This is a genomic window from Microbacterium shaanxiense, from assembly GCF_054779995.1.
The window spans coordinates 112,453-193,742 of the sequence record NZ_BAAGXE010000005.1 but is presented as its reverse complement, the minus strand read 5'-3'; the positions used below and the strand labels follow the sequence as shown (position 1 = coordinate 193,742).

Annotated in this window: 82 protein-coding genes, 2 tRNA genes and 1 pseudogene (1 of these 85 running past the window's edge); 42 read left to right on the top strand and 43 right to left on the bottom strand. The window is 67.8% G+C overall.

The window, feature by feature from the left end; genetic code table 11:
- Nucleotides 1-317 precede the first annotated feature (317 nt).
- The 5 genes from ACYVG2_RS17280 to ACYVG2_RS17260 all read right to left on the bottom strand — a co-directional run bounded on the left by ACYVG2_RS17280 (nt 318) and on the right by ACYVG2_RS17260 (nt 5,152).
- Nucleotides 318-698, bottom strand: coding sequence for a GntR family transcriptional regulator (locus ACYVG2_RS17280; RefSeq protein WP_460782117.1), 381 nt, complete (start codon nt 696-698; stop codon nt 318-320).
- The gene (locus ACYVG2_RS17275) at nt 695-1,738 is read right to left on the bottom strand and encodes a hypothetical protein (RefSeq protein WP_460782116.1); all 1,044 of its coding nucleotides are present in this window, start codon (nt 1,736-1,738) and stop codon (nt 695-697) included. Before ACYVG2_RS17275 ends, ACYVG2_RS17280 begins: the two co-directional genes overlap by 4 nt.
- A gap of 71 nt (nt 1,739-1,809) precedes the next feature.
- A complete protein-coding gene (locus ACYVG2_RS17270; protein ID WP_460782115.1) occupies nt 1,810-3,606 on the bottom strand; it encodes a thioredoxin domain-containing protein in 1,797 nt (598 codons plus the stop codon).
- A 66-nt stretch (nt 3,607-3,672) separates the two neighbouring features.
- The gene (msuE, locus tag ACYVG2_RS17265; RefSeq protein WP_460782114.1) at nt 3,673-4,242 is read right to left on the bottom strand and encodes an FMN reductase; all 570 of its coding nucleotides are present in this window, start codon (nt 4,240-4,242) and stop codon (nt 3,673-3,675) included.
- 73 nt (nt 4,243-4,315) lie between these two features.
- Nucleotides 4,316-5,152 (bottom strand): aldo/keto reductase, encoded by an 837-nt coding sequence (locus tag ACYVG2_RS17260; RefSeq protein WP_460782113.1) that lies wholly within the window; start codon nt 5,150-5,152, stop codon nt 4,316-4,318.
- A gap of 67 nt (nt 5,153-5,219) precedes the next feature.
- On the opposite strand from ACYVG2_RS17260, the gene hrpA reads away from it, so the two are divergent.
- From hrpA to ACYVG2_RS17235, 5 genes are all read left to right on the top strand, one after another.
- Nucleotides 5,220-9,107, top strand: a complete 3,888-nt coding sequence (hrpA, locus tag ACYVG2_RS17255) for an ATP-dependent RNA helicase HrpA (protein ID WP_460782112.1) — start codon at nt 5,220-5,222, stop codon at nt 9,105-9,107.
- A 103-nt stretch (nt 9,108-9,210) separates the two neighbouring features.
- Nucleotides 9,211-10,188, top strand: a complete 978-nt coding sequence (locus tag ACYVG2_RS17250; RefSeq protein ID WP_366233445.1) for a methionine ABC transporter ATP-binding protein — start codon at nt 9,211-9,213, stop codon at nt 10,186-10,188.
- The gene (locus ACYVG2_RS17245; protein ID WP_460782111.1) at nt 10,185-10,928 is read left to right on the top strand and encodes a methionine ABC transporter permease; all 744 of its coding nucleotides are present in this window, start codon (nt 10,185-10,187) and stop codon (nt 10,926-10,928) included. The genes ACYVG2_RS17250 and ACYVG2_RS17245 overlap by 4 nt, the downstream gene beginning before the upstream one ends.
- Nucleotides 10,929-10,990: 62 nt before the next feature.
- On the top strand, nt 10,991-11,824 hold the full coding sequence (locus ACYVG2_RS17240; RefSeq protein WP_460782110.1) for a MetQ/NlpA family ABC transporter substrate-binding protein: 834 nt from the start codon (nt 10,991-10,993) through the stop codon (nt 11,822-11,824).
- Nucleotides 11,825-11,895: 71 nt separating this feature from the next.
- The gene (locus ACYVG2_RS17235) at nt 11,896-12,840 is read left to right on the top strand and encodes a quinone oxidoreductase family protein (protein WP_460782109.1); all 945 of its coding nucleotides are present in this window, start codon (nt 11,896-11,898) and stop codon (nt 12,838-12,840) included.
- A gap of 11 nt (nt 12,841-12,851) precedes the next feature.
- Here the strand turns inward: ACYVG2_RS17235 and ACYVG2_RS17230 are convergent, their stop codons facing one another.
- From ACYVG2_RS17230 to ACYVG2_RS17205, 6 genes are read right to left on the bottom strand one after another with little or no spacing between them, the layout of a single operon-like run.
- Nucleotides 12,852-13,964, bottom strand: coding sequence for an LLM class flavin-dependent oxidoreductase (locus ACYVG2_RS17230; RefSeq protein WP_460782108.1), 1,113 nt, complete (start codon nt 13,962-13,964; stop codon nt 12,852-12,854).
- Nucleotides 13,965-13,981: 17 nt separating this feature from the next.
- Nucleotides 13,982-14,776, bottom strand: a complete 795-nt coding sequence (locus ACYVG2_RS17225) for an ABC transporter ATP-binding protein (RefSeq protein ID WP_460782107.1) — start codon at nt 14,774-14,776, stop codon at nt 13,982-13,984.
- Complete coding sequence (locus ACYVG2_RS17220) at nt 14,773-15,663, bottom strand: ABC transporter ATP-binding protein (protein ID WP_460782106.1); 891 nt, start codon at nt 15,661-15,663, stop codon at nt 14,773-14,775. The genes ACYVG2_RS17225 and ACYVG2_RS17220 overlap by 4 nt, the downstream gene beginning before the upstream one ends.
- Nucleotides 15,656-16,519, bottom strand: coding sequence for an ABC transporter permease (locus ACYVG2_RS17215; protein WP_460782104.1), 864 nt, complete (start codon nt 16,517-16,519; stop codon nt 15,656-15,658). The genes ACYVG2_RS17220 and ACYVG2_RS17215 overlap by 8 nt, the downstream gene beginning before the upstream one ends.
- On the bottom strand, nt 16,516-17,541 hold the full coding sequence (locus ACYVG2_RS17210) for an ABC transporter permease (RefSeq protein ID WP_460782103.1): 1,026 nt from the start codon (nt 17,539-17,541) through the stop codon (nt 16,516-16,518). The genes ACYVG2_RS17215 and ACYVG2_RS17210 overlap by 4 nt, the downstream gene beginning before the upstream one ends.
- Before the next feature lie 3 nt (nt 17,542-17,544).
- The gene (locus ACYVG2_RS17205) at nt 17,545-19,065 is read right to left on the bottom strand and encodes an ABC transporter substrate-binding protein (RefSeq protein ID WP_460782102.1); all 1,521 of its coding nucleotides are present in this window, start codon (nt 19,063-19,065) and stop codon (nt 17,545-17,547) included.
- 120 nt (nt 19,066-19,185) lie between these two features.
- Here ACYVG2_RS17205 and ACYVG2_RS17200 point away from each other — a divergent pair, with 120 nt between their 5' ends.
- The 6 genes from ACYVG2_RS17200 to ACYVG2_RS17175 are packed head-to-tail and all read left to right on the top strand — an operon-like array spanning nt 19,186 to nt 25,223.
- Nucleotides 19,186-19,875 carry an alpha/beta hydrolase gene (locus ACYVG2_RS17200; protein WP_460782101.1) on the top strand — a complete coding sequence of 230 codons (690 nt, stop codon included), beginning with the start codon at nt 19,186-19,188 and terminating at the stop codon, nt 19,873-19,875.
- Nucleotides 19,872-21,164 carry an O-acetylhomoserine aminocarboxypropyltransferase/cysteine synthase family protein gene (locus ACYVG2_RS17195; protein ID WP_460782100.1) on the top strand — a complete coding sequence of 431 codons (1,293 nt, stop codon included), beginning with the start codon at nt 19,872-19,874 and terminating at the stop codon, nt 21,162-21,164. The genes ACYVG2_RS17200 and ACYVG2_RS17195 overlap by 4 nt, the downstream gene beginning before the upstream one ends.
- Before the next feature lie 50 nt (nt 21,165-21,214).
- Nucleotides 21,215-22,273: an LLM class flavin-dependent oxidoreductase gene (locus tag ACYVG2_RS17190; protein ID WP_460782099.1), complete on the top strand. Its 1,059-nt coding sequence runs from the start codon at nt 21,215-21,217 to the stop codon at nt 22,271-22,273.
- A 4-nt stretch (nt 22,274-22,277) separates the two neighbouring features.
- Entirely contained in the window at nt 22,278-23,273 is a 996-nt protein-coding gene (locus ACYVG2_RS17185; protein ID WP_460782097.1) for a Gfo/Idh/MocA family protein, read from the top strand.
- On the top strand, nt 23,266-24,255 hold the full coding sequence (locus tag ACYVG2_RS17180) for an NYN domain-containing protein (protein ID WP_460782096.1): 990 nt from the start codon (nt 23,266-23,268) through the stop codon (nt 24,253-24,255). The genes ACYVG2_RS17185 and ACYVG2_RS17180 overlap by 8 nt, the downstream gene beginning before the upstream one ends.
- A gap of 14 nt (nt 24,256-24,269) precedes the next feature.
- On the top strand, nt 24,270-25,223 hold the full coding sequence (locus ACYVG2_RS17175; RefSeq protein WP_460782095.1) for an epimerase: 954 nt from the start codon (nt 24,270-24,272) through the stop codon (nt 25,221-25,223).
- Here the strand turns inward: ACYVG2_RS17175 and ACYVG2_RS17170 are convergent.
- Together ACYVG2_RS17170 and ACYVG2_RS17165 are read right to left on the bottom strand one after the other, a co-directional pair.
- Complete coding sequence (locus tag ACYVG2_RS17170; RefSeq protein ID WP_460782094.1) at nt 25,216-26,199, bottom strand: epimerase; 984 nt, start codon at nt 26,197-26,199, stop codon at nt 25,216-25,218. The two genes, ACYVG2_RS17175 and ACYVG2_RS17170, sit on opposite strands and share 8 nt — an antisense overlap.
- On the bottom strand, nt 26,196-26,579 hold the full coding sequence (locus ACYVG2_RS17165) for a PLD nuclease N-terminal domain-containing protein (RefSeq protein ID WP_460782093.1): 384 nt from the start codon (nt 26,577-26,579) through the stop codon (nt 26,196-26,198). Before ACYVG2_RS17165 ends, ACYVG2_RS17170 begins: the two co-directional genes overlap by 4 nt.
- 35 nt (nt 26,580-26,614) lie before the next feature.
- Here ACYVG2_RS17165 and ACYVG2_RS17160 point away from each other — a divergent pair, with 35 nt between their 5' ends.
- Nucleotides 26,615-27,217, top strand: coding sequence for a GNAT family N-acetyltransferase (locus ACYVG2_RS17160; RefSeq protein WP_460782092.1), 603 nt, complete (start codon nt 26,615-26,617; stop codon nt 27,215-27,217).
- A gap of 6 nt (nt 27,218-27,223) precedes the next feature.
- Here the strand turns inward: ACYVG2_RS17160 and ACYVG2_RS17155 are convergent, their stop codons facing one another.
- The 3 genes from ACYVG2_RS17155 to ACYVG2_RS17145 form a co-directional block, all read right to left on the bottom strand.
- The gene (locus ACYVG2_RS17155) at nt 27,224-27,433 is read right to left on the bottom strand and encodes a hypothetical protein (RefSeq protein ID WP_448967560.1); all 210 of its coding nucleotides are present in this window, start codon (nt 27,431-27,433) and stop codon (nt 27,224-27,226) included.
- Nucleotides 27,434-27,509: 76 nt separating this feature from the next.
- Entirely contained in the window at nt 27,510-28,439 is a 930-nt protein-coding gene (locus tag ACYVG2_RS17150) for an aldo/keto reductase (RefSeq protein WP_460782091.1), read from the bottom strand.
- 31 nt (nt 28,440-28,470) lie between these two features.
- The gene (locus ACYVG2_RS17145) at nt 28,471-28,911 is read right to left on the bottom strand and encodes a DoxX family protein (RefSeq protein WP_460782090.1); all 441 of its coding nucleotides are present in this window, start codon (nt 28,909-28,911) and stop codon (nt 28,471-28,473) included.
- 51 nt (nt 28,912-28,962) lie between these two features.
- On the opposite strand from ACYVG2_RS17145, the gene ACYVG2_RS17140 reads away from it, so the two are divergent.
- The 4 genes from ACYVG2_RS17140 (at nt 28,963) to ACYVG2_RS17125 (ending at nt 30,989) form a co-directional block, all read left to right on the top strand.
- Complete coding sequence (locus tag ACYVG2_RS17140) at nt 28,963-29,415, top strand: GNAT family N-acetyltransferase (protein WP_460782089.1); 453 nt, start codon at nt 28,963-28,965, stop codon at nt 29,413-29,415.
- 227 nt (nt 29,416-29,642) lie between these two features.
- A complete protein-coding gene (locus ACYVG2_RS17135; protein WP_460782088.1) occupies nt 29,643-29,939 on the top strand; it encodes a hypothetical protein in 297 nt (98 codons plus the stop codon).
- Between the two features lie 115 nt (nt 29,940-30,054).
- Complete coding sequence (locus ACYVG2_RS17130) at nt 30,055-30,540, top strand: hypothetical protein (RefSeq protein ID WP_460782086.1); 486 nt, start codon at nt 30,055-30,057, stop codon at nt 30,538-30,540.
- 95 nt (nt 30,541-30,635) lie between these two features.
- On the top strand, nt 30,636-30,989 hold the full coding sequence (locus ACYVG2_RS17125) for a sulfite exporter TauE/SafE family protein (RefSeq protein ID WP_460782122.1): 354 nt from the start codon (nt 30,636-30,638) through the stop codon (nt 30,987-30,989).
- Between the two features lie 32 nt (nt 30,990-31,021).
- Here ACYVG2_RS17125 and ACYVG2_RS17120 read toward each other — a convergent pair whose 3' ends face one another.
- A complete protein-coding gene (locus ACYVG2_RS17120) occupies nt 31,022-31,675 on the bottom strand; it encodes a TetR/AcrR family transcriptional regulator (RefSeq protein ID WP_460782085.1) in 654 nt (217 codons plus the stop codon).
- A 157-nt stretch (nt 31,676-31,832) separates the two neighbouring features.
- On the opposite strand from ACYVG2_RS17120, the pseudogene ACYVG2_RS17115 reads away from it, so the two are divergent.
- From ACYVG2_RS17115 to ACYVG2_RS17100, 4 genes and pseudogenes are all read left to right on the top strand, one after another.
- A pseudogene (locus ACYVG2_RS17115) lies at nt 31,833-33,506 on the top strand (amidase); the annotation flags it as partial.
- Between the two features lie 419 nt (nt 33,507-33,925).
- Entirely contained in the window at nt 33,926-36,808 is a 2,883-nt protein-coding gene (locus ACYVG2_RS17110) for an aminotransferase (protein WP_460782084.1), read from the top strand.
- Nucleotides 36,809-36,868: 60 nt separating this feature from the next.
- Nucleotides 36,869-37,897 carry an agmatine deiminase family protein gene (locus tag ACYVG2_RS17105; protein WP_460782083.1) on the top strand — a complete coding sequence of 343 codons (1,029 nt, stop codon included), beginning with the start codon at nt 36,869-36,871 and terminating at the stop codon, nt 37,895-37,897.
- A gap of 161 nt (nt 37,898-38,058) precedes the next feature.
- Nucleotides 38,059-38,376 (top strand): hypothetical protein, encoded by a 318-nt coding sequence (locus ACYVG2_RS17100; protein ID WP_460782082.1) that lies wholly within the window; start codon nt 38,059-38,061, stop codon nt 38,374-38,376.
- Nucleotides 38,377-39,264: 888 nt separating this feature from the next.
- On the opposite strand, the gene nrdF is transcribed toward ACYVG2_RS17100, so the two are convergent.
- Genes nrdF through nrdH form a run of 4 tightly spaced genes read right to left on the bottom strand, consistent with a single transcriptional unit; the run spans nt 39,265 to nt 43,142 of the window.
- Complete coding sequence (nrdF, locus tag ACYVG2_RS17095; RefSeq protein ID WP_448967543.1) at nt 39,265-40,242, bottom strand: class 1b ribonucleoside-diphosphate reductase subunit beta; 978 nt, start codon at nt 40,240-40,242, stop codon at nt 39,265-39,267.
- Nucleotides 40,243-40,280: 38 nt separating this feature from the next.
- Nucleotides 40,281-42,455 (bottom strand): class 1b ribonucleoside-diphosphate reductase subunit alpha, encoded by a 2,175-nt coding sequence (gene nrdE, locus ACYVG2_RS17090; protein WP_448967542.1) that lies wholly within the window; start codon nt 42,453-42,455, stop codon nt 40,281-40,283.
- Entirely contained in the window at nt 42,422-42,871 is a 450-nt protein-coding gene (gene nrdI / locus ACYVG2_RS17085; protein ID WP_448967541.1) for a class Ib ribonucleoside-diphosphate reductase assembly flavoprotein NrdI, read from the bottom strand. The genes nrdE and nrdI overlap by 34 nt, the downstream gene beginning before the upstream one ends.
- Nucleotides 42,872-42,908: 37 nt before the next feature.
- Nucleotides 42,909-43,142: a glutaredoxin-like protein NrdH gene (gene nrdH, locus ACYVG2_RS17080; RefSeq protein ID WP_033106720.1), complete on the bottom strand. Its 234-nt coding sequence runs from the start codon at nt 43,140-43,142 to the stop codon at nt 42,909-42,911.
- 366 nt (nt 43,143-43,508) lie between these two features.
- On the opposite strand from nrdH, the gene ACYVG2_RS17075 reads away from it, so the two are divergent.
- Genes ACYVG2_RS17075 through ACYVG2_RS17060 form a run of 4 tightly spaced genes read left to right on the top strand, consistent with a single transcriptional unit; the run spans nt 43,509 to nt 47,575 of the window.
- Entirely contained in the window at nt 43,509-44,720 is a 1,212-nt protein-coding gene (locus tag ACYVG2_RS17075; protein WP_460782081.1) for an MFS transporter, read from the top strand.
- Nucleotides 44,717-45,643: a sugar kinase gene (locus tag ACYVG2_RS17070; protein ID WP_460782080.1), complete on the top strand. Its 927-nt coding sequence runs from the start codon at nt 44,717-44,719 to the stop codon at nt 45,641-45,643. The genes ACYVG2_RS17075 and ACYVG2_RS17070 overlap by 4 nt, the downstream gene beginning before the upstream one ends.
- A gap of 19 nt (nt 45,644-45,662) precedes the next feature.
- Complete coding sequence (locus ACYVG2_RS17065) at nt 45,663-46,421, top strand: alpha/beta fold hydrolase (RefSeq protein WP_460782079.1); 759 nt, start codon at nt 45,663-45,665, stop codon at nt 46,419-46,421.
- Nucleotides 46,418-47,575, top strand: coding sequence for an acyl-CoA dehydrogenase family protein (locus ACYVG2_RS17060; RefSeq protein ID WP_460782077.1), 1,158 nt, complete (start codon nt 46,418-46,420; stop codon nt 47,573-47,575). Before ACYVG2_RS17065 ends, ACYVG2_RS17060 begins: the two co-directional genes overlap by 4 nt.
- Before the next feature lie 7 nt (nt 47,576-47,582).
- Here ACYVG2_RS17060 and ACYVG2_RS17055 read toward each other — a convergent pair whose 3' ends face one another.
- Nucleotides 47,583-47,855 carry a metal-sensitive transcriptional regulator gene (locus ACYVG2_RS17055; RefSeq protein ID WP_448967533.1) on the bottom strand — a complete coding sequence of 91 codons (273 nt, stop codon included), beginning with the start codon at nt 47,853-47,855 and terminating at the stop codon, nt 47,583-47,585.
- A 57-nt stretch (nt 47,856-47,912) separates the two neighbouring features.
- On the opposite strand from ACYVG2_RS17055, the gene ACYVG2_RS17050 reads away from it, so the two are divergent.
- From ACYVG2_RS17050 to ACYVG2_RS17040, 3 genes are all read left to right on the top strand, one after another.
- Nucleotides 47,913-49,190: a DUF445 domain-containing protein gene (locus ACYVG2_RS17050; protein WP_460782076.1), complete on the top strand. Its 1,278-nt coding sequence runs from the start codon at nt 47,913-47,915 to the stop codon at nt 49,188-49,190.
- A gap of 1 nt (nt 49,191) precedes the next feature.
- The gene (locus ACYVG2_RS17045; protein ID WP_460782075.1) at nt 49,192-50,112 is read left to right on the top strand and encodes an agmatinase family protein; all 921 of its coding nucleotides are present in this window, start codon (nt 49,192-49,194) and stop codon (nt 50,110-50,112) included.
- Between the two features lie 176 nt (nt 50,113-50,288).
- The gene (locus ACYVG2_RS17040) at nt 50,289-50,666 is read left to right on the top strand and encodes a hypothetical protein (protein ID WP_460782074.1); all 378 of its coding nucleotides are present in this window, start codon (nt 50,289-50,291) and stop codon (nt 50,664-50,666) included.
- On the opposite strand, the gene hutI is transcribed toward ACYVG2_RS17040, so the two are convergent.
- From hutI to hutH, 3 genes are read right to left on the bottom strand one after another with little or no spacing between them, the layout of a single operon-like run.
- On the bottom strand, nt 50,663-51,808 hold the full coding sequence (gene hutI / locus ACYVG2_RS17035; protein WP_460782073.1) for an imidazolonepropionase: 1,146 nt from the start codon (nt 51,806-51,808) through the stop codon (nt 50,663-50,665). The genes ACYVG2_RS17040 and hutI overlap by 4 nt on opposite strands.
- Nucleotides 51,805-53,445 (bottom strand): urocanate hydratase, encoded by a 1,641-nt coding sequence (gene hutU, locus ACYVG2_RS17030; RefSeq protein WP_460782071.1) that lies wholly within the window; start codon nt 53,443-53,445, stop codon nt 51,805-51,807. Before hutU ends, hutI begins: the two co-directional genes overlap by 4 nt.
- On the bottom strand, nt 53,438-54,973 hold the full coding sequence (gene hutH / locus ACYVG2_RS17025) for a histidine ammonia-lyase (RefSeq protein WP_460782070.1): 1,536 nt from the start codon (nt 54,971-54,973) through the stop codon (nt 53,438-53,440). The genes hutU and hutH overlap by 8 nt, the downstream gene beginning before the upstream one ends.
- Before the next feature lie 52 nt (nt 54,974-55,025).
- Here hutH and ACYVG2_RS17020 point away from each other — a divergent pair, with 52 nt between their 5' ends.
- Entirely contained in the window at nt 55,026-55,817 is a 792-nt protein-coding gene (locus ACYVG2_RS17020; RefSeq protein WP_460782069.1) for an IclR family transcriptional regulator, read from the top strand.
- A 122-nt stretch (nt 55,818-55,939) separates the two neighbouring features.
- On the opposite strand, the gene ACYVG2_RS17015 is transcribed toward ACYVG2_RS17020, so the two are convergent.
- Nucleotides 55,940-56,074, bottom strand: coding sequence for a hypothetical protein (locus ACYVG2_RS17015; RefSeq protein ID WP_448967522.1), 135 nt, complete (start codon nt 56,072-56,074; stop codon nt 55,940-55,942).
- Nucleotides 56,075-56,219: 145 nt separating this feature from the next.
- Between ACYVG2_RS17015 and ACYVG2_RS17010 the strand changes: the two genes are divergently transcribed.
- Nucleotides 56,220-57,140 (top strand): AEC family transporter, encoded by a 921-nt coding sequence (locus ACYVG2_RS17010; protein WP_460782068.1) that lies wholly within the window; start codon nt 56,220-56,222, stop codon nt 57,138-57,140.
- A gap of 40 nt (nt 57,141-57,180) precedes the next feature.
- Entirely contained in the window at nt 57,181-58,062 is an 882-nt protein-coding gene (locus tag ACYVG2_RS17005; RefSeq protein WP_460782067.1) for a metallophosphoesterase, read from the top strand.
- Nucleotides 58,063-58,131: 69 nt separating this feature from the next.
- On the opposite strand, the gene ACYVG2_RS17000 is transcribed toward ACYVG2_RS17005, so the two are convergent.
- The 4 genes from ACYVG2_RS17000 to galU all read right to left on the bottom strand — a co-directional run bounded on the left by ACYVG2_RS17000 (nt 58,132) and on the right by galU (nt 60,731).
- Nucleotides 58,132-58,204 (bottom strand) — tRNA-Ala (locus tag ACYVG2_RS17000).
- Nucleotides 58,205-58,258: 54 nt separating this feature from the next.
- On the bottom strand, nt 58,259-59,116 hold the full coding sequence (locus ACYVG2_RS16995) for a hypothetical protein (RefSeq protein ID WP_448967519.1): 858 nt from the start codon (nt 59,114-59,116) through the stop codon (nt 58,259-58,261).
- Nucleotides 59,117-59,191: 75 nt separating this feature from the next.
- Nucleotides 59,192-59,821 carry a GNAT family N-acetyltransferase gene (locus ACYVG2_RS16990; RefSeq protein ID WP_448967518.1) on the bottom strand — a complete coding sequence of 210 codons (630 nt, stop codon included), beginning with the start codon at nt 59,819-59,821 and terminating at the stop codon, nt 59,192-59,194.
- A 22-nt stretch (nt 59,822-59,843) separates the two neighbouring features.
- Nucleotides 59,844-60,731: a UTP--glucose-1-phosphate uridylyltransferase GalU gene (gene galU, locus ACYVG2_RS16985; protein WP_448967517.1), complete on the bottom strand. Its 888-nt coding sequence runs from the start codon at nt 60,729-60,731 to the stop codon at nt 59,844-59,846.
- A gap of 50 nt (nt 60,732-60,781) precedes the next feature.
- On the opposite strand from galU, the gene ACYVG2_RS16980 reads away from it, so the two are divergent.
- From ACYVG2_RS16980 to mscL, 3 genes are read left to right on the top strand one after another with little or no spacing between them, the layout of a single operon-like run.
- On the top strand, nt 60,782-61,378 hold the full coding sequence (locus ACYVG2_RS16980) for a 5-formyltetrahydrofolate cyclo-ligase (protein WP_460782066.1): 597 nt from the start codon (nt 60,782-60,784) through the stop codon (nt 61,376-61,378).
- A 15-nt stretch (nt 61,379-61,393) separates the two neighbouring features.
- Nucleotides 61,394-61,666, top strand: coding sequence for an FmdB family zinc ribbon protein (locus tag ACYVG2_RS16975; RefSeq protein ID WP_460782064.1), 273 nt, complete (start codon nt 61,394-61,396; stop codon nt 61,664-61,666).
- Between the two features lie 27 nt (nt 61,667-61,693).
- Nucleotides 61,694-62,101: a large conductance mechanosensitive channel protein MscL gene (gene mscL, locus ACYVG2_RS16970; RefSeq protein ID WP_448967795.1), complete on the top strand. Its 408-nt coding sequence runs from the start codon at nt 61,694-61,696 to the stop codon at nt 62,099-62,101.
- A 59-nt stretch (nt 62,102-62,160) separates the two neighbouring features.
- Here mscL and ACYVG2_RS16965 read toward each other — a convergent pair whose 3' ends face one another.
- Both ACYVG2_RS16965 and ACYVG2_RS16960 read right to left on the bottom strand, forming a co-directional pair.
- The gene (locus tag ACYVG2_RS16965) at nt 62,161-62,361 is read right to left on the bottom strand and encodes a hypothetical protein (protein WP_460782063.1); all 201 of its coding nucleotides are present in this window, start codon (nt 62,359-62,361) and stop codon (nt 62,161-62,163) included.
- The gene (locus ACYVG2_RS16960) at nt 62,354-66,016 is read right to left on the bottom strand and encodes an AAA family ATPase (protein ID WP_460782121.1); all 3,663 of its coding nucleotides are present in this window, start codon (nt 66,014-66,016) and stop codon (nt 62,354-62,356) included. Before ACYVG2_RS16960 ends, ACYVG2_RS16965 begins: the two co-directional genes overlap by 8 nt.
- Before the next feature lie 210 nt (nt 66,017-66,226).
- Between ACYVG2_RS16960 and ACYVG2_RS16955 the strand changes: the two genes are divergently transcribed.
- Nucleotides 66,227-66,736, top strand: coding sequence for a methylated-DNA--[protein]-cysteine S-methyltransferase (locus ACYVG2_RS16955; RefSeq protein WP_448967513.1), 510 nt, complete (start codon nt 66,227-66,229; stop codon nt 66,734-66,736).
- Between the two features lie 61 nt (nt 66,737-66,797).
- Here ACYVG2_RS16955 and ACYVG2_RS16950 read toward each other — a convergent pair whose 3' ends face one another.
- The gene (locus ACYVG2_RS16950) at nt 66,798-68,432 is read right to left on the bottom strand and encodes a solute symporter family protein (protein WP_460782062.1); all 1,635 of its coding nucleotides are present in this window, start codon (nt 68,430-68,432) and stop codon (nt 66,798-66,800) included.
- Nucleotides 68,429-68,776: a DUF485 domain-containing protein gene (locus ACYVG2_RS16945; protein WP_448967511.1), complete on the bottom strand. Its 348-nt coding sequence runs from the start codon at nt 68,774-68,776 to the stop codon at nt 68,429-68,431. Before ACYVG2_RS16945 ends, ACYVG2_RS16950 begins: the two co-directional genes overlap by 4 nt.
- Nucleotides 68,777-68,887: 111 nt before the next feature.
- Between ACYVG2_RS16945 and ACYVG2_RS16940 the strand changes: the two genes are divergently transcribed.
- The gene (locus tag ACYVG2_RS16940) at nt 68,888-69,745 is read left to right on the top strand and encodes a LuxR C-terminal-related transcriptional regulator (RefSeq protein WP_460782061.1); all 858 of its coding nucleotides are present in this window, start codon (nt 68,888-68,890) and stop codon (nt 69,743-69,745) included.
- A 116-nt stretch (nt 69,746-69,861) separates the two neighbouring features.
- Nucleotides 69,862-70,206, top strand: a complete 345-nt coding sequence (locus ACYVG2_RS16935) for a histone-like nucleoid-structuring protein Lsr2 (protein WP_460782060.1) — start codon at nt 69,862-69,864, stop codon at nt 70,204-70,206.
- 18 nt (nt 70,207-70,224) lie between these two features.
- Here ACYVG2_RS16935 and ACYVG2_RS16930 read toward each other — a convergent pair whose 3' ends face one another.
- The gene (locus tag ACYVG2_RS16930; RefSeq protein ID WP_460782059.1) at nt 70,225-70,812 is read right to left on the bottom strand and encodes a MarR family winged helix-turn-helix transcriptional regulator; all 588 of its coding nucleotides are present in this window, start codon (nt 70,810-70,812) and stop codon (nt 70,225-70,227) included.
- Nucleotides 70,813-70,886: 74 nt separating this feature from the next.
- On the opposite strand from ACYVG2_RS16930, the gene ACYVG2_RS16925 reads away from it, so the two are divergent.
- Nucleotides 70,887-73,061, top strand: a complete 2,175-nt coding sequence (locus tag ACYVG2_RS16925; RefSeq protein ID WP_460782058.1) for an MMPL family transporter — start codon at nt 70,887-70,889, stop codon at nt 73,059-73,061.
- A gap of 24 nt (nt 73,062-73,085) precedes the next feature.
- Here the strand turns inward: ACYVG2_RS16925 and ACYVG2_RS16920 are convergent, their stop codons facing one another.
- Nucleotides 73,086-73,466 carry a hypothetical protein gene (locus ACYVG2_RS16920; RefSeq protein ID WP_460782057.1) on the bottom strand — a complete coding sequence of 127 codons (381 nt, stop codon included), beginning with the start codon at nt 73,464-73,466 and terminating at the stop codon, nt 73,086-73,088.
- 112 nt (nt 73,467-73,578) lie between these two features.
- Between ACYVG2_RS16920 and ACYVG2_RS16915 the strand changes: the two genes are divergently transcribed.
- Both ACYVG2_RS16915 and ACYVG2_RS16910 read left to right on the top strand, forming a co-directional pair.
- On the top strand, nt 73,579-73,863 hold the full coding sequence (locus tag ACYVG2_RS16915) for a hypothetical protein (protein WP_460782056.1): 285 nt from the start codon (nt 73,579-73,581) through the stop codon (nt 73,861-73,863).
- Nucleotides 73,863-74,132: a hypothetical protein gene (locus ACYVG2_RS16910; RefSeq protein ID WP_460782055.1), complete on the top strand. Its 270-nt coding sequence runs from the start codon at nt 73,863-73,865 to the stop codon at nt 74,130-74,132. Before ACYVG2_RS16915 ends, ACYVG2_RS16910 begins: the two co-directional genes overlap by 1 nt.
- A gap of 15 nt (nt 74,133-74,147) precedes the next feature.
- On the opposite strand, the gene ACYVG2_RS16905 is transcribed toward ACYVG2_RS16910, so the two are convergent.
- The 5 genes from ACYVG2_RS16905 to ACYVG2_RS16885 form a co-directional block, all read right to left on the bottom strand.
- The gene (locus ACYVG2_RS16905; RefSeq protein WP_460782054.1) at nt 74,148-74,648 is read right to left on the bottom strand and encodes a hypothetical protein; all 501 of its coding nucleotides are present in this window, start codon (nt 74,646-74,648) and stop codon (nt 74,148-74,150) included.
- A 63-nt stretch (nt 74,649-74,711) separates the two neighbouring features.
- A tRNA-Arg gene (locus tag ACYVG2_RS16900) sits at nt 74,712-74,783 on the bottom strand.
- Nucleotides 74,784-74,822: 39 nt separating this feature from the next.
- Nucleotides 74,823-75,320: an HNH endonuclease gene (locus ACYVG2_RS16895; RefSeq protein WP_460782053.1), complete on the bottom strand. Its 498-nt coding sequence runs from the start codon at nt 75,318-75,320 to the stop codon at nt 74,823-74,825.
- Nucleotides 75,321-75,646: 326 nt separating this feature from the next.
- A complete protein-coding gene (locus tag ACYVG2_RS16890) occupies nt 75,647-76,396 on the bottom strand; it encodes a M23 family metallopeptidase (RefSeq protein WP_460782052.1) in 750 nt (249 codons plus the stop codon).
- A 358-nt stretch (nt 76,397-76,754) separates the two neighbouring features.
- Entirely contained in the window at nt 76,755-77,456 is a 702-nt protein-coding gene (locus ACYVG2_RS16885) for a metal-dependent transcriptional regulator (protein WP_448967500.1), read from the bottom strand.
- Nucleotides 77,457-77,557: 101 nt separating this feature from the next.
- On the opposite strand from ACYVG2_RS16885, the gene serC reads away from it, so the two are divergent.
- Nucleotides 77,558-78,670, top strand: coding sequence for a phosphoserine transaminase (gene serC / locus ACYVG2_RS16880; protein WP_460782051.1), 1,113 nt, complete (start codon nt 77,558-77,560; stop codon nt 78,668-78,670).
- 30 nt (nt 78,671-78,700) lie between these two features.
- Here the strand turns inward: serC and ACYVG2_RS16875 are convergent, their stop codons facing one another.
- Nucleotides 78,701-79,303, bottom strand: a complete 603-nt coding sequence (locus ACYVG2_RS16875) for a DUF3027 domain-containing protein (protein ID WP_460782050.1) — start codon at nt 79,301-79,303, stop codon at nt 78,701-78,703.
- Complete coding sequence (locus ACYVG2_RS16870; protein ID WP_448967497.1) at nt 79,296-79,676, bottom strand: cold-shock protein; 381 nt, start codon at nt 79,674-79,676, stop codon at nt 79,296-79,298. Before ACYVG2_RS16870 ends, ACYVG2_RS16875 begins: the two co-directional genes overlap by 8 nt.
- A 94-nt stretch (nt 79,677-79,770) precedes the next feature.
- On the opposite strand from ACYVG2_RS16870, the gene ACYVG2_RS16865 reads away from it, so the two are divergent.
- Together ACYVG2_RS16865 and ACYVG2_RS16860 are read left to right on the top strand one after the other, a co-directional pair.
- Entirely contained in the window at nt 79,771-80,046 is a 276-nt protein-coding gene (locus ACYVG2_RS16865; protein ID WP_460782049.1) for a multidrug ABC transporter ATPase, read from the top strand.
- 2 nt (nt 80,047-80,048) lie between these two features.
- A protein-coding gene (locus ACYVG2_RS16860) for a helicase-associated domain-containing protein (RefSeq protein ID WP_460782048.1) crosses the window boundary here: on the top strand, nt 80,049-81,290 show its 5' portion. 525 nt of this gene lie beyond the right edge of the window; 1,242 of the gene's 1,767 nt are visible here — the first part of the coding sequence; the start codon lies at nt 80,049-80,051; the stop codon falls past the right edge of the window.

Genomic DNA, 81,290 nt, shown 5'->3' with positions numbered 1-81,290 from the left:
CGGCGCTGGATCCGCCCCGACACCGCCAGCACCTCCGCCACATCGGCATCCGACAACCCCGGAATCTGCTCCGCACCGAACGCGTCACGCGCGACGGAATCGAGGGTCTCCTCCAAGTCCCGAAGCCGAGCAACGATGCTGTTCATACCCACTATTCAACAGGGGACCACCGACATTCCAACCCTGGTTTAACCCAGATCAGAGAACTTTTCCGAAGAAGATTCTTCGTCACTTGATGGCCGCCCGCGCTCACCGCATCGAGGTGAACCGCGATCTGCGGATCTGCCGTCCGCATGCGGCGTCTGTTGAACTTCGAACTATGTTTCTTGGCCCGTTGATGCTTGCCAGACGACGCGGAGTACCTCGATGACGTCCTCAGGTTCCGCGCCACCCTCGTCAGCCGCAGCAACGAGTTCACGGATGTGACGTAGGACTGCACCGGGGAGCACCGCAGCGGAGTCAGCGACTCTGGTACCAGCGGCGGTACGCGTCACGACCAACCCGTCTCGCTCGAGAAGTCTGTACGCTTTCGCCGCGGTTCCGGCGGCCACGCCAAGATCACTCGCTGTCTGTCTCACCGTCGGAAGCCGCTCACCGGCTCCCAACTGACCAGATGCAATAAGTCCACGAAACTGGCGATATATGTCAAGTGCGGGGCTACTCTCGTCAGCCGTCGACAGCGCGTGTCGGACACTCATGAAGCGACTCCTGAGACAGGACTGCGGAGAGAACTCACCCTCGATTCGCTGCCTACCGAACCGCGCCGGATCTGGAAGGCAACGAGAAGCAGCAGCACGAACCCCCCGATCTCAAGGGCTGGCGCGAACCATCCGCCGATTGCAGCGAACTCCGCGAATCGCCATGCGACCTCATAAGTGCCCTGTTGCGACGTATCGCCGTGGATGGTCAGCTCAGAGGTCGATCCCGCGCCCGCGATGAAGCGCCACGCGCCGGCGAGCGCGAGCAGCAGTCCACCAACCGCGACTCGCACCGCGCCCGCCGCGACTTCGGATCGAGCAGCCTGTTCGACTCCAGCAGATTCTGCGCTCAGAAACGGACGCACAGCGCTGCGGTGGAGCGTCACCACCGTCGCCAAAGAGAGCGCGAACAGACACATGAGGACGGGAATGCCGTAGGCCCACCCGTAGAACCAAGTGCGAACGGGATCGATCGATTCGTTCGGTACGGGGATCTCGAGGTAGACGTATCGCCCCTGATCATCGGGCGATGATGCGAGTCCAGCGGTTATCGTCGTCACGCACAGGGCGAGGGCTACTACCAGCGCTCCCACAATCCCAGCGCGCGGCCCGAAGCTCATCCACGTGCGTCGGATGCCGAGTCCAGCGGGGCGGGCGGGAATCCTCGCCGCTCCGACGCCGATCATCATGAGCAGCGCTGTCACTCCCGCCAGCGCGACGAACACAGGGAGCGCGAAGCGCCACCAGGAGACGACATCGGCCATGTTCACGACGTAACCACGCACAACGTTCTCAGCCATGAAGGCAACGATCACCGCAAGCGCCGAAACTGCGAGTGTTCGTCGCTCTCGCGTGTATCTCGCGTTGAACGCGATCGCCGCGTCATCAGGGAGCTTTGCCAGACGGGGATCAGCATCCTTGGTCTTCGTAAACGTGATAATGCCCAGCGCCAGGACCAACGCGAGCACCAGCGAGACCGCCGGCAAACTGAAGGCGGCGCCCACCAAACCCGTAAAACCGTAGGAGAAGATACTCTGCAACACGTGGTCTCCGCTTCACTCGTTGTGCCACATGTTTATCACAAGTTGTATCAGCACAAAAGCACAACGGCTCACCTCGCCGCGACGAGTTCCCCCGCATCGGCCGTCGGCAGACGGCAGACGAATGCCCGGCAGTCGTAAGCGAGGCCGGACGTCGCATCCTTGCCCTCGAACAGCTCGAATCCCGCCTCCGCGAACGCGCGCGCCTGCGCGGGCGTCACTGCTGCGATCACGTCGGCGTCCATTCCGCGCGAAGCGACCACCAGTGGCGCTGAACGATCGTCGGTGACGACGACCACCTGACGGGGCGGCTCGACGAGTCCCGCGGCCACGGCCAGCAGCGAACCATGGCCGAACGGATGCTGCAGAGCGGACGACGCGTGCCTCCGCACCTGCTCCTCCGCGGCGGTCCGATACCGATCCCCTGCGCCCAGACGCCACGCCGTCAGCGCCGCCGCTGCGAGAGCGGACACCCCCGAGGGCAGGTCGCCGTCGGTCTGATCGGGTGCGGATGCCACGCCCTGCGCCGCGAGCACGGGATCGTCTGCGGCGCCGTCTTCGAGCGCCTCATCGAGAAGGTCGCGTCCCGTCACCGCCCAAGACGCATCGCCCGTAGCGACGGCCAGTGCGAAGAGACCCTCCGCGAGAAGACCGAGATCCGCGAGCGTCGCGACGGCGGTCGATGCGGTGCCATCCAGCGACGCCCTGACGAGCCGCCCTTCCGTCGAGCGGTTGGTCGCCAGCACGAAAGTGGCCGCCGCAGCCGCCGCATCCACCCATCCCGGAACTCCGAGCGCAGCACCCGCCCGCGCGAGGGCACCGATCGCGAGACCGTTCCACCCCGTGATCACCTTGCCGTCGACGTCGGGCGGCGCGAGTGCGGATCGGTCGGAGGCGAGGTAGTACCCGCCCTCGCTGCGCTGCCCGTCGATCCACGACTCCGAGTCCTGCGCGGCGCCGAAGCCGCCGCCGTCGCGCCGCAGCACCTCGAGAAGGAAAGAAGCGATCCCCCTCGCCGTCACGAAGTCCCCCTCCGCGACAGCCACGTCGAGAAGTTGCGCATTGTCCGTCAGCATCCGCTCGTAGTGAGGAACGGTCCAATCGCGCTGCGTCGCGTAGCGGAAGAACCCTCCGTCGGTGTCGCGCAGAGCGGATGCCGCCATCGCGGCGAGCGCGCGCGTCGCAGAGGCGGCCGCATCGGACGCCTCACGACGCACGAGTGGACTCTGCAGGAACCGCAGCGTCGTCGCGACCGGGAACTTCGGCGCTCCGCCGAAACCGCCGAACGACGAGTCCTCACGCGCCGCGATCGTCGCCGCAGCCGCCGCGAGGCCCGCCGTCGCCGGCAGCGGAGACGGTGTCTCGGAGGCAGCGCTGACCAGAGCCTCGGCCACGGCATCCGCCGATTCGATCGCCTGCTCGCGGCGCAGTGTCCATGCTTCTCGCACCGCGGCGAGCACGTCGCTGAATCCGGGCATGCCGCCCCTCGCGGAAGGAGGCCAGTAGGTGCCCGCATAGAACGTGCGGCCCTGCGGTGTCGTGAAGACGGTCAGCGGCCAACCGAGGTTCTGCGTGAACGCTGATGCCGCTGCCATGTACGCACCGTCGACATCGGGATGCTCTTCCCGGTCGACCTTGATCGCGACGAAGCCGTCGTTGATGAGCGCCGCCGTCTCCGGGTCGGAGAACGATTCCCGTGCCATGACATGGCACCAGTGGCACGTCGAATAGCCGATCGAGATCAGCAGCGGCACGTCCCGCCGCTGCGCCTCCGCGAACGCTTCTGTGCCCCACGGGAACCAGTCGACCGGGTTGTCGGCATGCGAGCGCAGATACGGACTGAGCGTGTCGGCGAGACGATTCGTCATGGCGCCCACGCTACGCCCGTGCAGCGCTCAGCGGACGGGCGCTTCGATCGCTGACCCGCGCCGTCTTCAGCCGACGAGCGCCTCAGTCGTCCTCGACGCCGCGTATCCGACGAGCGGCAGCGCGCGCTCGGCCGCGAGCGCGATGCGCGCCTGCAGGATCTCGGAGTTGATCACGTACCCGTCGAAGTCCGTGTCGCTGGCGTAGACGCCGAGTGGCAGCGTGAGCGCCTGGAAGAACGCGAACAGCGGCCGCAACTGGTGTTCGATGATGAGCGCGTGGCGCTCTCCCCCGCCCGTCGCCGCCAGCAGCACCGGCTTCCCGACGAGTGCGTACTGGCCGACGAAGTCGAACAGATGCTTGAACAGTCCGGTGAACGAGGCACGGTAGACCGGGCTGCCGACGATCAGCAGATCGGCCTGCTCGATCGCGACCAGCTGCTCCTCGACGCTCGCGGGCAGGCGATCGCGGCGCAGCGCTCCCGCGAGTTCAGGACCGACGGCGGTGAGCTCGATCAGCTGCACCTCGACCTCGGCGCGCTCGGCGACGGCGGCGGCGATGGCACGCAGAAGCGCGGTCGTCTTGCTGGGCTCGTGGAGCGAGCCGGAGACGGCGACGATGCGATAGGGAGCGGTCATGCCATAGAACGTACCCACGATGACGCCCCGTGGCGCACGGAGCGACACGGGGCGTCATGTAAGCGTCAGGCGCTCAGTTGAATTCGTTCGGGTGCGTGCCCACTCGGCCCGATCCGTCGAGCGGGTCGAGAGCGTCGATCGCCGAGATCTCGGCCTCGGTGAGAGTGAAGTCGAAGACGTCGAGGTTCTCACGCAGGCGCTCGGCGCGCACCGACTTCGGGAACACGATCGTTCCCTTCTGCAGGTGCCAGCCCAGCACGACCTGCGCCGGCGTCTTACCGTGCGCTGCCGCGGCGTCGGCGACCGCCGACGTGCCGAAGAGGTCGTACTTGCCCTGCCCGAGCGGACCCCACGATTCGATGCGGATGCCGTGGTCCCGAGCCCACGCGACGGTCTCGCGCTGCTGATATGCGGGGTGCAGCTCGATCTGGTCGACGGCCGGTGTCACGCCGGTCTCGTTCACCACGCGCTCGAGGTGCTCGGCGAGGAAGTTCGAGACGCCGATGCTGCGTGTGAGGCCGGCGTCGCGCAGCTCGATGAGCTTCGCGAACGCGTGGACGTAGTTGTCCTTCGCCGGCGTCGGCCAGTGCACGAGATACAGATCGACGTGCTCGAGGCCCAGCTTCTCGAGGCTCTCGGCGATCGCGGCGTTCGGCTCATCGCCGTCATGACGGTCGTTCCAGAGCTTCGTGGTGATGAAGAGCTCGTCGCGGGCGATGCCGCTCTTCGCGATCGCCGCGCCCACTCCTTCCTCGTTGCCGTAGATGGCCGCTGTGTCGATGTGGCGATAGCCGATCTCGAGCGCCTCGCTGACCGTGCGCTCGGTGTCTGCCGGCGGCACCTTGAAGACGCCGTAGCCGAGCTGCGGGATGGAATGTCCGTCGTTGAGAGTCACAGTGGGGATCGTCATGCAACCACCCTACGACCTGTGATGACAGGTCGCCTCGCGCCGCCTCGTCGTCATACGATGGAGGGCTATGTCTTCTGCCGATCTCGTGATCACCTATCCCCCGGAGCTGCCCGTCAGCGCCGCGAGGGACGAGATCGCCGACGCCATCCGCGACAACCAGGTCGTCGTCGTCGCCGGCGCGACCGGATCGGGAAAGACCACCCAGCTGCCGAAGATCTGCCTCGAGCTCGGCCGTACGAACATCGCGCACACGCAGCCGCGCCGACTCGCCGCCCGCACGATCGCCGAGCGCATCGCTGAAGAGCTGCACGTCGAACTCGGCGGAGCCGTCGGCTACAAGGTGCGCTTCACCGACAAGGTGTCGGATGCGACGAAGGTCGCGCTGATGACCGACGGCATCCTGCTCAACGAGATCCACCGCGATCGTCTGCTGCGCCGTTACGACACGATCATCATCGACGAGGCGCACGAACGCTCCCTCAACGTCGACTTCCTGCTCGGATACCTCACCCGCATCCTCCCCGAGCGCCCTGACCTGAAGGTCATCATCACCTCGGCGACGATCGATCCGGAGAGCTTCGCCGCACATTTCGCCGCTGCGGACGGCACGCCGGCGCCGATAATCGAGGTCTCCGGCCGCACCTTCCCCGTCGAGATCCGGTACCGGGCGCCTTCCGAGGACGAGAGCGAGGACGAGGTCTCCGCGATCGTCACGGCGCTGCGCGAACTCGACCGCGAAGCGCAGGGCGACGTGCTCGTGTTCCTTCCCGGCGAAGCCGAGATCAGGGATGCCGCTGACGCCGTGCGCGCTGCGTATGCGTCGAGCAGGTCTCCCGTCGAGGTGCTCCCGCTGTACGGCAGGCTGTCGGCCGCCGAGCAGCATCGGGTGTTCGAGCCGAGCCGCGTCGCGGGAGTGCGGCGTCGGGTCGTCCTCGCGACGAACGTCGCGGAGACGAGCCTCACCGTCCCCGGCATCAAGTACGTCATCGACACCGGCACCGCACGCATCTCGCGGTACAGCAACCGCTCGAAGGTGCAGCGGCTGCCGATCGAGCCGATCTCACAGGCGTCGGCGAACCAGCGCTCCGGTCGTGCGGGCCGCACGAGCGACGGCATCGCCATCCGCCTCTACGGCGAGGACGACTTCGAGAAGAGGGCGGAGTTCACCGAACCCGAGGTGCTGCGCACCTCTCTCGCCTCGGTCGTGCTGCAGATGCTCTCGCTCGGGTTCGGCGACATCGCCGCGTTCCCGTTCCTCACGCCACCGGATTCGCGCGGCATCAAGGCCGCGTTCGACCTGCTCACCGAGCTCGGCGCCGTCGACCTCGGTCGCGACACCCCGCGGCTGACCCGCATCGGCCGCGACATCGCCCGGATGCCGATCGACCCGCGCTTCGCCCGCATGCTGCTCGAGGCGCAGAAGAACGGCGTCGCAGAGCCCGTGCTGGCGATCGTCGCCGGTCTCACCATCCAGGATGTCCGCGAACGCCCGTCGCAGGAGGCGCCTCAGGGCGTCCGCGACGCCGCGGAGCGGATGCACGCACGCTTCACCGATCCGACGAGCGACTTCCTGGCGACCCTGAACCTGTGGAACCACCTGCGCGAGCAGCAGCGAGATCTCGGATCCAGTGCGTTCCGGCGCCTGTGCCGCTCGGAGTATCTCAACTACGTGCGGGTCCGCGAGTGGTTCGACGTGCACCGCCAGCTGCGCTCGCTCGTGAAAGCTCCGCCGACGTCGAAGAACGAGGGCGCCGCCGACCCCGACGCCATCCATCGCGCCCTGCTCGCGGGTCTTCTCTCGCAGATCGGCATCCTCGACGAGCGGAACACCAAGACACCGCCGAAGGGGCAGTCGAAGACCCAGAAGGACCCGAAGCGCCGGATCGCGGAGTACCGGGGCGCACGCGGCATCCGCTTCTCGATCTTCCCCGGGTCGGGCCTTCGCAAGCAGAGCCCGCAGGCCGTCATGTCCGCCGAGATCGTCGAGACCTCCCGCACCTTCGCACGCACGGTCGCCGCGATCGATCCGGCATGGGCCGAGTCGCTCGCCGGCGACCTCGCCAAGCGCTCGGTGTCCGAACCGCACTGGTCGAAGGATGCCGGCGCCGCCGTCGCGTTCGAGAAGGTCACGCTGTTCGGTGTCGAGATCATCCCGCGCCGGCGCGTGCAGTTCGCCCGCATCGACCGCGCCGCGTCCCGTGAGATGTTCGTGCGGCACGCGCTGGTCGAAGGCGAGTGGGATCCGACCAGGCTCGACAAGCGCGTCAGCGCCTTCTGGCGCAGCAACGCCGAGCTGCGCAAGCGCCTCGAGAAGCTCGAGGAACGCGAGCGCAGACGCGACATCCTCGCCGGCGATGAAGAGGTGTTCCGCTTCTACGACGAGCGGATCCCCTCCGACGTGTTCGACGTGCGCTCGTTCGAGAAGTGGTGGCGCGAGACGCTGCAACAGACGCCGAAGCTGCTCGTCATGCGCGAGAGCGACCTCATCGAAGACGACGAACGGGCCGATCAGAACGACTTCCCCACGCGCTGGACGCAGGGCGACCAGGTGCTCGGGCTGGCCTACCGCTTCGAGCCGGGGGCTCCGGACGACGGCGTCAGCGTCGTCGTCCCCCTCGCACTGCTCGCCCAGATCGAGGATCGCGGCTTCGACTGGCAGGTGCCTGGGCTGCGCGCAGACCTCGTCACCGCGCTGCTGCGCGCACTGCCGAAGGCGATCCGCCGGCACGTCGTGCCCGCAGCGGACTGGGCCGACAGATTCGGAGCGGAACTCGCCGAGGAGGGACCGGAGAACCACGGCGGGCTCCCTCCCCGTTCGCTGAAGGAGGCACTGGCGCGGATGATCCAGCCGCTGGCGAATCAGCCGGTCTCGGCCGCCGACTTCGACGACGAGCGCGTGCCGGGGCATCTGCGGATGAACTTCCGTGCCGTCGATGAGCGCGGCCGCGTCGCAGGCTCTGCCCGAGACCTCGGCGAGCTTCAGCGGTCATTGTCCGACCGCGCCCGGTCCAGCGTCGCACGTTCGATCGCGCGTCCCGAGAGCGGGCGAGGACGCCCCGACGCACAGGCGGTGGCCGCGGCATCCGTTCGAGGATCGATCGAGCAGGACGGTCTGACGAACTGGACCTTCGGCGACCTCCCCGAGGTGCTCGACACGAAGGTCGCAGGCGGCGTCGTACGCGGCTATCCCGCGATCATCGACAAGGGCAAGAGCGTCTCTGTGCGCGTCGAAGCGACGGCCGACGCCGCAGACGCGGCCACTCGAGACGGGGTGCTGCGCCTCGTACTGCTGAATGTGCCCTCTCCTGCGTCCTATGTGCAGGAGCACCTCACCTCGCATGAGAAGCTCGCCCTCGCGGCGTCGCCGTACTCGTCCGCCTCCGCGCTGATCGAAGATGCCAGGACCGCCGTGGTGAGGGCGACCCTGCCCGCCCACCCGATCCGCACCGAAGCGCAGTTCACCACGGCGCGCGATGCCGTCAACGCGATCCTCGTGGACCAGCTGTTCGCCACGGTCTCTCTCGTCGCACGGATACTCACGAAGTCCCGCGAGGTCGAGCGCGGCATCAAGTCGGAGAACTCTCTCGCGCTGCTCGGCCCGCTGAACGACATCCGCTCCCAACTGAACGGGCTGCTGCATCCCGGGTTCATCTCGGCGACGGGCGCCGAGCGCCTCGCGCACCTTCCCCGGTATCTCGACGGCATGCTCGATCGGCTCAAGACACTGTCGAACGAGCCGGGCAAGGATCGCGCCCGGATGACCGAGTTCGAGCGCGTGTCCAAGGCGTTCGAGGATGCCGGGGGCACCATCCCGCTCGCCGCAGACGCCGCTCCGGCACTGGTGGAGGCGCGCTGGCTGCTGGAGGAGTACCGGATCAGCGTGTTCGCACAGCGCCTCGGCACGGCGCAACCGGTCTCGCCGCAGCGCATAGCAAAGATCTTGCGAGAGAGCTGACACCACGTCACGCAGCGTCATGCGAATTGGTGTTCGCCGCGCCGATCAGGTGGAATTGTCGCAACCCTCCTCTTCTTCCCCGAAAGGGGTCTTCAGCATTCCCATGATCACCATCGAGCATGTCAGCCGATCCTTCGGCGGCACCCGCGCACTCGCGGACGTGTCGCTCGAGATCGGACGCGGCCAGATCTTCGGCGTAGTCGGGCAGTCCGGTGCGGGCAAGTCCACCCTGCTGCGGACGGTGAACGCCCTCGAGCGTCCCGACTCCGGAAGCGTCACGGTCGACGGAGTGCAGGTGTCGCATCTGAGCGGGCAGGAACTGCGCGCCGCGCGCCACGGGATCGGCATGGTCTTCCAACACTTCAACCTGGTGGGCAATCGCACCGTGGCCCAGAACGTCGAGTTCGCATTGGAGGCCGTCGGCCGCGGCCGCGGCGACCGGGCAGCCGAGGCGCGGGAGATGCTCGACCTGGTCGGGCTCGCCGCCCGCGCCGATGCGTACCCCGCGCAGCTCTCCGGCGGTCAGCGTCAACGCGTCGGAATCGCCCGCGCGCTGGCGTCGCGCCCGCGCGTGCTGCTCTCCGACGAGGCCACGAGCGCGCTCGACCCCGACACGACCCGCCAGATCCTGGCGCTTCTGCGGCGACTCTCCGGCGATCTGGGGCTCACGATCATGCTCATCACTCATGAGATGGCGGTCGTGAAGCAGATCTGCGATGCCGCTGCGCTGCTTGAGCACGGCAGCATCGTCGAGCGGGGCACGCTCACCGACCTCATCCGCACACCCGGAAGCCGTCTCGCTCGCGACCTATTCCCCCTCGGAGAGGTGCCGGACATCCCCGGATCCGTCATCATCGATCTCACGTTCGCCGGCGAGGAGGCGCAGAAGCCGACGATCGCCCTGCTCTCCCGTGCGCTGGATCTGGACGTCTCCATCCTCGGCGCCACGATCGAGGACATCGCCGGTGCGCAGGCGGGGCGTACGCGCCTCGCGCTGCCGGCCGACCCCGAGATCGTCGCCCGCGCGCAGGCATTCCTCACGGAGCACAGCGTCGCCGTCGAGGTGGTGAAAGCCGCATGATCGACTACACCTCCCCCGACTTCTGGCCGCAGCTCTTCGACACGATGCTCAAGGGCACCCTCGAGACGCTCTGGATGACCGGCGTCGCGATCCTCTTCACGATCATCGTCGGCCTGCCGCTGGGCATCGTCCTCGTCGGCACCGAGAAGGGGCGCTTCCTCTCGGCGCCGTTCGGTTCGGCAGCGCTCGGCGTCGCCATCAACCGCATCCTCGGATTCATCGTGAATCTCGGTCGCTCCGTGCCGTTCATCGTGCTGATGATCGCGTTGATTCCGCTGACGCGGCTGCTGCTGGGCTCGTTCATCGGCACGGGCCCCGCCATCTTCCCGCTCACCCTCATCGCGATCCCCTTCTTCGCCCGTGTCGTCGAGATCGCCGTCAAGGAGGTCGATTCGGGCCTGCTGGAAGCGGCGGATTCCCTCGGCGCCACGCGCTGGCAGCTCGTGCGCCGCGTCATCCTGCCCGAGACCGCACCCGCGATCGTGCTCGGCATCGCCACCACCATCACTTCGATCATCAACTTCTCGGCGATGGTCGGCGTGGTCGGCGGCGGCGGCCTGGGCAACGTCGCGCTCACATACGGGTTCCAGCGCTACAGCTGGGTGCACATCGTCGCCGTCGTGATCGTGCTGTTCGTGATCGTGCTGCTCGTGCAGTGGGGGTGCAACATGCTCGCCCGCTCGCTCGATCACGCGAACCGGGCCTCCCACGCCGCCGACGTCATCGGCGCCGGCGCCTGAGTCCGCACCCTCGTCCCCTCACACACCGCAGCCCTGTACAGACACCCACAAGGAGCACGAACATGTCCTTCTCCACTCTCACCCGAGGCGCCGCCATCGTGGCCGCCGGCGCGCTGGCGATCGGCCTCACCGCCTGCGCCGGCGGCAGCACCGACGATGCTCCCGCAGCGGACGGCTCGGATGGCCTCGGCACTCTGAAGGTCGGTGCGCTGCCCGTCCCCGCGGGCGACATCCTGAAATGGGTATCCGACAACCTCGCGGAGGATGCGGGCCTCACGATCGAGTGGCAGGAGTTCACCGACTACAACACGCCGAACCCCGCCCTCTCCGACGGCTCGGTCGACGCGAACCTCTTCCAGAACTCGACCTTCCTCGACACGTACAACGAGCAGTCCGGCGACGACCTGATCTCCGTCGGCGAGATCTACCTCCCCGCCGCCGCGTTCTACAGCGAGAAGCTCGACAGCCTCGACGACCTCGACAAGGGTGCGACGATCGCGATCCCGAACGACCCGACGAACGAAGGACGCGCGCTCGAGCTGCTCGCCGCCGAGGGCATCATCGAGATCGCCGACGGCGCCACGACGCTCGCCGAGATCACAGACAACCCGAAGGACCTGAAGTTCGTCGAGATCGAGAACGCTTCGCTGGCGCTCGCGCTCCCCGACAACGACGCGGCATTCGTGACCGCGTCCTTCGCCATTCCGGCCGGCCTGTCGGATGACCAGGCGATCCTCCTCGAGGGCACCGACAGTAAGTACTACAACATCCTCGCGACGCGCGCCGATATGAAGGACGACCCTCGCATCGAAGCACTCATCGAGCTGCTGAACGACGATCGCACCAAGGAGTACGTGCTGGAGACCTGGAAGGGCCTGATCGTTCCGGTCGACTGATCTCCGTATCGGATGAAGGCCTCGCACCCCTCGGGTGCGAGGCCTTCATCGGTTCCGGGTAGCCTGGCGGCATGGCTCGCGCGATCGTTCACACCGAAATCGGCTCACCTGACGTCCTCCACCTCGTGGAGATCCCCGATCCTGTCGCCGGTCCCGGCGAGGTCGTGGTGCGGATCGAGGCAGCGGGTGTGAATCCGCTGGATGCGAAACGGCGCAGTGGGAAGCGCCCGATGCCGCCGATCACCGAACCGCGCCGCGTCGGTCTGGACGGTGCCGGTGCGATCGACTCCGTCGGCGAGGGAGTGACCGAGTTCGCGGTCGGCGACAGGGTCGCGATCGGTGACACGGTCGGCACGTACGCGACCCATCTGGTCGTGCCGGTCGCCCATCTCTTCCGTCTGCCGGATGCCGTCACCGCCGCCGAGGGCGCGGCTCTCAGCATCCCGGTGGGAACGGCCTACCAGTGCCTGCGCTCGCTGGATGTCGGCGACGGCGACACGCTGCTCATCCACGCCGGGTCCGGCGCGGTCGGACAGGCCGCCATCCAGTTCGCCGTCGCATGGGGCGCCACCGTGATCGCCACCGGCAGCCCTGCACGTCACGACCAGCTGCGCGAGCTCGGTGCGATCCCCGTCGCATACGGCGACGGCCTGGCCGATCGGGTCCGCGCAGCCGCTCCCGCGGGCGTGACCGTCGCGCTGGACTGCATCGGCACCGAGGAGGCGATCGAAGTGTCGAAGGAATTGATCTCCGACCGCGATCGCATCGCGACGATCGTCCGCGGACCGGATGCCGAGAAGCTCGGCATCCGCGCCTTCAGCGGCGGCGCGCCCACCCCTCTGACCGAGCAGGAGCTCGCCTGGCGCCATGAAGGCGTCGACGCCGCGATCGCCCTGATCGCGGCGGGCGACTTCCAGGTCGAGCTCGGCGCCGAACTGCCTCTCTCGGAGGCGCCCCAGGCGCACGAGCTCGTCGAGGCGCACGCCGCCCGGGGCAAGATCACACTGGTGCCGTAGCCCTCGATCATTCAGGCAGCAGCGCGCGCCTCGTCGCGACGACGGGCACCCTCGCGCAGCAGAGGGACAAGCTCCTCGCCCCAGTCGCGCACGTCACCGAGCGGATCGAACCCGCGGATCAGGAATCGCGTGACGCCGAGGTCGTAGTACTTCAGCAGCGCCTCAGCGACCTGCTCCGGTGTGCCCACCGGCGCCGTCGAGTTGCCCGAAGGGCCGGTGAGGCGCGTGATCCCGGTCCACAGCCGCTCGTCGTGCACGTCACCGCGCTTCGCGATCTGCTGCAGACGGTCGGCCGATACTGCGTTGCGCTCCGCACCGCGTGAGCGGGCGAACGACAGCGTGTTCCCGTCCTTCTGCGACGCGATCAGATCCTCGGTCTCGGCGTAGATGCGGTCGGCCTTCGCCCACGCCTCGTCCTCGGTGTCGGCGATGATCGGGCGAGTGGAAAGGCTGAACTCGATCGTCCGGCCCTCCTTCGCCGCGGCGGCGCGGATCGTGCGGATGTGCTCCGCCACCTCGGCGAGCGGCTCGCCGAACAGCATGTAGACGTCCGCGTTCTTCGCTCCGACCTCGACCGCACCGTCCGACAGCCCGCCGAAGAAGATCGGGATCCCGGCATCCGTCGCGGGCTTCGCAGCCGAGTACGCGCCCTCGACACGGTAGAACTCGCCGTCGTGGTCGAATGGCTCCTCCTCGGTCAGGGTCTTGCGGAGCACATCGATGAACTCGCCGGTGCGACGGTAGCGATCCTGCTTCTCGCTGTAATCGCCGTCCCGACGCTGGTCGGCCTCGCTGCCGCCGGTGATGTGGTGGATCGCCACGCGGCCACCGCCCGTGAGATGGTCGAGCGTGGCGAGCTTGCGAGCGACGATGGTCGGTGGCACGAAGCCGGGCCGGTGAGCGATCAGGACCTTCAGCCGCTCGGTGGAGTGCAGCGCCGCCGACGCCACGGCGAAGCCGTCTGGCGAACTCGCGCTGTAGCCGATGAGCACTCGGTCGAACCCGGCCTCCTCGTGCGCACGCGAGAACTCGCGCACGTAGGCGGGGTCGACGGCGGGTCCTGCGATCGCCTTCGACTCCGACCCTGCGGTCGTGGCGATCATTCCGAGGATTTCGATGGGCATGTCTGCAGCTCCAGTGTTCAGGGGCGGTTGGCGGATGGCGTGTGGATGAGGGGGACGGAATCGATGAGACGTCTCGTGTACGGATGCTCCGGATGCGCGACGACCTGCCTGGTCGGGCCGTCCTCGACGATGCGGCCGCGGTTCAGCACCACCAGCCGGTCGCTCATGGCCGCGAGTGAACCGATGTCATGCGAGATCACGAGCATCGCCAGGTCGCTCCCCCGCTGGTCGCGCAACGCGATGAGAGCCTGCACGACCCGGTCGCGGCTCGCCGCATCCAGGGCGCTCACCGGCTCGTCGAGCACGAGCAGCCGGGGCTCGACGACGAGCGCCCTGGCGATCGCTGCGCGCTGACGCTGCCCGCCGGAGAGTCCCGCCGGCAGCCGGGATATGAGGTCCTCGTCGAGCCCGACGGCCTCGAGAGCCGCGGCACGTCGGCGCGCGGCATCCGGTGCGGGCACCCTGGCGATCCGCAGTCCCTCCACGATCGAGTCGGCGACGGCGACGGACGGGTCAAGCGAACGCAGCGGGTCCTGGAACACGTACTGCACGGCGCCGGAGCGGCGCCAGGCGCGCAGTGCCGCGCCGCGTACCCGGGTGACGTCGCGTCCTGCCACGCTCACGCGCCCCTCGGCCGGCGCGACGGCGCGCAGCACGGTGCGGGCGAGCGTCGTCTTGCCGGAACCCGACTCGCCGACCACGCCGACGACCTCGCCCGGTCTGATCGTCAGAGAGACGCCGTCGAGCACGCGCACCCGCCCGTAGTCGACCGAGACCTCGTCGAGCTCGAGCACCGATCCGTCTCCGCTCATGCGAGATACCTCTCCAGTCCGTAGGCCGCATGCGCGGACAGCAGCTCGCGCGTATACGGGTGTCCCGGCGCACGCAGTACACGCGACGTGGACCCTGCCTCCACCACCTTTCCGTCACGGAACACCTGCACCCGCTCGCAGACCTGCGAGACGACGGCGAGATCGTGCGAGACCAGGATGAGCGCGAGGTCGCGCTCGACCCGCAACCGCTTCAGCAGCTCGAGCAGTTCGGCCTGCACGGTGACATCCAGCGCGGTCGTCGACTCGTCGGCGATGAGCACGGCCGGATCCGCGGCGAGCGCCATCGCGATGAGTACGCGCTGCAGCATCCCCCCGCTGAGCTCGGCGACCCGCTGACGCAGCACGAGATCGACGCGGCGGATGCCGAGATCGTCGAGGAGTTCGCGCGCCCGCGCGCGCATCTGGCGCCTCGGAATCCCTGCGGTGATGCGCAGCGTCTCCTCGAGCTGGGCGCCGACCGGGATCGCGGGATGGAGGTAGGACGCCGGGTCCTGGAAGACGGCGGCCACGTGAGTGCCGCGCAGCCGCCGCCAGGTCTTCTCGGACGCGCGCGTGAGATCCTGGTCGCCGACGCGCACAGCCCCGCCCGTGACCGACAGTCCTGCGGGAAGGATGCCGAGCAGCGCCCGGCAGGTGAGCGTCTTGCCGCTGCCGGACTCGCCGACGATTCCCACCGCCTCCCCGGGGCGCACGGCGACCGAGACGCCGTGCACGAGTTCGGTGCCGTCGGATGCCGCGATCACCAGGTTCTCCGCCGATGCGACCGTCGGTCTGACCAGCGAGCTCTCGTCGAACGATGGTGGGAGCGCTTCGCTGAGCACGGTCGACGACGCCCGCGGAGCAGTGCTGATGCGCACGTCAGACATGGGCGGCCTCCTTGCGGGCGGAGCGAGTGACCACGGCATCCGCCCCGAGCACGTCGCGGGATGCGTCAGCGATCAGGTTCAGCGCACCGACCGTGATGATGATGGCGAGCGCAGGCGCCACCGGACCGAACGGCCGCTGGCCGAGGTAGCCGAGATCGCTCGACAGCATCCCTCCCCAGGTGGGCGCAGGAGGTTGCACGCCGATGCCGAGGAAGGTGAGTGAGGCGACGGCGAGCAGCGCGCCGCCCAGTGCCGACACCGATGCGACGACGAGGTTCGGAGCGACCTGACGCCATACGTGCCGGCGCAGCACCCACCACGCCGATCCGCCAAGGAACGCGGCGGCCTCGACGTACTGCGAATCGCGCACCCGCAGTGTCGCGGCGCGCGCGATGCGGAAGAAGCTCGGCGCGATCAGGATGCCGATCGCCAGTGTCGCCTGGATGAGACCGTTGCCGAGCAGGGCGGCGAACACGATCGCGAACAGGATGAACGGCAACGACAGCAGGGCATCGACGACGCGCAGCGAGAGCCATTCGCCGATCCTGGGTGCGAACGCGCTGAGCGCACCGGGCACGGCGCCGATCAGGAGCCCGATGACCGCCGCCCCGAACGCACTCAGCAGCGAGGCGGGTGCTCCGGCGAGAAGCCGCGAGAGCACATCGCGGCCGAGGTAGTCGGTGCCGAGCAGGTGAGCGGGCGACGGATCCTGCAACGCGCTCGCGGTGTCCTGTCCGAGTGGGTCGTACGGCGCGAGCACCAGGCCGGCGATGGCGATCACGAAGACGCCCACGATCACGAGGATCGCGATGCGCACTGTCCATCCGGCCGCCCACAGGCGGGCCAGGGCGTTCATGCGGCACTCCGATCCGTACCGCCGGTGCGGGCGATGACGAGGTTGATGATCACGCCGATGACGACGACCATGGCGATCGTGATGAGCAGCACGCCCTGGACGACGGGGATGTCGCCCTGCAGCGCCGCGCGGTTGGCAAGCTGACCGAGTCCTGGCATCCCGAAGATCACCTCGGTGATGACCGCTCCGCCGACGAGTCGGGGCGCATGCACACCGAGCACCGACAACGCGGGGGTCGACGCGATGGGCAGCGCGTGCCTGAGCACGATCCGGCCCGGGCTGAGACCGTGCACCCGTGCGCCGATGATGAAGTTCTCGTTGAGCGTGCCCACGAGCGATGTGCGCAGTTGCCTGGCGATGTCGGCCCCGGCGTCCAGGCTCAATGCGAGGGCCGGCAGCACGAGGCAGAGCAGCCAGCCGCCCAGATCCCTCTCCGGCGGCACGTAGCCCGCGACGGGGAAGATCGGAATGGCGTAGGCGAACAGCAGGATGAGCGCGATCGCCGCGACGAACGCCGGGACGGTCGCGGACACGGTGGTCAGCAGGGTCACGGCGCGATCGACGGGGCCGCCGCGGTTCACAGCGGCGAGCAGACCCCCTGCGAAACCGAACAGCAGCGCCAGCAGGATCGCCCCGACGGCGATCGACAGGCTCACCGGGAACGCCTGCGCGATGCTGTCCGCCACGGGGATGGTCGTGAACCAGCTCGCCCCGAGATCGCCGGTGACGGCGCCGGAGATCCAGTCGAAGTAGCGCACCAGGAACGGACGGTCGAGCCCGAAGACGTGGTTCAGGCGGTCGATGTCCTCCTGCGTGGCGACCTCGCCCAGAGCGACGGCCGCGGGATTGGATCCGCTCGCCGCTCCCAGCGCGAAGGTCGCGAAGGTGGCGAGCACGAAGACCGTGGCCGCCGTGCCGAGGGTGGCGAGCACAGTGCGCAGCGCGGGCCACGCGCGACGCACACGCAGCATGTCCTCGATCTCGGGCGCTGGCGGCGCCTCGGCGGTCACGGTCGTCGTCACGTCTCAGCCCTCGACCTTCACGTCTTCCCAGCGCTGCACGTCGAGCCAGTGCTGGATGCCGGTGATGTCGTCGGGGTGGATGAGGATGCGCGGCCAGCTGAAGAGGAAGGTGTTCGGCTGCAGCTTCACTCCCACCTCGACGGCGTCCTGGATGGTCTCCGCGTATGCGGAGTCATCCGTCGGCGTGGCGCGTGCCTTGTCGATCGCGGCCGTGAGCTCGGCGGGCGTCTGGCGTCCGAGGTTCATCAACCCCTCCGGGCCGTACAGGACCTCGAGCGCCTGCAGCGGTGACTGCCGACCCGAGTAGCTGTCGAGCACGAACGGGAACGTGCGCTGCACGTAGTTCTGCGAGATCGCGGCCGCCGCCTGCACGTTCAGGGTGACGCGGATGCCCGCTTCGGCCCACTGCGCCTGCAGCAGCTCGGCGAGCGCCGTGTCATCCTCACCGAGGGTGAGCATGATGTCGACGCCGTCCGGGTAGCCCGCCTCGGCGAGCATCTCCTGCGCGGCGTCGACATCGTGCGGGTAGAGGTCGTCCAGCTCCTCGCTGTGCGCGACATAGCCGTCCGGGAACGGCTGCCAGTTCGCGGTGCCGTGCCCGAAGTATGTGGAATCGATCAGCGCCTGACGATCGGTGGCATGACTGATCGCCTGCAGCACCCTCTGGTCATCGAACGGCGCCACCGTGCCGTTCACGTCCAGGGCCCTGACCGTGAGCGCCTTGATCACCTCGACATCGAGACCGGCGGATTCCGCGGCCTCGGCCTGCGACGCGGGGATGATCGCGACATCCCATTGCCCGGTGTTCACACCGGCGACCGCCGTCGCGTCGTCTGCGACAGGGACGACGGACAGGTCGTCGATGAAGATGTGGTCGGCGTTCCAGTACTCGTCATTCTTCTCGAGCGTCGCGTGCGCGTTGGGCACGTACTCGGTCAACGCGAACGGGCCGGCGCCCTCCGGCTGCGTGGCGAGAGTGGTGACGTCGTCGAAGGCCGCCGGGTTCACGATGAATCCGGTCTTGCCGGCGAACAGGTACGGCACCTGATAGTCGGCCTGGTCGAGATGCACCGTCACGGTGTGCTCGTCGACGACGTCGATTCCCGTGACGATGCGCAGCTGTCCGGCCAGAGTGGAGTTCTCCTGGTCTCGCCCGCGCTCGAGGTTGCTCTTCACTGCCTCCGCCGTCACCGGTGTGCCGTCGCTGAAGGCGGCGTCTTCGCGCAGGTGGAAGGTGATCGCCGTGCCCTCCGCGTTGTACTCCCACGACTCGGCCAGTCCCGGCACCGGCTCGCCCTCGGTGTCGAGCTGCGTGAGCCCGTCGTACACGAGCGCCAGCGCATGCGTGTCCCAGCCTGCGGTCGATGTCACCGGGTCCCAGCTGGTGGGCAGGCGCCACCCCCAGGTGAGCGAGCTGGTACCGCTGCTGTCGTCGGCCGGGGCCTGAGACGCGGCGCATCCGGTGAACGCGAGGGCTGCGACGCTGAGAGCGGCAAGTGACGCGAAGGGGTGTCGTGAAGTCATGGATGTGAAAGTAGAAGGCCACGCAACCGCGAACCAGCAGCGCCGATGCGGGACGACACAGACTGCAACAGTTCGACACATGCGTGTCGCGCGCACCTGATCAGCGCTCACTATGGACGCATGACCACGAGTTCCCCCGCAGCCATCTGGACGCCCCCTGCCCGCGTGCGCGGCATCCTCGCCGTCGTCACGGGCCGCGGCGAGCGCGCACCCGTGTACGAGCGTTTCGGGAGGCGGATCAGCGCCGACGGCTACACCGTGGCGGTGTTCGAAGCGGACGCTGACGCCGCAGCGGCCTGGCTTGCCGGCATCGACGACGTGCCGACGGTCCTGGTCGGCTCCGACACCGGCGCGGCGGCCGTTCTGCGCGTGCTCTCGCAGGGAGGGACGCCCGACGGTGCGATCATCGCGGGTACACCGGTCGAGGTCGACGGCACCGATGAGCCGACCGACGAGCAGCGCACCGCATGCCCCGTCCATCTCGGCGTGCTCGGCGCGGCCGAATCGCGCACTGCCAGCGCGAGCGTCGAACGGGCGCCGGCCGCACCCGACCTCGCGGCGATCGCCGTGCCCGTCCTCGCGTTCCACGGATCCGCAGACGCGGTCTCCCCCATCGCCGAGGCCGGTGCGCTGCTGAGCGCGGTACCCGACCTCGAACTGATCGAGACCGTCGAGGGCCTGCACGACGCGCTGAACGACCAGTCGCATCGCAGCGTCGCGGCATCCGTCGTGCTCTGGCTCGAGCGGCTGCGCAGCGGCGACGTGCACACCCCTGCCGTGCGGCACGCGGTGGGGGCAGCCGCCGCATGACCGCTTTCTCGACGCAGCAGGTGCAGGGCGGTTACACCACCGGAGTCCCGCAGAACAGCGCGGTTCCGCCGATCTACCAGACCGCCGCCTATGAGTTCGCCTCGCTCGCCGACGCCGCCGACCTGTTCGCGCTGCGCCGGGCCGGGAACCTGTACAGCCGCAACGCCAGCCCCACCCAGCAGGTGCTCGAAGAGCGCGTCGCCGCGCTGGAGGGCGGAGCATCAGCCGTCGCCGTCGCCTCCGGCCAGGCGGCCGTCGCGGTGACGCTGATGGCACTCGCCGGCCGCGGCGGTCACATCGTCTCGGCGAACCAGCTGTACGGCGGCACCGTCGACCTCTTTCAGGACACGTTCGACGACTTCGGCATCGCGGTGACGTTCGTCGACCAGGACGACGCGGAGGCGTGGCGGGCCGCGATCCGCCCGACCACCCGTGCACTTTTCGCGGAATCGGTCGCGAATCCGATCGCCCAGGTGCTCGACTTCCGCCTCGTCGCCGACATCGCCCACGCGGCGGGCGTACCGCTCGTGATCGACAACACGGTGGGGACCCCGTACCTGATCCGCCCCGGCGAGCACGGCGCCGACTTCGTCGTGCACTCCGCGACCAAGTTCCTCTCCGGCCACGGCACATCGCTCGGTGGTGTCGTCGTGGATCAGGGCTCGTTCGACTTCGGCGCGCAGCCCGAGCGATGGCCGCAGTTCACGGCTCCGTATCCGCGGTTCGGCGAGCTCGTGCTCTGGAAGCGCTTCGGGATCGGCCAGGCCTTCGCCGCGCTGGTGAAGTCCAAGTACGTGCACGATCTCGGGCCCTCCCTCTCACCGTTCAACGCGTGGCAGATCCTGCAGGGCATCGAGACGCTCGATCTGAGGGTGGCGCGTCAGAGCGCGACGGCGTTGACGATCGCCGAGCACTTGTCGCAGCATCCGAAGGTGGCCGCCGTCCACCACCCCGGACTCGCCGGCAACCGCTGGCACGCGCTCGCCGAACGCTACCTGCCGCGGGGCGTGCCCTCCGTGCTCTCGTTCGATCTCGCAGGCGTCGAGGATGCCGGCGCCCAGACCCGCGTCGCGCAAGTGGTCGATTCCCTCGAGGTCTTCCGCCTGGTGGCGAACATCGGCGATGCGCGCAGCCTCGTCTCGCACCCGGCATCCATGACCCATTCCCACCTGAACGCGCACCAGCGCGCCGCGGCAGGCATCTCGCTGAACACGATCCGGCTGAGTGCCGGGTTGGAGGATCCCGGCGACCTCATCGCAGACCTCGACAGCGCGCTCGCGCGCATCTGAGCATCGCCCTCACTCGCAGCGCCACGCGGCGCACTCGACCAGGAGACATCATGAGCATCAATCTCGGCTACTGGACACCCGTATACGGCGGATTCCTGCGCAACGTCACGGACGAGGGGCAGATGGCGGCGACGTGGGAGCACATCCGGGAGGTCTCGGTGAAGGCCGACCGGCTCGGCTTCCACACCACGCTCGTGCCGGAGTTGTACCTCAACGATCGCAAGGGCGTCGAGGCGCCGAGCCTCGAGGCGTGGTCGCTGTCGGCCGCGATCCTCGCCGTCACGGATCGTCTGCGGGTCATGACGGCCGTCCGCCCCGGCTTCCACCTGCCAGCGGTGCTCGCGAAGACGGTCAGCACGCTCGACAGCATCGCGCCGGGGCGGGTGTCGTTGAACGTCGTGGCCGCGTGGTGGGCAGAGGAGGCCCGGCAGTTCGGCGGCAACTTCCCCGCGCACGACGAGCGGTACACGCAGGCGAAGGAGTTCGTCGAGGTTCTGAACGGGCTGTGGGAGCAGACGCCGTTCTCGTACGCGGGCGATCACTACGAGTTCGAGGGCACGATCGTCGAGCCGAAGCCGCAGGTGCACCCCGTGGTCTTCGCCGGCGGTGAGAGCGATTCCGGACGCGAAGCCATCGCCGACTTCGCCGACGCGTACGTCATGCACGGCGGAACGCTCGACGAGGTGCGCAGCAACGTCGCGGACATGAACGCCCGCTCGGAGCGGATCCATGGTCGTCCTATTGCCGAGTTCGGGATGCCGGCGTACGTCATCGTGCGCGACACCGAGGCGGAGGCGCAGCGCGAGCTCGACCGGATCACGACGGTGGATCCCGACTCGCCCGGCTACGCATCCTTCGAGGAGTTCACCCGTCATTCGAACCTGTCGCTCGAGCTCAGTCGCCCGGAGTACTCGGTCGGCACGCGCGGGCTGCGCCCGAACCTCGTCGGCACGGCCGAACAGGTCGCCGAACGCATCAACGACTACGCCGAGGCCGGCATCACGCTGCTGCTGATCCAGGCGTCGCCGCTGGATGAAGAACTCGACCGCATCGCCGAGCAGGTCTTCCCGCTCGTCCCGCAGGAGGCGCTCGCGACTGCTCTACGCTGAGAACATGACTGGTCTTCGCTGGGGAATCCTCGCAACCGGCGGCATCGCGTCCGCCTTCGCCTCCGATCTGCGCACCGCCGGGCGTGATCTCGTCGCCGTCGGCTCGCGTTCGCAGTCCTCCGCCGACGCTTTCGCCGCGAAATTCGACATCCCGCACGTGCACGCCACGTACGAGGATCTCGTCGCGGATCCCGACGTCGACATCATCTACGTCTCCACGCCGCATCCGATGCATCACGCAGGGGCGAAGCTCGCCCTCGAGAACGGCAAGCACGTGCTCGTGGAGAAGGCGTTCACCGTCAATCGCGCCGAGGCCGAGGATCTGCAGCGCATCGCGGCCGAACGCGGCCTGCTGGTGATGGAGGCGATGTGGACGCGCTACCTGCCGCACATGGTGCGCATCCGTGAGATCCTCGCGGAGGGCGCGCTGGGCGAGGTCCGCGCCGTCACCGCGGATCACACGCAGCTGATCAGCTCCGACCCCGCGCATCGCCTCAACGACCTGAAGCTCGGCGGCGGTGCCCTGCTCGATCTCGGCATCTACCCGATCTCGTTCATCTGGGACGTCCTCGGTGCACCGACGAGCATCCAGGCCACCGCACGGCTCGTCGAGACCGGCGCCGACTCCGAGGTCGCGACGATCATGACGCACGAGGGGGGCGCGGTCTCCACGAGCCTGTCGTCGTCCAGGGCGGCCGGCCCCAATGCCGCATCCATCATCGGCACCGAGGCGCGGATCGACATCGACCGGGTCTGGTACACGCCGACGACCTTCCGCGTGGTCGCACCGGACGGCACGGTGCGCGAGACCTACACCTCCGAGGTCGAGGGACGCGGCATGCAGTACCAGGCGTTCGCCGCCGAACGGCTCGTGAGCGAGGGCAACTTCGCAGGCGACGTTCTCCCCATCGCGGAGAGCGTGGCCATCATGGGCACGCTCGACGAGATCCGCTCCCAGATCGGCGTGAGCTACCCCGGTGAGGAGCGCGACCATGGCTGACACCCAGGATCCTCGCGTCGCCGTCTATCTCGACTTCGACAACATCGTCATCTCCTGGTACGACCGCGTCCACGGCCGCAACGCCTACGGCAAGGATCGTCAGCGCATCGCGGAGAATCCGCACGACCCAGAGGTCGTCGAACGGCTGAAGGCTGCGATGATCGAGGTCGGGGCGATCATCGACTACGCCGCGTCGTTCGGCACGCTGGTGCTCACCCGCGCCTACGCCGACTGGTCCTCCCCCGTCAACGCCGAGTACCGTTCGCAGCTCGTCGCGCGCGCGGTCGACCTCGTGCAGCTGTTCCCCGCCGCTGCGTACGCCAAGAACGGCGCCGACATCCGCCTCGCCGTGGATGCCGTGGAAGACATGTTCCGCCTCTCCGACCTGACCCACGTGGTGCTCGTCGCGGGTGACAGCGACTACGTGCCGCTCGCACAGCGCTGCAAGCGGCTGGGGCGCTACGTGATCGGCGTGGGCGTGGCAGGCTCGACCGCGAAGTCGCTGGCCGCCGCGTGCGATGAGTTCGAGTCGTACGACTCGCTTCCCGGCGTCGTGCGCCCCGCGGCCAAGAAGGTCGCGGCCAAGGCAGAACCGGTCGCCGAGACGCCGAAGGCGGACGTCGACGCGGATGCTGAGGCGGAGGTGCCGGCGAAGGCCAAGGCCCCGCGGACGCGCGCCAAGAAGGCGGCCAAGCCGGCCGAACCCGAAGTGATCGCCGAGCAGGAGCCCACGGCGCTCACCGAGCAGGACGAGGCGACGCTGCTGCTCGAGCGCGCCCTGCGCCTCGGCCATGACAAGGCGGACGCCGACGAATGGCTGCACAGCTCTGCGGTGAAGACGCACATGCGACGCATGGATCCGTCGTTCAGCGAGAAGGCCCTCGGCTACCGCTCGTTCTCCGACTTCCTGAAATCCCGCGACGAGATCACGGAGCTCGAGGAGACCGGGCACGAACGGCTGGTGCGGCTGCGCGAGCCCTGAGTGGGACGATTCCGATGAACACCGGCAGAGTCGTGATCGGCGGATCGTCCGGCTTCATGGGACGCCATCTCGAATCCAGGTATCGCGCCGAGGGCCGAGAGGTCGTGACGATCTCGCGTTCCGGCGCTGACCTCGGTTGGGACGATCACGCCGGCATAGCTCGGGCGGTGGACGGCGCCGATCTCGTGATCGGGCTGGCGGGCAAGAGCGTGAACTGCCGCTACACGCCGGAGAACCGGGCCGAGATCTTCCGCTCCCGCCTGGAGACGACCGCGTCGCTCAGCGCGGCGATCGAGAAAGCGGCATCCCCGCCGCGACTCTGGGTGAACTCGTCGACCGCCACGATCTACCGTCACGCCGAAGATCGTCCTATGACGGAGTCGAGCGGAGAGATCGGAACCGGGTTCTCGGTCGAGGTCGCGAAGGCGTGGGAGAAGGCGCTGTTCGCCGATGTCCTGCCGCGGACGCGCCGCGTCGCGCTCCGAAGCACGATAGTGCTGGGCCATGGCGGGGTGCTCGGCCCGCTGAAGCGACTCGCCCGGATGGGGTTGGGCGGCGCGCAGCACGACGGCTGGTGGCCGGCCTCGAAGGCGCGCAGGGCGGCGGGGACCGCGCACTTCCCCGGTGCCCTGCACGGATCGCAGCGATTCAGCTGGGTGCATCTCGACGACATCGGTCGGATCATCGACTTCGTCGAAGACCATCAGGGATTGGCGGGACCGATCAACGCCGCCGCCCCGCATCCCGTGGACAACGCCACGTTCATGGCGACCGTGCGAGACGTTCTCGGCGTGCGATTCGGTCCGCCGATGCCCAGATGGATGCTGGAGCTCGGTGCCATCGGCATCCGTACCGAGACCGAGCTGATCCTCAAGAGCAGGTGGGTGCTGCCGGAGACGCTGTCGGCTGCCGGATTCGAGTTCGCCCACCCGGCGCTCGAAGCGGCGGTCCGCGACTCTCTCAGTTGACGCGCCGCCCGCGGATGTCGCGGAGGGCTTCGTCGAGTTCGGGATGCGCGAACTCGTAGCCGGCCTCAGTCAGCACACCCGGTGCGACCCAGCGGCTCTTGAGGACGAGCTCGGACTCGGTGCGCAGCACCCACATCGCCGGTTCGAGCATGAAGCGCCATGCCGGCAGCCCGAACGGCATGCCGACGGCGCGACGCAGGGCGGCCATGAGCTCGCGGTTCTCCACCGCACCGGGCGCCGCCATGTTGACCGGCCCGCCGATCTCGGGGTGCTCGAGGAGGAACCGCACTGCTCCGACGAAGTCGTCGACGTGGATCCAGCTGAAACGCTGCCGCCCGTGGGAGCGGACGCCCGACTGCCGGGGTTCGGTCGGATGCGGACCGATTCCGCGATAGCGACGGTGAGGTAACCACCATCCGTCGTGCTGCGCGCCGCCGATCCCGAACCGGGCGAGGCGGAAGAGCACGTCGCCGACCGGACCTTCACCGAGCACGATCGTGGTGCGCAGCGCGATGCGTCGTGTGCCTGGCAGGTCGCCGCGGAAGAGCTCGGCTTCCCAGTTGCGTCCGACATCGGGCGAGAATCCGGTGTCGAAGTCGGTGTCCTGCTCGGTCTGCGCACGATCGAGGGCGTAGCGGTACAGCGTCGCCGTGCTCGCGTTCATCCACACGAGCGGCGGATGCTCGGCACGCGCGATGGCCTCGTTCAGGGCGCGGGTGGTGTCGACGCGTGAGCGCAGGATCTCGTCCCGGTTCGCGTCGGTGTAGCGGGCGTTCACCGACTTTCCAGCGAGGCCGATCACGAGCTCCGCACCGTCGACGAGACGCAGGATGCCGTCGGGGTCGTCCCACCGCGCGTCGGGGCCGTTGCGACCGATCACCCGCACGTCGTATCCGTCGGCTGTGAGAGCGCGAGCGAGTGCGCTGCCGAGCGCACCGCTTCCCCCGCCGAGGACGGCGCGCCGGACCCCGGTCACGCCGTGTCCGGTTCGCCGTGCTCGCGCTTGCGCGCCTCGATCTGCTGGCGAAGCTCCCACTCCTGGATCTCCCGGTCGAGGTCGGCGATCTGCTGCTCGGTCGTGCGGGTCTCGGCAGGCGGTGACCACGACGGGGCCGGAGGCGTCGCCTGACCGCTCTGACGCGAAGCACGCTGCGGCATGCGCGGCATCGATATGCCGCCACCGGAATACTCGCGACCGAGAGCGAACCAGAGAGCGCTGCCGATGAGCGGCAGCAGGATGACGATGATGACCCAGACCATCTTCGGCAGATACTTCACCTGCGAGTCGTCGCGCGTGATCACGTCGATCAGAGCGCCGATCATCAGCGCGATGATGAGGATCGAGAGGAACGGCATGCTTTCACCCTAGCCGTCGCTCATAGACTGTCGCCATGGAGTTTCGCACCACGCCCGGCCCCGTGACCCTGACCGGACGACTGGTCGAACTGCAGCCATTGGATCGTTCGCACCACGACGCCCTCGTGGAGGCGGTGCAGGAGAAGGACCTCTGGCAGACGGCCTGGTACACCTCGGTGCCCGCCCCTGACGGGGTGGCCGCCGAGATCGACCGACGGCTCGCGCTGGCAGAGAAGGGCGAGATGGTGCCGTTCACCGCCGTCGATGCATCCGGTCGCGTGATCGGGATGACGACGTACTACGACCTGGTCGGCGAGGTGCCGCGACTGCACATCGGCTACACCTGGAATCGGCCGTCGGCCCACGGCACCGGCACCAACGCCGAGTCGAAGCTGCTGCTGCTCACGCACGCGTTCGAGACGCTGGGCGTGTTCCGCGTGGGGTTGACCACGCAGTGGGTGAACTTCCAATCCCGCGCGGCGATCGAACGCCTCGGCGCCAAGCAGGACGGCGTGATGCGCGCGATCTCGCGCTACCGCAACGGCGCGTTGCGCGACTCCGTGGAGTTCTCCATCATCGAACCGGAGTGGCCGGCCGTGAAGGCGAACCTCGAGGCACGGCTCGCGAAGAGGGCCTGAGCCCGCTCAGGAGGCCGAGGGGCCGCCATCCCAGTTGTTCGAGCGGCGGGTGGCGCCGCTGCGTCCGGCGCGCATGATCCATGCCATGGAGAGGCAGAACGCGGCAAGCCCGGCGCAGAAGACGAGCGCCTGGAAGTCAGGAAGGCCGTGCGAGAGGCCCATCAGCACGATGCCGCCCACGAAGAGCACCAAGTAGACGATGAAGCTGATGATCACGGCTGCCTCCTGTTGTGATTGCCGTACCCAGCCTACCGCGCCGCGGCGGTGGCGCTGGATGCGGCCGGGATGAGTCTCACGGGACGATGTGCCCGGCGGCGCGGAACAGTTCGTACCACTCGGGGCGCGTGAGCACGACATCGGAGCCTGCCGCTGCCGCCACGAGGCGCTCCGGCGTGGTGGTGCCCATCACGACCTGCATGTTCGCGGGATGCCGTGTGACCCAGGCGACCGCGATGCCTGTGGGTGTGACGCCGTGAAGATCGGCGAGCCGATCGAGGACATCGTTCAGCTCGGCGTAGTCCGGGTTCCCGACGAACGTGCCCGCTCCGGTCGCCGCCTGCATCGGTGACCAGGCCTGGACGGTGATGCCGTTGATGCGGCAGTACTCCAGGACGCCTCCCCCGTCCCGAGTGACGGACTGATCGGTGCCGCCCATGTTCGCGGCGATGCCCTGTGCGATGATCGGCGCCTGGGTCAGCGAGAGCTGCAGCTGGTTGGCGACAAGCGGCTGCGTCACAGCAGTGCGCAGCAGGTCGATCTGACGAGGGGTGTGGTTGGAGACGCCGAAGGCGCGCACCTTCCCCGATGCCTCGAGTTCATCGAAGGCACGAGCCACTTCCTCCGGCTCGACGAGGGCGTCGGGGCGATGCAACAGGAGCACGTCGATCCGGTCGGTGTCCAGCGCCCGCAGCGACCCGTCGACCTGACGCAGGATGTGCGCGTAGGAGAAGTCGAACGTGCCGTCTTGGGGGACGATCCCGCACTTGGTCTGGATCGTGATCTCATCGCGTTCCGCCGGCGACAGAGTGAGAGCCTCGGCGAAGCGCTCTTCGCAGGCGTGCATCCGGCCACCGTAGATGTCGGCATGGTCGAAGAAGTCGATCCCTGATTCGCGGGCAGAGCCGTAGAGCTCGCGGATCTGCGCGTCGTCCTTGTCCTTGATGCGCATCATCCCCGCGATGACGGCAGGAGCGGTGGCGGTGGCGAACGGCACGGTCTTCATGACCACACCGTATCGCGCGGGTCTTCGGATGTCAGCGGCGTCCGGACGGCGCGCCTGTGCTCCACAACGCCCAGAGCACGAGGAGCGGCTGCAGGAACAGTCGGAAGAGCCGCCGCCCGTCGGTGTCGAGCAGTGGCGCTGAGCGTCCGGTGCGCCACTGATGAATGTTGCCGGGGAGGACAGCGACGAAGAACGCCGCCACCGCCCAGCCGACGCGCGTGCGCTCCTTGGGAAGCGCGACGAGCGCTCCCGCGAGCGCGAGCTCCACGACCCCTGACGCGACCACGATCGCGTCCTTGTCCATGCGCAGCAGTCGGGTCGCCCAGTCGGGCACGGTGATGCGGAAGCCGCGTCTGCCCCAGGTGAGGTGCCCGACGCCGGTCGCCGTGAGGGCGGTGGCGAGGGTCCAACGCGCGACGCTGCGCGCGTTGATCAGTCGATTGCTGCTCGCGCGCTGTCCTCGTCTGCCCATTTCAAGGAGCCTACGCGCTGCGCGCCCGCGCCGGCGCGATACGGTCGGCAGGTGCCTGAATTCCGCCGCGCCGCCGTGTCCGAGATCGATCCCCTCACCCTCTACCGGATCCTCTGGCTGCGCGTGAGCGTCTTCGTCGTCGAACAGAAGGCTGCCTACGCAGAAGTGGACGGGCGCGACATCGAACCCGGTACTGAGCTTCTCTGGTGCGAGGAGGCCGGCGCAGTCGTGGCAACCCTCCGAATCCTCCGAGACGACGCCGCGATGCGGATCGGGCGAGTGGCCACCGCTGAGTCGGCCCGCGGACGCGGATACGCCGCCGAACTCATGCGGGCTGCGATCGCGCGATGCCGGGAGCGATCGCCCGGTCTTCCCATCGCCCTCGACGCGCAGACCCACCTCGAGCACTGGTACGGGCGGTTCGGTTTCCTCCGCTCCGGCAGTCCGTATGAGGAAGACGGCATCCCGCACATCCCGATGACGCTCGAGCTCCAGCCTCAGTGAGGGCACGAAAGAGACCCGGCCGTTTCGCCGGGGCCTCAGAGACTTACTCTCAGAAGTCCCAGTTGTTGCCGGCGGAGGCTGGGAGGTGCGTAAACACGCGGGTTTCTGCGATGCTGCTGACTATTCGTGCCTTCTACGAGCCACTCGCGGCTGTCTACCGCTCTCGCCGCAGTCGTGGACCAGGAGCACTCCCCCAAGTTTACTCGCCGCGGACCTAGGCTGTTGCGTTGGGTGGACCGACCGACCTACGCGAGAAGGCGCTGCAGGTACTCGAGACTATCCCCGATGTGACCGTCTATGCGGAGTACGAGGGGCGGGACAACTATGCGCAGTTCACCGCACTGCTCCGCATGGGAGGTGATCTGGCAGCCGACGCCTCACGTGGTGGAGGCGGCGAGTCTGAGAAGACCTACGCGGGCTTCCTGGCTACGCGAGACCTCGTGGCCCTGCGACATGAAGATGAGCGCGCCGCGAAGAGTGCCCACGGGGAGTCTGGGGTTGCCGGGTCCGGCCCCGTGGAGTAACCGTTATCCGCCCCACTCCCCTGTGTCCACCGGATGGCGCCGCTACCTGGCGAGGAGACGGCTACTGTCTCAGTCATGGTCGCATTCAGCATGAATCCCGAGCTACTGACTCGATATGACAACGGATAACGGGAGTGGTCTTTCTGACCGTGATCGGCTGGCTGACCTACTGCACGGTCTGCATCAGCAGGCCGAGAGGATGATTTCAGATTTCAAGGCCGCGGATCCGGCGACCATCGATCTGGTCGGGCGCGTCGAATCGTTGCCAGGAGTAGTTCTCGACGTCCTGTTGGCTATGAAGGAGCAGCTACCGGATGTTTCGCGTGCAGCGCTCGACGAATGGCAAGAGAAGACAGAACGACGCCGACGCGGACTGTTGATGTATCAAGAGAGTTCGTATGCGCAGGCGTTGCGGGAGCGGGAGGCACGCGAGAGGCCTCTCGAGCGCCAGAGGCGCGAGTGGCAAGATCAGCAGACTGAGCTCCAGCAGCAGATGCGTGCGTGGCAGGACAACCCGCTGCTTCGTGAGATGCGGGAATGGCAAGAGCACTTCTCCTTCAGCTGCGGTGCCTCGGTTTCCGGTCCGAGATCTGCGAGTTAATGTCGCTGTGTTCGTCGAGAGACGCGACGTACTCCGCGTGGCCGCGCATCGCCCGGCTGTACCGCTCGAGTTCCTCAACGTGCACATGATCCGCACTGGTCGCGGCCGGCATCGTCACCGGCATTCTCTCGGGAGTGCTGGGCGTCGGCGGCGGCGTCATCGTGATTCCGGCGCTGATGTTCTTCTTCGATGCCAGCGACCTGATCGCGAAGTGGACTTCGCTCTGCACGGTGATCCCCTGGCCGCTGTCGGCCACGCTGGGCAACACGCGCCGCAAGAACGTCGACCTGCGCGGCGGACTGTTCATGGGAGTCACCGCGTGCCTCGCATCGCCACCCGGTCTGCTCACTGCCACGACGATCACACCGCTCTGGTCCAATATCGCATTCTCGGTGCTGATCGCCGCGAACACGGTGCAGCTGATCGTGCGAAAGATGCGGCGTCGTTGACAGCCATGACCTTTACCAGCGCCGATTGTTGACTAGCCCGAATGACGTGAGGCGAATGTGACGGTGCCCTGCGCCCGCGGCGTCGAGCGGGCATCGGGGCGAGCGGAAGCGATCAGCATGCGCAGGCCCATCTCGAAGGCGCGCGTTGCGACGGGATCGTCGGGATCCTCATGCTCCAGCGTCGCGAAGGCCGCGGCGAAGCGCGGGAATTCTTCTTCTTGGCCGGTCGGATCGAAGACTACCGAAGGTCCCGACATGTCGAGGACGCTGCCCAGGATGAAAGACTCGAAAGCCGTGAGCAGCGGGAGGACATCCCCACTCCCCCAGCCCGCCTCCTCGGCCGCGACCGCGAAGTCCTCGTACTCCGCCAGCAGAACCGGAGCCGAGGCCTTCGTCGTCATGAGCAGAGGAATCGTCCCCGAGTGATGCGCGAATGCGCGCCGGTACGAAGTGGCCCAGGCCCAGAGCGCCTGTTCCCAAGGCTGTTCGCGAAGAGGTCGGGAGTCGATCAGCGCCGACACGAGCGCCCGCACGTCTTCGATCATCGCTGCACGATCTGGCACGTGATTGTAGAGCGAGGCGGGATTCACGCCCAGCTTCGCCGCCACGCGACGGATGCTCGCACCCGTCACCCCGTCCCGATCGATGAGCTCGAGGGCGGTGCGAGCGATGAGGTCGCGGTTCAACAGGGGCTTCGACGGTCGTGCGATGAGAGTCTCCTTCGGCCGCCCCAGCCTACGCCGTGAAAAGTCTGGTGCTCAAGAAACAAACGCTGTATGTTTTATCTCGCCGCGCCCGTCCGGCGGTGCAGAGAGCGCTCACGGCGCCAGCGGAGAGAGAATCATGGACCACTCGACATTCACGGTCGTCGAAGCCGACATCGCGCAGCTGCACGCCGCCCTCGAGGCCGGGATCGTATCGAGCGTCGAGCTCGTCGCCCGCTACCTCAACCGCATCGCCTTCTACGACCGCTCGGGCATCCGTCTGAATTCGGTTCCTGTCCTGAACCCCGCCGCGTTCGACGAAGCGCGGGAGTCCGACATTCGTCGGGCCCGGGGCGAGTCCCGGGGCGTGCTCGACGGGATCCCGTTCACTGCGAAGGACAGTTATGCCGTTTCGGGGCTCACCGTCGCATCCGGATCCCCCGCCTTCGCCGACCTCGTCGCGTCGGAGGACGCCTTCGCCGTCGCCCGCCTGCGCGAAGCCGGAGCGGTCTTCCTCGGCCTGACCAACATGCCTCCGATGGCGGCGGGCGGGATGCAGCGTGGGGTCTACGGTCGGGCGGATTCGCCGTACAACGCCGACTTCCTGACGTCGGCTTTCGGATCCGGATCCTCCAACGGCTCCGGAACGGCGACCGCGGCGAGCCTTGCGGCGTTCGGTCTCGGCGAAGAGACATGGTCGTCCGGCCGCGCGCCCGCGTCGAACAACTCTCTCGTCGCCTACACCCCGTCTCGCGGCGTCATCTCGGTGCGCGGGAACTGGCCGCTCGTGCCCACGATGGACGTCGTCGTGCCGCACACGCGCACTGTGGCCGACATGAGGATCGTGCTCGACGCGGTCGTCGCCGATGACGCCGACACGCACGGTGATCTGTGGCGCACGCAGCCGTGGATCCCCCTTCCGCAGCCGTCCACGCTGCGTCCCGAGTCCTTCGCCGAACTGGACGACCTTTCCCTCGCCGGCCTCCGCTTCGCGGTTCCTCGGATCTACATCAACGGCGACGACGCCTCGGCTTTTCCGATCGAGACTCGCGAGAGCGTGATGGCCCTGTGGGCTCGACTGCGAGACGATCTCGAATCCGCCGGCGCCGAGGTAGTCGAGACGGCGTTTCCCGCGGTCGACAATTACGAGAAGCTGCACGCACAGGACCGCGACCTCGTAGAGCGCGGGTTCGTCACCGCCCAGTTCCTGCAGGACGAGGTCGGGGCGCTTGCGATCTGGGCGATGGACACGTTCCTGCGCCACAACGGCGACCCCGCTCTGGAGCGGCTCGCTGATGCACAGGCCTCTCAGATCTTCCCCCACCCGCGCGGAGCCCTGCAGGACCGCTACGGCATCCTTCCCTTCGACATCGCCTACGACATCGGCGACTATGTGGCGGTGGCCGCGGAGCGCGAGCCCGACTGGACGCGGATCCCGGGCCTGGAGGCCGGGCTGCGCGGCCTGGAGCACGCCCGCCGTGTGGACCTCGAGGAGTGGATGAATGCCGAGAACCTCGACGCGGTGATCTTCCCCACCGCGGCCGACGTCGGCCCCGCCGATGCCGATATGAATCCGCGTTCCGCGGACATCGCCTGGCGTAACGGTGTCTGGGTGTCGAACGGCAATCTGGTGCCGCGCCATCTGGGGATCCCGACTTTCACGGTGCCCATGGGCATCATGTCCGACACTCGGATGCCGGTGGGGGTGACCATCGCCGGGCGCGGTCATGATGACGTGCGACTGCTGCAGATGGCCTCGGCGGTCGAGGCGTTGCGCGTGCGCCGAGAGGCCCCCGTGCGCACACCGGCGCTGGCCACAGAGGCCCTGTTCGACACAGCGGTCCCGACGGCCGACGGCTCGATCACGGTGCAGATCGACACCGTGACCCTCGACGCGACTGCGGGCGGCGACGGGCTCGTCCGCTTCACGGCGACCGTCACCGGCGGGACCCTCGACGATTGCGCCGCCTCGGTCGACGGCATCCCCGTGCCGACGACGACGGACGGCGAACGGATCACGGGTGAGCTGGTCGTGCCCGCAGACGCCTACGAACCGCGCCACAGCGAGTGGCGTCCCGGGTACGGCCCGCTCGTCGTCGTCGTCGTCCGAGACGCCGACGGCGCCGCGGCCGGCCACACCGCCACGACGACCGCCACCCCGTTCTGACACCTGACATAGCCGACGTCGCGAGCACCTGACCCGGCCGTCGCAGAGAAGCGAGAAGAGAGACCATGTCGCACGAGTTTTTCGACTATTTCGAGCACGTCGAACTGCCCTCGCCGACCCTCGACGACGCCGAGGTCCGGCGTCTCTTCGCCGACACCTTCGGCATCGAGGTGGATCTGACGTCGCTCGGCAGCCAGCAGGACCAGAACTTCCGCGTCTTCCCGCGCGACTCGTCCGAGCCCCTCGGCGTCCTCAAGCTGAGCAATCCGGTCTTCAGCGAGCCCGAGATCGAAATGCAGGACGCGGCGGCCGCGACCGTCGGCGACCGTGAGTCCGGACTCCGCGTGCCTCGCGTGGTCCTGGGTCCCCGAGGCCCCCTGTCGTCGTGGTGGAACACATCGCAGGGACGGATCCATGCGCGGGTGATCGAGAACCTCTCGGGTCGCACCCTGATGGGGTCGCGCTACCTCTCCCCCGCCGTGGTCAGCCGCATGGGTGAGCTGTCGGCCCGCGTCAGTCTCGCATTGGCCGATTTCGACCATCCCGCGAGTGGACGCGTGCTGCAGTGGGACCTCCGGCACGCTGGCCGGGTGATCGACACGCTCCTCCCGCTCGAACCGGATGCCGCCGTGCGCGAGTTCGTCCGCGCCGCCGCACATGACGCGCTGCGCACCCTCCTACCGGTCGCGGAGTCGCTGCCGACCCAGGTTGGGCACTACGACATCACCGACGACAACGTGCTGCACCGAGAGGACGATCCCCTGCCCGACGCAGTGATCGACTTCGGCGACGTGGTCCGCTCCTGGCGCGTGGGCGAGATCGCGACGACCGTGTCGTCGCTCCTGCACCATGAGGGTGCGACCCCCGCGACGGCACTCCCCGCGATCAGGGCGTTCCACGAGCGCCGGCCCCTCGACGCGAGCGAACTCACCGCGCTGTGGCCTCTCGTCGTGCTGCGAGGCGCCGTGCTCGCACTCAGCGGCCGTCAGCAGGTGCGCCTCGACGACGCGAACTCCTATGCGGGCGACGCTCTGGAGCGCGAGATGCTCATTCTCCAGGTCTCAGCATCGGTGCCGTCACGAGTGATGAACGCCGTGATCCTGGATTCGCTGGGCCACCGGGATGCGCACGACGAGGTCTGGACCGGCGCCCCGCTCGCCACGTTCGATCGGGTGACCGCGCTCGACGCCGGGACGCTCTCCCCCCTGAACGACGAGGGACGCTGGTCGGCGCACGGCGCTCTCGACGACGCGGCACTGGCGTCGCTGGACGACGGGGCCGACGCGGTCTTCCTTCCGGCGTGGCAGGCCGTGCTCACCGAGGCGCCCGCGCGCACGCCCGAAGCGCCTGCGACGATCCCCACCGGTGTCACCGTCTGGCTCGCGCAGCCGACGCCTATCTCCCGGATCGACGACACGACGACGATCCGACCGGGCACGATCGCCGTGTCCGACGGCGGCGAGACCCTCACGATCTCCGGACTTCCCTCCTCAGGCGACGACCGGGTCCTTCCCGCTCGCACGCGCCTCTTCGTGCAGCGGCTGGGGGCCGATGTCGTGGCGGCGCCCGAGCGCGTCACCGCCGAGATGGCGGCGGGCTGGAGAACCGTTCTCGGCGACCCTGCCGCGGCGTTCGGCCTCACTCCTCCGGCCGCGGCCGACGCGGACGGCGAGGACGTGCTCGGCCGCCGCGAGGCCGTGCTCGCCGAGGTCCAGGAGCACTACTACGCGCACCCGCCCCAGATCGAGCGGGGATGGCGCGAGTACCTCATCGACATCGACGGCCGCGTGTACCTCGACATGGTCAACAACATCGCGTCGGTGGGCCACGCCCACCCCCGCATTGCCGAGGCAGCGCACCGGCAGCTGCGTCTGCTCAACACGAACTCCCGATTCCACTACCGGGCGATCACCGAGTACGCCGAACGAATCGCCGCGACCCTTCCGGATGAGCTCGACACCGTGTTCTTCGTGAACTCGGGCTCCGAAGCAGTCGACCTCGCCATCCGCCTCGCCCAGGCGTCGACCGGCCGACAGGACGTGGTCTCCATGCGCGAGGCGTACCACGGGTGGACCTTCGCCAGCGATGCGGTCTCCACCTCGGTGGCCGACAACCCCGCAGCCGTAGACTCACGCCCGGAATGGGTGCACACCGTCGCGGCGGCCAATCCGTATCGCGGAACACACCGCGGCGCCGACGCGGTGAACTACGCCCCCGAGGCGGTGCAGGTCATCGACGGGCTCGCAGATTCCGGGACGCCCGCCGCCGGCTTCATCTGCGAGTCGTACTTCGGCAACGCCGGAGGCGTAGCTCTGCCCGACGGCTATCTGCGCGAGGTGTACGCCGCGGTCCGCCGTCAGGGCGGGATCGCGATTGCCGACGAGGTGCAGGTGGGATTCGGGCGACTCGGAGAGTGGTTCTGGGGCTTCCAGCAGCAGGACGCCGTTCCCGACATCGTCGCTGTCGCGAAGTCCATCGGCGCCGGTCAGCCCCTCGGCGCGGTCATCACCCGTCGAGAGATCGCCGACCGCTACCGCACACAGGGCTACTTCTTCTCCTCCACCGGCGGCTCTCCGTTGTCGTCCGTGGTCGGCCTGACGGTGCTCGACATCATCCGCGACGAGAACCTGCAGGAGAATGCACGACAGGTCGGCGCTCACCTGCGCTCGCGCCTCGAGGCGCTCGCCTCCAAGCATCCGATCATCGGCGCCGTCCACGGATCGGGACTCTACCTGGGGCTCGAATTCATCCTCGACCGCGAGACCCTCGAGCCGGCGACCCGCGACACGGCCGCGATCTGCGACCGACTGCGGGAACGAGGGGTGATCATGCAGCCGACCGGCGATCATCTCAACGTCTTCAAGATCAAGCCGCCGCTATGCGTCACCCGCGAGTCGGTCGACTACTTCGCCGATGCCGTCGCGCACGTCCTCGCGACCGGTTGGTGACCTCCCCTTCGCTTCGCACTCCCGACAGACACCCCCGAGATAGGAACGACCATGTGGCGCATGCCGGCAGAGACCGCAGAACACACCCGAACCTGGATGGCCTTCCCTCGCGAGGGCTTCACGCTCGGCGACACCGCCGCGGCGCGTGAAGAGGGCTACGCGGCCTGGACGGCCGTCGCCCACGCCATCATCGAGTTCGAGCCCGTGACGATGGTGGTCGATCCGACCGAGATCGCCCATGCACGGCGCATGCTCGATTCCTCGATCGAGATCCTCGAGGCACCGGTCGACGAGTTCTGGATGCGCGACATGGGCCCCACCTTCGTCGTCGACGACGACCGGCCCGACGTGCTCGGGGCGGTCGACTGGATCTTCAACGGCTGGGGAGCCCCGGCGTGGGCCGAGTGGCAGAAGTCCGCGCAGATCGCCCGCACCGTCGGCGAGGCGATCGGCGCGGAGGTCGTCTCGTCCCTCCTGGTCGCCGAGGGCGGCGGACTGCACGTCGACGGCGCCGGCACCGTGCTTCTGACGGAGACGGTCCAGCTCGACCCCCGCCGCAATCCGCTCGCCGACCGCGCGCGCGTCGAGGCGGAGATGGCGCGCACGATCGGCGCCGATCAGGCGATCTGGCTCTCGCAGGGGCTGACGCGCGACTATGACGACCTCGGCACCAACGGGCATGTCGACATCGTGGCCACGTTCACCGCTCCGGATCGGGTGCTGCTGCACGACCAGCTCGACGTCGCGCATCCGGACGCGCAGGTGATGAAGGTCCTGCGCGGCGAGTTGGAGTCGCAGTTCTCGGCACTCGGACGCACGGTCGAGATCACGGCACTGCCGGCACCGTCGACGCTGCGCGATGACCACGGATTCGTCGACTGGAGTTACGTGAACCACCTCGTCGTCAACGGCGGCGTGATCGCGTGCGGCTTCGGCGACGACGTGGCCGACGCCCGCGCCCGCGCCATCCTGAGCGAGTCCTACCCCGGCCGCACGGTCACCACGGTCGATGCCCGTCCGCTCTTCGACCGTGGCGGCGGCATCCATTGCATCACCCAGCAGCAGCCCACTCTGCCCGCCGCGGGCTGAGCATCCCGTCCCTTCACGATCATCCCGGCGACGATGCCGGGGAATGAGGTCACCATGGCTCCGACTGACCACGCCGCGCGTCTGCCGCTGAACAGCAGACGAGCGGTCTCGACTTCGGGCTGTCCGTCCTGGGACTGCTCACGGCCAATCTGCTCCCGTTCATGGTCATCGCGCTCGAGCAGTCGGTGGGACTCGGTGTCACCGAGGCGGGGGCGGTGATGACCGGATGCCTGCTCGCCACCGCGGTAGCGTGGGTCTCGACCACCCGCCTCGCCGAGGGGTCGCGTCGCATCGCGGTGGCCCGTGCCGGGCTGGCACTGGCGGCCGTCCTGTTCGCCGTAGCCGCGGTCGACCCGAACGATCTGGTCACCATCCTGGCCGTGATCGTGGGCGGAGCCGGTGCCGGTGGTGCGCTCTCCACCAGCGGTGACGCACCGACTCCTGACGCGAAATGGAGACGCTCGGTGCCGCAGGGATGATCCCGTCGCAGGCCGCCCGGCGCAAGATCATCATGAGCACGATCAGCACCTCGGATTCAATGGCGCAGGGATCCGGTCGAGTCGCTGCGTCATCGCTCGGATGCGGTCCACGTCGATCTCCCTCACCGGAGTGTCACCGAACTCCGGAATGAGGTAAACGCTGACCTTGCTCTGATACGAGCGGACGGTTGCGATTGCCCGAATCTTGCCGCTGCGATTGCGCTCTGCCTTAATCATCTGCACCCATCGCTCCGAGTACTCCTCGAACCCCATCGACCGCGCTTTCTCAGCAGCGGCTTCGGCGCGATTCTATGCCGCTACGGCCGCTGGCGGATTCCACTGGCCGAGCGAGATCTTCGCGTGCACGGCGGCACACCATGTCCGCGCGTCCGTCTTCGTGAGGAACGTCAGCGCTTTGTCGCCCTCGGTCCGAGCCGTCTACGTCTCTACGTCGGGTCAGGGATAGCGCGCTTGCCAGCGGCCAGAAGGGAGCTTGCGCAGGCCGCCCCACGACTCTCGCTTCGATGCAATCATCGTGCCCTCCCGTGGACTCGAATGGACGAGCGTGGACCGTCGTGCCACTTCGTGCCACTCGATACCCAGGATCCGCATGTTTCCGGGGATCGTGAGGGATTTCGTGGGTCACCTGTGGCACGCAGTGGCGCGCACTCGTCCGCACGGCAACCCGAAATTACGGGTGCCGAATCCTCTCGCGTCCATGAGGGAGGTGTGCTCGTGCCACCCGCGTGCCCCACCGAACGGGTATTCCCGGTCATCTCTGTCCTCCTCTGTCATTTCGAAGAGGGCACGAAAGAGGCCCGAACCCGCGAGATTTCGCGGGGCCGGGCCTCTGACCAGCTGTTTCGCCGGGGCCTCAGAGACTTACGCTCAGAAGTCCCAGTCCTCATCCTCGGTGGCCTCGGCCTTGCCGATCACGTACGACGAACCGGAGCCGGAGAAGAAGTCGTGGTTCTCGTCGGCGTTCGGCGAGAGCGCTGAGAGAATCGCCGGGTTCACGTTCGTCACGGTGGACGGGAACATCGGCTCGTAGCCGAGGTTCATCAGCGCCTTGTTGGCGTTGTAGTGCAGGAACTTCTTGACGTCCTCGGTCAGGCCGACGCCGTCGTAGAGGTCCTGCGTGTACTGCACCTCGTTGTCGTAGAGCTCGAAGAGCAGGTTGAAGGTGTAGTCCTTCAACTCGTCTCGGCGCTCCTGGGTCTCCTTCTCGAGGCCCTTCTGGTACTTGTAACCGATGTAGTACCCGTGCACGGCCTCGTCACGGATGATGAGGCGGATCAGGTCGGCCGTGTTCGTGAGCTTCGCCTTGGACGACCAGTAGATCGGCAGGTAGAAGCCCGAGTAGAACAGGAACGACTCGAGCAGGGTCGAGGCGACCTTGCGCTTGAGCGGGTCATCGCCCTGGTAGTAGTCCATGATGATCTGCGCCTTCTTCTGAAGGTTCGCATTCTCAGTGGACCACCGGAACGCCTCGTCGATCTCCTTCGTCGACGCGAGCGTCGAGAAGATCGAGGAGTAGCTCTTGGCGTGCACCGACTCCATGAAGGCGATGTTGGTGTACACCGCCTCCTCGTGCGGGGTGATCGCGTCAGGAATCAGCGACACTGCGCCGACCGTGCCCTGGATCGTGTCGAGCAGCGTGAGGCCGGTGAAGACGCGCATCGTGAGCAGCTGCTCGTCGGGCGTCAGCGTGTTCCACGACTGCACGTCGTTCGACAGCGGCACCTTCTCGGGCAGCCAGAAGTTGTTCACCAGACGGTTCCAGACCTCGAGGTCCTTGTCGTCCTGGATGCGGTTCCAGTTGATCGCCTGTACGTGCTCGACCAACTTGAGCGATTCGGGTGTCATATCCCTTGTTTCCTTTTCGTCCCTGAGCCTGTGAAGGGTCAGAGCATGCAGCTGACGCACTCGGACATGTCGGTGCCCTCGAGCGCGAGCTGGCGGAGGCGGATGTAGTAGATCGTCTTGATGCCCTTGCGCCATGCGTAGATCTGCGCCTTGTTGATGTCGCGCGTTGACGCGGTGTCCTTGAAGAACAGCGTCAGCGACAGACCCTGGTCGACGTGCTGCGTGGCGGCGGCGTACGTGTCGATGACCTTCTCGTAGCCGATCTCGTATGCGTCCTGGTAGTACTCGAGGTTGTCGTTCGTCATGAACGGCGCCGGGTAGTAGACGCGACCGAGCTTGCCTTCCTTGCGGATCTCGATCTTCGACGCGATCGGGTGGATCGAGCTCGTCGAGTTGTTGATGTAGGAGATCGAGCCGGTCGGCGGCACAGCCTGCAGGTTCTGGTTGTAGATGCCGTGCTTCTGGATGGATGCCTTGAGCTCAGCCCAGTCGTCCTGCGTAGGGATGTGCTTGCCTGCGAAGAGCTCCTTGACCTTCTCGGTCTCGGGCACCCATGCGCGGTCGATGTACTTGTCGAAGAACTCCCCCGACGCGTACGTCGAGTCCTCGAAGCCGTCGAACGCCTGCTTCCGCTCGATCGCGAGCAGGTTCGACGCGCGCAGCGCGTGGAACAGCACGGTGTAGAAGTAGATGTTCGTGAAGTCGAGGCCCTCTTCCGAGCCGTAGTGCACGTGCTCGCGGGCGAGGTAGCCGTGCAGGTTCATCTGGCCGAGGCCGATGGCGTGCGAGCGGTCGTTGCCGTCTTCGATCGAGCGCACCGAGGCGATGTGGCTCTGGTTGCTGACGGCGGTCAGTCCGCGGATCGCCGTCTCGACGGTGATGCCCAGGTCATCGGCATCCATCGCCAGGGCGATGTTCATCGAGCCGAGGTTGCACGAGATGTCCTTGCCGATCTGGTCGTACGACAGGTCGTCGTTGTACGTGGTCGGCGTGTTCACCTGCAGGATCTCGCTGCAGAGGTTCGACATGTTGATGCGGCCCTTGATCGGGTTCGCCTTGTTCACCGTGTCCTCGAACATGATGTACGGGTAGCCCGACTCGAACTGGATCTCGGCGATCGTCTGGAAGAACTCGCGCGCGTTGATCTTGGTCTTCTTGATGCGCGGGTTGTCGACCATCTCGCGGTACTTCTCGGTGACCGAGATGTCACCGAACGGCACACCGTAGACCTTCTCGACGTCGTACGGCGAGAAGAGGTACATGTCCTCGCCGTTCTTGGCGAGTTCGAAGGTGATGTCGGGCACGACGACACCCAGCGACAGGGTCTTGATGCGGATCTTCTCGTCGGCGTTCTCACGCTTCGTGTCGAGGAAGCGCATGATGTCGGGGTGGTGCGCGTTGAGGTAGACCGCTCCGGCGCCCTGACGCGCACCCAGCTGGTTCGCGTAGCTGAAGCTGTCTTCGAGGAGCTTCATCACGGGGATGATGCCGCTGGACTGGTTCTCGATCTGCTTGATCGGTGCGCCGGCCTCGCGGATGTTCGAGAGCAGCAGGGCGACGCCGCCGCCGCGCTTGCTCAGCTGCAGCGACGAGTTGATGCCGCGTGAGATCGACTCCATGTTGTCTTCGATGCGCAGCAGGAAGCAGCTGACGAGCTCACCGCGCTGGGCCTTGCCCGCGTTGAGGAAGGTCGGTGTCGCCGGCTGGAAGCGACCGGAGATGATCTCCTCGACGAGCTTGACGGCCAGCTCCTCATCGCCGTCGGCGAGTCCGAGCGCCGTCATCACGACGCGGTCCTCGAAGCGCTCGAGGTAGCGCTTGCCGTCGAACGTCTTCAGCGTGTAGCTGGTGTAGTACTTGAACGCGCCGAGGAACGTCTCGAAGCGGAACTTCTTGTCGTAGGCGAGGTCGTTGAGCTTCTGGACGAACTCGTGCGAGTACTTCTCCAGCAGGGAGCCGTCGTAGTACTCCTTCTCGACCAGGTAGTCGAGACGCTCCTTGAGGGAGTGGAAGAACACCGTGTTCTGGTTCACGTGCTGCAGGAAGTACTCCCGCGCTGCACGCTTGTCGGCGTCGAACTGGATCTTGCCGTCCGCGTCGTAGAGGTTCAGCATCGCGTTGAGAGCGTGATAATCGAGGCCCTCGTATGCTGCGTTCGCCTTGAATGCGGCCTGCTCGGTCACAGTGCCTTCTTCAACTGCAGTACCCACCATCGTTCCAATCCGTCGCTCACGCGATCTACGTCGTCCTGCGTGCCGAATACTTCGAACCGGTACAAGTGCGGCACATGACACTTGCGGCTGATGATGTCACCGGCGGCCCCGAAGGAGTCGCCGAAGTTGGTGTTTCCTGCGGATATCACTCCGCGGATGTTCTGCCGGTTTCGCTCGTCGTTGAGGAACCGGATGACCTGCTTGGGTACAGCGCCCTTCTCCTCACCACGCCCCTGGCCTCCGCCGTATGTGGGAGTGACGAGCACGAAGGGCTCATCGACCGTGAGGTCGCCGTCACCCCGATGCAGCGGAATACGCCGCGCCGGCAGTCCGAGCTTCTCGATGAACCTGGCCGTGTTGCCCGAGGTGCTGGAGAAGTAGACCAGGAGCGGCGCGGTCGTCGCGACTGCTGTCATGACTCACCCCTTTCGCTCCGGCGATCGGTGGAAGGCCCTATGCCAGACGGGAGGCGAGGGCGTCGATCTTGTCGGGACGGAAACCCGACCAGTGGTCCTCGTCGGTGACGACGACAGGCGCCTGCATGTAGCCCAGTGCCTTGACCTGCTCGAGCGCCGAAGCGTCTTCGGAGAGGTCGTGAATCTCGTATTCGATGCCCTTGGCATCCAGCGCACGATACGTCGCGTTGCACTGCACGCACGAAGGCTTGGTGTAGACCGTGATCGACATTTGTTTTCCCCTCAGATCAGAATTCTCCGGCAGACCCCCCGCCGGGAGTTCAATACTACATATAGGTACGGACATTGCGGGTGACCACAAGGGCTAGTAGTTACATCCGTGTAGTTTTCCACCGCTCTCCACTGATACAACACAGGTTGTCCACCGTTTCATCCACAGATCGCGAACTCTTTTCGAGGGTCGCGAAGCGCATGATCTCGCGGTTCTCAGGTCGCCGCCAGAGATCCATCCACAGGTCGCACGCTACCCGGGGGTTCCGACATCCGATTTCCTGTGGAGAGCGCTCTTCGGCGTGTCGCGGCGTGTCGTGAAGACGACCCCGCACCACACCTCTCATGACCCGGGTAGCGTTGTGCCGTGGCGGGATATCGGGACCTTCTTCGCACCCCTGGCGTGGGGCGCATGATCGCCGCACAGCTGACGGCGCGCTTCCCCAGCGGCATGGCATCGCTGGCGATCCTGCTGCATGTCGAGCAGCAGACCGGGTCGTACGGCGCCGCCGGCCTCGTACTCGCCGCGACGTCGGTCGGCCAGGCCGTCTCCGGGCCCGTCACGAGCCGCTGGATGGGCGCATGGGGCATGCGCAGGGTGCTCACCCTGACCGCCGCGGTCTGCACCCTCGCGGTACTCGCCCTCGGCCTCCTGCCGCTGAACCTCGCCGGGTACATGGCGTTCGGACTCATCGCGGGCCTGTCGACCCCGCCGATCCAATCGGCGGTGCGCACCATCTACCCGAAGCTGGTCAACTCCTCGCAGCTGACGCCGCTGTTCTCTCTCGACGCCTCTCTGCAGGAGATCATCTGGATCCTCGCGCCGGTGGTCATCACCCTCGTCTCCACCCAGGTCGGGACGACGGAGGGACTCATCCTCGTCGCGATCGTCCTGGTGCTCGGCTGCGGCTGGTTCATCCTCAGCCCTGAGGTGGGACGCGTGCGCATCCCGCGCAGCCGCCGGGCTCTGGGTCGCGTGCTCCTCAAGCCTCCTGTGGCGCTCGCCACGCTGATCGGCTTCCTCGTGATCGGTGCATGCTCGGCCGTCGAGGTCGGCGTCGTCGCCACCTTCGAGCACGGCAGCCTCGAGGCCGGCGTCGTGCTCGGCGTCTTCGCGTGCGGCAGCCTCGTGGGCGGACTGTCCTTCGGGCACATCCCGATCGGACCGTGGGCCATGGCCCGGCGCCTGATCATCGTCACGGTGGGCCTGACGCTCACCATGGTCATGCTCAACGCCTATTGGCTGGGCGGCGCGCTCTTCCTCGCGGGACTCGGCATCGCTCCCGCGCTCGCCGTGCTCTTCGCCATCACCACCGCGAGCGTGAAGTTCAGTGAGACCGCCGAGGCGTTCGGGTGGGCAGGAACAGGCCAGCTGATCGGTGCCGCAGCGGGTTCGGCCATCGCCGGATTCCTGGTCGACGGCACCGGCGGGCCGCAGGGCGCGTATCTCGCAGCGGTGCTGTTCGCTATCGTCGGTGTGATGGTCTCCGTGATCTTCGTCCGGGCTCTGCCCGATCTGCGCGATCGCGATCCCAGTCCTTTCCCTGACACCGAACCAGTGGCGGTCACCCCTTCATGAGCATCCCTTCCCTTCCCGGCGCACGCACTTCCGATCAGGCACCCGAGGTCGTGTGCATCGGCGAGACGATGGCATTGATCACCCCGACGGATGCTGCGCTCTCCGACGCGCACGAAGCCTCCCTCGGTCTCGCCGGCGCCGAGTCGAACGTGACCGCCGGTCTCGCCGCCGCCGGCCACCGCGCGGTCTGGGCGTCCCGCCTCGGCGACGATCCGCTCGGCGTTCGCATCTCATCGGAGCTGACCCGGCGCGGCATCGAACTGTGGGTCGAGCTCGACCAGGATGCCCCCACCGGCGTGATGTTCAAGGATCCGGCCGCTGAGGGCTCATCCGTCTACTACTACCGACGCGGTTCCGCCGCCTCGCGCATGGCGCCGGGGATGCTGTCCGCAGAGCGACTCGCCGGTGTGCGGATCGTGCACACCACCGGCATCACCCCCGCACTCTCGCCGTCCACCCGCGACATGGTCGATCGGCTGTTCGACGACGCACGCGCCGCAGGTGCGCTGGTCTCGTTCGACGTGAACGACCGTCGCGCTCTGTGGTCGATGGAGGATGCCGCGGCCACCCTGGCACGGCTGGCGAACGCCGCCGACATCACGCTGGTCGGCCGCGACGAGGCCGAGCGCATCTGGGGCACGTCGACGGCGGAGGAGATCCGCGCCTTCCTACCGGACTGCGACCTGCTCGTCGTGAAGGACGGAGACGTGGGCGCCACGGCCTTCCACGGTGATGCCGCCCCGGTCTTCGTCCCCGCGCCGGTGGTCGATGTCGTCGAGCCGGTCGGTGCCGGCGACGCGTTCGCGAGCGGGTTCCTCGCGGCGACGCTCGAGGGCAAGCCGCTCGCCGAGCGCCTGTCGGCAGGGCACATCGCGGCCGAGCGCGTGCTCACGATCGCCGCGGACATGCCGCCCATCGACTGATCACTCGTAGGCTGAGAGCATGCCTGCTCCCGTCCAGCTCCCCCGGCTCTCCTGGGGCGATCCCGACGCCGACAGCACCGCCCTGCTGGTGCACGGTCTCGGCTCCTCCGGCGCACTCATGTGGCGGTTGGGCGACGCGCTCGCCGATGCCGGTTGGCATGCCGTCGCGATAGACCTGCGCGGCCACGGCGACGCCCCGCGCACGCTCGACTACACCGTGGGCGCCTATGCCGCCGACCTCGCTCCCCTCGCCCCCGCCCGCGGCGGCGCATGGGATGCGGTCATCGGGCATTCGCTCGGTGGCGCAGCGAGCACCGTGGCCGCGGCATCCGATCCTCGCTGGGCGAGCAGGCTCGTCCTCATCGACCCGGCCGTCCTCGTCGACGGGAAGGACGCCTCGATCGTGCGTCGCAGCCAGGAGCGCGCGTTCGCCGACAACCGGATCGAGGTCGTGCGGGAGGAGCATCCGCACTGGCATCCGCAGGACCTGGAGCTGAAGATCGACGCCGTCACGCGAGGGAGCAGATGGGCGGTCGAGCAGACGAGCGCGCAGAACCAGCCGTGGGACGTGCGGGCGGATGCCGGTCGCCTTGCCGTCCGGACGCACATCATCGGCGCCGACCCCGAGGTGTACAGCCTGTTCACCGGCAAGACCGCCGACGCCGTGCTCGCATCGAACGAGAAGATCTCGATGTCGATCGTCGCGGGGGCCGGCCATTCCCCGCACCGGGACAAGCCAGATGAGACCATCCGCCAATTGCTGGAGGCACTGTCATGACCTTCGACCCCGCAGAGTTCCTGCCCGACGACCTGCTCGCGCGCATCCGCGAGCGCGCACCGATCCATGACAGGGAGAACACGTTCCCCGAGCAGGATCTGGACGATCTGCGGGATGCCGGATACCTGAGGATCCTCGTCCCTCTCGAGCGCGGCGGCGCGGGTCTCAGCCTCGAGCAGGCCGCTGTGCTGCAGCAGCGTCTTGCGACCGCGGCGCCGGCCACGGCTCTCGCGATCAACATGCACCTGGTGTGGACCGGCGTGGCGAAGGTGTTCAGCGACCGTGGAGTGCCCGGCATGGAGTTCGTGCAGGACGGCGCTGTCCGCGGCGAGGTCTTCGCGTTCGGGATCGGCGAGGGCGGCAACGACCTGGTGCTGTTCGGCAGCGACACGGCCGCGGTACCGCAGGAGGACGGCGGTTACGCGTTCACCGGGACGAAGATCTTCACCTCGCTCGCCCCGGTGTGGACCAAGCTGGGCCTGCACGGACTCGACACCACGAGTAGCGACGCACCGAAGCTGGTGTTCGCGTTCATCGACCGTACCGACGCCGTCATGACGAGCGACGACTGGGACACCCTCGGCATGCGCGCGACGCAGAGCCGCACCACCCGGCTGGACGGCGCACGCGCTTCGGCAGAGCACGTGGTACGGCGTATCGATCCTGGTCCGAGCCCCGACCCGATCATCTTCGGCATCTTCAGCGTCTTCGAACTGCTGCTCGCATCGGTGTACACGGGCATCGCCCGCCGTGCATTGGATCTCGCGGTGGAGACCGTGCAGAAGCGCACCTCGAAGAAGACCGGGCTGACGTACGCCCAGGATCCCGACATCCGGTGGCGCATCGCGGAGATGAGCCTCGTGTACGACGCGCTCCCCCCGCAGATCGCCGCCCTCGCGCGCGACGTCGACGAGCAGGCCGACAACGGCGCCCGCTGGTTCACGCTGCTGTCCGGCGCCAAGCACCGGGCGGTCGTGATGGCGAAGCACGTCGTCGATCAGGCGATCCTCACCGCCGGTGGCGGCTCGTACTTCTCCTCCAACGAGCTCTCGCGGCTGTATCGCGATGTGCTGGCGGGAATGTTCCACCCGTCTGATCCCGAGTCGGCGCACTCGACCGCGGCGAGCGCACTGCTCGGTCCGCTCGAGGGCTAGCGGCGGTCTACTTCCGGTCGAACTCGAATGCCTTCAGCAGCTCTCCGACCGCCTGCTCGCGCTCTTCGCCGCCTTCTTCGAACATGTGGGTCACATGTGTTCGCAGGTGGTTCTCGAGCAGCAGGCGGTTGAGGGACTCCAGGGACTTCTGGATCGCACGGGACTGCGTGATGATGTCCATGCAGTACTCCTCGTTCTCGATCATCCTGGCGACCCCGCGCAGCTGACCTTCGAGGATGCTGGTGCGGTGCAGAGCACGCTTCTTGATGTCTTCGATCACGATTCGAGGCTACCCCGGTCGGGCGATGCGCGGCTCGCGCGTGCGAGGATGACACACATGCTGCGCACTCCCATGGCCCTGCTGTCCCCCGCCGACCAGGAGCGTCTGCGGGCCCTTCGCCGTATGAAGGCGATCGCGATCGGCGCGCTCGTGTTCATGGCGGTCGTGTTCGTCTTCGCCTTCGCGTTCCAGGAGCGCCTGGGCTGGCTCGGCTATGTGCGTGCGGCCGCCGAGGGCGGCATGGTCGGCGCGCTCGCCGACTGGTTCGCCGTCACCGCGCTGTTCCGGCGCCCCCTCGGCCTGCCCATCCCGCACACGGCGATCATCCCCAATCGCAAAGACGAGATCGGTCGCACACTCGGCGAGTTCGTCGAGACGAACTTCCTCGCGGCCGATGTCGTGCGCACCAAGCTCGCCACGACGGCGATCGCCAGGCGCGCGGGCGAGTGGCTGCAGCAGAAGCCTCATGCCGAACGCGTCGCCGCCGAGGGCGCGACGATCGCCACCGCCGTGCTGAACGCGCTCAGCGACGACGACGTGCGCGACCTCATCACCGATCTCGCCCGCGAGCACCTGGTGCAACCGGAATGGGGACCTCCTGCGGGCGTGTGGCTCGAGAAGATCGTCGACGCCGACGCCCATCACGGCGCGGTGGATCTCGCCGCCGACAGCATCGCGACCTGGTTGGACTCGAACGCCGAGTCCTTCACCGGTCTGGTCTCGCGCCGCCTCCCCTCCTGGGTGCCCCGACTCGCGCACCGCTTCGTCGACGACACCGTGTATCACGAGGCGGTCAAGTTCGTGCACGCCGTGCAGGACGATCCGCAGCATCCGGCACGCCTCGCGATCGACGGCTACCTGGCCCGTCTCGCCGACAACCTGCAGAACGATCCGGCCACGCGCGCGAAGCTCGAGAACGCCAAGGCGTCGCTGTTCGACAGTCCGCGCGTGGGCGCTCTGGCCGCCGAAGCATGGAACACCGCCAAGGCCGGGCTGCTGACAGCACTCGCCGACCCCTCGAGCGGACTCCGGCTGCGCGCGGCACAGGCACTGCAGGAGGTCGGGGAGCGTATGACGACGGATGCCGCGCTGCAGACCCGCGTCGACACATGGGTGTCCGATGCCGCGGTGTTCCTCGTCGATCGCTACCGGCACGACATCGCCTCGATCATCACCGACACGGTGGAGCGGTGGGATCCCGCCGAGACGACCGAGAAGATCGAGCTGATGGTCGGACGCGATCTGCAGTACATCCGTCTGAACGGCACCGTGGTCGGCGCACTCGCCGGCCTGGCGATCTTCGCGATCGCGCACGCCCTGATCCCTGGAGTCTGACATGGCACTGTCGAACGATCCTCTGTGGCCCCGCGCGGGCGCCTGGTCCGAGTTCGAGCCGTCGGCGGATGCCGTGATCCTCGGCGTTCCCACCTGGCGGACATCGCTCTCCCCCACCGGCGCGCACGCGACCCCCGGTGCCGTGCGCGAGGCCCTTCGGCGGTACAGTCCGACCTTGATGGGTCCGCCTGTCGTCGATCTCGAAGCCGTCCTCCGGATCCGGGATGCCGGCGACGTCGACGAGCCGGACGGCGATCGGGGCGAAGCGGCCGTCATCGCACGGGTGCGCGAGCTCGCGCCCGCGTTCGTGATCGCTCTCGGTGGCGACAACTCCCTCACGTATCCGGTCGCGCTCGGTGCCGCGGCATCCGGTCTCATCACGTTCGACGCCCACTTCGATCTGCGCGACGGCGTCTCGAACGGCACGCCGGTGCGACGACTCGTGGAGGACACCCCCGCCGGTTCGAACGTTCCGACCGAACGGATCGATCCGACGCGGATCGTGCAGATCGGGATCGCCGACTTCGCGAACTCCGCGGCCTACGCGCGCCGGGCGGCTGACTGGGGCATCAGAGTGATCACGATCGACGAGCTGCGCCGGCGAGGGGTCGACGACGTCGCCGCCGAGGCCCTGGAGATCGCCGGTGCCGGAGCCGGCCGCATCCACCTCGACATCGACGTGGACGTGTGCGATCGCTCCGTCGCGCCGGGATGCCCGGCGAGCGTGCCCGGCGGACTCCAGGCATGGGAGCTGCGCGCGCTCGCACGGGCGGTGTCGTCGGATGCGAGGGTCGTGAGCGCCGACATCGCGGAGGTCGATGCCACGGCCGACGCGGAGGACGGACGCACCGTGCGCCTAGCCGCGCTGTGCGTGCTGGAACTGCTCGCTGGCAGGGCTCTGCGCTCGGGCCGCGCACGCTGACGATACGCCTGCGGGCGCGAAGATTCCACCCCCTTCAGAGTCCGGGAGACGTGGTCGATCCTGAGGTCATCAACCGAAGGAGAGATTCATGAATGCGACACCCGAGTCCAAGGCGGGCGAGCAGGGCAAGCAGATGCTGCGTGCACGGTTCGACGAGGAGTAGATCGCGGATCGGGGTGATCATCGTGGACGCGCCATGGCGGCGACGAGACGAGCGCCACGACCCGACGCGCATGGCGAACCAGCCGGCACTGCGCTCTTCGGACGGCACGATCTGGATCGTCGTCGCCGGCCTGTTCGGGCTGATCTGCCTCGTGCCGCTGAGCCTACTCACGGTCGTGGATCCCCGTCGGTCAGCTCCAGTGGCGTGGATCACCGCGATCCTCGTGATCGTGCTGTACGCCGCATTGCTGGTGAGCCGCTGGACGGTGGATGACCGCGAGCGTCGGCTGCGGATCATGGCCGTGCTCATGCTCGCCATGGCCGCGGTGGCACTGTTCGGCATGCTGACGTGCGCGGCGATCGAGTGGTCGGCGGTGCCAGTCACCGCCTAGACGATCGTGCCGTCCTTCCACACGGCGCGGATAAGCGGCACACCGGGGCGGTAGGAGAGATGAACGTGGCTCGGGGCCTCGAGCATCACGAGGTCTGCGCGGGCGCCGGGGGCGATGAGCCCGACGTCGCTCCGGCGCAACGCGCGCGCTCCCCCGGCCGTCGCCGCCCACAGAGCTTCCGCGGGTGTCATGCCCATGTCGCGCACGGCGACCGCGATGCAGAACGGCATCGAGGAGGTGAAGCTCGAGCCGGGATTCGTGTCGCAGGCGAGCGCGACCGTGACGCCGACGTCGATGAGCCGGCGCGCATCGGGATACGGCTGCCGCGTGGAGAACTCCACGCCGGGCAGCAGGGTGAGCACCGTGTCCGACGCCGCCAGCGCGGCGACGTCCTCGTCGGTCAGGTATGTCCCGTGATCGACGGATGCCGCACCCAGTTCGATCGCGAGCCGCACGCCGCCTCCAGGACCGAGCTGGCTCGCGTGCACCCGCGGGGCCAATCCGCGCGCGATCCCCGCCTCGAGCACCCGCCGGGACTGCTCGACCGTGAACGCGCCCGTCTCGCAGAAGACGTCTATCCAGCGGGCGTGCGGTGCGCAGGCATCCAGCATCGGGCCCGTGACGAGGTCGACGTAGGCGTCCGGATCGTCGGCGTACTCCGCCGGCACCACGTGCGCGCCGAGGAACGTCACCTCATCGGTGACCTCGGCGGCGAGCCGCACGAGCCGCTGCTCGGTGTCGATGTCGAGCCCGTACCCGCTCTTGATCTCGATCGTCGTCGTGCCCTGCGCATGCATCTCGTCGACGAATCCCCGCAGACGCGCACGCAACTCCTCGTCGCTCGCGGCTCTGGTGGCGGCGACGGTGGAACGGATGCCGCCTGCGGCATACTTCTGTCCCGCCATCCGCGCCTCGAACTCGGCGGCGCGGTCCCCGCCGAAGACGATGTGACTGTGGCTGTCCACGAATCCGGGGATCACCGCGCGGCCGGCGGCGTCGACGATCTCTGCCGCGGCGGGCGCGTCGACGGCCCGCCCCACCCAGGCGACCCTGCCGTCCTCGAGCAGCACAGCGGCCGCGTGCAACGTGCCGTCGTCGGCGTTCGTCGTCAGCTCCCCGATGTTCGTGATGAGCGTGCTCATGGCATCGGCACCTTCAGGCCACGCTCGCGGGCGATGTCGCGTGCATGCTCGTACCCGGCATCGACATGACGCATGACGCCCGTGCCCGGGTCGTTGGTCAGCACTCTTTCGAGCTTCTCGGCGGCGAGGGCCGTGCCGTCCGCGACGCACACCTGACCGGCATGGATGCTGCGCCCGATGCCGACGCCGCCGCCGTGGTGCAGCGAGACCCAGGAGGCACCGGATGCGGTGTTGAGCAGTGCGTTCAAAAGCGGCCAGTCCGCGATCGCATCCGAACCGTCCTTCATCGCCTCGGTCTCGCGGTAGGGAGACGCGACGGAACCCGCGTCGAGGTGGTCCCGGCCGATCACGATCGGCGCCGTCAGTTCGCCCGACGCGACCATCTCGTTGAACTTCAGGCCCGCGAGGTGACGTTCCTTGTACCCCAGCCAGCAGATGCGGGCGGGTAGTCCCTCGAAGTGCACCTTCTCGCCTGCCTTCGCCAGCCAGCGGTGCAGCGCGGTGTCTTCGGGGAACAGTTCAGCGATGGCCCTGTCGGTCCGGCGGATGTCCTCGGGATGTCCCGACAGCGCCACCCAGCGGAAGGGTCCTCTGCCCTCCTCGAACTGCGGGCGGATGTAGGCCGGTACGAAGCCGGGGAACTCGAAGGCACGCTCGAACCCGCCCAGCTCGGCCTCCCGTCGGATGGAGTTGCCGTAGTCGAACACCGCCGCCCCGGCATCCTGGAATCCCACCATCGCCGCCACATGCTGAGCCATCGATTCGCGCGATCGGCGGGTGAATTCCTCCGGATCCCGCTCGGCGGCGGCCTTCCACTCCGCGACAGGGATGCCGGTCGGCAGGTAGGCCAGCGGGTCGTGCGCGCTGGTCTGATCGGTCACGACGTCGATCGGCACGCCGCGTCGCAGCAGTTCGGGGAAGACCTCGGCGGCGTTGCCGACCACACCCACCGAGAGCGCCTCCCCTGCCTCCTTCGCCGCGAGGACGCGGGTGACCGCCGCATCGAGGTCGGCGGCGAGCTCATCGAGGTATCCGTGGTCGACACGACGGGCGAGGCGCGTCTCGTCGACGTCGACGATGAGGACGACGCCCTCGTTCATCGTGACGGCCAGCGGCTGCGCACCGCCCATGCCACCGGCGCCGGCGGTGAGCGTGAGGGTGCCGGCGAGGGATTCGCACCCCAGCGAGCGAGCGACCGCCGCGAAGGTCTCGTACGTGCCCTGCAGGATCCCCTGCGTGCCGATGTAGATCCAGGATCCGGCGGTCATCTGCCCGTACATCGTGAGCCCGAGCGCCTCGAGCCGGCGGAACTCCGGCCAGGTGGCCCAATCGCCAACGAGGTTCGAGTTCGCGATCAGCACGCGCGGTGCCCATTCGTTGGTGCGGAACACACCGACCGGCTTGCCGGACTGCACGAGCAGCGTCTCGTCAGGCTCGAGCTCGTCGAGGGTGCGGACGATCGCGTCGTATGCCTCCCACGATCGCGCGGCGCGGCCTGTGCCGCCGTACACGACGAGGTCCTCCGGGTGCTCGGCGACCTCCGGATCGAGGTTGTTCATCAGCATCCGCTTGGCCGCCTCGGCACCCCAGCTCTTCGCGGTGCGCTCAGCGCCTCTGGCTGCGTGGATCTCAGGCATGTGCGTTCTCCTTCGCTGTCCGGGCGACGGCGCCCGATCGGACGAGTTCGGTGACGGCTTCGATCTCGGGCGAGAGGAAGCGATCGGGCCCCGGCCCTTCGGCGACGGTGCGCACCAGGTCGCGCACCGCTGCAGTGGCAGGGCCAGCCTGCAGTGGCGCCCGCAGGTCGAGGGCGCGTGCACCAGTGAGCACCTCGATCGCGAGCACACGGGTGAGTCCGTCGATCGCCCGGCGGAGCTTTCGCGCGGCCGCCCACCCCATCGACACGTGATCCTCCTGCATGGCGGACGACGGGATCGAATCGACGGATGCCGGAACGGCGAGGCGCTTCAGCTCGGAGACGATCCCCGCCGCCGCGTACTGGGCGATCATCAGCCCGGAATCGACCCCCACCTCGTGTGCGAGGAACGGCGGGAGGCCGCGGCTGCGCGCCGGGTCGAGCGCCCGGTCGGTGCGGCGCTCGGACACGCTCGCGACGTCGGCGACGCTGATCGCGAGGAAGTCGAGCACTGCGGCGACGGGCGCCCCGTGGAAGTTGCCGTTCGACTCGATGCGCCCGTCCACCGTGATGACGGGGTTGTCGATGACGCTCGCGAGTTCGCGGGAGGCGATCGTCGATGCGTGCGCCATGGTGTCGCGGGCGGCGCCGTGCACCTGCGGCGAGCAGCGCAGCGAATAGGCGTCCTGCACACGTCCGTCCTCCGGCCCCGCGTGGCTGGCGACCATGGGAGATGCGGCCAGGAACGAACGCAGGTTCGCCGCCGACTCCGTCTGCCCGGTCTGCGGACGCAGTGCCATCAGATCGGCGGAGAACACGGCGTCCGTCCCGAGCTGGCTCTCGATCGACATCGCCGCGGCGAGGTCGGCGGTCGTGAGCAGCATCTCGAGCTCGTGCAGCGCGAGCAGCAGCATCCCCAGCATCCCGTCGGTGCCGTTGATCAGTGCGAGGCCTTCCTTCTCGACCAGCACGAGGGGCGCGATGCCGCCGGCGGCGAGGGCGGCGGATGCCGGGACGAGGGCACCGGACGCATCATGGACATCGCCTTCGCCGATCGCGGCGAGCGCGATGTGCGCGAGAGGTGCGAGGTCCCCTGAGCAGCCGAGGGAGCCGTACTCGCGCACCACCGGGGTGATGCCCGCGTTCAGCATGGCCGCGTAGGTCTCCGCCACGACCGGTCGGACACCCGTGCGCCCGGAGGCGAGTGTCTGCAGGCGCAGCAGCTGAAGGGCGCGGACGACCTCGCGCTCGACTTCGACGCCCGTGCCTGCTGCATGAGAGCGGATAAGGCTCGCCTGCAGCTGGTGACGGCGCTCCGGCGCGATGAATGTGGTCGCGAGCGCACCGAACCCGGTCGACACGCCGTAGTGCGGGTGCGGATCCGCGGCGAGCGCGTCGATCACGCCTCGCGTCTCGGCGACACGGTCGAGAGCCGACTCGTCCAGAGTGATGCGCGCACCCTGCCGGGCGACCGCGACGACTTCTGCGGGTGAGAGCGGCGCAGCGCCGACGAGAACGGATTCAGTCATGCCTTGATTCCACACCCCGACGATGGCGACGCGCGGGCATCCGTGACATCCTGTGTCTGTGATACCAGACAGCGGCGGCCCGCAGGTTCCTGCCGCCGAGCACACGCTGCGCATTCTGCGTCATCTGGCCGCGCGGACCGCTCCCGTCGCGGCATCCGCCATCGCCCGCGACCTCGACCTGCCCCGGTCGACGGTCTACCATCTGCTCACGACCCTCGCCGCGCACGGGTTCGTGCTGCACCTGCGCGAAGAACGACGCTGGGGCCTCGGCGCCTCCGCCTTCGAGCTCGCCGGCGGCTACGCCCGCCAGCAGCCTCTCGCGCGTCTCGGCAGGCCGCTCATCGCTGCTCTGGCCGACCGTGTCGGCGAGAGCGCGCACCTCGCGGTGATGAGCGGAAGCGATGTGCTGTACATCGTCGAGGAGCGCGCTCCGCGGCGGCCGGCGCTCGTGACCGATGTCGGAGTGCGGCTCCCGGCGCACCTCACCGCGACCGGCCGCGCGATGCTGGCCGCGCTCCCCCGCGAACAGGTGCGCGCACTGTACCCCGATGCGTCGGCGTTCCCCTCGCGCACAGGCCTCGGTCCCACGCGCCCGAAGGAGCTGCGCGAGCTGCTGCGCACCATCCGTGCGGCCGGCTTCGCCACGGAGGACGGCCAGGTCAGCACCGGCCTGTCGTCGGTCGGCGTCGCCGTCATCGACCGCTCCGGATGGCCTGTCGCCGCCGTCGCGGTGACGTGGCCGGAGGATCCGGACACGCACCGCGACGTCTCGGTGCTTGCGACTGCGGTCGACGAGACGGCACAGGAGCTCGCGAGGAGGCTGCAGGGCCGAGCGGGCGCCTGACGGCTCCGCCTCAGAGCAGCGCGCCGCCGGCTGGGAATCCGCCCGTTCTCCGACAGGGGTGGAGGGGGCCACCGGGCCACCCGCCCGACGACCCCCTCCACAGGAACCGGCCCAGTCTCCGATCAGCCGTTCGCGCCCTTGCGGGGCTTGAGGAACGTGGCCGGTTCCTGCTTCGCACGCTTCGCCGCTCGTTTCTCCTTCAGCGACGACTGCGCAGCCTTCTTTCCTGCTTTTGCGTTGGGTGTCTTTCCTGACATCGGGACTCGCTTCCCCTCTCGTTCGGCTGGCGGGTGTAACCCATGACCATAGCCGGTTCCACAGGGAAGTCAAATTACCCGGTGAGGCGGAAAAAACGGCGGCTTCGCCCCGCTGGATGGACACAGCGAGCACTACGCTCTAAGGGTGCTCGATACTCTCACCGGATTCGTCGTCGTGGGACTCGCCATCGCCGTCGGGTACATCGTCGGACGCATCGACCTGCTCGGTGAGCACGCCCGCCATGTGCTCGGTCGCCTGACCTTCTTCGTCCTCTCACCGTTCCTGCTGTTCACGGTGCTCGCGCAGGCGGATGCGAGGGTGCTGTTCTCGTCATTGCTGCCGGTGTCCGCGATCGCGGCAGTGGTCGTGATCGGGATGTACTGGCTCGTCGCGACGCTGATCTGGAAACGCGACGTCGGCGAGACCGTGATCGGTGCTCTCTCCGCCGGTCAGGTGAACTCCAACAACATCGGCATCCCGCTGTCGCTCTATCTTCTCGGCAGCGCAGCGTACCCGGCGCCCGTCATCCTGCTGCAGCTGCTGGTGTTCACCCCCATCTCGCTGACGATCCTCGACGCCGTGACGAGTGGCAGGAGTTCGGTGTGGCGCACGTTCGTCCGCACGGCGACGAATCCGATCATCCTCGGTTCGGCGGCGGGAACCCTGGTCTCCGTGCTCGGCGTCGAGCTGCCGGCGATCGTGATGGAACCGGCCGTCCTGCTCGCGAACGCCTGTGTGCCGGTGCTGCTGATCAGCTACGGCATCTCCCTGCACGGGCAACGCGTCCTCGGTTCCGCCGGGCACCGCCGCGACGTGCTGCTCGCCAGCGTGCTGAAGCTTCTGGTGATGCCAGTGGTCGCGTGGGTCGTCGCCCAGTTCGTGTTCGGGCTGTCCGCCCACGAGGTGCTGATCGTCGTCGTGCTCGCGGCGCTTCCGACGGCGCAGAACGTGTTCAACTACTCGCAGCGCTACGACATCGGCGAATCGATATCACGCGACACCGTGTTCATCACGACCCTGGGGTGCGTACCAGTGCTGCTGATCGCGACATTGCTGCTGGGCTAGATCCTTGGGCTGAGCGCATGATCCTGCAAGAGTGTCTTGCATGAGCGCACTCCGCATCCTGCACCTCAGCGACACGCACTTCTCCGGCGACGGCGGCCGGCACTACGGCGTGGTCGACACGGCCGAGCACCTTCGGCGTGCCCTCTCCCATGTCGGGCACCTCACGTTCGATCTCGTCGTCGTCTCCGGCGACGTCAGCCAGGACGGCTCCGAGGAGTCGTACATCCGGATTCGGGATGCTGTCACTCCGTGGGCCTTCGCCCGAGGAGCTCGTGCGGTCTTCGCGATGGGCAATCACGATCGGCGCGATGCCTTCCGCGCGGTGCTGGGCGACGGGCAACCGGATGCCGATGAGCGGCCGTCGCCCGGAATCGACCTCGACCGTCCCGTGGCATCCGTCGTCGACCAGGACGGCTGGCGGGTCGTGGTGCTGGACAGCTCGGTGCCGGGTGCGGGCTACGGCACGCTGGAGCCCGAGCAGCTCCTGTTCTTGGAGGAGGCCATCGCCGAGCCGGCGGCGCACGGCACGGTCGTGGTCGTGCATCACCCTCCGCTGCGCGCGCAGACCGATCTGCTGCAGGCGCTTGCCCTGGATGAGCACGACGGTCGGAGGCTTCTCGATGTCGTGCGCGGTACGGACGTGCGCGTCATCCTGAGCGGTCACTATCACCTGCCGATCACCGAGATCGTCGCGGGCGTGCCCGTGACCGTGGCGCCCGGCGTCACGAACCTGTCGCGCGCTTTCGCGGATCCTCGGGAGGAGTCAGCGATCGACGGCTTCGGAGGCGCGGTCATGACCGTCGACCGTGATCGCGTGCGGGTCGTGCCGTTCCTCGAGCGCCTGACGCCCGACGATGTGGTCTTCCACTACGACGCCGACGTGGTGGCGCAGATCATCCAGGAGGCCGGCCGGCCGAGCTGAGCATCCGAGCCGGGAAGCAGAACAGGCCCCGCCGAAGCGGAGCCTGTACTTCACTGTCTCAACACAGTGTGGACCTAAGGGGATTCGAACCCCTGACCTCCTCGATGCGAACGAGGCGCGCTACCAACTGCGCCATAGGCCCGTGAACCTCAGCTAGATTATCACGCTCGAACGGTGCCCTGCGCCGACGGCCCGTTCAACCGGCGGCACGCCGTTCGAGAAGCTGCCGCACGTGCTGTTCGATCTCTTGATCGTCGACGATGCCCATGCGCGCATACGGAGAGGTCGTCTGCGCGGCAGCGGGCAGCGAGACGGGGGCGGGTGCCGCCATCTGCTCCGCGCGCACGCGAAGCGCAGCCACCCTCGCGGCGCGACGCAGTTGCTCCTGCGCCTCGATCTCCGCTCTCGCGATCTGCGTGGCCGACCCGGCCACCGCCGCCATCGACTCCGGAAGCCGTCTCGGGGTCCACGACGCGCGCCCCTGGTCGTGCAGCGGGGGCGAGACCCGTGCGGGCGCCTCATCGGCCACGACGGGTGCGGGCCGCCGTGCGGCGCGGCGGGCGACGGACGCCATCTTCTGCAGTGTCACGGCAGCGACGAGCGCGAGAGCGCCGCCCACCCAGATCAGCAGTTGGGCGCCGCCGGTGACGACCTGCCACACACCGGTTCCTGCCACGGACAGACCGATCACCAGGACCACGGAGGCAGTCACGCGCACACGACGCCTGGCACGCGCCTGGCGCACCACGGGATCGGCCCTGGTCGCGGCGAGCTCCTCGCGGAGCCGGACGAGTTCGACCGCTTCCTTCTCCGACTGCAGCCGCTTCGCAAGCTTCTGCTGCGCATGTGCGGTGCGTGCGTTCAACTCGAGATGGACCTCCGCCGGCGTCTCGCTCGTCTCCGCGAGCACGCGCAGCGCCTGATTCAGCCGCACCGCGTTGCGTTCTGCGGCGTTGTACTGGTAGCGCCCGCGCCAGGACGGCAGCAGATACAGCATCCAGAGCAGCACGGCGACGAGGACGATCACGCCCCCACTCAGCACCGGCCCATCCATAGGGACAACGGTATGCGACAGGGCGCCGCCTGCCCTTCACTCAGGGCGCGTGTCGCCGCGGGAGCGCGATGATTCTCAGATCGGGAGGCGGTCGGACGGCGGAATCGTCGCCGCGTCCTGTGGAACGCGTCCGTTCACCCAGCGCGCGAGCACTCCCTCGGGGGCGTCCTCGCGAGTGAGCGCGAAGGCGTAGTGATCACGCCAGTCGCCGTCGATGTGGATGTAGCGGCGCCGCAGTCCCTCGTACCGGAAGCCCAGCTTCTGCACGACGCGCAGGCTGGCCTCGTTCTCCGGACGGATGCAGATCTCCATCCGATGCAGTCCGTACTCCCTGAACGCCGCATCGGTCGCGAGCGCCACGGCCGTCGGCGTGATGCCCTTGCCCGCGAACCGCTCGCTGACCCAGTAGCCGATCGTCGCCGAGCAGAGGGATCCGCGGGAGACGCCCCAGATGTTCAGTTGGCCGGCGATCTCGCCGTCGTACTCCATCACGAAGGGGTATCCCCCTCCGTCGCGGTACTGCTGCAGCAGACGGCGGATGCTGAGACGCATGTCGAACGACGCCGTGCCGTGAGGGATCGTCGCCTCCCACCGCTGCAGCCACGCGCGATTGTCCAGCAGCTCATGCTGCAGCACGCGCGCGTCGCGGTTGCGGATGAGCCGAAGCTCGACCGGACCATGACGGTGCCCCTGCAGCAGGTCCATGCGCATACCCGCCCCGAAACGCCTAGAGGCGCTCGCTGAATTCCTTCAGCCACGGTCGCAGTTCGGCACCGAGGTCATCACGGTCGGTGGCGAGCTGCACGATCGCCTTGATGTAGTCGACGCGGTCGCCGGTGTCGTAGCGGCGTCCGCGGAAGACCACACCGATCACCCCTGGTCCCTCCGAATCGGCGGCGAGCTCCTGCAGGGCATCGGTGAGCTGGATCTCCCCGCCCTTGCCAGGCTCGGTGCGCTCCAGGATCGGGAACACCGCGGCCGGCAGGATGTAGCGGCCGATGATGGCGAGATTCGACGGAGCGTCCTCCGCGGCGGGCTTCTCCACCAGTCCGGTGACGCGGACGATGTCGGTCTCGTCGGTCTGCTCGACGGCTGCGGCGCCGTAGAGGTGGATGCTCGACGGGTCGACCTCCATCAGCGCGACGACGGTCGCGCCGGTGCGCTCGTTGATCTCGATCATGGTGGTCAGCAGCTCGTCGCGCTCGTCGATGAGGTCGTCGCCCAGGAGCACCGCGAACGAGCTGTCGCCCACGTGCGCCTTGGCGCGCAGCACCGCGTGCCCGAGGCCCTTGGGCTCGCCCTGGCGCAGATAGTGGATGTCGGCGAGGTCACTGGACTTCATGACGCGCTCGAGGCGGGCCATGTCGCCCTTCTCGGTGAGCTTCACCTCGAGCTCCGGCACCGAGTCGAAGTGGTTGGAGATCATGTTCTTGTTGCGACCGATGATCACGAGGATGTCGTCGATCCCCGCAGCAGCCGCCTCTTCGACCACGTACTGGATCGCCGGCTTGTCCACCACCGGAAGCATTTCCTTCGGCATCGCCTTGGTCGCGGGCAGGAACCGCGTGCCGAGGCCGGCTGCCGGAATCACTGCCTTCATCTTCTGGTGTCCCATCAGGCCAGCTTAGCGGGGGCCGTCATCGCCACGACACGTAGACTCGAGGCATGTCCACCGACATCGAGCAGGAGAAGCGCGCGCTGCGTGCAGAGCTGCGCGAGCGCCGCCAGCTGCTCTCGGACAGTCAGCGCGAGGCCGCAGCCGCCGGCATCCGCGAACAGCTCGACGCTCTCGTCGATGCGCACTCCGCCTCGTCGATCTCCTGCTTCCTCTCCGCGACGACGGAACCGGGCACCCGGGAGTTCGTCACTGCGGCCGTGCAACGCGGCATCCGTGTCCTCCTGCCGGTGACCCGCGCCGACGGGCTGCTGGACTGGGCGGTCGCGGACGACTCCGGCGACGTCGCCGAGGGATTGTTCGGACTTCCCGAGCCGACCGGCGAGGTGCTCGGCCCGATCGCGGTGAACGACGTCGACCTCATGATCATCCCTGCGGCAGCGGTCGACGGCACCGGCATGAGACTGGGCTGGGGTCGCGGCTATTTCGACAAGACCATCGGGTCCATGCAGAAATGTCCTCCGGTGTACGCCGTGACTTATGATTCCGAGATACTCGATTCCCTTCCGCGAGAGATGCACGACCAGCCGGTCACCGGTGTCGTGACCCCCACTCGCACCCTCACCCTGTCGCCAGCGCGACACTGATCCATCCGAGACGATATGCCCACCTATGCCTATGCCTGCACCACGTGCCGCCACCAGTTCGACGCCGTCCAGAGCTTCTCCGATGACGCCCTCACCGTCTGCCCTGAGTGCGGCGGACCGCTCCGGAAGCAGTACGGCTCCATCGGCGTGACCTTCAACGGATCCGGCTTCTATCGCACCGACTCACGGAGTGGCTCTGGTGGAAAGCCCGGATCTTCGGCATCCTCGAGATCGGAATCGTCGACGAGCGCCAACCCGGCACCTGCTGCGGCTCCAGCCTCGACCTGAGGTAAGCATCGAAAGATGGGGGTTCCCATGTTCCAGGGATTCAAGGAATTCATTACCAAGGGCAATGTCATCGATCTCGCCGTGGCCGTCGTCATCGGCGGTGCGTTCACCGCGATCGTCAACGCGGTCGTCTCCGCGATCATCACCCCGCTCGTCTCGCTGTTCTTCGACGCGGGTGCGACGGGAGAGGTCGGCATCCAGATGACCGGCATCTACGGCCAGGAGGTCACCTTCCCGATCGGAGAGCTGATCTCGGCGATCATCAGCTTCCTCGCGGTCGCGCTCGTCGTGTACTTCGTGTTCGTCGTCCCGATGAACAAGTACAAGGAGCGTCAGGCCGCGCGCAACCCCGCCGTCGAGGAGGAGACGCTGCCGACCGAGCAGGAACTGCTCATCGAGATCCGCGACGCACTCCGCAGGGACGCATTGAGCTGACCGGAGCAGCTGTCGAGGCCCTCATCCCTTCGGGGGTGGGGGCTTCGTGCTGTCGTGCGTCAGTAGTGCGGGGGCACGTCGTCGCGCAGGCGCGCGTCGTTGGGGCCGCCGTCGCCATCGGATTTCCTGGTGCGCGCCGCATTCGTGACGACATCCGGCGACGGGTCGGTATCAGGGGCGGGGGTGAGCTGGGCACGCCTGCTGCCAGGGACCCGCACGATGCGCTGACGCTCCGGCTGCGGCGCTCTCTCGTCAGGCATCGCCAGGAAGATCGATCGGCTGCGTGTCGGTGTCGGATCGCACGGCATCCGCGGCGATGCCCAGCACTGCAGCGATACGCGACGCCGCCGTCACGGGGTCGCTGTAGAGGTCGAACGCATGCACGCGCACATAGTGCCAGCCGAGTCGGCGCAGAACATGCGGACGAAGCCGCAGCGTCTCACGCAGCGACTCCCCACGGGATTCGGGATCGGATTCGATGACGACAGCCTTGCCACCGTGCTGGGCGACCAGCGGCAGCAGACCGCGATAGTCCACGTCGACCGACGCGCCGAGTCTGCGCAGCTCGCGCGCGAGGGCGAGCGTGAGCGGGTCGGCGAGGTCCTCCAGGCGCGAATCGCGACTCCGCGCCGCGAGCCCGCCGAGGATGGACATCAGAGTGGATGCTCCGTGCTCGAGGCGCCCGTCGTCGAACGACGAAGGACGGATGGACGAGACCAGCACCATCGAACGACGCGCCCTGGTCATCCCGACCGTCAGGAGCCGCTCGCCGTCCGGCGTGGAGAGATCGCCGAAGTCGCTGAGCACGCGACCGTGCTTGGTGAGGCCGTACCCGAGGGAGAAGATCACGCGGTCGCGGCTCTCCGCGACCGACTCCTCGAGTGTGAGCACCGCGAACGGCTCCGCGGTGTCACGTCCGACGAAGTCGGCGACATCCGACCGACCGGCGAATGCACTGGTCACGGCCGCGCGCACGCGCTCGGAATGACGCGCACTCGCAGTGATCACCATGAGCGACTCGGACGGGCGGTGCACGGCGTGCTCCACCACTAGCGTCACAACGCGGGCGACCTCGGCGTCCGGACTCTCGACGGCGCCCGAGACGGGGTCGGGTGCGCCCACTCCGCCCTCGACGTAGTCGACGGTGAGACTGCCTCGCCCGAGGTAGGAACCGGCCCAGGGCAGAGAGATGATCTCGCCGCCGTAGAACGCATCGTTGATGAGCTCGGCCAGGTCCTCACCGCCGGCGCGATAACTGCGGGTGAGGGTCATGACAGGCAGCAGCTCCGCCAGGCGTTCGAACACCGAGACGTCGTCGAACGGCACCTCCGCCTCCCACTCGCGGTCGGCATCGACGGCCACCCGGAACGGAGTCGGTCGCTGAGTGACCGGATCGCCGAAGGCGACCACCTGACGCGCTCGGCGGATCGCCGGCGCCGCCTCGGCGAGGTTGATCGCGGCGGCATCCACCAGGAGCACTGTGTCGAACTCGACCGAGTCGGGGATCTCCGGCACCTGGTACGGCGAGGAGATCCACGCCGGGGCGAGCACGTTCATGAGGGTCGGAGCGGCACTGACGATCTCGGCTGTCGAGGGCACGCCCTGAGTGAGAGCACGCCGAAGATTCTGGGACTCGGCGGGTTCGTCGACGATCGCGATTCGCCACTGGTTGGCCAGTTGCCAGGCCAGAAGCGGGCCGGCCATCGACGCATGAGCCTCATCCACGAGACGGAAATCGCGCTCGAGCCGGTCGACGACGGCGGTGTTCGCCCCCAGGAGCGCACGGTCGTCCTGCAGCGCGCGCTCGAGCAGCGACTGCCACCAGGCGAACTCCAGTTCGTTCGCCACCTGGTCTTCTGCGACGTGACGCACCGAGAGCTCGGCGAGGAGCGGCTCGAGACCGAGAGTCGCGAGCGTGTCCCTGATCGTCGCGCGCTCGACGAGATTGTCGAACACGTCGGAGCGCGCCGCGAGGCCCGCAAGAGTGCGCACCAGCCGTTCGACCGGAAGCGACGCCAACGGCTCGCGACGACCGAGGGCGGCATCCAGCTCTGCGAGCTCGGCGCTCACCCGCTGCCAGGATCCGTACACGTCCGACAGGCCGAGCGGGATCTCTGGAGCGACGCCGGCGTCGACGAAGCGCTGCCATTGCGTGCGCTGCTGCTGAATGCGCAGCAGCGCCTCGTGCATCTCGGTGATGTGCACGCCGGGGCGCACGTACTCCTTGGCCAGGCGCCGCAGCCTGCGCCGGTTCGCGCCGGACATGCCCGGCGAGTCGCGACGGGAGCCATGGGCCTGGATGAGCTCACCGAGCGGGCGTTCGAACACGGTCGGGCTGAACCTGTCGAGCGAGTCGCGGATCCCCTCGATCAGACGCAGGTACTCGCCGAGCTCGTCGATCGTGGCGAACGGACGCATGTGCGTCTGCGAGATGAGTTCGTAGCCGCGCTCGAGCAGCGCGGGAACGCTCGAGGCGTGCAGCCTGCCGGCGAGTTCATGCGCGGACCGCGCGGCCTCCGTGCTGCTGAAACTCACTCCGTACCACGGCGAATCGTTCGGCCCGAAGCGGAACTCTCCGAGCCGGGCCGCTTGCACGAGCGCAGCGGCGGCCGCAGTGCGATCGCCCGCGAGACCGCGCAGCGTCGCGGTGCTCAGTCGTGCCGACGTCGTGGGCGGCGTGGGGAGCGAGGCGAGCCTGGCGAGATGCCGTGTGGCATCGAGCACCGATGCATCCAGCCCGGCGACAGGGGTCGTGAGGGCCTTGCGGTAGTCGCGCAGCACCGTGCGAAGGCGCACCAGCGCGTCATCGACGTCGCTGACCTTGGGTGCGGTGGCCTTCTCGTTGCGTCCGATCGCACGGACGAGGTCGCGACGGATCCCTGCGGGCGAGACCGCCAGGCTGTCGAGGGCGATGCCGGACAGCCGGTGGCGCACGCCGTCGAGCGTCGAGCGCCGGGCCGAGACGACCAGCACGCGTTTTCCTGCGCGCACCAGCTCGCCGAGCGCGTTGATGACCGTCTGCGTCCCGCCTGTTCCGGGAAGCGTTGCGACCACCATCGAATGGCCGGCCGAGATGCGTGCGAGCACCGATTCCTGCTCGGCATCGGCATCGAGCAGGAGCGTGTCGGAGGCCGGCGCGCGGTCGTCCGGGCTCGTGATGTGCGGCGCGGGGCGCGCTGCCGTGACCTGCTCGCGATCGGCGACGTGACCGGCGAGGGCGTTGAGGAGGGGATGCTCGAGCGTGCGGCTGTCGCGGGTCATCGCTGCGCCGACATCCGCGAACGTCGACACGACGAGCCGCGGAAGCACGGTGAACGTGTCGATGGACTGGGTCGCCGCGCGCAGACGATCGATGACCGGTTGCGGTTTGAAGATGCCGCCGTCGTACGCGAGCGCGGCGAGCGCGTCGGCGTCGATGGTGATGCCGAAGTGCTCGCGGGTCACTCGTACGAGTTCGGGATTGACGATGAAGGCGCCCTGCAGCTTCAGCTCGAAGTCGGTGTGGTGGCGACGGATGGCGAGCGGGCGCAGCAGCACGGGCGCTGCGAAGTCTGCGCCGCCGATGCGCCAGCCGGCGATGCCCACAGCGAGATGCACGGCCTCGATGCCGCGGACGGTGCGCAGCTCGGTGTGCTTCGCCGTGATGCGCTCGGCGGCCAGTCTGGCGGTGCGCAGCCCCACTTCATCTCGGAACAGGTTGGAGAGCAGTGTCGATCTGCCGGTGATGAACTGCGGCAGGCTCCCTGGATGCGCACGGGAGATGTCGATGCCGCCCTCGATCGTGTCGCGGTAGGTGACCAGCGGCGAGGGGCCTCCGAGATCCGCGGCTTCGGCACGCAGTCTGGTGCGTTCGGCGTCGGCGATGTGCGACACCGCGATAGCCATCTGGTCGTCCTGCCGGTCGCCGAGGTTCATCGCGGCTTCCGCTGCCGCGGCATCCGCAGCTTTCTCTTCACGTCGCCACACATGGACAGACTAGGCTCCGAGGCCGCGCAGACCCTGCATCCCGGGCGGGTTTCACCGGATTGGCCCACTTTTCCTGCACATGCGAGCCGGTTCTGCAGCTTCTCCCCCACTGACGGCTTCGCGTGCACGCACGTCGGCGGCGCACGTCAGGATGGGGTCATGACGTTCCGCTACGACTTCGCCCCCACTCCGTTCGGCGACGCGCTCGTGGTCTTCTCCGACGAGGGGATCGTGCGCTTCGACCTTTCCGAATCCGTCGACCCCTCCGTTCCCTGGCTTCTCGAAGACGTCTCCGCTCGCCTGCGCGAGGTGCCGGTGCCGGATCCCGGCGCCGCCGACGAGCTCGCGCATCTGCTCGATGACTACTTCGCTGGCGACGCTGTGCGCTTCGATGAGCACGTACGGCTCGACTGGCGTCTGATCGACGGGTTCCACCGCACGGCACTGCAGGCGATCACGTCCATCGAATGGGGTCAGACGATGAGCTACGGCGAGGTCGCCGTGGTCGCGGGCAGCCCTGGCGCGGCACGCGCCGTGGGAACCGCCTGCCGGCTGACGCCGTTCTCCGTCATCGTGCCGGTCCACCGCGTCGTGCGCTCGGACGGCAGTCCTGGCCAGTACGGCGCTCATCCCGAGCACAAACGCTACCTGCTCGACCTGGAGCGATAGACGGAGGAACCCCCGCGGTGTGGGCCCGCGGGGGTTCCTCGACTCGGACGATCGGGCGGGACTAGTGCTCGGTCGCCTTCTCCGCCCCGAAGCCGGTGAGCGAGCGCACGTCCATCTCCGCCGCGAGCTGCGGCGACTCGAGCGTGCGGCTCGTGATCGTGCCGAGCCACCCCAGGAGGAATCCGAGCGGGATCGAGACGATGCCCGGATTGTTGAGCGGCCAGAGCACGATGTCGATTCCGGGGATCATCGCGGTCTCCGACCCCGAGAACACCGGGGAGAACACGATGAGCACAATCGCCGACCCGAGTCCGCCGTACATGCTCCACACCGCGCCCCGGGTGTTGAACCGGCGCCAGAACAGCGAGTACAGGATCGTCGGCAGGTTCGCCGACGCAGCGACCGCGAAGGCGAGCGCGACGAGGAAGGCGATGTTCTGCCCCTGCGCTCCGATCCCGCCGAGGATCGCGAGGATGCCGATCACGACCACTGTGCGCCTGGCGACCCTGACCTCGCCGTTCGGGTCGGGATCGGCAGCGGTCCCGTCGGAGTTCTTGCGGTTCTTCTGGATGATGTTCGCGTAGATGTCATGCGCGAACGAGGCCGCCGCGGTGATCGTGAGCCCTGCGACCACCGCGAGGATCGTCGCGAAGGCGACCGCCGAGATGAAGCCCAGCAGGATCGGGCCGCCCAGATGCTGCGCCAGCAGCGGTGCCGCCGAGTTCACGCCTCCCGGCGCGGCCTGGATGACCTCTGCGCCGACCAGCGCACCCGCGCCGTAGCCGAGCACGAGCGTCAGCAGATAGAACCCGCCGATGAGCCAGATCGCCCACACCACCGAACGCCGCGCCTCCTTCGCCGTCGGCACGGTGTAGAACCGCATGAGCACATGCGGCAGGCCAGCGGTTCCGAGCACAAGCGCCATTCCCAGCGAAAGGAAGTCCCAGGGGTTGGCGCCGTACTGCAGTCCGGGAGCGAGGATCGCATCGCCGGCCGGCGACTTCTCGACGGCGGCTTCCAGCAGCGTGTTCAGGCTGAAACCGTTCAGTGCGAGGACCCAGATCGTCATGGCGACTGCGCCGGCGATGAGCAGCACGGCCTTCACGATCTGCACCCAGGTGGTGCCCTTCATGCCGCCGATGAGCACGTAGACGATCATCAGCACTCCGACGACGCCGATCACGATCGACTGCCCGAGCCGGCCGTCGATGCCGAGCAGCAGCGAGACGAGTCCGCCTGCTCCGGCCATCTGCGCGAGGAGGTAGAAGAAGCAGACCGCGAGCGTGGTGATGGCGGCGGCCATCCGTACGGGGCGCTGCTTGAGACGGAAGGAGAGTACATCCGCCATCGTGAACTTCCCGGTGTTGCGCATGAGCTCCGCGACGAGGAGGAGCGCGACCAGCCACGCGACCAGGAATCCGATGGAGTACAGGAAGCCGTCGTAGCCGTTCACCGCGATCGCACCGCAGATGCCGAGGAAGGATGCGGCCGAGAGATAGTCTCCGGCGATCGCGAATCCGTTCTGCGGCCCTGTGAATGAACGACCGGCCGCATAGTAATCGGCCGCGGTCTTGTTGTTGCGGCTTGCCCGAATGACGATGAAGAGGGTCACTGCGACGAAAGCCGCGAAGATCGCGATGTTGAGAATGGGATTGTTGTCAGCGGTCGCCGTGGCGGCCATGGGTGTGACATTCATGCGCCGGCCTCCGCCTTCTCGAGTTCTTCACGGATCTCCTGCGCTTTGGGATCGAGTTTTCGATTGGCGAAGGAGACGTATGCCATCGTGATGGCGAAAGTCGTCACGAACTGTCCGAGCCCAAGAAGCAGGCCGATGGTGATATCGCCCCACACGCGTTGTCCCATGAAATCCGTCGCGAAAGCCGCGAGAAGGACATAGGCGAAATACCAGATGAGGAAGAAAGCGGCCATAGGAAAGATGAATGAGCGCTGCGTCTTCTTCAATTGCCGGAATCTCGGTGATTCCTCGACGGCGATGTAGTCGATTCCACCTGCCGGTTCAGAGTCGATTCGGTCGGTCATGAGGCCTCCTTGCCACATGTCGGGGAGCTCGCGCAGCGGTGCCGCGCGGGTGGTAGGGTCGACGCTACGAAACGGGGAACGGCATCGTCACCCCCGAAAGTAGGTACTTCGGTGAGCACCACGGTCACATTGGACAACGAAGCAGATCTCGTCGCTCATGCGGTGCGCGAGCTGTCTCGTCGCACCCGCTTCCCCGTCGCGTTCGGCGGACTCATCGAAGACGGCGTCGTCTCGGTGACGAGCATCGTGGGCAATCGCACGCACAGCCTGGAAGGACTGCGGGTACGCCCGGAACGCGGTCTGGGCGGGCGTGCGATGACGGAACGGCGCCCGCGCATGACCAGCGACTACGGCGCATCCCAGCAGATCACCCACGACTACGACGGTTTCGTCCTCGGAGAGGGACTGCGCACACTCCTGGCGATCCCGATCGTGGTCGGCGGTCGTTCTCGCGGGGTGCTCTACGCCGGCGCGTGGGAGGAGACGCCGGTCGGAGGCGTGAGCACGGCCCCGGCTATGACGGTCGCGGAATCCGTGGCATCCGAACTACGCATCCGCGACGAGGTCGAACGGCGCATGCGCACGCTCTCGCCTCGCCCGCAGGAGTTCTCCTCCTCCCGACTGGAGGAACTGCGGGAGAGTTATGCCGAACTGCGCAGCATCTCCGCGGAGATCACGGATGCCGGAGTGCGCGAAAGACTGTCCCGACTGGAGAAGCGGCTGCTCACCGTGTCCGGTGAAGAGCCCCGGGTGACCACCGCTCCCGTTCCGACCGTGCACCTGTCCCGCCGCGAGACCGATGTGCTGGCGTGCGCGGCGCTCGGAGGGACCAACGCCGAGATCGCCGCCCAGCTCGGATTGCGTGAGGGAACGGTCAAGGCCTATCTCGGTACGGCGATGTCGAAGCTGGACGCATCGACAAGACACGCGGCTGTCGCCCGCGCTCGGCGAGCCGGATTGCTCCCCTGAATTCTTCTGAATACGCAGCGTCCATGACGTCGACGCTTTCACGCCATGGCTCGGACGCGAATTCCATTGCTGTCGAAATGATTGTCGATGCATTCTTTCGCGCGTAAGCTGACGGAATGGCCCGACGTATTGTGCATCAACTCGTAGACGATCTCGATGGAACCGTTCTGGGAATCGGAGAAGGCGAGACCGTCCATTTCTCTCTCAACAGCACTGCATATGAGATCGACCTGACCTCCGCGAATGCCGACGCTTTCCGTGAAGCGCTCGAGCCGTATATCTCTGCAGCCCGTCGTTCGTCCGCGACGTCTTCCACTCGCGGCGGCGCGTCGCGGAAGCGCTCCGCCGGATCACCCGAGACGGCGGCGATCCGCGAGTGGGCGAATGCGAACGGCCACTCGGTCTCCGAGCGCGGTCGCATCCCCGGGAGCATCGTCGACGCGTACCGCGCCGCGCACTGACCGGTCGAACGACCCCGATCACTCTTCTTCGGAGATCGCCCACGGCACATCGCCGAGGGCGATCTCCGTCGTCATGTCCACGAGGAATCGTCGGACGGTCTCCCGCTCCTCGGAGGTCAACCGCGCGGCAGCGATGAAACGTCGCGCGTGCTGCCTGCCGACCGTCTCGATGGCAGAACGCCGCGTGGCGGGCGTGATCGCGATCGCCAGCGCGCGCCGGTCCGTCGGATGCGCGGAGCGGGTTATGTGCCCCCCGCGCTCCAGTCGATCGAGCAGCTTCGTCGTCGAGGCGGTCGAGATGCCGAGGTGCGCTGATATGCCGCCCGGTGTGGCCGTGGTGCCACGATTCTCGCACGCGATCAGGAAGTGCAGCGCCCGCATGTCGGTCTGATTGAGCTTCATGTAGCGCAGTGAGGCCTCGGAGAGCTTCTGCTCGGCATCACGGAGCCCGCCGAGCGCCTGCATCAGTCCACTGATCTCACGGATGTCCTGCGGCGCCATCCCCGCACGATCGACGAGTTCGCCTGCGGGATCACTTACGTCGACGTCGTAGATCTCCGTACCGGAGGCGAACGGCCTCGGTTCGGCGTCGTCGGATGCGGGCATGAGGTCGATGCTATCTCCTCATCTCTTTACATGCTAAGGTTTATTCTCGCCTGGCTAGCGATATTGGGGATGACATGGTTCACGACAGCAGTCCGACCGAGCGCGTCCGCGTGCGGCGCCGCTCCTGGGTCCGCGTGCTCATCCCCGTCGTACTCATCCTCGCCTGGCTCATCGCCGCGGGTCTGGGCGGCCCCCTGTTCGGCAAGGTCGACGAGGTGTCCTCGAACGACCAGACCAGCTACCTTCCCTCGTCTGCCGACGCCACGAAGGTTCAGGAGCTGCTCGGCGAGTTCAACGAAGGCGATTCGATCCCGGCGATCGCGGTGTTCGTCGGGACGGAGGAGCTCACCGACGCAGAGCTCGAGAGCATCACGGATGCCGTGGCCGATGCACCCGAGCTCGAGGGCATCAGCGACGAAGTCTCCCCCGCGATCGCCTCGGATGACGGCCTCGCCGCTCAGGCGTTCATCCCGATCCGGAGCGATGCAGAACTCGCCGACACCGCGCAGGCGCTCGGTGCGCAGTTGCAGGAGGCGGCGCCGGACGGTGTCACCGTCTACATCACCGGGCCCGCCGGATTCAGCGCCGACCTCGTAGCCGGGTTCTCCGGGATCGATGGACTGCTGCTCGGCGTGGCGCTTCTGGCCGTGTTCGTGATCCTGATCCTCGTGTACCGATCGCTGCTGCTGCCCATCGTCGTGCTCTCGACGAGCCTGTTCGCCCTGTGCGTCGCGCTGCTCACCGTCTGGTGGCTCGCGAAGGCCGAGGTGCTGCTGCTCAGTGGTCAGACGCAGGGCATCCTGTTCATCCTCGTGATCGGCGCGGCGACCGACTACGCGTTGTTGTTCGTCGCCCGCTTCCGCGAGGAGCTGCGCGTCACGCACGACAAAGGCGCCGCGGTCCTCGCGGCGTGGAAGGGGTCGTTCGAGCCGATCCTCGCGTCCGGCGGGACGGTGATCGCTGGGCTGCTCTGCCTGCTGCTGAGCGATCTGAAGTCCAACAGCACACTGGGCCCGGTCGCCGCGATCGGCATCGTCTTCGCCATGCTCTCCGCGCTCACGCTGCTGCCGTCCATGCTGCTCCTGTTCGGACGCGCGGTGTTCTGGCCGCGCAGACCGGCGTTCGAGCCGGACGTCGTGGCCGCCGAAGGCGGCATGCCGACGAAGGGCCTGTGGGCGAAGCTCGCCGGGCTGATCAGAAGGCGACCTCGCCTGATCTGGATCGCGACGACGCTCGTGCTGCTGGCGGGAGCCGTGGGCGTCACACAACTCGACGCGGTCGGAGTGCCGCAGTCCGATCTCGTGATCGGTGAATCAGAGGCCCGCGACGGACAGGTGGCGCTCGGCGAGCACTTCCCCGGCGGTTCGGGAAGCCCCGCATACGTGGTCGTGGACGAGGGCTCCCTTCAGGACGTCGCCGACGTGCTGCTCGCGCACGACGGCGTGGATGCTGTCGCCGTCACCGCATCCGACTCCCCCAGCGGCACCGCGAATGTGACGGCCGACGGCATCTCCGCTGTGGGTCCTCCCGGCACCCCCGCGCCGGAGCCAACCGTCGTCGACGGCGACGTCATGCTGCAGGCGACGCTGACTGATGCCGCGGACTCCGACGCCGCAGCATCCACGGTTCGCGACATCCGCGTCCAGCTCGCCGACGACGATGCCCTTGTGGGCGGTGTCACGGCGACTTCAGTGGACACGAACGATGCCTCGATCCATGACCGCAATCTGATCATCCCCGTGATCCTCGTCGTGATCATGCTGATCCTGATGCTTCTGCTGCGCTCGATCCTCGCGCCGGTGCTGCTGATCCTGACCACGGTGCTCTCCTTCGGCACGGCGATGGGCGTCTCCGCACTCGTGTTCAACGGGATCTTCGACTTCCCCGGCGCGGATCCCGCAGTGCCGCTCTACGGCTTCGTGTTCCTGGTCGCGCTCGGCATCGACTACAACATCTTCCTGATGACCCGTGTGCGCGAGGAGTCGATCGCGCACGGCACCAGGCAGGGCGTGCTGCGCGGGCTCTCCATCACTGGCGGCGTGATCACGTCAGCCGGACTCGTGCTCGCCGCGACCTTCGCCGCGCTGTCGGTGATCCCGATCCTGTTCCTAGTCCAGTTGGCCTTCATCGTCGCGTTCGGAGTGCTGCTCGACACGTTCGTCGTGCGATCCCTGCTCGTTCCGGCGTTGAGCTATGACATCGGGCGACGGATCTGGTGGCCGTCGAAACTGGGCCGCGGCGAGGACTGACGCCGAGCCCGGCGGCCCGCCTGCTCAGACGAAGGCCGGCAGGAATGACACGACGAAGCCGATCACGCCGGCGGCCGTGAAGATGATGCCGAGCGTGAGCAGCAGGCGCCTGCCCATCGGCGGATGGATCCGTGCGTTCTCCGGGTTCCTGGTGCTGACGTAGCCGCTGTGCCAGTCATCCGCCGTCAGTTCGGACTCCCGGAGGGGTCGTTCATGGAAGTCCCCGCGGGCGAACCAGCGTGCGACTGCGACCCCGTCGCGCTCCACGACGGCGATGTCGACGCGATCCCAGTGCCCCTCGGCGAGCGCGACCATGCCGGCGATGACGAGCAGCGGGATGCCGACACCGAGTCCGATCCACGACATCGCCTCGCCGACCGCACCGAGGGTGTCGATGATCTGCACCTGTTCATCGTATGCGTATAACGCGGAGCATCCTTCCGGTCAAGCGGGTCGTGTCTCGAAGGCCCGGGGCCTAGCGTGGCAGTCCCACATCGATCGAGAGGATGGACAGCTCATGAGCGGCATCGAGGATCAGGGCCTGCGCCCGGAGAAAGTCGAACCGGCGCCGGTCGACGACTCAGAGGATCGAGCACCGAGCGCCGAGGGCGAGTGGCGATCCGTCGACCCCGACGACGAGGCCGGCTCCCGAGGCGGGACGCATCCCGATCCGTCCCGCGCCGGCCACACCTCCCAGGCGGAGGGCGAGGATCCCGCGAGTCCCGACGGGCATCCGGATCCCGAGCGCCTCGGTCACCCCTCGCAGGCCGAGGGCGAAGATCGAGAGGATGGAGGCGCGTGATGGACGCCCAGACGGATCCGGGTGAGTCTCCCGAGCGCGAGCGCACGGAGGATCAGGAGACCACGACGGCGAACAAGCCCGGGGAACCGGCCCCGCCGGACGATTCGGAGGAGCCGACGACGGATGACCTGCAGGAGCCGAGTACGGAGAAGGCGCCCGACGAAGCGCCCAAGGCTCCGGAGAGATCAGAACCGGAGCCGAGTCATGAGGCGGTCGGCATCGGGATCATCGGTCGCCCGCAGACGGAGATGGACGAGGAGACCGACTGACCCCTCCCGCTTTCCTCAGCGGGCTGAGCAGAGGATCAGCGTGGAACTGACGTTGGCGGCGGTCTTCGCGCCGGAGCCGCTGTAGCCGGGCGGAAGCGTCACGACCGCGTTGAGCTGGAACGCGACCGTGATCGACAGGGTCGTGCGCAAGGCGATCGTCGCCCCCGCGGGCAGCGGTGTGGTGAGGGTCACCTGGCGGCTCGTGCTCGAGAGGACCGCGACGACGGCTGTGCCGCCGCTGACGCTGAAGACGCCGATGCTCGCGATGCCTGAACCGGTGATCGTCACGGTCGTACCGACGGGCAGCGGCGTGGTCGGACCGGCCTCCAAGGTGAAGCCAGGGCCGAGGAGGTCGAGAATCCCACAGCTGCCGCGGAGTGCGAAAGCCCCCGCGTCGATGACGGAGGCGGCGGCGAGCGGGGTCGCCACCGCCGCAGCGATGACGGGCACCGACCATGCGGCACCCTTCATGACCGTGCGGCGCGATGGCTCGGAGAGGTGGGACTGCTCTGGCACGCTCATTGTGTCCGTTCGGGATCGTCAGCGAGGTCGTTATGTCTGATCACCATGAGAACTCGGTGCCCCTGGAGGGACTCGAACCCCCAACCGTTTGCTTAGGACGCAACTGCTCTTCCATTGAGCTACAGAGGCTGGCCAGACAAGTCTATCCATGTGCGCCGGTGGCCGCTGTCACGCAGCCAGTGCGAGGTACGGCTCCCAGCACGGGTCGCTGCGCTCCGTCCCTCGTACGGTCCAGGCCGTACCGTGCGGAGGACGCGGCGCGAAGCGCAGCTCCCAGCGCATCTCCTGCGGGGTGCGGTCGCTCTTGACGTTGTTGCAGCGCAAGCAGCACGCGACGAGGTTCTCCCATGAATCCGCTCCCCCGCGCGAGCGCGGCAGCACATGATCGATCGTCGACGCTGCCTTGCCGCAGTAACCGCAGCGGTGGTTGTCGCGCCGCAGGACTCCACGCCTGGTCACCGGCACGCGCCTGCTCATCGGCAGCCGCACGTATCTGCGGAGGATGATGACGGCCGGACGGTCGTACGGACCACGCGCGCCCCAGACGGGATCGTCTTCCACGCGTTCGACCACGGTGGCCTTCTGATTCATCACGAGCACCAGGGCTCGTTTGAAGGACACCACCGCGAGCGGCTCGTACCCGGCGTTCAGAACTAGTGTGCGCATCGTCATCCTCTCGATCCGCCGGGACGGCTTCCCGGCACTCTCGAATCACACGACGTCACTCGAACAGCAGAATCTGCGCAGGGACGAAAAAAGGCGCCGTCTCAGAGACAGCGCCTTTCGCACACGACAACATCGGTGCATCCCTGCGGGCGATGCCGAAGGACGTAACGACCGAGCGCATCCATGGTGCGGATGCTCGGTATTCGTTCCATCGGCTTCTCCCGTCCGTGCGACGACGGGATCAGATTAGCCCATCGCACCGAAGGATGACGAAACGCCGGGTTAACACTCAGACCCGTGTCGGGTCGTGAATCGGCTCGGAGGGCTCAGCCCGCGTTGGCTGCGAGCCAGGAGTACGGCTCGAGGATGCTGCCGTTGACGTGCACTTCGAAGTGGAGGTGATTCGCGGTGGAGCTTCCGGTGCTGCCGACCCCGCCGATGAGCTGTCCGGCCGCGACCGTCTGCCCTGCCGATACCTGGCGCGTTCCGTTCGTCATGTGCGCGTACGTCGTCGAAACGGCCTGACCGCCGATGACGTGGTCGATCACGACGGCGACGCCGTAGCCGTAGTAGCTCTCGGACGACACACGAACGACACCTGCTGCTGCCGCGTAGATCGGCGTGCCTGCCGGGGCGAGCATGTCTGCGCCGTCGTGGCCGCCGCTGTCGGGGCCGACCGTCGTGCGGCCTTCGGTGTACGAGCCCCGCGGCAGCGGGTATCGGACTTCGCCGGATCCCGGCGAGACGAGCGCGTAGCTTCCGATGTCGATGCTTCCACCGGATGCACCGGACGAAGCGGCTGCGGCAGCTCGGGAAGCGGCAGCCGCGGCGGCCGCGGCAGCGGCCTCCTCGGCCTTCTTCTCGTCGATCTCCTCCTGCGTGGTCGCACTGTACTTCGACCGGTCGAGCGGAGCGGATGTCGCGGCAGAGGCCACGACGAGGGACTGAGAGTCGTCGGCGGCGACCTGCTGAAGGGTGGCTGTCGCGTCGACCGGCGTCGAGGATGCCGCGTATGCGGGCAACGCCACCGCTGCGACGAGTGCGCCGACCGCGCCGAAGATGGCGATCGACCGCATCGGCTTGATCATCTTTCGCGCGACGTCGCGAGGTGCGCCGGTGCGACTGCGCTTCAGAGACTTTTCAGATGTGTTCGCGGTCGGTTCGATATCTGCGGCCAAAAGGGAATCCTCCAGTGCCTCGACGCTCGGGTGCGCTGGCTCGTCTTCACTCTGCTACTCGTGCCACCTACTCGATGGCATTCTGTGCGGATTGTCCGCGGAGAGGACGAGCCGGTGAGGCGATCTTCGCGGGAATGCCATCAGCGGGCTTCTTCACTGACGACCTGTCCGAGGTTACCGGAAGATAACGATTCTGTCACCCTGAGACGCTGGCAATCCCCCGAAAGGCGCGTTCCGGCGTCGCAGCCGAGTCCTGTCAGGCCGGCTCGCCCACCAGGAAGATGTGCGAGGCGAGCTCGACGGGCAGCTCAAGGCCCTCGTCGATGCCGTCCATCTGGATCAGCACGTATCCCTCGCTGAAGCGGTAGTTGCCGCGCGCACCGGGCACGACGCCCGCATCGCGGAGCTGCTCGAGAAGCTCCGGATCGACCTGGGCGGGCTCGGCGAGACGCCGGACAGTGCCCTCGATCGGCTCGCCCGCCGCGGTGAGCCGCTTGACGAGACCGACGACCCCGTCGTCGAACGTACGGGCGGGGATGTCGCCCAGCTGGTCGAGACCGGGGATCGGGTTCCCGTAGGGCGACTCGGTGGGGTGCCCGAGAAGCTCGACGAGCCGGCGCTCCACCTGCTCGCTCATGACGTGCTCCCAGCGGCAGGCCTCTTCGTGCACGAATGCCCAGTCCAGCCCGATCACATCGGAGAGCAACCGCTCAGCGAGACGGTGCTTGCGCATCACGTCTACGGCCTTGCGGCGGCCTGCATCCGTGAGCTCGAGCGTGCGGTCCTCGGAGACCACGACGAGACCGTCGCGCTCCATGCGGCCGACGGTCTGCGAGACCGTGGGCCCCGAGTGACCGAGCCGCTCGGAGATCCGCGCGCGCAGCGGAACGATGTTCTCCTCTTCGAGTTCGAGGATGGTGCGGAGATACATCTCCGTCGTGTCGATCAAGTCCGTCATTAGGCCCTCCGGGTCTTCTTAGGCAAGCCTACATTCTCGCGTGGGCGTCGGAGCGGGTCACACGGAGAAACGGCGTCCGCTCGCGCCCCTAGAATCGACGCATGGCGATCGAGATTCCCCGTGACCTCCTGCCCGTAGACGGCCGCTTCGGCTGCGGCCCCTCGAAGGTGCGCGCAGCGCAGCTCGAGGCGCTGGTCACTTCGGGGGCCGGCATCCTGGGCACTTCGCATCGTCAGGCGCCGGTGAAGAACCTGGTCGGCAGCGTGCGCGAGCAGTTCGCGTCCCTGTTCCGCATTCCCGAGGGGTACGAGATCGTCCTCGGCAACGGCGGATCGACCGCGTTCTGGGATGCTGCGGCCTTCGGTCTCATCGAGCGGCGCAGCCAGAACCTCACATTCGGCGAGTTCGGCGGAAAGTTCGCCAAGGCCGCCGCCGCACCGTGGCTCGAAGCGCCCGACGTCCGCACTGCCGAACCCGGCTCTCTCGTCACCGCAGAGATCGTCGACGGTGTCGACGTGTACGCCTGGCCGCACAACGAGACCTCGACAGGTGTCGCCGCCTCGGTCGCCCGCGTTCACGCCGACGGCGCCCTCACCGTGATCGACGCGACCAGCGCCGCCGGTGGCATCGACATCGATGTGAGCGAGGCGGATGTCTACTACTTCGCGCCGCAGAAGAACCTCGGCTCCGACGGTGGGCTGTGGTTCGCCGTCATGTCGCCGGCCGCCATCGAGCGGATCGAGCGGATCGCCGCATCCGACCGGTACATCCCCGAGTTCCTGAGCCTGAAGAACGCCGTCGACAACTCACGTCTGAACCAGACGCTGAACACGCCGGCGCTGACGACCCTCCATCTGCTGGACAGCCAGCTCAAGTGGATCAACGAGAGCGGCGGTCTCTCCTGGGCCGGAGCGCGCACGGCGGAATCCTCGCAGGCGCTGTACGACTGGGCGGAGGCATCCTCCGTGGCGACGCCGTTCGTCACAGACCCGGCGCACCGATCCCCCGTCGTCGTGACGGTCGACTTCGACGAGACCGTCGACGCGGCGGCGATCGCGAAGACGCTGCGCTCGAACGGCATCGTCGACACCGAGCCGTACCGCAAGCTGGGACGCAATCAGCTGCGCGTGGCGACCTTCGTGTCGATCGAGCCCGACGACGTCCGTCAGCTCATCCGCTCGATCGACTACGTCCTGGCGAACACCGGAGCCTGATTCCGGCGCGGGGCCGGGTCACCCTGCGGCCTATTCCTCTTCGTCGGAATCGTCGTCGGAATCGTCGTCGTCGTCGGAATCGTCATCCGCGGCGGAATCGTCGAGCTCATCGATGTCGACGCCGTCGAGGTCGCCCGCATGCAGAGCGCGCGGCTCTGAGGCGTCATCATCGTCGTCTTCGTCATCGTCGTCGTCATCGAGATCGTCGTCGTCGACGACGTGATCGTCGAAGTCGTCCTCATCATCGGCGTCGTCGTCCGCATCTTCGACATCCGCCGTCTCGCCGCCCTCGGCAGCGGCTGCCGCCTGCTCGGCGAGTTCGACCTGGTGCGCGCGGTACTCCGCGAGGCGCTCGGCCCACGGCACCCACTCGGGCGCGAGGAGGGCGGCGTCGGTGGGCATCAGTTCCGCTTCGAGGACAGTCGGCTCCGCGTCGTCCACGCGAGCGACGGTGACGGTCCAGTACCAGCCGGGATATCCGGGCAGTCGGTTCTCGAAGCGCAGCGACACCGAACCGTCGTCTTCCACGAGGTAGCCGGCCGCGGGGCCGACGGTCGAGGCGGGAGTGATCTCGTGCAGCGCCGCGAGCGCGAGATCATGCGCGCCGATCAGGCGTGCGTCGGCATCAGGCATCGAGGTCCTCAGCGACCTTGCGCAGCATCGCGGCGATCTTGCGACCGTGGCTGGAGGACGGGTAACGACCACGACGGAGGTCACCGCCGATGCTGTCGAGGAGCTTCACGAGATCCTCGACGATGATCGCCATGTCATCGGCGGGCTTTCGCTTCGCCTTCGCGAGACTCACGGGTGCTTCGAGCACTCGCACTGACAGCGCCTGCAGACCGCGCTTGCCGTCGGCGACGCCGAATTCGACACGGGCTCCCTGCTTGACCGTCGCGCCTGCGGGCAGAGCGGAGGCGTGGAGGAAGACATCCTGGCCGTCATCGCTGGCGATGAAGCCGAAGCCCTTCTCGTCGTCGTAGAACCTGACCTTGCCGGTGGGCATGGAGAACCTCGCTGTGTGATGGTGCGGAAAAGAAGGCGCGCTCGTACGCGTCCACCCCCAGCCTACCGGTGTTGGAGGGACTAGGCTGAGACGGATGAGCACGCAGAATTCCGGACCGGACGTTCCCGTCCGCCGCCTGGATCGCATCCTCGCCTTCACGGCGCTGACGCTCGCCGCACTCTCCGTGATCTGCTTCTTCGCGATCATCATCGGCAGTGCCACCGGAATGACGCAGGCGTCGTTCTCCGAGGGCGTCTGGCCGGTCATCGTGGCGATCCCGCCGTACGGTCTGCCGATCGCGTTCGCGATGATCATCGCGCTGCTCGTGATGAGCTTCGTGAGGAAGGGACGCGCCGCAAAGCGCTCCTGACGATGAGCACGCATGCCCGCCCGCTCGCTGTGTGGTTGGCTGCTGCGAGCGATTCGCAGCTGTCCGCCCTCTTCGAGGCGCGCGGAGTGCGGCCCGATTCATCGTGGTCGGATTTCTTCGACGCCGCGGAGGAGCTGCTCGAGACGGCATCCATCGAGCGGATGCTGCCGCGACTGACTCTGCAGGAGGCGACGCAGCTGCACCGCGCGGTCGCACGCACGACGGACGGCGGCGAGGGATCCGTCGCCGGAGCCCCTGCAACGGAGGAGAGCGCCGCGCTGGTCGCGCTGGCGCTGCTGCGCCCGGACGGCACACCGTATCCGCCGGTCGTCGACGCCGTGAGCGCTCGCGAGCTTCCCGCGCTGCCCGCACCGGAGGATGCGGTGCCGGCCTCGGATATCGCGGAGGCGCACGCCGCTGAACGCGCATTCACCAGTGTCTCGGCGCTCGCAGATCTGCTCATGATGGCGAGGGAGACCCCACTGGCGCTCCTGACCAGCGGGAGCCTCGCCGCCGGCGAGAAGCGGCGACTGCTCGATGCCGGTCTTGCGCTCGACAACATCGACGCGCTCGTGGCACTCGCGGCGGATGCCGCGCTCGTGACCACGGCGCATCGGCTGCTCCGCCTCACCGCGCTCGGTGAGAGCTGGCTCCGACTCACGGCCCTCGAACGGTGGACCCGCCTGAGCGAGGCCTTCCGCGTCGCGCTCCCCCGCGGGCTGCGCAACGACTCCGGCGGGTGGCTGCCGGTGCGGTCGTGGGAGCACCAGCATCCGTGGGATCCGTCCTGGAGCGAGCGATCCGCCGCGCTCCGCGACCGCGCTCACCTGCTCGGTCTCATCGCCGAGCAGGACAGCGAGCCGACCTGGGCGGCGCCCATCCGCGAAGGGCGCCCCGCCGAGATCTCCGAACTGCAGCGGTTGCTCCCCGCCGAGGTCGACCGGATCTTCCTGCAGAACGATCTGTCCGCGATCGCCCCGGGTCCGCTCGCGCCGGCACTCGACGTGCGGTTGCGGGGCATCGCGGCACGCGAGTCCACTGCACAGGCCTCGTCCTACCGGTTCACGAGCGAGTCCGTCTCGCACGCGCTCGCCGCCGGGGAGACGGCAGCGTCCATCCTCGAGTTCCTCGAGCAGCTCTCGCTGACGGGGATACCCCAGCCGCTCGAGTACCTTGTCACGCAGACCGCCCAACGCCACGGACTCGTGCGCGTGTTCACCGATCCGCAGACGGAGCGCACGAGA

What these genes read in the sequence shown, in the direction of transcription:
- nrdI (WP_448967541.1), bottom strand. Translation starts at nt 42,871, where the DNA reads ATGACAGCAGTCGCGACGACCGCGCCGCTCCTGGTCTACTTCTCCAGC.
- ACYVG2_RS17150 (WP_460782091.1), bottom strand. Translation starts at nt 28,439, where the DNA reads ATGAAGACCGTGCCGTTCGCCACCGCCACCGCTCCTGCCGTCATCGCG.
- ACYVG2_RS16925 (WP_460782058.1), top strand. Translation starts at nt 70,887, where the DNA reads ATGGTTCACGACAGCAGTCCGACCGAGCGCGTCCGCGTGCGGCGCCGC.
- ACYVG2_RS17270 (WP_460782115.1), bottom strand. Translation starts at nt 3,606, where the DNA reads ATGACGAATCGTCTCGCCGACACGCTCAGTCCGTATCTGCGCTCGCAT.
- ACYVG2_RS17190 (WP_460782099.1), top strand. Translation starts at nt 21,215, where the DNA reads ATGAGCATCAATCTCGGCTACTGGACACCCGTATACGGCGGATTCCTG.
- ACYVG2_RS16930 (WP_460782059.1), bottom strand. Translation starts at nt 70,812, where the DNA reads ATGCCCGCATCCGACGACGCCGAACCGAGGCCGTTCGCCTCCGGTACG.
- ACYVG2_RS16890 (WP_460782052.1), bottom strand. Translation starts at nt 76,396, where the DNA reads ATGCGGTCGATCGCCATCTTCGGCGCGGTCGGCGCACTCGTCGCAGCG.
- hrpA (WP_460782112.1), top strand. Translation starts at nt 5,220, where the DNA reads ATGTCTTCTGCCGATCTCGTGATCACCTATCCCCCGGAGCTGCCCGTC.
- nrdH (WP_033106720.1), bottom strand. Translation starts at nt 43,142, where the DNA reads ATGTCGATCACGGTCTACACCAAGCCTTCGTGCGTGCAGTGCAACGCG.
- ACYVG2_RS16895 (WP_460782053.1), bottom strand. Translation starts at nt 75,320, where the DNA reads ATGCGCACACTAGTTCTGAACGCCGGGTACGAGCCGCTCGCGGTGGTG.
- ACYVG2_RS16980 (WP_460782066.1), top strand. Translation starts at nt 60,782, where the DNA reads ATGTCCACCGACATCGAGCAGGAGAAGCGCGCGCTGCGTGCAGAGCTG.
- ACYVG2_RS17230 (WP_460782108.1), bottom strand. Translation starts at nt 13,964, where the DNA reads ATGCCCATCGAAATCCTCGGAATGATCGCCACGACCGCAGGGTCGGAG.
- ACYVG2_RS17175 (WP_460782095.1), top strand. Translation starts at nt 24,270, where the DNA reads ATGAACACCGGCAGAGTCGTGATCGGCGGATCGTCCGGCTTCATGGGA.
- ACYVG2_RS17060 (WP_460782077.1), top strand. Translation starts at nt 46,418, where the DNA reads ATGACCTTCGACCCCGCAGAGTTCCTGCCCGACGACCTGCTCGCGCGC.
- ACYVG2_RS17195 (WP_460782100.1), top strand. Translation starts at nt 19,872, where the DNA reads ATGACCGCTTTCTCGACGCAGCAGGTGCAGGGCGGTTACACCACCGGA.
- ACYVG2_RS17105 (WP_460782083.1), top strand. Translation starts at nt 36,869, where the DNA reads ATGCCGGCAGAGACCGCAGAACACACCCGAACCTGGATGGCCTTCCCT.
- ACYVG2_RS17050 (WP_460782076.1), top strand. Translation starts at nt 47,913, where the DNA reads ATGCTGCGCACTCCCATGGCCCTGCTGTCCCCCGCCGACCAGGAGCGT.
- ACYVG2_RS17235 (WP_460782109.1), top strand. Translation starts at nt 11,896, where the DNA reads ATGGCTCGCGCGATCGTTCACACCGAAATCGGCTCACCTGACGTCCTC.
- ACYVG2_RS17220 (WP_460782106.1), bottom strand. Translation starts at nt 15,663, where the DNA reads ATGTCTGACGTGCGCATCAGCACTGCTCCGCGGGCGTCGTCGACCGTG.
- ACYVG2_RS16865 (WP_460782049.1), top strand. Translation starts at nt 79,771, where the DNA reads ATGAGCACGCAGAATTCCGGACCGGACGTTCCCGTCCGCCGCCTGGAT.
- ACYVG2_RS16885 (WP_448967500.1), bottom strand. Translation starts at nt 77,456, where the DNA reads ATGACGGACTTGATCGACACGACGGAGATGTATCTCCGCACCATCCTC.
- ACYVG2_RS17205 (WP_460782102.1), bottom strand. Translation starts at nt 19,065, where the DNA reads ATGACTTCACGACACCCCTTCGCGTCACTTGCCGCTCTCAGCGTCGCA.
- ACYVG2_RS16950 (WP_460782062.1), bottom strand. Translation starts at nt 68,432, where the DNA reads ATGAATGTCACACCCATGGCCGCCACGGCGACCGCTGACAACAATCCC.
- ACYVG2_RS16990 (WP_448967518.1), bottom strand. Translation starts at nt 59,821, where the DNA reads ATGGACCTGCTGCAGGGGCACCGTCATGGTCCGGTCGAGCTTCGGCTC.
- ACYVG2_RS17015 (WP_448967522.1), bottom strand. Translation starts at nt 56,074, where the DNA reads ATGTCAGGAAAGACACCCAACGCAAAAGCAGGAAAGAAGGCTGCGCAG.
- ACYVG2_RS17215 (WP_460782104.1), bottom strand. Translation starts at nt 16,519, where the DNA reads ATGAACGCCCTGGCCCGCCTGTGGGCGGCCGGATGGACAGTGCGCATC.
- ACYVG2_RS16875 (WP_460782050.1), bottom strand. Translation starts at nt 79,303, where the DNA reads ATGCCTGATGCCGACGCACGCCTGATCGGCGCGCATGATCTCGCGCTC.
- ACYVG2_RS16960 (WP_460782121.1), bottom strand. Translation starts at nt 66,016, where the DNA reads ATGAACCTCGGCGACCGGCAGGACGACCAGATGGCTATCGCGGTGTCG.
- hutU (WP_460782071.1), bottom strand. Translation starts at nt 53,445, where the DNA reads ATGCCTGAGATCCACGCAGCCAGAGGCGCTGAGCGCACCGCGAAGAGC.
- ACYVG2_RS17130 (WP_460782086.1), top strand. Translation starts at nt 30,055, where the DNA reads ATGACAACGGATAACGGGAGTGGTCTTTCTGACCGTGATCGGCTGGCT.
- galU (WP_448967517.1), bottom strand. Translation starts at nt 60,731, where the DNA reads ATGGGACACCAGAAGATGAAGGCAGTGATTCCGGCAGCCGGCCTCGGC.
- ACYVG2_RS16935 (WP_460782060.1), top strand. Translation starts at nt 69,862, where the DNA reads ATGGCCCGACGTATTGTGCATCAACTCGTAGACGATCTCGATGGAACC.
- nrdE (WP_448967542.1), bottom strand. Translation starts at nt 42,455, where the DNA reads ATGGTGGGTACTGCAGTTGAAGAAGGCACTGTGACCGAGCAGGCCGCA.
- ACYVG2_RS16995 (WP_448967519.1), bottom strand. Translation starts at nt 59,116, where the DNA reads ATGGATGGGCCGGTGCTGAGTGGGGGCGTGATCGTCCTCGTCGCCGTG.
- ACYVG2_RS17245 (WP_460782111.1), top strand. Translation starts at nt 10,185, where the DNA reads ATGATCGACTACACCTCCCCCGACTTCTGGCCGCAGCTCTTCGACACG.
- msuE (WP_460782114.1), bottom strand. Translation starts at nt 4,242, where the DNA reads ATGACCGCTCCCTATCGCATCGTCGCCGTCTCCGGCTCGCTCCACGAG.
- ACYVG2_RS17145 (WP_460782090.1), bottom strand. Translation starts at nt 28,911, where the DNA reads ATGGGCAGACGAGGACAGCGCGCGAGCAGCAATCGACTGATCAACGCG.
- nrdF (WP_448967543.1), bottom strand. Translation starts at nt 40,242, where the DNA reads ATGACACCCGAATCGCTCAAGTTGGTCGAGCACGTACAGGCGATCAAC.
- ACYVG2_RS16945 (WP_448967511.1), bottom strand. Translation starts at nt 68,776, where the DNA reads ATGACCGACCGAATCGACTCTGAACCGGCAGGTGGAATCGACTACATC.
- ACYVG2_RS16870 (WP_448967497.1), bottom strand. Translation starts at nt 79,676, where the DNA reads ATGCCCACCGGCAAGGTCAGGTTCTACGACGACGAGAAGGGCTTCGGC.
- ACYVG2_RS17110 (WP_460782084.1), top strand. Translation starts at nt 33,926, where the DNA reads ATGTCGCACGAGTTTTTCGACTATTTCGAGCACGTCGAACTGCCCTCG.
- hutH (WP_460782070.1), bottom strand. Translation starts at nt 54,973, where the DNA reads ATGACTGAATCCGTTCTCGTCGGCGCTGCGCCGCTCTCACCCGCAGAA.
- ACYVG2_RS16955 (WP_448967513.1), top strand. Translation starts at nt 66,227, where the DNA reads ATGACGTTCCGCTACGACTTCGCCCCCACTCCGTTCGGCGACGCGCTC.
- ACYVG2_RS17200 (WP_460782101.1), top strand. Translation starts at nt 19,186, where the DNA reads ATGACCACGAGTTCCCCCGCAGCCATCTGGACGCCCCCTGCCCGCGTG.
- ACYVG2_RS17240 (WP_460782110.1), top strand. Translation starts at nt 10,991, where the DNA reads ATGTCCTTCTCCACTCTCACCCGAGGCGCCGCCATCGTGGCCGCCGGC.
- ACYVG2_RS17100 (WP_460782082.1), top strand. Translation starts at nt 38,059, where the DNA reads ATGGTCATCGCGCTCGAGCAGTCGGTGGGACTCGGTGTCACCGAGGCG.
- ACYVG2_RS17280 (WP_460782117.1), bottom strand. Translation starts at nt 698, where the DNA reads ATGAGTGTCCGACACGCGCTGTCGACGGCTGACGAGAGTAGCCCCGCA.
- ACYVG2_RS16915 (WP_460782056.1), top strand. Translation starts at nt 73,579, where the DNA reads ATGAGCGGCATCGAGGATCAGGGCCTGCGCCCGGAGAAAGTCGAACCG.
- ACYVG2_RS17250 (WP_366233445.1), top strand. Translation starts at nt 9,211, where the DNA reads ATGATCACCATCGAGCATGTCAGCCGATCCTTCGGCGGCACCCGCGCA.
- ACYVG2_RS17045 (WP_460782075.1), top strand. Translation starts at nt 49,192, where the DNA reads ATGGCACTGTCGAACGATCCTCTGTGGCCCCGCGCGGGCGCCTGGTCC.
- ACYVG2_RS17225 (WP_460782107.1), bottom strand. Translation starts at nt 14,776, where the DNA reads ATGAGCGGAGACGGATCGGTGCTCGAGCTCGACGAGGTCTCGGTCGAC.
- ACYVG2_RS17165 (WP_460782093.1), bottom strand. Translation starts at nt 26,579, where the DNA reads ATGCCGTTCCTCTCGATCCTCATCATCGCGCTGATGATCGGCGCTCTG.
- ACYVG2_RS17070 (WP_460782080.1), top strand. Translation starts at nt 44,717, where the DNA reads ATGAGCATCCCTTCCCTTCCCGGCGCACGCACTTCCGATCAGGCACCC.
- ACYVG2_RS17160 (WP_460782092.1), top strand. Translation starts at nt 26,615, where the DNA reads ATGGAGTTTCGCACCACGCCCGGCCCCGTGACCCTGACCGGACGACTG.
- ACYVG2_RS17065 (WP_460782079.1), top strand. Translation starts at nt 45,663, where the DNA reads ATGCCTGCTCCCGTCCAGCTCCCCCGGCTCTCCTGGGGCGATCCCGAC.
- ACYVG2_RS17180 (WP_460782096.1), top strand. Translation starts at nt 23,266, where the DNA reads ATGGCTGACACCCAGGATCCTCGCGTCGCCGTCTATCTCGACTTCGAC.
- ACYVG2_RS16975 (WP_460782064.1), top strand. Translation starts at nt 61,394, where the DNA reads ATGCCCACCTATGCCTATGCCTGCACCACGTGCCGCCACCAGTTCGAC.
- mscL (WP_448967795.1), top strand. Translation starts at nt 61,694, where the DNA reads ATGTTCCAGGGATTCAAGGAATTCATTACCAAGGGCAATGTCATCGAT.
- ACYVG2_RS17185 (WP_460782097.1), top strand. Translation starts at nt 22,278, where the DNA reads ATGACTGGTCTTCGCTGGGGAATCCTCGCAACCGGCGGCATCGCGTCC.
- serC (WP_460782051.1), top strand. Translation starts at nt 77,558, where the DNA reads ATGGCGATCGAGATTCCCCGTGACCTCCTGCCCGTAGACGGCCGCTTC.
- ACYVG2_RS16965 (WP_460782063.1), bottom strand. Translation starts at nt 62,361, where the DNA reads ATGCCTGACGAGAGAGCGCCGCAGCCGGAGCGTCAGCGCATCGTGCGG.
- ACYVG2_RS17260 (WP_460782113.1), bottom strand. Translation starts at nt 5,152, where the DNA reads ATGACGATCCCCACTGTGACTCTCAACGACGGACATTCCATCCCGCAG.
- ACYVG2_RS17005 (WP_460782067.1), top strand. Translation starts at nt 57,181, where the DNA reads ATGAGCGCACTCCGCATCCTGCACCTCAGCGACACGCACTTCTCCGGC.
- hutI (WP_460782073.1), bottom strand. Translation starts at nt 51,808, where the DNA reads ATGAGCACGCTCATCACGAACATCGGGGAGCTGACGACGAACGCCGAC.
- ACYVG2_RS16910 (WP_460782055.1), top strand. Translation starts at nt 73,863, where the DNA reads ATGGACGCCCAGACGGATCCGGGTGAGTCTCCCGAGCGCGAGCGCACG.